Here is a 100139-nt window from a genome sequence, read left to right as displayed (position 1 = left end):
GCGGGCGCCACGCTGCCGGCCCGACGTTCTTCTTGGACCGAGCAGGACTCCGGCCGAGAAAACCGCTCGCGCCGGCCGCCCGCCGCCCCGTAGCCTCTCGACCTCGTGAGCCGGGTGATCGAAGCCGTCGCCCCGGCCCGGCTCGGACCGGGCTTCCGCCGCCTGATGGCGTCCGCGTGGGTGAGCAACCTCGGCGACGGGATCGCCCTCGCCGCCGGCCCGCTGCTGGTGGCGTCGCAGACCCGGTCGCCGGCACTCGTCTCGATGGCGATGCTGCTCGTCGGCCTGCCCTGGCTGCTGTTCGGGCTCTTCGCCGGCGCGGTGGCGGACCGGGTCGACCGGCTGCGGATGGTGATCGTCGCCAACCTGCTCCGCACCCTTGTCCTCGTCGCCCTGTGCGCGAGCATCGTCACCGGTGCGGTGAGCATCGCGGTGGTGCTCGTCGCCCTGTTCCTGCTCGGGACCGCGGAGGTCTTCGCCGACACCGCCTACCGCACCTTCTTGCCCATGCTCGTCGCCAAGGCCGACCTCGGGGTCGCCAACGCCCGCCTGCAGGCCGGCTTCATCACGCTCAACCAGTTCGCCGGCGCCCCGCTGGGCGCGGCGCTGTTCGCGGTCGGCATGGCGGTCCCGTTCGGCGCCCAGATCGGGTGCGGTCTGCTCGGTATCGTCCTGGTGTCCCGGATCGCGCTCCCGCCCGGTCCGGTCCGCGCGGAGATCGACACCCACGTGCTGCGTGACATCGCGGACGGCCTGCGCTGGCTGGTCACGCACCCTCCGGTGCGCACCCTGGCGCTGGTGATCGTCACCTTCAACATCACCTGGGCCGCCGCCTGGGCGATGCTGGTGCTGTACTCCCTCGACGTGCTGCACCTCGGCCCGGTCGGCTACGGCCTGCTCACGACGGCGTCGGCGGTCGGGGGACTGGTCGGCACCTTCCTCTACGGCTGGCTCGAGCGGCACGTCCCGCTGGCGACCCTGATGCGCGCCTGCCTGGCACTGGAGGTGCTCATGCACCTCGGCTTCGCGCTGACCCGGGCTCCGTGGGTCGCGCTGCTCATCATGTTCGGCTTCGGCGTGTACGCGTTCGTCTGGGGCACGTTGTCCCAGGCCGTGCGGCAGCGTGCCGTGCCGACGGCGTACCAGGGGCGGGTCGGTTCGGTCTACAGCGTGGCGATCTACGGCGGCACGGTGATCGGCAGCGGACTGGGCGGCCTCATCGCGGAGCACGGCGGCGTCCTCGCGCCCTTCTGGTTCGCGTTCGTCGGCTCCGGGATCACGCTCGCCCTGGTGTGGCGACAGCTCGGTCACATCGCCCACGCGGACGACCTGGCCCACGACCGTCCGGGCGACGCTCCCGGGGCGTCGCGTCCCCTCGGGCCACCGGGCTGACGTACGCCGCGGCTGCGCCGCCGGCGCGGATCGACGCGAAACGCCGCTCGCGACGGCGCGGAGCCGACCGCCATGCCTTAGCCTGAGGAGGCCGAGCTTCCCCCGCGTCGGACCCACCTGCCCGACCCCCGAAGGGAGACCGCGTGTATCTGAAGAGCCTGACCCTCAAGGGGTTCAAGTCCTTCGCGTCCGCGACCACCCTCCAGCTCGAGCCCGGCATCACCTGCATCGTCGGCCCCAACGGCTCCGGCAAGTCCAACGTCGTGGACGCCCTCGCGTGGGTGATGGGCGAGGCGAGCGCCAAGAGCCTGCGCGGCGGCAAGATGGACGACGTCATCTTCGCCGGCACCTCGGGCCGGCCGCCGCTCGGGCGGGCCGAGGTCGTGCTGACGATCGACAACTCCGACGGCGCGCTGCCGATCGACTACTCCGAGGTCACGATCAGCCGCACGATGTTCCGCACGGGCGGCTCGGAGTACGCCATCAACGGCACGACCTGCCGGCTGCTCGACGTGCAGGAGCTGCTCAGCGACTCGGGCATCGGCCGGGAGATGCACGTCATCGTCGGTCAGGGTCAGCTCGACCAGATCCTGCACGCGACGCCCGAGGACCGGCGCGGGTTCATCGAGGAGGCGGCAGGCGTCCTCAAGCACCGCAAGCGCAAGGAGAAGGCGCTGCGGAAGCTCGACTCCACCGAGGGCAACCTCAACCGGCTCAACGACCTGCTCAGCGAGATCCGCCGCCAGCTCAAGCCGCTGGGCCGCCAGGCCGAGGTCGCCCGGCGCGCGGCGACGGTCCAGGCCGACGTCCGCGACGCCAAGGCCAGGCTGCTGGCCGACGACCTGGTGACGGCCCGGACCTCGCTCGAGCAGGAGCTCGCCGACGAGAGCGTGCTGCTCGCCCGGCGCGCCGAGGTCGAGCGCGGCATCGCGACCGCCCGCGAGCAGGAGGCGACGCTCGAGGCGGCGCTGCGCGAGGACCTGCCGGCCCTCTCGGCGGCCCAGGAGACCCTCTCCTCGCTGACCGCCCTGCGCGAGCGCTTCCGCGGCACCCAGAGCCTGGCCGCCGAGCGCGTCCGCAACGCGGCCGGCGCGGAGGCCGACGGAGAGCAGGCCGGCGGGCGCGACCCCGACGAGATCGAGGCCGAGGCGGAGCGGCTGGCCGTCCAGGAGGCGCAGATCGCCGGTCAGGTCGCCGAGCAGCAGAGCGCGCTCGAGCAGGCCGTCGCCGCCCGCCGCGCGGCGGAGGAGGCCGCCGCCAACGAGGAGCGCCGGGTCGCCGGCCTCCTACGCGCCGCCGCCGACCGCCGCGAGGGGCTGGCCCGGCTGCACGGCCAGGTCAACACGCTGCGCTCGCGGGCCAACGCCGCCGAGGAGGAGATCGGCCGCCTCGAGGCCGCCCGCGCCGACGCCCTGGCCCGGGCCGAGAGGTCGCAACGCGACTTCACCGCCCTGGAGACCAGGGTGGCCGGCCTCGACGCCGGCGAGGAGGGACTCGACGCCGAGCATGAGGCCGCCGTGGCCGCGCTCGACGATCTCGAGGAGCGGCTCACCAAGGTCCGCGAGGAGGCCCAGCAGGCCGACCGCGACAAGGCCGGCCTCAGCGCCCGCAAGGAGGCCCTCGAGCTGGGCCTGGCCCGCAAGGACGGCGCCGGCGCCCTGCTCGCGGCCTCGGACGCCCTCTCCGGCCTGCTCGGCTCCGTCGCGGCGCTGGTCACCGTCCGCGGCGGCTACGAGGGCGCGGTCGCGGCCGCGCTCGGCGCCGCGGCCGACGCGGTCGCCGTGACCGACGCCGACTCGGCGGTCGCCGCGATCGACCACCTCAAGACCGACGACCTCGGCCGGGCCGGGCTGCTGCTCGGCGGGGGAGAGGCCGAGGCCACCGCCACCTGGCCCGCCCTGCCCGCCGGGACGTCGTACGCCGTCGACGTGGTCGAGTGCCCCGCCCAGATCCGGCCCGCCCTCAACCGGCTGCTGCGCAAGGTCGCGGTCGTCGACGACCTGGGCGCCGCACGCACGCTCGTCGCCGACCTGGCCGACGTCGTGGCGGTGACCCGCGACGGCGACCTGCTCGGTGCTCACTTCGCCTCGGGCGGCTCGCACGCCACCCAGAGCCTGATCGAGATCCAGGCCGCCGTCGACGAGGCCACCGAGTCCCTCGCCGAGGCGGTGGCCGCCGCCGAGCGGCTGGGCTTCGACCTGGCCCGCCTCGAGAACGAGCGCGCCGAGGCCCGGCAGCGGGTCGACGTCGCGCTCGCCCGGCTGCACGAGTCCGACGCCACCTTGGCCGCGGTCGCCGAGGAGCTCGGCCAGCACGGCTCCCTCGCGCGCGCGGCCCGGGCCGAGGCCGAGCGGATGACCGAGGCGATCGCACAGGCCGAGACGTCGCGCGAGCAGGCGCTGGTCGGCCTGGCCGAGCTCGAGCAGCGCCTGGCCAGCGCCGAGCAGGACTCGGAGGAGGAGCCGGACACCACCGAGCAGGAGCGCCTCGTGGAGGCGACCCGGGCCGCCCGGCAGACCGAGATGGAGTCCCGACTCGCCCTGCGCACCTCCGAGGAGCGGGCCCGGGCCCTGCACGGCCGGGTCGACCAGATGCGCAAGGCCGCGGAGGCCGAGCGCGCCGCGCGGGCCCGCGCCGCCGAGCGCCGCCGGCGACTCATCGCCGAGGGACGCGCCGGCCAGGCCGTCGCCACCGCCGTGACCTTCGTGCTGGCCCGGCTCGAGACGTCCATCGAGGAGGCCACCCGGCGTCGGCAGTCCGTCGAGGACGCGCGCCGCGGACGCGAGCAGGAGCTGATGAGCGTGCGGCAGACGCTGCGCGACCTCGACCGCGAGCACCAGGAGCTGGTCTCCTCCGTGCACCGCGACGAGATGGCCCGCGCCCAGCAGCGGATGCGGATCGAGCAGATCGAGACCAAGGCGCTCGAGGAGCTCGGCCTCGAGCCGGAGGGGCTGATCGCCGACTACGGGCCGGACCAGCCGGTGCCCGTCCTCGAGCCGTCCGCCGAGAGCCCCGGTGCCGCCGCAGGTCGGGCCGACGTCTCCGCCGACGCCGACGGTGCCTCCGACGATGCCTCCGACGATGCCGGCGATGATGTGGCCGATGACGCGGGCGAGCCCGCGCCGCGGACCGTTCCCTACGTCCGCGAGGAGCAGGTCAAGCGCCTCAAGGCCGCCGAGAAGGCCCTGGGCATGCTCGGGCGGGTCAACCCGCTGGCCCTCGAGGAGTTCACCGCGATGGAGGAGCGCCACCAGTTCCTCTCCGAGCAGCTCGAGGACCTCCGCGCCACCCGCAAGGACCTGCTCGACATCGTCAAGGACGTCGACGCCAAGGTCGAGCAGGTCTTCACCGAGGCCTACGCCGACGTCACCCGGGCCTTCGACCAGACCTTCGCCCGGCTCTTCCCGGGCGGCGAGGGCCGCCTGGTCCTCACCGACCCCTCCGACATGCTCGCCACCGGCGTCGAGGTCGAGGCCCGCCCGCCCGGCAAGAAGGTCAAGCGCCTCTCGCTGCTCTCCGGCGGTGAGCGCTCGCTGGTGGCGGTCGCCTTCCTCGTCGCGCTGTTCAAGGCCCGGCCCTCGCCGTTCTACATCCTCGACGAGGTCGAGGCCGCCCTCGACGACACCAACCTCGGGCGGCTGCTGGAGATCTACGAGGAGCTGCGGGAGAACTCCCAGCTGCTCGTCATCACCCACCAGAAGCGGACCATGGAGGTCGGTGACGCGCTCTACGGCGTCACGATGCGCGGCGACGGCGTCTCGGCGGTGATCAGCCAGCGGCTGCGGGAGGAGTCCGCATGACCACCCCGCGGCGACGAGGACGCGGGACGAGCGCGCGATGAGCGGTCCCGACCGCAGCCGGCCGGCCCGGTCGTCGTACCGCGCCTGGCGCACGGCCACGACCCGCTGGTCCGACGACGACGTCTACGGGCATCTCAACAACGCCCGCTACTTCGACCTCATCGACACCGCCGTCAACGCGCACCTGCACGAGGCCACGGGCACCGACATCCGCCGGCTCCCGGCGATCGGCGTGGTCGCGGAGGTGTCGTGCCGCTACTTCGCCGAGATGGGCTACCCGCGCCCGATCGACCTCGGGCTGGCGGTCGAGCGGCTCGGCACGTCGTCGATCGTCTACCGGATCGGGCTCTTCCAGGGCGACCCGGACGGCGAGGGCGCGCTCGCGTGTGCCGAGGGCCGTTTCGTCCACGTGTACGTCGACGACACCGATCCCGCCCGGCCCTCGACGCCGATCCCCGACCTGATCCGCGCGGCCGTCGAGCCCCTGCTGGTGTGACCTCCGCCGCGCGGAGCCGACCTCCCGGACGCCGCGGTGCCCTGGGCCTTGGCGCGGGCGTGCAGGATGGACGCAGAGCGATCCCTACTCGGAGGAGTCGAAGGTGCTGGTCGTCGGCCTCGCGGTCCTGCTGAGCCTCGTCGTGTCGGCGGCCGTGGCTCTCTACGTCGCCTATCCGCACCGGGGCGAGAGGATGCCCGTCGTGCCGTGGCTGGGCGACGCCATGGGCCGGGCGGTCGACGCCGCGCCGGTCCTCGAGGACGACGAGAGGGACCTGCAGCGCCTGCGGTGAGCGCCGCCGCCCGCGACGACGGGTGGCGGTGAGCGCCGGACACCGCACCCGTTTCGGTCCACGCCGGGCGGCGTGATGGGATGAGCGCATGCAGGAGTGGCTCTACCTCGTCATCGGGATCGCCGTCGTCGGCGTGCTCGCGATCGTCGGCCTCGTCGGGACCCGGGTCCGGCGCGGCTCGCGCACACCGGACGCGACCACCGACGTCATCGCGCCGCCGGCCGCGCCGCAGGCGCCCCCGGTCGAGGCACCCACCGAGGCACCCGCCGGCGCGCCGGCGGAGGCGCCCGTCGTCGAGGCACCGGCCGAGCCGGCCGCGCCGACCCTCGAGACCCCGGAGAAGCCGGCCTCGCGCCTGGTCCGGCTCCGGCAGCGACTCGCCGGCTCCAACGCGCTGGGCCGCGGCCTGCTCGGGCTGCTCAGCCGCGAGAAGCTCGACGAGGACACCTGGGAGGCGATCGAGGACCTGCTCCTCGCCGCCGACATCGGCGTCGCGCCCACCCAGGAGCTCGTCGAGCGGCTGCGCACCCGGCTGCGCGTCGAGGGCGGCCAGGCCCCCGACGTCCGCGCCGTGCTCCGCGAGGAGCTGATCAACCTCGTCGACCCGACCATGGACCGCGCGCTCGAGGTGAGCGGCGCGGGCGACGCGCCGGGCGTGGTCCTCGTGGTCGGCGTCAACGGCACCGGCAAGACCACGACGGTCGGCAAGCTGGCCCGGATCCTGGTCGCCGACGAGCGGACCACGCTGCTCGCGGCGGCCGACACCTTCCGGGCCGCCGCGACCGAGCAGCTCGCGACCTGGGGGGAGCGGGTCGGCGTCGAGGTCGTGCGCGGCCCCGAGGGCGGCGACCCCGCGAGCGTGGCGTTCGACGCGGTCAAGCAGGGCGTCGACCGCGGCGTCGACACCGTCGTCGTCGACACGGCCGGCCGGCTGCAGAACAAGCAGGGTCTGATGGACGAGCTCGGCAAGGTCAAGCGGGTCATCGAGAAGCAGGCGCCGGTCACCGAGGTGCTGCTCGTCCTCGACGCCACCACCGGCCAGAACGGCCTGATCCAGGCCAAGGTCTTCTCCGAGGTCGTCGACGTGACCGGCATCGTGCTCACCAAGCTCGACGGCTCCGCCAAGGGCGGCATCGTGATCGCGGTGCAGCGCCAGCTCGGCGTACCCGTCAAGCTGGTCGGTCTGGGCGAGGGTCCCGACGACCTGGCGCCGTTCGACGCCGCCGCGTTCGTCGACGCGCTCCTCGGCTGATCCCCTCGCTGCCGACGCGCCCGGGTCCCGGGCGCGTCGGGGACCCGGTGGGTGGGGCCGACGCCCACGCCCGGCACGCCGCGGCCGTCACCGGACCGTAACCGCCGTGCGGCGCCCGTTACCGGCCCGAAACACGTCGGCGCCCGCGACGTAACGTCGGCGTCGGACAGTGCGGGCATGGAGAACGGCTACTACACCTGGATGCTGGTGTCGGCCTCGCTCGTCTTGTTGATGACCGCCCCTGGCCTGGCGCTCTTCTACGGCGGCATGAGCCGGACCAAGTCGGTGCTCAACATGATGATGATGTCCTTCAGCGCCCTGGGCGTGGTGGGCATCGTGTACGCCCTGTGGGGCTGGTCGATGTCGTACAGCACGACGTTCGCCACGGCCGACGGTGCGACGGGCAAGGAGATCGGCAAGCTCTTCTCCAACCCGTTCACGCAGTTCGGGCTCGAGAGCACCGACCCCGCCAACTACGTCTTCGTCGCCTTCCAGCTGACCTTCGCGGTGATCACCGCCGCGCTGATCAGCGGCGCGGTGGCCGACCGGATGAAGTTCTCGGCGTGGCTGGTGTTCCTGCCGATCTGGGTGACGCTGTCCTACTTCCCCCTCGCGCACATGGTGTGGGGCGGCGGGTTCCTCAGCGGGGTGGAGAACGGTCTGGCCGACCTGCTCTTCTCCGGCGACGGCGGCGCCGAGGTGGCGCCGATCGACTACGCCGGCGGCACGGTCGTCCACATCAACGCCGGTGTCGCGGGCCTGGTCCTCGCGCTGCTGCTCGGCAGGCGGCTCGGCTTCGGCAAGGAGCCGATGAAGCCGCACAACCTCACCCTGACCATGATCGGCGCCGGTCTGCTGTGGTTCGGCTGGTTCGGGTTCAACGTCGGCTCGATCGTCAACCTCGACGCCTACACCACCGAGACCGGGCTGGTCTGGCTCAACACCACGCTCGCGACCTGCGCGGCGATGATGGGCTGGCTGCTCGTGGAGAAGCTCCGCGACGGTCACGCGACCTCCCTCGGTGCCGCGTCCGGTGTCGTGGCGGGCCTGGTCGCCGTCACCCCGGCGTGCGGCAACCTGGTGCCCTGGAGCGCGATCGTGCTGGGTCTCGTCGCCGGCGGCGTGTGCGCCCTCGCGGTCGGCCTGAAGTACCGCTTCGGCTACGACGACTCCCTCGACGTCGTCGGTGTCCACCTGGTCGGCGGCCTCGTCGGCACCGTCGGCGTCGGCTTCCTCGCCTCGAACGAGGGGGGCCTGCTCACCGGTGGTGGCGCCCGGCAGCTGGTCGTCCAGATCGCGGTCGCGGTGTTCGCGATGATCTGGTCCGGCATCGCGACCCTGGTCGTCGCCCTGGTCGTCAAGGCGGCGATCGGACTGCGGATCCAGGAGGAGGACGAGGTCGAGGGAATCGACTTCGTGGAGCACGGCGAGGCGGCCTACGATCTGTCCACCGGCGGCGGCGCCGCTCGGCGTACCTCGCTCCTGAGCACGTCCACTCCCTCGGAGGTAAGCGCATGAAGCTGGTCACCGCGGTCATCAAGCCGCACAAGTGGGAGGACGTCCGGGAGGCGCTCGAGGCCTTCGGCGTCACCGGCATGACGGTGAGCGAGGTCAGCGGCTACGGCCGGCAGAAGGGCCACACCGAGGTCTACCGCGGCGCGGAGTACGACATCGCCCTGGTGCCCAAGATCCGGATCGAGATCGTCGTCGACGACGCCGACGCCGCCGACATCGTCGGCATCATCACCAAGACGGCGCACACCGGCCGGATCGGCGACGGCAAGGTGTGGGTGAGCCCGGTCGAGGCGGTGGTCCGCGTGCGGACCGGCGACACGGACGCGGCCGCGCTCTGAGTGTCGACCGCGCACCTGCCGAGTCCGTTCCCAGATCGGTCAGATGACGACGTATTCGGTGAGTGCGCGGCGAGCAGACCAGCCCCGCAGCACAGGCCCGGGCGGGCATGACCGCCGCTGAGCGGGCCGCCCGGACCGAGGCCGCCGACACGCTCTGTCTCGGCGCGTACGGCGCCGCGGCCGGTCCCGACTCCGGGGTGGCGCTGGTGGCGGTCGGTGGCTACGGGCGGTGCGAGCTGGCGCCGTACTCCGACCTCGACGTCGTCCTCGTGGCTGACGAGGGCGTCGACGAGGAGTGCTGGACCGCGCTGGCCGAGCAGATCTGGTACCCGCTGTGGGACTCGGGAGCGAAGCTCGACCACGCCGCGCGGACCCTGCCGGAGATGCTGAGCGCGGCGGAGGGCGACGTGCGGGTGGCCTCGGGGCTGCTCGACGTCCGCCACGTCGCGGGTGACCACAGCGTCGCGCTGCGCCTGCGCACGACGGCGCTGACGCAGTGGCGGCGCCACGCCCGGGAGCGGCTGCCGGAGCTGGGTGAGCTGGTCCGCGGCCGCCACCGGCGCGTGGGGGAGCTGGCCCATCTCTCGCTGCCGGACGTGAAGGAGGCCGAGGGCGGGCTGCGCGACGCGACCGTGCTCAAGAGCCTGACCGCCACCTGGCTGGTCGACGTGCCGGCGGCCGACCTGGAGCGCTGCCGCCAGCAGCTGCTCGACGTCCGCGACCTGCTGCACGCCGCGGCCGGCCGCGCCAGCGACCGGATCGCACCCGAGCACTGGGCCTCGCTCGCCGACGGGCTCGGACAGCCGGACGAGGCGGCGGCGCAGCGGTACGTGCGTGAGCTCGGGCGCCGGGTCACCCACCTGTCGCGACTGGCGTGGCGCCGGACCGACGACGCCCTGCGCCGCACGCCCGCGGCCCGGCCTCGCCGGCCCGAGCTGCAGCGGGTCGCACCGGGCATCGCCTTGTCCCGGGGCGAGATCGTCCTCGACCGGGGTGCCCGACCCGACCAGGACCCCGCGCTCCTCCTCCGGGCCGCGGCCGAGGCCGCGGCCCGCGACGTGGTCCTCGCGCCGCCCACGGCGGCCCGCCTGGTGCGCGACGGGGCCGCCCTCCCCGAGCCGTGGCCGGACGAGGCCCGTCACCAGCTCGTCCGCCTGCTCGCCGCGGGCCCGGGCCTCCTGCCCGTGTGGGAGACGCTGGAGGAGACCGGCGCGCTCGCGCGGATCCTCCCGGAGTGGGAGCGGATCCGGCTGCTCCCGCACGCCTCGCCCATCCACCGCTACACGGTCGACCGACACGTCGTGGAGACCTGCATCGAGGCGTCCGGCCTGATCCGGGACGTGTCGCGGCCGGACGTGCTCGTCGTCGCCGCGCTGCTGCACGACATCGGCAAGGGCGAGCTCACCGAGCACAGCGTCGCCGGCGCGCCGATCGCTCGCGCGATCGCGACCCGGATGGGGTTCGACCGGCGTGAGGTCGCGCTGATCGGGCAGCTGGTGCGCTGGCACCTGCTCCTCGCCGACATGGCCACGACGCGCGACCCGGACGACCCCGCCACGATCGACGCCCTCGTCGAGCACGTCGACAGCGTCGACGCGCTGGTGCTGCTCACGGCGCTGTCCGAGGCCGATGCCAAGGCGGCCTCGCCCAAGGCGTGGTCCTCCTGGCGCGCCGGCCTGGTGCTCGACCTGTCGCGGCGGGCGCGAGCCGCGCTCCAGCGGGGCAGCGTGCCGCCCGCCCTCCGCGTCGACGAGGTCCCGGTCCCGGCCGACGCCGTCGACGGTGGGGTGTCCATCGTCGTCGAGCCGGTCGCCGACGGCTCCCGGGTCACGGTGATCGCTCTCGACCGGGTCGGTCTCCTGGCCGACGTCGCGGCCGTGTTCGCGCTGCGCCGGGTCACCGTACGGGCGGCCCGGATGTGGTCCCAGGGCGAGTGGGCCGTCTCGGTCTGGGACGTCGGCGACGACCGCCTCGACGCGGGCGCGCTGCGCGACCAGCTGGACGCGATCACGTCGCGGCGGGTCGACGCGGCTGCCCGGCTCGCCCCGCGGCACACGCCGGGCGAGCTGGAGCCCGCGGTCGTCGTACGGCCCGAGGCGAGCGACCACGCCACGGTGATCGAGGTGCGCGCGGCCGACCGGCTCGGAGTCGTGCACCGGGTGAGTGCGGCGCTCGCCGCGCTGGACATGACGGTGCGCTCGGCGCACATCTCGACCCTCGGGCCGCAGGCGGTGGACGTGTTCTACGTGCAGGAGGCGGCGGCCGGGGCGCTCTCGGAGACGCGGGCGGCCGAGGCCGCGCATGCCGTACGCCGCACGCTCACGACGTCCTCCTGACCCGCACCACGCCCTTGCCGAGGTCGACGCGGACCGGGCGGTCGTCGTCGTCCGGGTTGGGGGTGACCACCCCCTGGTCGTCGTGGGACCTCAGGTCACGGTCGGCACGGGCCCGCGCGGGGTCGAAGACGTCGATGAAGTTGCCCATCCCGTCGGCCATGCCGGTGCCGGTGGGCCCGCCCCGGCGCAGGGTGCGGTTGCCGGCCAGCACCACGAGCACGAGCAGCGCGAGGCCCGCGCCGCCGAACACCGCCACCGTGGTCATGGGGCCAGCGTAGGCCGGTCAGCAACACCGCGCTCGTGGATCGTGCTCCTTGCGCTCGGCCCGGTGCCGCTCCCAGACCCGGCGGGGGAGCGGCTCGGTGTCGTCCCGGGCGCAGCGCGCGACGTACTCGTCCCAGCGCGCCTCGCCCGTCGCCTCGCGGACGTACCAGCGCAGTCCGCGCCACGCCCGGGCCAGGGGGGCCAGGAGGCTCATCGCGCTCTCCCGCTCCCGGTCAGCCGCGACTCCTCCCAGGCCCGGACCGCCGCCTTCTCCTCCGCCGTCGCGAAGAAGTCGGCGGGAGCGACGATCTGCGAGGGCACCGCCGGGACCTCGGTGGTCGGCAGCCCGCCGGCCCGCAGGGCGCGGACCCAGACGACCATCGCGTTGGCGACCACGACGATGACGAGGACCGCGAAGGTCAGCTGCAGGACGCCGTTGGTCGTGGAGTTCGTGATGACCTGGTCCATCTGGCCGGCGTCCTTGGCCGGCGCGAGGATCTCGCCGGCGTCGCGCGCGTCGCGATAGCGGTCGGCCTGCGCGAAGTAGCCGATGGCGGGATTGTCGGAGAACACCTTCTGCCAGCTCGCCGTCATGGTGGTGATCAGGTCCCACACCAGCGGGACGAGCGGAACCCAGACCCACCGCGCCTTGCCGTGCTTGAGCATCAGCGTCACGCACACGCACAGCGCGATCGCCGCGAGCAGCTGGTTGGAGATGCCGAACAGCGGGAACAGCTGGTTGATGCCGCCCAGCGGGTCGGTCACGCCGACGTAGAGCATGTAGCCCCAGGCCGCGACGACCAGCGCGCTGGCCGACCAGGCGGCCGGGCGCCAGGAGGTGTCGGCGTACCGCGGCCAGAGGTTGCCGATGGTGTCCTGCAGCATGAAGCGGCCAACCCGAGTGCCGGCGTCGACGGCGGTGAGGATGAACAGCGCCTCGAACATGATCGCGAAGTGGTACCAGAACGCCGCGAGCCCGCCGCCGAAGGCGTCGGTGAAGATCTGCGAGATGCCGACGGCGAGTGTCGGCGCACCGCCGGTGCGCGAGACGAGGGTCGGCTCCTGCACCGCCGCGGCCGCCTGCGTGAGCGTGTCGGGGGAGAGGGTGAAGCCGAGGGTGCCGACGAACTCCGCCGCGCTGGCCGCCGTGCCGCCAGTCGCGCCCGCGGGGCTGTTCATCGCGAAGTAGAGGCCCTGGTCGATCACGCAGGCGGCGATGAGGGCGCTGATGGCGACGAAGGACTCCATCAGCATGCCGCCGTAGCCGATCATCCGGACGTGGCTCTCCTTCGCGATCATCTTCGGCGTCGTGCCCGAGGAGATGAGCGCGTGGAAGCCGGACAGGGCCCCGCAGGCGATGGTGATGAACACAAACGGGAACAGCTCGCCGGCGAAGACCGGCCCGTCGCCGTCCAGGGCGAAGCTGGTGACGTCCTCGTTGGCGAGCGCCGGCCGGGCGAGCAGCAGACCGACGGCGAGCAGGACGATCACGCCGATCTTCATGAACGTCGACAGGTAGTCGCGCGGCGTCAGCAGCATCCAGACCGGCAGCACCGAGGCGACGAAGCCGTAGACGATCAGGCAGATCGTCAGCGTCTCGTGGGAGAGGGTCAGGGTGTCGCCCAGGCCGGTGTCGTCGATCCAGCCGCCGAGCACGATCGCCAGGAGCAGCAGCGCGACACCGATCGCGGTGGTCTCCGAGACCCGGCCCGGCCGCAGGTAGCGCAGGTAGAAGCCCATGAACAGCGCGATCGGGATGGTGAGTCCGATGGAGAACACGCCCCACGGCGACTCGGCGAGCGCGTTGACGACCACCAGCGCGAGGACGGCCAGGATGATGATCATGATCGCGAAGACCGCGATCAGCGCGGCGATGCCCCCGACGGTGCCGATCTCCTCGCGCACCATCTGGCCCAGACTCTTGCCGTCGCGGCGCATCGAGAAGAAGAGCACCATCATGTCCTGCACCGCCCCGGCCAGGATGACGCCCACGATGATCCAGATCGTGCCCGGCAGGTAGCCCATCTGAGCCGCCAGCACCGGTCCGACCAGGGGACCGGCGCCCGCGATCGCCGCGAAGTGGTGCCCGAAGAGCACCCGGCGGTCGGTGACGTCGAAGTCCTGACCGTTCTCGAGCCGCTCGGCCGGAGTGGCGCGGGAGTCGTCGACCTCCAGCACCCGGTCGGCGATGAACCGGGCGTAGAACCGGTACGCGATCGCGTACGACGCCAGCGCCGCGAACAGGATCCAGAGCGCGGAGACCTCCTCTCCGCGGGAGAGCGCGAGCACCGTCCAGCAGACCGCGCCGAGGATGGCGATGCCGCCCCAGAGCGCGATGCCGGCCGGCGTCGGCCGGCGGCGTGGGCCGTCCGGTCGTCGTACGGGTGTCGTGGTCGCCATGGCGGAACCTCCTTGCCCCCGCGGGGTGCCCCCGATGGCACACCCGACCTCCGCGCGGCGTGCCCGGCACCCGCGCAGTACCCTCGGACCTCCGCCGCAGACGTCGGGCATCGGAGCACTGACGGCTACGATCGGTGTTCGAGACCCTCCACTTTCTACCGACGACTCCGACGAGGACGCAACGCTCTTGTTCGCCACACTTTCCGACCGCCTCGCCGCGACCTTCAAGAACCTGCGCGGCAAGGGACGGCTCTCCGAGGCCGACATCGACGCGACCGCCCGCGAGATCCGGATCGCCCTGCTCGAGGCCGATGTCGCCCTGCCGGTCGTCAAGGAGTTCGTCGCCGCGATCAAGGAGCGCGCCCGCGGCGAGGAGGTCAGTCAGGCACTGAACCCCGCCCAGCAGGTCGTGAAGATCGTCAACGACGAGCTGATCGAGATCCTCGGCGGCGAGACGCGGCGACTGCGCTACGCCAAGTCCGGCCCGACCGTCATCATGCTCGCCGGCCTCCAGGGCGCCGGAAAGACCACGCTGGCGGCCAAGCTCGCCCTGTGGCTCAAGGAGCAGGGCAAGACCCCGCTGCTGGTGGCCTGCGACCTCCAGCGCCCCAACGCCGTGCAGCAGCTCCAGGTCAACGGGGAGAAGGTCGGCGTCCCGGTCTACGCCCCGGAGCCGGGCAACGGCGTCGGCGACCCGGTCTCGGTCGCGAAGGCCTCGATCGAGGAGGCCAAGCGCAAGCTGCACGACGTGGTGATCGTCGACACCGCGGGCCGCCTCGGCGTGGACGCCGAGATGATGGCGCAGGCCGCCGGGATCCGCGACGCCGTCCAGCCCGACGAGGTCCTCTTCGTCGTCGACGCGATGATCGGTCAGGACGCGCTCGTCACGGCGCAGGCGTTCCTCGACGGCGTCGGCTACGACGGCGTCGTCCTCACCAAGCTCGACGGCGACGCCCGGGGTGGCGCCGCGCTGTCGATCCGGCAGGTCACCGGCAAGCCGGTCATGTTCGCGTCCTCGGGCGAGAAGATGACCGACTTCGACGTCTTCCACCCCGACCGGATGGCCTCGCGCATCCTGGACATGGGCGACGTGCTCACCCTGATCGAGCAGGCCGAGAAGGCCTTCGACCAGGAGGAGGCGCTCAAGGCGGCGGAGAAGCTCACCGGCGGCGACTTCACACTCGACGACTTCCTGTCGCAGATGCAGCAGCTGAAGAAGCTCGGCTCGATGCAGAAGATCCTCGGGATGCTGCCCGGCATGGGGCAGATCCGTGAGCAGCTCGAGAACTTCGACGACCGCGAGATCGACCGGGTCGAGGCGGTCATCCGCTCGATGACCCCCGCCGAGCGGGCCAACCCCAAGATCATCGACGGCTCCCGCCGAGCGCGCATCGCGAAGGGATCCGGGCGCACCGTCTCCGACGTCAACCAACTCGTCGACCGCTTCTTCGAGGCGCGCAAGATGATGATGCAGATGGCCCGCGGGGGCGGCATGCCCGGGATGCCCGGCATGCCGGGGATGCCCGGCATGGGCGGTCCCGGCGGTGGCAAGCGGGTCAGCGCCAAGCAGAAGGCGAAGCAGGCCAAGGGCAAGGGCGCCCGCCGCTCCGGCAACCCGGCCAAGGCCGCCCAGGAGGCGAAGGCGGCCAAGGCGAAGGCCGCCGAGGCCAAGCCGAACCCGTTCGGGATCGGTCAGGACATCGACTACGAGGCGGCGGCGGAGAACCTGCAGTTGCCGAAGGACTTCTCGAAGTTCCTCAAGTAGTCAACTGGACTTGCCGCTGTTGCGGTTTGGGACCAAACGGCGGAATTTCCGGGGCCAGGCGTGCAGTCTTTGCCCAAACGAGGGTGGGCCGATCCCAGGGGGTGAGATGAGTTCGACTCTCATCGTCGACGGGGCCAATGTCGTCGGCGCCCGGCCCGACGGTTGGTGGAAGGACCGGGCCGGCGCGGCGGCGCGACTGCACGAGCAGCTCCTCGTCGCCGACATCGAGTTCGACGTGGTCGTCCTGGTGCTCGAAGGGCAGGCCAAGGGCGGCGTACGCGCCGGTCGGGACGCGCACGTCCGCACGGTGCACGCTCCGAAGGACGGTGACTCCGCGATCGTCGCCGAGGCACGCAAGGCCGCCGAGCGCGCCGCCGAGCGCGGGGGGCGGGTCGTCGTGGTGACCGCCGACCGGGCCCTCGACGCCCGGGTCCACGGCGTCGGTGCGACCACGCTGTCGCCGACCTGGCTGCTGTCGCGGCTCTGACCTCATTGGGGGGCACCCGCGCTCCGGGCGGCGTTGATAGCGTCGCCGCGTGAGCGCGTTGAGGTTCTCCGGTCCGGTCCTGCCCGACGGCGAGACGCGGGAGGTGTACGTCGTCGACGGCCGGATCACCTACGAGCGGCCGGCGGGCGCCGAGAGCGCCGGCGAGGGCTGGATCGTCCCCGGCCTGGTCGACGCCCACAACCATCTCGGCCTCGAGGACGGCGGTGCCGTCGACGACGCGGAGATCGAGCGCACGGCGATCGCCGACCGCGACAACGGCGTCCTCCTCACCCGCGACTGCGGCTCCCCGGCCGACACGCGATGGGTCCAGGACCGCGAGGACCTGCCTCGGCTGATCCGCTGCGGTCGGCACGTGGCGCGGACCAAGCGCTACCTCCGCAACTACGCCCACGAGGTGGAGCCCGACGGGCTGGCCGACGTCGTCGCCGAACAGGCCCGCACCGGTGACGGCTGGGTGAAGCTCGTCGGCGACTGGATCTCCCGCGAGGACGGCGATCTCGCGCCGTCCTTCCCCGCCGATGCCGTGGCCGCCGCGATCGGGGTCGCGCACGCCGAGGGGGCGAAGGTCACCGCGCACTGCTTCGGCGCCGACTCGCTCGCCCCGCTGCTCGACGCCGGCATCGACTGCATCGAGCACGGCACCGGCCTGACGGCGGCGCACCTCGAGCAGATGGTGGCCGGCGGCGTCGCGCTGGTCCCCACGGTGCTGCAGACCAGCAAGTTCCCGGAGTTCGTCTCCGCCGCGCGCGACAAGTTCCCGGCGTACAGCGCGACCATGGAGTCGCTCCACGCCACCCGTCGCGAGGTGCTCATGAGCGCGTACGACGCCGGCGTGGCGCTCTACGTCGGCAGCGACGGCGGCGGCTCGGCGCGCCACGGCGTCCTCCACGAGGAGATCCTGGCGATGGCCGCGATGGGCCTCCCCAGCGAGTACGTGCTCGGCGCCGCGTCCTGGCGGGGCCGGGCCTGGCTCGGCTGGAACCCCGGTCTCGACGAGGGCGACCCGGCCGACTTCGTCGTCTATCCCCGCAACCCGGTCGAGGACCTGACGGTGCTCGCCGAGCCGTCGCGCGTGGTGCTGCGCGGGAAGGTCGTCGCCTGAGCCGGCGCGCCCGGGTCGGGGGCCTCCAGCGCCGCCGGGGACCTCGGGGCGGTCGGGTGGCGGTCTGATTTCGGCCCGGCCGCCCCGGCGTGGCAGACTGTCCGACTGAGTTCTGCGACTTCCGGTCCCTCTCAACCGGTGGTAGCAGAACCCGTCCGAGTCCGGGCGCCGGTGTTCCCCACCTGGCGATCCCTGGCTCACCCACCACCAGTTCTCAAGGAGACACCACAAACGTGGCCGTCAAGATTCGTCTGAAGCGCCTGGGCAAGGTCCGGGTCCCGCAGTACCGCATCGTCATCGTCGACTCGCGCAAGAAGCGCGACGGCGCGGTGATCGAGGAGATCGGCAAGTACCACCCCAAGGAGGACCCGTCGTACATCGACGTCGTCTCCGACCGGGCGCAGTACTGGCTCGGCGTCGGCGCGCAGCCGTCCGAGGCCGTCGAGGCCATCCTCAAGGTCACCGGCGACTGGCAGAAGTTCAAGGGCATCGACGGCGCCGAGGGCACCCTCAAGGTCAAGGAGCCCAAGCGCGACAAGCTCGAGATCTTCAACGAGGCCCTCAAGGAGGCCGCCAACGAGCCCAAGGCTTCGGCGACCACCGCGAAGAAGAAGGCCGACAAGAAGGCCGACAAGGCCGAGGAGAAGGCTGAGGAGGCGCCGGCCGAGGCCGCTGCCGAGGAGGCCCCCGCCGAGGCTCCCGCCGAGACCCCGGCCGACGAGAACGCCGAGGCCTGAGCCGATGCTGGCCGACGCGCTGGAGCACCTCGTCCGCGGAGTGGTCGACCACCCCGACGACGTGGTCGTGCGCGACAAGCAGCTGCGTCGCGGCTCCGTGCTCGAGGTCCGGGTGCACCCCGACGACCTCGGCAAGGTGATCGGCCGGAGCGGTCGCACGGCGACCGCCTTCCGCACGGTCATCTCGGCGCTCGCCGGCAACAGCGGCACCCGGATCGACTTCGTCGACACCGACCGCCGCTAGCCCCTCTGGGCCGAGCGCGTCTCCGGCACCGCAGGGCAGCAAGCTGCCTCCCGCCGCGCTGCCTGCCTGAGCAGCCCCGCACCGATGTGCGGGGCTGCTCGCATTTCCGGGACAATGGGCGCGTGGAGAGCATCGAGGTCGTCGTCGGCCGCATCGGCAAGCCGCACGGCATCCGTGGTGAGGTGACCGTCGACGTCCGCACCGACGAGCCCGAGCGCCGCTACGTCGCCGGCGCGGTCCTCCGGGCCGAGGCGCCGCGGGGCTCGGCGTTCACCACCCCCACGCTGACCGTGAGCCGCACCCGCTGGCACCAGGGCGTGCTGCTGGCCAGCTTCGCCGAGCTGCCCGATCGCACGGCGGCCGAGTCCGCGCGCGGCGTGGTGCTGCGGGCCGTCGTCCCCGCCGACGAGACGCCCGAGGACCCCGAGGAGTTCTACGACCACCAGCTGGTCGGCCTCGCGGCGTACGACGTCGACGGCACCCACCTCGGCGAGGTCGTCGGCCTGGTCCACGGCGCGCAGGACCTGCTGCGCGTGCGGACCCTCGACCGCCGCGAGGCGCTGGTGCCGTTCGTGTCCGCGCTCGTGCCCGAGGTCGACCTGCCCGGCGGACGCCTGGTCATCGCCGACCGGCCAGGCCTGGTCACTCCCTTCCCGGACGACGCCGAGGACGCCGAGTGAGACTCGACTACGTCTCGATCTTCCCCGACTTCTTCGCGCCGCTCACGCTCTCGCTGCCCGGCAAGGCCGCCGAGAAGGGCCTGCTCGAGGTCGGCGTCCACGACCTGCGCGGCTGGACCCACGACCGGCACCACACCGTCGACGACACGCCCTACGGCGGCGGCGCCGGCATGGTGATGAAGCCCGAGCCCTGGGGCGACGCGCTCGACGCGCTGGTCGTGCCGCCCACGACCACCGGGCAGCGCACCACGGTCGTCTTCACCACCCCGTCCGGCGAGCCGTTCGACCAGCGGCTGGCCGAGGAGCTCGCCACGCGCGAGCACCTCGTCTTCGCCTGCGGTCGCTACGAGGGCATCGACCAGCGGGTGATCGACCACGCGCGCACGGTGGCCGAGGTCCGCGAGGTGAGCCTCGGCGACTACGTCCTCAACGGCGGGGAGGTGGCCGCGCTCGCCATCACCGAGGCCGTCGTGCGGCTGCTGCCCGGCTTCATGGGCAACGCCGCCTCCCTGGTCGAGGAGTCGCACGCCGAGAGCGGACTGCTGGAGTACCCCGTCTACACCAAGCCGCCGGTGTGGCGCGGTCACGAGGTCCCGGCCGTGCTCCGCTCGGGCGACCACGCGAAGGTCGCGAGCTGGCGCCGCGAGCAGGCCGTACGCCGGACGGCGCAGCGTCGCCCCGACCTGCTGACGCCGTCGGTACTGGACGACGGCACCCCGATCGTCCGTGCCACACCCGGCGACGCGGGCGAGCTGTTGACGCTGCAGCGGGCCTGTTGGGTCCAGGAGGCGCTCGCGAACGACATGCTGGACATCCCCGCCCTGCACGAGTCCCTCGAGGACGTGCGGGCGTGGCTGGGGGAGTGGGACACCTATGTCGTCCGCCGGGCCGGCCGCCTGGTCGCGGCGGTCCGCGGACGGGTCGAGCGCGGCGAGCACGGGGACGTGTGGGACATCGGGCGGATCATGGTGGCCCCCGACCTGCAGGGCAGCGGGCTCGGGCGCATCCTCCTCGAGCACATCCAGGCGGTCGCGCCGGCCGAGGTGGCGTCGTACGTGCTGTTCACCGGTGCGGCGAGCGTCCGCAACCAGCGGATGTACAAGAAGGCGGGGTTCCGGCTGCGTCGCGACCTGCCCGCGCCGCCCGGCGCGGTCGTGCTGACCAAGAACGCCGCGCGTCACGGGACCGACACACGACGGGGAGACCTGTAACCCGCCTGAAACGTCTTGCGGACTCCGGCGAAACGCCCTCCGGCGATGCTCTCGATCGGACGCGGGGCAGCAGGGCTGCTGCCTCGTGCCATGGTTCCCGAGTAGAGCAGAGGTTCGCTTATGTCCGACGTACTCGCGTGGCAGCTCATCTGTGCTGCGTTCGTCCTGTTCATGACGCCCGGTCTGGCGTTCTTCTACGGCGGTCTGGTCAAGCAGAAGTCGGTCGTGTCCATGATGATGCTGAGCTTCGGCTCGATCGCCGTCGTCACGCTGCTCTACGTGCTGATCGGCGGCACGGGGATCGCCGGCAACGGCACGGACGGCGGCAGCAAGCTCTTCGGCAACCCGTTCCAGGACTTCGGCATGTCGGACCTGATGTCGGGTGTCGGTGGCGGTGACGCGGCCAACGCCTTCGGCGGCCACGCCTTCCTCGTGGCGTTCTGCATCATCACCGTCGCCCTGGTCTCCGGCGCGGTCGCCGACCGGGCCCGGTTCTGGCCGTGGATGCTCTTCGCCGCGCTGTTCACCACCTTCGTGGTCTTCCCGACCTTCCGCTGGATCTGGGGCATCGACGAGGAGGGCACGTTCTACGGCTGGCTCGCCAACGACGTCTGGGGCCTCGGTCAGGGAGCGCTGGACTGGGCCGGCGGAACGGTCATCCACCAGTCGGCCGGTGCGGCGGCCCTCGCTCTCGCGCTCGTCCTCGGCAAGCGCAAGCTCGGCTTCTCCAAGGAGGAGACCGTCGCCCACAACGTCCCGCTGGTGCTCATCGGCGCCGCGATCCTGTGGTTCGGGTGGTACGGCTTCAACACGGGGGTGTTCGGTGCGGACGAGGGCCAGACCTCGCTCATCTTCTTCAACACCCTGGTCGCCCCGGCCGCCGCGCTGCTCGGCTGGATCGCCGTGGAGGCGCTCAAGGACGGCAAGGCCACCGCGGTCGGCGCCGCCTCCGGCATCGTCACGGGCCTGGTCGCCATCACCCCGGCCTGTGCCTTCGTGACGCCGGTGTGGGCGATGATCCTCGGCCTGGTGTCGGGTGCCGTCTGCGCCTTCGCCGTCGACCTGAAGTTCAAGCTCGGCTTCGACGACACCCTCGACGTCGTGGGCATCCACCTGGTCGCCGGCTTCATCGGGTGCCTGTGGGTCGGTGTCTTCGGCGCCGAGGCGCTCACCGGCGGCAGCCTGGTGTTCGGCGGCGAGGTCAAGCTCTTCTTGGCCCAGCTGCTGTCCTCGCTCACCGTCATCGCCTTCTCCTTCGTCGTCACCTTCGTGTTCGCCACGGCGATCGAGAAGACGATCGGGTTCCGCGCCAAGGAGGAGGACGAGATCGCCGGCATCGACCTCGTGCTCCACGGCGAGGGCTACGCGCTCGACTGAGCGTCGCCGTCGTACGACGCAGCAGGCCCGTCCCGGATCGTCCGGAGCGGGCCTGCTGCCGCTATGCCTCCCGGAGCTGGCGGGACGACTCCTGGATCCGGGTGCTCAGGTCGGCCACCTCGTCCAGCACCGCGCCGGCCAGCCACACCGGAGCCCGGCGCGAGCGCGGCGCACGGCGCAGCACGCCGGCCGCCGTCAGCGTGTCGATCGCGGCGGCCGCCTCCGGCTCCGGGAGCCGGATCCGACCGGCCACCAGCGCCGCGTTGACGATCGGCTCCTCGGTCAGCAGGTCGAGCGTGCGGTGCAGGGCGGTGCCTGGCCGCGACCCGCCCACCGCGGACCCCCAGGCCGCACGGATCTCGTGAAGCCGGGTCGCGGTCACCCAGGACTCGGCGGTCGCGATCCGCACGGCGGAGGCCAGCATCGCGACGATCGTGCGGGCGGTGCCGGCGCGATAGTCGACGAGCGCCGCGAAGTAGCGCTCGCGGTGCGCCACCAGGGCCGACGCGATCGGCACGGTGAGGTGGCGGGTCGCCCGTCGGCGCCGCAGCACCGCGTGGATCAGGGCCCGCCCGATCCGGCCGTTCCCGTCGACGAACGGGTGGATCGACTCGAACTGGGCGTGCACGATCGCGGCCTGGACCACCGGGGGCACGTCGTCGCGCCCGGCGTAGGCGAACAGGTCGTCGAGGTAGCCGCGCAGGGTCTCCGGCGGCGGGGGCACGTGCAGCGCCCCGAGCGGGGACCAGTCGCTGCCGCCGACCCAGTTCTGCGTCGTACGGAACCGGCCGGCGCGGTGCGCCTCCGACGGGACGCGTCGAAACAGGTCGTGGTGGGCCCGCAGCATCGCCTCAGGTCTGATCGCGCGGCTGGTGTCGGCATCGCCGATCATGCGGGTGAGAGCGGCGGTCGCCGACGCCATCGACACCGCCGAGGCGTTCGCCCCGACCCCCAGCAGCGCGCGACCGTAGTCGGCCAGGCTGGCGTCGACGTCCTCGATCTTCGAGGAGTCGACCGCCTCGGTGCGCAGCTGGAGGTGGTTGAGGGCGCGCAGGGTCCGGCCGTGCACGAGGTCGAGATGGCTCAGGTCTCCGGCGCAGGCGCTGGCCATCGCGCCGAGCGCGCGGTCCAGGGGCAGGTCGAGCTCACGGACGTACGGCGGCAGTGCCACCTCGATCTCCCGCAGGCGACGGTCCTGCCGAGGGCCGCGGGGTGTGCGCTGGTGCCAGGGCCGGGCCTCGTGGGTGTGTGCGGCCCAGTCCATGCACGTATCCTCGCAGCCGGCCGTTGCCGGCAGATTTCGTGGAGCGCGGCCGCGTGTGGGAGGATCCTTGGTCGGTGCGCGGACGCTTCTGCCACAGGGGAACCGCCGACCGCACACCTCTCACACCACACCACCACGACCGCGGCTGACCTGTGTGCACTCGCGAGGAGAACCATGAGCAACCCGAGCCCCGCCCTGGTCACCGACCTGGGCAACGCCGCCAAGCGCGACGACGTCCCGGACTTCCGCGCCGGCGACACCGTCAAGGTCCACGTCAAGGTCATCGAGGGCAGCCGCTCGCGCGTCCAGGTGTTCCAGGGCGTCGTGATCCGCGTCCACGGCTCCGGCGTCGGCCGCACCTTCACCGTCCGCAAGGTCTCCTTCGGCGTCGGTGTCGAGCGGACCTTCCCGCTCCACTCGCCGATCTTCGAGTCGATCGAGGTCGTGACCCGCGGCGACGTCCGCCGGGCGAAGCTCTACTACCTGCGCAACCTGCGCGGCAAGGCCGCCAAGATCAAGGAGCGCCGCGAGGCCTGAGCCCGCGCGCACCGCTTCCCACGAAGGCCCGACCGTCCTGGTCGGGCCTTCGTGCGTCCGTGCTGGGAGGCACTCCTAGACTCGTACCTCGTGACGACCGACGACACCGCACCGGACTCCGCCGCCGAGGTCCCCGACCCCGAGGCGACCGATCGGGCGGCCTCCCGGTCCGCTTCGCCCAAGCGCAAGCACCTGCCCGTGTGGCAGGAGAGCATCCTGCTGCTCGCGGTGGCGCTGGGCCTGGCGATCGTCATCAAGGCGGTCTTCATGCAGGCCTTCTACATCCCGTCGGAGTCGATGGAGCCGGGCCTGGTCAAGAACGACCGGATCCTGGTCCAGAAGGTCTCCTACTGGTTCGGCCGGTCGCCGCACCGCGGCGACGTCGTCGTCTTCAAGGATCCCGGTGAATGGCTGGGGCCTGCCGACAGCCAGGGGCCGACCGGATTCGCCAGCCTGCTGTCCAAGGTCGGGCTCTATCCCACCGGGGGCCACCTGGTGAAGCGCGTCATCGGCACCGAGGGCGACGTCGTGGAGTGCTGCGACGAGCAGGGCCGGATCAAGGTCAACGGCAAGGCGATCGACGAGTCCGACTATCTCGGGCCCGACCCCGGCAAGTGCAACGCCGAGATCAGCGACTGGGTCAGCGAGGAGGACACGGCGATCGCGCGTCCCTGCAGCTGGACGATCGGTCCCATCCCGAAGGGCAAGCTGCTCGTCCTCGGCGACAACCGCGGCCATTCCGCCGACTCGAGGGCGCACCTGTGCGGGGCGGAGGAGGACCCCTGCACCCAGAGCCCGTGGGTCGACGCCGACCTGGTCGTCGGCAAGGTATTCACCCTGATCTGGCCCCGCGACCGGTGGCGCTGGATCAGCCGGCCCGAGGTGTTCGACGGCGTGCCGGACGAGCCGTCGGCCGAGCTGCGGCAGAAGGCGGAAGAGGCCGACGCCGTCCCCGGGACGTAGTCGGAGGGGAGGGGGAGGGGGCATGTCCACGCTGCCCAGAGGAGCGACGGTGCGCCGCGACGCGGGCATCTACGGCTACGAGCGGGCGTTGCGCCGGCACGGTTTCGAGCCGATCGCGGGCGTCGACGAGGCCGGCCGCGGCGCCTGTGCGGGCCCGCTCGTGGCGGGCGCGGCCGTCCTGCCGGCCGGCAAGGCCGGGATCGTCCCGGGCCTGGCCGACTCCAAGCTCCTGACGGCGGCGGCGCGCGAGCGCTGCTACGACCAGATCGTGAAGCGCGCGCTCGCGTGGTCGGTCGTGGTGATCCCGCATGACGAGTGCGACCGGCTCGGCATGCACGTCGCCAACGTCGAGGCTCTGCGCCGGGCCGTCGCGAAGCTCTCGCTGCCGCCGTCCTACGTCCTGACGGACGGCTTCCCGGTCGACGGCCTCGGCGTTCCCGGGTTGGCGGTCTGGAAGGGCGACCGGGTCGCGGCGTGTGTCGCCGCGGCCTCGGTGCTGGCGAAGGTGACCCGCGACCGGCTGATGCGCGAGCTCGACGAGCAGTGGCCGGCGTACGACTTCAAGACGCACAAGGGCTACATCACGGCGACCCACTCGGCGGCGCTGGAGGAGCACGGGCCGTCCCCGGTCCACCGGATGCGGTTCGTCAACGTACGTCGCGCGGCCGGTCTCGAACCGCTGCCTGGGGGAGAGGGCTAGAGTCGGCCACGTGAGTGCCGAGGACCTCGAGAAGTACGAGACCGAGCAGGAGCTGAACCTCTACCGGGAGTACCGCGACGTCGTCGGCATCTTCAAGTACGTCGTCGAGACCGACCGCCGGTTCTACCTGTGCAACACCGTCGACGTGAAGGCCCGCTCCGAGGGCGGCGACGTCTTCTTCGAGGTCACGATCACCGACGCCTGGGTCTGGGACATGTACCGTCCGGCGCGCTTCGCGAAGAACGTCAAGGTGCTCACCTTCAAGGACGTCAACGTCGAGGAGCTCGCGACCTCCGACCTGGAGCTGCCCAAGTCCTGACGCCGGTCCGCGGATCCGGGCGGGCCGTCACTCGCTCAGGTGCAGGCCCTCGGGCGGCCGGCGCCACTCGCGGTCGAGTCCGTTGGTGACCTTGAGGTGCGACCTCTCGCCGTTCATGTAGAGGCTGTCGACGATGATCGAGCCGCTGGTGACGCCGTTGCCGGAGTTGCCGTTGGCGTAGAGCATCGAGCTGAGTGCGTAGATGCTCCCCGCGATATTGGTCTCGCCGTTGCCCTGGACGTGGATCGATCGGGTGTTGTTGCGGTCGTAGACGATCGCCAGGTCGTGGAATCCCGCCGCGCCCGCGGTCAGCGTGAGCTCGTCGCCGTTGCTGGCGTTGAACTGGCCGCCGAGCTCACCGGTCGGCGCGCAGGCGCGCGGTGAGCTCGGCGTCCCGCAGACGGCGTACAGCGTGACGCCGGAGCCGCGGAAGACCGTGTTGTTCCCCATGGCCCACACGCCGGTCAGGACGTAGAGGCCGGGCTCGAGGACGCAGGTCTCCTTGTTCCCGAAGGATCGGGAGCCGTAGACGCCGGGGCCCTCGGTGCACGGGTCGGTCCGCGGCTCGCCGGACGGCGGCGGGAGGACGAAGTCCTCGAGCGGGTCGCCCATCGGTACTGAGACGGTCTCCGCCCGGGGCTCGTAGTTGCCTGTGGCGCTGTCCTCGACGGTGATCTGGTGACCGATGGCCTCGACATGCCCGTTCGGCCCGGTCGAGACGCTGCCGTTGAAGTGCACGCTGCTGGCGGTCACGGTCGCGTCGCCGTTGCCGAGCGTGTGCGGCCCGTCGCCGAGGACGCACAGCGAGCACCGGAAGACGACGCCGGGGTCGAGCTCGGCGGTGGCCGACGCGGCGATGGTGATCTCGTCGACGCCGGCCAGGCCGGCGAACGCCGTCGGCACCCGCCGGCTCGGCACCCGGACCCGGACCCGCGTCGGCCGTTCGGCGTCGTCGAAGGACACGCACGGCGACGAGGAGGACACCGGGAGGGGCGTGGGGTCGGTGCAGCTCGCCCACGCGGCCGCATCGACGCCGAAGTTCCTGGCCGCGTACGTCGTCGCGGCACTCACCGCGGCCGTGAGGTCCGGCTCGCCGTCCTCGCCGTAGAGCACGTTGGCGGCGGCGAGGGCGGAGGCGTCGGCCGCGTTCTGCGCCTGGCCACGCACGTCGCGGGCGAGACCCAGGTCGATCACGAAGGACGCCGCCACCAGCAGCACGACGGCCATGAGCGCCGTGAGGACGGCGACGGCGCCCCGGTCGTCGCCGGTCGCTCTCAGTCGCACCATGACCAGCTCTGTCCGCCGGGGGCCGCGTCCGCCGTGCCGGTCCCGCTCGGCTTCGTGGTGTCCTCCTCGATCGACATCCGCAGGCTCGCCCGGACGTAGCCGTCGTTGGGGAGCGGCAGCATGCCGAAGTCGCTGCGCGAGCGGACGAGGACGCACACCCGCAGCGCGTTCCCCCGGGACCAGCCGTCCGGCGCGGAGACGTTGACGTAGGTGTCCGCCGGCGTCGTCCCGAGCAGGGTCTCGGCGGTGCAGGCGATCGTGGACCAGTCGGTCGTCGTACGGCACGCGGAGGGGGTCTTGCCGACGACGGCCATGCGCGCGGTCTCCCGGACGCCCTGGCGGGCGTTGAGTGAGTCGTTGAAGTAGAGGCCGTACTGGAGGATGCCGAAGACGAGGACGACGAGCAGCGTGCCCACGAGCGCGAACTCGACCGCGGCCGCCCCGCGCTCGGGGTCCGGTCCGTGCCCGCCGCGCGCGCACCGTCGCCGATCCATCTCGCCTCCCCTGCCGGCCCGAGAATGAGCCTGGACTCCCGAGTCGATTGTCGGCACATTCGTGCTGCGGAGGACCCCCGAGCGTCGACTACTCGGCGGTAGGGGTGAGATTCGGCCTACCGTCGACGCCCGGAGTGGTGTGCGGGCGCCATGCACACCGCCCGAATTGACGATGTCGGCCGGGACATCGTCCTGCCCAGCGAGGCCGGAGCCGGCGAGAGCGAGTAGTCAACACGGACTACTCCGACCGGACTACCCCGGCCGGGCCGTCCGGGCACAATGATCCGGGAACTGCTGCCGGTCGTGTCGAAGCCCACTACTCTCGGCCCAACGCCGCTCGGAGGCGTCATGGGAGCGAGTCCGGGGGAGGACGGCCGATGAGGCGTTGGGTGCCAGCGAGGTCGTCTCGCGATCGCGGGGCGGCGGCCGTCGAGTTCGCCCTGATCCTGCCCGTGCTGGCGGCACTGGTCTTCGGCATCATCAACTACGGCGACATCCTCAGCGTGCGGCAGAGCGTCAGCCAGGCGGCCGCGGAGGCGGCGCGCGCCGGCGCGGTCTCCCAGGCGACGAGCAACGCGGAGAAGGAGTCCGCGGCCCTCACCGCCGCGCAGCAGGCCCTGGACTCGCAGGGCGAGGACTGCTCCGACGAGTGCGAGTTCGCCGTACGGCCGTGCGACCCCGCCGTCGCGAGCGGCCCGGACTGCATGTTCGCCACCGTCGTGGTCGAGCACGACGCCCTGATCCCCGGGTTCACCTTCGGCTTCGGAGGCAAGCTCCGCTACACCGCCAGCGCGAGGGTGAGCTGAGATGCGCGGGACGCCGGCCCGCACGCGCAGGCATCCGGCCCGCGACGAGCGGGGCACGGTCGCGATCCTGGTCGCCGTGACGATGGGCGCCGTGCTCATGGTCTCGGCGGCCTTCACCGTCGATCTCGGCCTGCAGCGTGTCGCCCGCTCGGACGCCCAGGCCCTCGCCGACGTCGTGGCCCTCGACCTCGTGCGTCACATCGACGGGGTCGCCACCGTCGGCGACCTCACCGCCGGTGACCGCGACGACACCTGGGCGCGCGAGAGCCGCGACCGCAACCTGGACGTGCTCGGGACCGGTCAGGGCCGCGCCCCGAGGCTCGATGTCGAGTGGGGCTACACCGAGGACGGCGTGTTCCGGGCGTACGACCAGAGCGCCGACAGCACCAAGATCCCCACGGCGGTCCGCGTCCGCGCCCACACCCGCACCGGGTTCGTCTTCTCCGGGGCCACGGGCCGCAGCGAGGGCGACGCCCACCGCGAGGCCGTCGCCTCGGCCGACCGCGGGGCGTGCTTCCGGCTCGGCTCCTTCCTCGCGCGGCTGAGGTCGGGGAACAGCACCCTGCTGAACCCGATCCTGAACACCGTCCTCAACCCGCTGCTGAGCTCGGTCTTCGGCTCCTCCGGCACACCCGACGCGCTCAACCTCGACCTGGTCGGCTACCAGGGCCTCGCCGACGCCGAGGTGTCCCTGGCCGACCTGGTCCGCACCGGCAAGCTCGGCGTCGGCTCCGTGAGCGAGCTCCTGCGCGCCGAGGACGTCAGCATCGCCGACCTCGTCGCCGCGTCGGCCGACGTCTTGTCGGCGCAGGCCGGTGGCGGCAGCACGGCCGCGGTCACCGCCCTCAACCTGATCAAGGCCGCGATCAAGGCCGGTGCCCCGACCATCAAGATCGGCGACCTGCTGAGCGCGTCGCCCACCGACCCCGCGGCCCTGGGGACGAGTCTCAACGTCTTCGACATGATCACCGCCGCCGCGCTCGTGGCGAACGGGACCAACGCGATCGCGCTGGACAAGCTCGACGTCAACCTGGGGCTCATCTCGGCGAAGACGACCCTGAAGGTCATCCAGGCGCCGCGCAAGACCTGCTCGACCGGGCATGACGACCAGGTCGCGAGGACCGCCCAGGTCGAGCTCGTCACCAAGGTCACGTCGAACGCGATCAACCAGGCCGTCGCCGTCGGCGGACTGGTCAACGCCCGGCTCAAGGTCGACCCGATCAACCTCACGATCACCACGAAGCTCGCCCACGCGGAGGCGAAGCTCACCGGAGTGGAGGGGTGCACCGGCACCGGTGCCCAGCAGGCCAGCTTCCAGGTGTCCTCGGCCGCCGTACCCGCGCCCACCGTCCAGGGCTCGATCCACGCCACCATCGAGGCGGGGCTCGACGTCGGTGCATCGACGCCGCTGCTGGGCGATCTGCTGGGGGTTCTGGGCGGGCTGCTCAGCCCGCTCAAGACGCTCGGGATCCTCGACATCGGCAGCACCCAGCTGCTGAACGCCAGCTTGAAGATCGACCTCACCGCCGGGGTGCAGACCGCCGCGGCCGCCGGCATCACCCCGAGCACCCCGGTGATCACCGTGCCTGCCTCCCACTGGGCCGACCCGGAGCAGCTCGTGCCGTACGAGGTGCCCGGGACGCTGATCCCCAAGGTCGGCACTCTGGTCCTGCAGCCCACGGCGGTGACCATCGGCGGGCAGAAGGAGACCTCGCAGGTCCTGCTCGGCCTCCTCGGCATCCCCATCCTCGGCACCAAGCAGGTCTCGGCCATCAACCAGGTGCTCGGCGTTGCGACGGGACCGCTCGTGAACGCGGTGACGGGCTCCGTGCTGAACCTGGTGAACGGGCTGACCTCCACGCTCCAGGAGACCGTCGTCAAGCAGGTGTCGACGCTGCTCGGGCTGAACCTCGGCGGGGCCGACCTGTGGGTGGACCACGAGCCGAAGTGCGGCATCCCGCGGCTCGTGCAGTGACGCCCGCGGCGCCGTCGAGGCGTGTCGGAAGCACCATCGGTCCCTGACCGTGCCGTCGGTCGTCCCCAGGCCCCGCCTCGGCCGGCGCCGTCCCCAGGGCTTGCGGCGGTGGAGCCGGTTCGTCCGGGGTGCGTCCGACCCTGGGCGCATGAGGACGACGGCACAGGCGCGACAGGCGATCGGGGCGTACGGTGAGGAGGTGGCGGCCCGCCACCTGCGCGAGCGGGGGATGAGCGTGCTGGAGCGCAACTGGCGCGGTCCCGAGGGCGAGGTCGACATCGTGCTGCGGGACGGCGCGACGCTCGTGGTCTGCGAGGTCAAGACCCGCACCTCGCTGCGGGCGGGGACGCCGCACGAGGCGATCTCGGACGTCAAGCTCGACCGGCTGAAGCGGCTGGGGGAGCGGTGGGCGGCCGAGCGAGGGATCCGTCCCGACGGCATCCGGGTCGACCTGGTCGCCGTGGTGCGGCCGCGGCGCGGCCCGGCGCTCGTCGAGCACGTCCCGGGGCTGTGCTGAGGCCTGACGGGCGCGGGCCTGACGGGCGAGCGGGCACGCCGCCTCGTCCCCTTCGACCCCACCGGTCCGCGGACGTGACGTCGGCCGTCCACAGGCCGCACCCGGGCGTCCCTCCTCCACAGCGGGACCGCGCTCCGGTCGCGGGTGTCGTCCGGTGGGCCCACCGTGGATCCATGCACCCCACGAGCCTGCCCTGTCTTCTCGCCGCCGCTCGGACCGCGCGCGGAGGCCGGTCCTGATGCCCTTCGCGACCGCCTGCTGCGTCGCGCTCGACGGAGCCGTCGGGCACCTCATCGACGTCCAGACCGACGTCTCGGTCGGGCAGCCCACGACCGTGGTCGTGGGCCGTGCCGACGCGCTCCTGCGTGAGGGAGTCGACCGGGTCCGCATGGCCCTGGTCAACAGCGACCTGCGCTGGCCCGCCACCAAGCGGTGCACCTTCCTGTTCTCGCCGGCCGACCTGCGCAAGTCCGGCACGCACTTCGATCTCGCGATGGCGGTCAGTCTGCTGGCGGCGGACGGGCAGCTCGAGTCGGCCTGGCTGGACCGGACCGCCTTCGTCGGCGAGCTCACCCTGGCGGGCGGGCTCCGTCCTGCGCTCGGTGTGCTGCCCATGGCGCTCGCCGCCGCGGCGGGCGGCATCCGCCGCATCTACGTCCCCGAGCCGCAGGTCGGCGAGGCGACCATGGTGCCCGACCTCGAGGTCATCGGCGTGCGCTCGCTCGGGCAGGCCGTCGCCGCCCTCGCCGGCCAGGAGCTGCCCGCGGCACCCCCGGTCGCCGCGGCGACCGGCCTCCGGCTCGTCACCTGGCGCGGCGACGAGCGCCTCGACGAGATCGACCTCGCCGACCTGCGCGGCATGGCCGAGGAGAAGTACGCCATCGAGCTCGCGGCCGCCGGCGGCCACCCGGTGCAGCTGTCGGGCCCGAAGGGATGCGGCAAGACCAGCCTGGCCGAGCGCCTGCCCACCATCCTTCCGGACCTCACCCGCGAGGAGTCGCTCGAGCTGACGGCGCTGCACTCCCTGGCCGGCGCGCTCGACCCCGGTCAGGGGATGCTGGTCCGCCCGCCCTTCGCCGCGCCCCATCACGGCGCCAGCAAGGCCAGCGTCGTCGGTGGCGGCTCCGGGCGCGTCCAGCCGGGCGAGATCAGTCGGGCGCACTGCGGCGTGCTCTTCCTCGACGAGTTCCCGCTCTTCCGCACCGACGTCATCGAGGCCCTGCGACAGCCGCTCGAGAGCGGCGACGTCACCGTCGCACGGCGCGACGAGTCGGTCACCCTGCCGGCCGGCGGCATCCTGGTGTTGGCGAGCAACCCGTGTCCGTGCGGCAACTTCTCGCGCGCGGCGCGGACCAACCGGTGCACCTGCGCCGAGACCGTGCGCCGCGCGTATCGCGCGCGGATGTCCGGCCCGATCGTGGACCGGATCGACATCGTGCGACATGTGCAGCCGGCCTCGCCCGCCAGTCGGGACCCGTTCCGCCCCGTCGAGACGTCGGCCGAGGTGCGCGAGCGGGTCGCGGCGGCGCGGGCTCGCCAAGCGGTCCGGTTCGCCGGGCGCAGCTGGCGTCTCAACGCCCACATCCCGGGCCCTCGGCTCAAGGACACCTGGCCGCTTCCCGCCGCGGCCCAGCAGCTCCTCGACGCCGAGATGCTCGCCGGCCGGCTCAGCGCGCGGGGGGCCGTGCGGGTGCACCGGCTCGCGTGGACGGTGGCCGACGTGCGCTCGGTCCGGGCCGGCCGCGACGTCGAACCCGACGTGGACGAGGTGCGGACGGCTCTGCGCCTGCGCTCGGGCCAGGCGCTGGACCTCGCGATGTTCCGCCCCCGATCGGGCGCGGAGGGGGTGGCATGACGGTCCCCGACGAGGAGCGGATCGCCCGCGCGACGATCAGCATCGTCACCGAGCCGGGCGACGTCCGATGCCTCGGTCTGACCCGTGAGCTCGGCGGCGTCCGGTTCCTCGAGGTGCTGAGGGAGCAGCCCGACCTCCGACCCGAGTTCGTCGCGGCCGCCGGACGGCTGGCGACCGCCGAGCCGGAGCGGGTCCTCGAGGACGCGGCCCGCCGGGGCATCCGGTTCGTGGTGCCCGGGGACGACGAGTGGCCCGCGTCCCTCGACGACCTCGCCGGGGCCGGCATGCTGCACGCGCGCGGCGACGTCCCGGCGGGACTCTGGGTCCGGGGGCCGCTACGGATCGACCGGCTCGGCCCGGCCGTGGCCGTCGTCGGCTCCCGGTCCTCGACGTCCTACGGCGACGAGATCGCGGGCGACCTGGCCGCGGTGCTCTGCGCGGCCGGTCGGACCGTGATCTCCGGGGCGGCCTACGGCGTCGACTATGCCGCCCATCGCGGCGCCGTCGCCGCCGACGGCCGGACGGTCGCGGTCCTCGCCTGCGGCGTCGACCGTCCCTATCCGCTCGCGCATCGCCCGATGCTCGAGCACCTGGGCCAGCACCATGCCGTCGTGTCCGAGGCGCCGCCCGGCTCCGCGCCGCTGCGGATCCGGTTCCTGGCCCGCAACCGGCTGATCGCCGCCCTCACCCGCGGCACGGTCGTGGTCGAGGCCGCACTCCGCAGCGGCGCGCTCAACACCGCGTCGTGGGCCGACCGGCTGCACCGCACCGTGATGGGCGTGCCGGGACCCGTCACGAGCGCGGCGTCGGCGGGGGTGCACGAGCTCATCCGTGCCGGCGGCGCCTCGCTCGTCACCGACGGCGAGGACGTGTTGGAGCTGCTCGGCGCGGCGGGTGAGCACCTGCTCGACGTGCGGCGCGCTCCGGAGGCGCCACGCGACCGGCTGACCCTCCGCGCTCGGCAGGTCCTCGACGCCGTGCCCGTCTCGAGGCCGGCCAGCGCCGCGTCGGTCGCGCGGGTCGCCGGCCTGGGGGCGGAGGAGGTCGAGCATCTCCTGCACACGCTCGCCGTCGACGGACACGTCGAACGCCTGCCGTCGGGCTGGCGGCTCGGAGAGGAGGCGCGCTCTACGATCGAGCAATGACCGACCGGGCCGAGGACCTGCTGCCGGAGCCGTTCGCGCGGGTGCTCGCCGACTACGAGCGCCACCTGGTCGCGGAGCGTGATCTGACGCCCCACACCGTCCGGGCCTACGTCGGCGACGTCACCGGACTCGTCGAGCATGCCGCCCGGCTGGGCCTGGCCGATGCGACCGAGCTCGACCTGCGGAGCCTGCGCAGCTGGCTGGCCAAGCAGCAGAGCCTCGGCCTGTCCCGCACCACGCTGGCCCGCCGCGCCACCGCGGCGCGGGTGTTCACCGCGTGGCTGGCTCGGACCGGGCGGATCGCCAGCGACGTCGGCTCGGCGCTCGGCTCGCCCCGTCCGCACCGCACGCTGCCCGACGTGCTGCGGGTGGACGAGGCCACGCGCCTGATCGGCGCGGCCACCGACCTGGCCGACGACGGGAGCGCGGTCGGGCTCCGCGACGTCGCGATGCTCGAGCTGCTGTACGCGACGGGGATGCGGGTCGGCGAGCTGTGTGGCCTCGACGTCGACGACCTGGACCGCGACCGCAACGTCGTCCGGGTGTTCGGCAAGGGGCGCAAGGAGCGCACCGTCCCGTTCGGCCAACCGGCCGCGGCGGCGCTCGACCGATGGCTGGGCCGGGGCCGGCCCGAGCTGGCCCGGCCGGGATCCGGGCCCGCGCTGTTCCTCGGGGCGCGCGGCGGCCGGATCGACCAGCGGGCCGTGCGTACGCTGGTGCACCGGCGCCTCGCCGACGTGCCGGGGGCACCGGATCTCGGGCCGCACGGGCTCCGCCACACGGCCGCCACCCACCTGCTCGAGGGCGGCGCCGATCTGCGCTCGGTCCAGGAGCTGCTCGGCCACGCGTCACTGGCCACGACCCAGCGCTACACGCATGTCACCACCGACCGACTCCGCCGGGCCTACCAGCAGGCGCACCCGCGGGCGTGACCCGTGCTCAGGCCGGCGAGGCGGTACGCAACCCGCGGACGCCCGCCTTCATCGGCTCATCCCGAGCAGCGTCGCCATCGTAGCGAGAACCGGCCGGATGACGGGCCCGGCGGCCGGCACGTCTTGCCACAGCGGGAGCAGCCGCACCGGTCCACCGCCGACCAGCCGGAGCGGATCCAGGTAGGTCTCGCCGGCCAGCCATCCCCAGTGCAGGCACGCACGGGGGAAGCAGTGGGAGCCGGCGAGCTCGAGCGTGCCGATCACCGCTCCGGCCCTCAGCCGGTCGCCGACGCCGACCGAGGCGGTCACCGGCTCGTAGGTCGTGCGGGTGGCGCCGTGCCCGACGACCACGACACCCCGTCCGGCGATCCGGCCGGCGAACACGACCGTGCCGTCGAGGGCTGTCCGGACGGGCTGTCCGACCCGTCCGGCCAGGTCGACCCCCCGGTGGCCGGCGGCGTAGGGCGTGTCCGGCGGGTCGAACGGCTGGACCACCGACGGCACCGGATGGAGCGGCCAGACCCCGATCGGATCGACGGGGTCGGCGCGGGCCGCGGGAGCCGCCGCGAACAGCACCGGCAGGACGAGAGCCGGCACGAGCAGGGCCAGGATGCCGGACCGGCGGGCGGTCGTGACCGCGAGACGGCGGTGGTGGTGACGGCGGTGGCGACGAGGCATGGGAGAAGCGTGGCCGGCGGTGCCGGCAGCCGCCGGCGGGCGCGGGGCGGGCTGGGGACGGGGGAGGGGAGGGAGGGCGCTGGGGACAGCCGAGGGCACGGATTGGTACGAGGCGCGCCTCACGTCGTACGCTGGGAGGCACCGGTCCGCCCTGGACCGGAATTCGCTCGTCCGCAGACCACGACGGGGCCGCTCCGGCCCCGGCCGCCCGTGGGCGTCGATCCCCAGTCCGTGCGACCTCGCGTCGTGCGGTCGGATCGCGCGTGGACGACAGGCCCCAACTGAGAAACACAACAGGAGACATCATGGCTGTCGTGACCATGCGCCAGCTCCTCGAGAGCGGCGTCCACTTCGGACACCAGACCCGTCGTTGGAACCCGAAGATGAAGCGATTCATCCTCACGGACCGCAACGGCATCTACATCATCGACCTGCAGCAGTCGCTGGCCTACATCGACCGCAGCTACGCCTTCGTCAAGGAGACCGTGGCCAAGGGCGGGACGATCATGTTCGTCGGCACCAAGAAGCAGGCCCAGGAGGCGATCGCCGAGCAGGCGACCCGCGTCGGCATGCCCTACGTCAACCAGCGGTGGCTGGGCGGCATGCTCACCAACTTCTCGACCGTGCACCAGCGGATCAACCGCCTCAAGGAGCTCGACGAGATCGACTTCGACGACGTCGCGGGCTCCGGCCGCACGAAGAAGGAGCTCCTGCAGATGAAGCGGGAGCGCGACAAGCTCGACAAGACCCTCGGCGGCATCCGCGAGATGTCCCGGGTCCCGTCGGCCGTGTGGATCGTCGACACCAACAAGGAGCACCTGGCGGTCGAGGAGGCGCGCAAGCTGCGCATCCCGATCATCGCGATCCTCGACTCCAACTGCGACCCGGACGACGTCGACTTCCCGATCCCGGGCAACGACGACGCCATCCGCGCGGTGGGCCTGCTGACCCGCGTCATCGCCGACGCCGCGGCCGACGGCCTCATGTCCCGCTCCGGTGCCGGCTCCGCCGCGAGCCCGGCCGCCGAGGAGCCCCTGGCCGAGTGGGAGCGCGAGCTCCTCGAGGGTGACGCTGCCGCTCCGGCCGCCGAGGCCGCTCCGGCCGACGCCGCTCCCGAGGCCGCTGCCGAGGAGGCCCCCGCGGCCGACGCTCCGGCCGAGGCCTGAGCACCCCCACGTCCACCTTTCGACACACCGAACGAGGATCCATGGCATTCACTGCTGCTGACGTCAAGAAGCTCCGCGAGCTGACCGGCGCCGGAATGATGGACTGCAAGAAGGCGCTCGACGAGACCGGCGGCGACTTCGACAAGGCCGTCGAGCTGCTCCGCGTCAAGGGCGCCGCCAAGGCGGCCGCCCGCGGCGCCGAGCGGGAGACCTCCGCCGGCCTGGTGGCCAACGCCGGCGGCGCGCTCATCGAGTTGAAGTCGGAGACCGACTTCGTCGCGAAGAACGAGGAGTTCATCAAGGCCGCCCAGCAGATCGTCGAGGCGGTCGACGCGGGCAAGGCGACCGACACCGAGGCCGCCAAGGCGCTGCCGCTGGGCGACAGCACGGTCGGCAAGGTCGTCGAGAACCTCGCGATCACCATCGGCGAGAAGATCGAGCTCGGCAACGTGGCGTACTTCGACGGCCCGGTCGCGGTCTACCTGCACAAGCGTGCGGCCGACCTCCCGCCGGCCGTCGGCGTCATCGTCGAGTACGACGGCGACGAGGCCGCGGCCCGCGGCGCGGCCATGCAGGTGGCCGCCCTCAAGGCGCAGTACCTCACCCGTGACGAGGTGCCCGCGGACATCGTCGCCGCCGAGAAGGACGTCCTGACCAAGAAGACGATCGAGGAGGGCAAGCCCGAGGCTGCCGTCGCCAAGATCGTCGAGGGTCGTCTCGGTGGCTTCTTCAAGGAGATCGTCCTGCTCGAGCAGGAGTCGGTCTCGGAGTCGAAGAAGACGGTCAAGGCCGTCCTCGACGCCGCCAACACGACCGTCAAGCGGTTCGCCCGCTTCGAGGTCGGCGCGTAACGGAACGCACCGGACGGCCGGTGGTCACCTCAGGGTGACCACCGGCCGTCCTGCTTTTCCGGCCGTGCGGGTGCGACCCACGGGGTAGGTTTGTCGCGCCCGGCCATCGGACATGTGTCGGACCGGCGTCCCGCGGCCGCGGGCGCACCTCGGCGTCAGGTGAAGGAGATCGTCCATGGGACTCATTCAGGCTGCGATCGGCGCGATCGGCGGCACCCTCGCCGACCAGTGGGTCGACTTCTACGGCGTCCCGGACGGCATCGGCTCGACCGTCGCCGTGTTCCCGGCCGTCGCGAAGGGGCAGAACGCGGGTCGCGGCAGCAACACCCAGGGCTCCGACGGCGTGATCACCAACGGGTCCAAGATCGTCGTCCCCGAGGGCTACGGTCTGGTCCTGCTGGAGGACGGCGCCTTCACCGGGTTCGCCGCCGAGCCTGGTGCCTACATCTGGAACTCCGACGACCCCGCGTCGCAGTCGATCTTCACCGGCGGCGGCCTCGTCGACTCCCTCGTCAAGCAGAGCTGGGAGCGCTTCAAGTTCGGCGGTCGTCCCTCGGCGCAGCAGAACGCGGTCTTCGTGACGCTCAAGGAGCTGCCCAACAACAAGTTCGGCACCCAGTCGGAGATCTACTGGGACGACGCCTTCCTCAACACCCAGGTCGGCGCCATCACCCGCGGCACCTACACGCTGAAGATCACCGACCCGCTGACCTTCATCCGCAACTTCGTGCCGGCCGAGGTGATCAGCGGCCACCGGTCCTTCGACTTCACCGACATCGACAACCCGGCCGGTGAGCAGCTGTTCAACGAGGTCGTCGGCTCCCTGGCGCCGGCCTTCTCGATGTACACCAACGACCCCGCCAAGGGGAACCGGATCGCGCGCCTCCAGCAGGACTCGATCGGCTTCGCCCAGTCGCTGTCGGCCGCGGTGGAGCAGAACTACCAGTGGCGCACCGACCGCGGCCTGGAGATCGTCAAGACCGCGATCATCTCGATCGAGTACGACGCCACGACGCGTGAGCTGCTCAAGAACGTCCAGCGGGCCGATGCGCTGTCCGGCTCGCGCGGCAACTCCAACCTGCAGGCGTCGGTCGCGGCCGGCATCGAGGCGGCCGGTGAGAACGCCGGGCCCGGTGGGCTGGTCGGGATGGGCATGGCGACCGGCGGCATGGGGCTGGGCGGTCTCCAGCAGCCGGTGCCGCCCGCGCAGGCTCCTGGGGCTCCCGCCCCGGCCGCTCCGCCCGCCCCGGCCGCCCCGGCCGCCCCGGCCGCTCCGGCCGCTCCGGCCGAGCCCGCCGCGGAGGACCCGATGGCCGTGCTCAAGCGGGCCAAGGAGATGCTCGACGCCGGCCTCATCACCGAGGCCGACTACGAGGCGGCGAAGGCGAAGGCCCTCGGGCTCTGAGATGACGCAGGAGTCCGCTGACCCGCCGCAGCAGCCGACCTTCGACGGGCCGCCCCTGTCCTTGGAGGAGGAGCTCGCGGCGGCCAAGGCCGAGCCGGAGCCGAAGCCGAGCATCGAGACCGTCAACGAGTCCCTCGACGACGGCCTCAACCGCTGCCCGAAGTGCGGCTCGACCGACGTCCGGCTGCGTGGCTCCACCGGCATGCTCATCTGCCTCTTCTGCCGCAACGAGTGGCAGGAGGCGCGGGTCGAGGAGGAGTTCGGGCTCGGCGAGGGCATCGACCAGCTCGAGGGCACCGTCATCGCCAGCGGGGCCGAGGACATCGCGGCCGACGCGGCCGACATGCTCACCTTCAAGTGCGAGGCGTGCGGGGCCGAGGTCGTGGTCGACACGGCCCACGCGCTCAACGCCCGCTGCCACTGGTGCCGGCACACGCTCAACGTCAACCGGCAGATCCCCAATGGCGCCGTCCCGGACGCCGTCCTGCCCTTCCGGCTGACCAAGGAGGAGGCGGTCGAGAAGATCCGGGCCTTCGCGTCGAAGCGCCGCCTCTTCGCGCACAAGCGCTTCAAGAAGGAGTTCGTCCCGGAGAACGTGCTGGGCGTCTACCTCCCGTACCTCGTGATCGACGCCCGCGCGCAGTCGCAGTACTGGGGCAAGGGCGAGGTGGAGACCCGCCGCTGGACCGAGAAGCAGGGCGACAACCGGGTCACCTATTACGCGGCCGACGTCTACCGGGTCTCGCGCCAGGTGAGCTTCACCGTCGACGACCTCACCGTCGAGGGCTCCTCGGCGCGCCTCGCCGTCGGCTCCGAGAACACCAACAACATCGTCAACTCGGTGCTGCCGTTCGACACCAAGAACGCCGTCAGGTGGAACGCCAGCTACCTCGTCGGCTTCACCAGCGAGAAGCGCGACGTCAACGTGGAGGCCATGAAGCCGGTGCTCGAGGACCAGCTGCTCTCGATCGGCCGCTCCGAGGTCCGCGGCTCGCTGGGCAGGTTCGACCGCGGCGTGCGCTGGGAGCAGGAGCAGGTCGACGTCGGCGGCTCGCGATGGGTGTCGATGTACCTCCCGGTGTGGCTCTACTCCTACCGCCAGGAGAGCAACGGGCTGCTCCACTACATCGCGGTCAACGCCCGGACAGGGGAGACGATGGGCAGCATCCCGGTGTCCCAGCCCAAGCTGCTGCTCGCCGCGTTCACGGTCGGCACCGTCCTCGAGGGCATCGCCGGCGCGATCCTGGTGGCCACGGCATGATCGCCGACATCCTCGCGCAGGCGTCGGACGACGGCGGTCTCTGGCTGCTCGCCGCGGGACCGGCCGGCGGCGTGGCGACGTACTGGGCCTTCTACCGCTACTACCGCAACACCGACAAGTCCCACGAGTTCGAGCGTGACACGATCATCGAGGCGCAGCCGGTCCAGGGCGGCGAGGAGCAGATCGGCCACATCGCCCGCACCCGCAGCTCGGGGATCGACGGCGACAACGGCGACGACTACCGCAAGCGGGTGCAGCGGGTTCGTTGAGCGGGGCGCCGACACGGTAACCTCGGGTCCGCCTCGAAGATCACTGACGAACGACCGGAAGGACCCTGGTGGCCGGCTACAAGCGAGTCCTCCTGAAGCTCTCGGGTGAGGTTTTCGGTGGTGGCAAGGTCGGCGTCGACCCCGACGTCGTGCAGGCGATCGCACGCGAGGTCAAGGCTGTCGCCGACGCCGGCGTCCAGATCGCGGTGGTGACCGGCGGCGGCAACTTCTTCCGCGGTGCCGAGCTCCAGCAGCGCGGCATGGACCGGGTCCGCGCCGACTACATGGGCATGCTCGGCATCGTCATGAACTGCCTCGCGCTCCAGGACTTCCTGGAGAAGCAGGGCGTCGAGACGCGGGTGCAGACCGCGATCACCATGGGCCAGGTCGCCGAGCCCTACATCCCGCGCCGCGCGATCCGGCACATGGAGAAGGGCCGCGTGGTCATCTTCGGTGCCGGCATGGGCCTGCCGTACTTCTCGACCGACACGGTCGCGGTGCAGCGCGCGCTCGAGAGCAAGTGCGACGTGGTCCTCGTCGCCAAGAGCGGCGTCGACGGCGTCTACAGCGCCGACCCGAACGTCGACCCCGACGCCGTGAAGTACGACGAGCTCACCTACGACGACGCCATCGCCCAGGGCCTGCGGATCATGGACCAGACGGCGTTCGCCCTGTGTGGCGAGAACAAGCTGCCGATGATCGTGTTCGGCATGGAGCCCGAGGGCAACATCCTGCGTGTCGTGCAGGGTGAGAGGATCGGCACGCGGGTCAGCGCAGGCTGAGACCACACCCCGAGCCTGACCAGCACCAGACGAAGGAGAACCGGTGATCAACGACATCCTCGACGAGGCCGACCAGAAGATGGGCAAGTCGGTCGACGCGACCCGCGAGGAGTTCGCGGCGATCCGGGCCGGCCGCGCCCACCCGAGCATGTTCAGCAAGATCATGGTCGACTACTACGGCACTCCCACGCCCCTGCAGCAGCTGGCGTCCTTCACGGCTCCCGAGGCGCGGATCATCCTCGTCTCGCCGTACGACGTCGGCGCGCTCAACAATGTCGAGAAGGCCATCCGCGACTCCGACCTGGGCGTGAACCCGTCCAGCGACGGCAAGCAGCTGCGCTGCGTCTTCCCCGAGCTGACCGAGGAGCGCCGCAAGGAGTTCATCAAGCTCGCCAAGGAGAAGGCCGAGGGCGGCAAGGTCGCCGTGCGCCAGGTGCGCCAGAAGGCCAAGCAGGGCCTGGAGAAGCTCGAGAAGGACGGCGAGGTCGGCAAGGACGACGTCACCGGCGCCGAGAAGCGACTCGACGGCCTGACCAAGAAGCACACCGAGGCGATCGACGAGCTGCTCAAGAACAAGGAAGCCGAGCTGCTCGAGGTCTGACCTCCAGCTGCTCCCACACTCCATGTCCTCGACCTCCGACGACGCTGCCCCGACGAAGGACCACGGCCGCGCCGGCCGCGACCTGAAGGCGGCGGTCGGGTCCGCGGTCGTGCTCCTGACCGCGATCGCGGCCTCCCTGCTGTTCTGGAAGCCGGCGTTCATGGCGATCGTCGCGGTCGCCGTCGTCGTCGCGATGTGGGAGCTGCGCAAGGGCCTGCTCGCCAAGGACATCGACCTGCCCGAGCAGCCGCTGATGGTCGGCGGCGTCGTGATGGTGGTCGTCGCCTACCTCTGGGGCTCCGCGGCCCTGGTGACGGCCACCGCGGTGAGCGCGCTGGTGATCATGCTGTGGCTGCTGCGCCGCGGCATCGACGGCTACGTCAAGAACGCCACGGCGTCGGTCTTCGCGCTCGTCTACGTGCCCTTCCTGGGCTCGTTCGTGGCCCTGATGCTCGCCGAGGGCGGCCGCGACGGCGGTGGCCTCGACGACCCGGGTGTGAAGGGGATCATCACCTTCATCCTCGTGACGATCGCCTCCGACATCGGCGGGTACGTCGCCGGGGTGCTCTTCGGCAAGCACCCGATGGCACCGGTGATCTCCCCGAAGAAGTCCTGGGAGGGCTTCGCCGGGTCGGCCCTCGCCACCGTCGGCGCGGGGGTCGCCCTCGTCGTCTGGCTGCTCGACGGCGACTGGTGGATCGGCGTGGCCCTCGGCCTGATCGCGGTGGTCATGGCCACGCTCGGCGACCTGTGCGAGTCGGTCATCAAGCGCGACCTGGGCATCAAGGACATGAGCCAGGTGATCCCCGGACACGGCGGCCTGATGGACCGACTCGACTCGCTGCTCGCCACGATCGCGCCGATCTGGCTGCTGCTGCACTACGGCATCTTCACCTGAGCCGGCGGCTCACATCTCGCTGCGGATCGCCCACAGGTCGGGGAAGAGCGACCGGGTGACGGTGCTCCACAGGTAGGTCGCCCCCGAGGAGCCGCCGGTGCCGGGCTTGGCGCCGATGGTGCGCTCGACCATCTTCACGTGCCGGTAGCGCCACTCCTGCAGGCCCTCGTCGAGGTCGACCAGCCGCTCGGCGACCTGCGCGGCGCCACCGTCGTCGTCGTACGCCGCGAGGAGCAGGCGCTGCACGTCGGGCGACGGCTCCCAGGCGACAGCCAGGTCGCGGTCGAGGGCGGCCCGCGGGACGTCGTACCCCTGCGTGACGAGGTAGCGCAGGAACGAGTCGAACACCGACGGGCGCGACATCGCGGCGGCGATCCGCTCACGTCCACCGCTGCCGGCGGGGTAGTGCTCGAAGACGCGGGCGTCGCGGCGGCCGAGGGTCGCCTCGAGCTCGCGGAACTGCGCGGACTGGAAGCCGCTGGAGGCGTCGAGGCGGCCGCGGAAGCTGGTGAACTGGCGCGGGGTCATCGTCTCGAGCACGTCGACCTGGGCGACGTTGACCTTGAGGATCGTCAGCACCCGCCCGAGCGTGTGCAGCGCCCGCGGGGTGTCGCCGGCCTCGAGTCGCTCCTGGAGTCCGGCCAGCTCGTGCAGCATCTGCTTGAACCACAGCTCGTAGACCTGGTGGATCACGATGAAGAGCAGCTCGTCGTGCTCGTCGGAGCGCGGGTGCTGGGCGGAGAGCACGTCGTCGAGGGCGAGATAGCTGCTGTAGGTGAGGGACGGGTGCTGTCCCGGGGTGTGCTCGGTCACCGGTCTACTGTCACAGGTCGGCGAGCTTCCCGGCCAGTACGACGCGCTCGGACTCATTGCGGCACAGGTCGAGGGCGAGCTCGAGCGCCGCTCGGGCATCCTCGGTGCGACCCAGCCGCCGCAGCAGCTCGCCGCGGACCCCGGGCAGCATCGGGCTGCCCGCGAGGTCGCCTCCGGCGGCCACGGCGTCGACGAGGGGGAGGGCGGCGGCGGGGCCTGCCGCCATGGAGACCGCGACCGCGCGGTTGAGCTCGACGACCGGGGAGGGCGCGATCCGGCCGAGCGCCTCGTAGAGCGACACGATCCGGTCCCAGTCGGTCTCCGCGACCGACGAGGCGCGAGCGTGACAGGCGGCGATGGCGGCCTGGATGCCGTAGGCGCCCAGGCCCCGGCCGACCCGCTCGGCCCGGTCCAGGGCGGCCATGCCACGCCGGATCGCCGTCCGGTCCCAGCGGCGACGGTCCTGGTCCTCCAGGAGCACCGGCTCGCCGGTCGGCGTGGTCCGTGCCGGGAAGCGGGCGGCGGTCAGCTCGAGCAGCGCGAGGAGCCCGTGCACCTCGGGCTCCTCTGGCATCAGCCGGGCCAGGACCCGGGCCATCCGGACCGCCTCGCGGGCCAGGTCGGCCCGGATCCAGGCGTCGCCCGACGTCGCCGAGGAGCCCTCGGTGAAAATGACGTAGACGACGCCGAGCACGGCCCGCAGCCGGTCGCGCCACTCCTGCGGCTCCGGCACGACGAAGGCGACGCGGGCCGCCGCCAGCGTCTTCTTCGCGCGGGTGATCCGCGCCTGCACGGTCGCCGTCGGCACGAGGAAGGCCCGGGCGATCTCGTCGCTGGTCAGACCACCGACGGTGCGCAGCGTGAGCGCCACCTGCGACTCGGCGGACAGGGTCGGGTGACAGGCGATGAAGACCAGGGCGAGCAGGTCGTCGTCGATGCGGCCGGGATCGGCGAGCACGTCGAGATCGCCGTCGTCGGCCGCGGCCGTCCGGCTCGCCAGCTCCTGGCCCAGGACGGCGTAGCGCTCGTCGCGCGCCGCCCTGCGCCGGAAGCCGTCGATCGCGCGCCGCCGGCCCACCGTGAGCAGCCAGCCCGCCGGGTTCGCCGGGACGCCGTCGCGCGGCCACGCGACGAGCGCCTCGGCGAACGCCTCCTGGGCGAGATCCTCGGCCAGGGTGAAGTCGCCGGTGTAGCGGGCCAGCGCGCCGACGATCCGGGCGGACTCGATCCGCCACACGGCCTCGACGGCACGCCGGCCCTCCGCGGTCGGGGACGGCTCCGTCACAGCTGCCCGGTCGCCTCGCGCCAGGCCCGCTCCTTCTGGATCCACACGTTGTCCTGCGGGAACTCGTCGATCGAGCTGACCCGGCGGATCTCGGCCTTCATGCCGGGACCGGCGAGCGGGGCCCGCTTCGCCCACGCCGTGGCCTCCTCCAGCGACGCCACGTCGACGATCCAGTAGCCCCCGAACAGCTCCTTGGTCTCGCCGTACGGGCCGTCGGTCACGACCGGCGGCTGGCTGGAGTAGTCCACGACCACGCCGGTGGCCGGGTCGGGGTCGAGGCCCTCCGCGGCGACGAGGACGCCCGCCTGGATCATCTCGTCGTTGAACCGGCCCATCGACTCCAGGATCTCGTCGAACGAGATCCCGCTGTCGGCGAAGGCCGCCTCGGCCTCGCTGGTGGACCGCATGATCAGCATGTACTTCATGGTGTGCTCCGTGGTTGTCGGGGGTCGCCTCTCGACCCTTCCATCCCTCGGTCGATCGGGGAACCGGGGGATCGACATCGCCCGCGAACTTTCTCTCCGGCGACCTCAGGGCGACCTCGTGGCGACCGTGCGCCGACGTACCGGTGACGTGCCGGCGACCGCCCGGGCGGCCCGGTGCGCCGTCCCGGACGGACGGCTGATAGCGGCTCGTTGCCATCCGGCCGCTACGATCGCCCGGACATGACTGAGGCAGGCGACGGCCGCGTGGGCGGCGAGGTGGACGCACCGGACGACAGGTCCCGGCGCCCTGACTGGTTCCACCGCGGACACCCCGTGTTCTTCCCGCTCGCCGGCTTCTTCACGGGCATGGTGGCGGTCATCGTCGTCCCGGGCCTGTACGCCGCCATCATCAAGTGGGTCGCGGGCTACCAGCGGGTCGAGGAGCTGTTCCCGTTCGTCCTGCTGATGTTCGTCGTCCCGATCGGGCTGCTGGTGCCCCAGCACACCCGCCGGTTCGGCCGGTACCTGCTCCTCGGCATGGTCTCCACGGTGCTGGTCGTGGTCTGCGTCGGCGTGGGCGTGGTCTGGTTCTTGCTCAACAAGGACGCCTGAGCGTCCTGCGGCGCGCCTCGGTGCCGTTCCCGGGGGATTGGGCGCCTGTGCTCCCGGGTGGGAGAATCGTGGGGACATGTCCGAGCAGCCCGACGCGCAGCCGCGCCCGCTTCCCCTCGTCCTCGCCGAGCCGCGAGGGCGCAAGAAGCCACCCCGGCACCTGGCGGACCTGAGCGAGGCGGAGCGCAAGGACCTGCTGGTCGAGATGGGCCTCCCCGGCTTCCGGGCCAAGCAGCTCGGCATGCACTACTTCGGCCGGCTGGTCCACGACCCCGCCGAGATGACCGACCTGCCGGCCGCCCAGCGCGCCGAGCTCGTCGGCGCGCTCCTCCCGGACCTCATGGACCCGATCCGGCAGCAGAGCGCCGACAAGGGCAAGACGGTCAAGACGCTGTGGAGGCTCTTCGACGGCTCGCTCGTCGAGTCCGTGCTGATGCGCTACAAGGACCGGGCCACGATCTGCATCTCGAGCCAGGCCGGCTGCGGCATGGCCTGCCCGTTCTGCGCGACCGGGCAGGGTGGCCTGCAGCGCAACATGTCGACCGCGGAGATCGTGCACCAGGTGATCGTCGGCGCCCGCGCCATGGCCAACGGTGACGTCGCGGGCGGGCCGGGCCGGCTCTCCAACGTCGTGTTCATGGGCATGGGGGAGCCGCTCGCCAACTACAAGGCCACCCTCGGCGCCGTCCGCCGGCTCACCGAGCCGGCCCCCTCCGGGCTGGGACTCTCGGCGCGCCACGTGACGGTCTCCACCGTGGGCCTGGTGCCCCGGATCAGGCAGCTCGCGGGCGAGGGCATCCCGGTCACGCTCGCGCTGTCCCTGCACGCCCCCGACGACGAGCTGCGCAACGACCTGGTGCCGATCAACACCCGCTTCTCCGTCGCCGAGACCGTCGACGCCGCCTACGAGTACTTCGCTCGGACCGGCCGCCGGGTCTCGATCGAGTACGCCCTCATGCGCGACATCAACGACCAGGGTTGGCGAGCGGACCTGCTCGCCGACGTACTGTCCGCCGACGGCCGGGGCACGAGCTGGGTCCACGTCAACCCCATCCCGCTCAACGAGGTGCCGGGCTCCCAGTTCACCCGCTCCCGCGAGGAGGACATGGCCGAGTTCGTCCGCCGCCTCGAGGCGCGGGGCATCGCGGCGACGATGCGGGACACGCGGGGCAGTGAGATCGACGCGGCCTGCGGCCAGCTCGCCGCCGCGCCCATCGGCTGAGCGCTCTGCAGGCGCCGGCCGAGCTTGTAACCCTTGGTTACAAGCGGCGTGGGCGCCTACGCGAGGGGGTTGGCGACCAGGAGCTCGACATTGCGGTCGTCGAGGGTGCCGAGTCCGCCGTCGTGGTCGTGCCAGTCGTTGGCGGCGAGTTCCCGGGCGAGGCCGGCGAGCTGCTCGGGGGTGGCGGTGCCGGCGCCCGCGGAGGCGGGACCTGCGTGGTCGACCATCGTGGTGAAGATCGACAGGGTGCCGTCCCGGTTGTCGGCGATCTCGATGATCCGCGCCTGCTGCGGCCAGTCGATGTGGGAGGCCGTGGTGATCTCCCACAGGCCGCCGCCGCCCGGGCGCGGGCGCGGGCTGACCTGGTTGCGGTGGGTGTGGCCGTTGATCCAGGCGATGACCGAGGGCGTGGAGAGCAGCGCGTCGAGGACCGTGGCGCCGGTGACCCGCGCCTCCAGCGACCCGCCGGTGGCGATCAGCGGGTTGCCCATCGTCGTGGAGGTGTGGTGGCTGAAGACCATCACGATCTTGTCGCTGGACTGCGCCAGCAGTGCGGTGAGCCAGGCGAACTGGGTCGTGTCGAGCGAGCCGTCGGAGTACCCGTTGGGGTTGACGGTGTCGAGGACGACGAACCGGAACCGACCCTCGTCGAAGTGGTAGTACGCCGTGCCCTGCTGTCGGTTCGTGCTGGTGAAGCCGTGGCCGAAGGGCGCGCCGCCGAGCAGGAAGTGCTGCTCCACGATCTGCTTGCGGGTGAGCAGGCGGCGATCGCGATCCGGGGTCACCAGCCGCACGGTCGCGCTGGTGGCTCCGCTGAGCAGGGTGGTCAACAGCCCGGCGGGGTCGCCGGTGAGGTCCTCGAGCAGCTGACCGGGGTCGAGGCCGAGCGGCGGCGAGATGATCTTCAGGGCGCCGAGCGCGATCAGGTTGAGCTGCAGCGTGGAGGCGGGGAAGTTGCCCTGCGCGAGGCCGTCGTGGTTGCCGAAGACGGAGTACCAGGGGATGGTCAGCCCCTCGGCGGTGAAGGGGCGGCGCGCGGCGTCGAGCAGCCCCGGGACGACGGGGAAGCCGTACTCCGCGCGCGGGCGGTCGACCGGCCGCCCGTTCGGGTTGCCCTCGGGGTGCCAGTACGCGCCGTCGTAGGTCGCCTTGAGGCTGTCGGCGACGCCCTCCCACTTGGTGAGGCGCCCGGAGTCGACGCGCATCGGGCCGCCGTTGAGGGCGGTTATATTCCAGCGGACCTCGTTGAGCTGGGAGTTGTCGGAGTTGTCGCCCGTCTGGATGGCCAGCGCGAACGGCGTGCCGGTGACCGGGCCGCTGCCGATCCGGTTGATCGCGCGCACCATCGAGTCGGCGACCTGTCCGGTCAGCATCTCCTGGGGCCGGTACGCCGAGCTGAACAGCCCGATGGCGGGCAGGGGACTGGGGTCGTCGAGGCGGTCGGTCCACTCCAGGCGCAGCGGTGACTGGGCGTCGACGATGTGGACGTCGCTGAGCTGGACGAACGAGAGGAGGCCCTCCCGGCGCGCGGCGCGGCCCGCGTCGCCGAGGACGCCGAGCGCGGTGCGGGTCCGGTGCGGCTCGCCGGCGGCGGCGATCACGCCGCGATAGCCGCCCGGCCCGGCGGGGCCGGGCAGGTAGGTCCGGCCGAGGGTCGCGGGCGCGCCCGGCGCCGGGTCGGCGGCAGCCGCGGAGCGCAGCACACCGGGGAGCGCGGTGGCCGCCGCGGCGAGGCCACCGGCGGCGATGGCGTTGCGGATCAGGTTTCGGCGAGTGATCTCCACGAACCGGCAACGAGCCGGGGGTGGGCCGGGTCACGTCCGGCGCGGGCCCCGTGGGCGGCGTACCCCTGTCGTTCACGAACGGGTCGCCGGACACTCGCGCAACCGTGACGGCCCGTTGGGGAGCGCTCCCTAGCGTCGGTGTCATGGCTGAGGTCATGAGCGAGGCGATGAGTGAGGCCGTGAGTGGTGCGGGCCGGCTCCGCGTCCTGGTGGTCGCCGAGTCCTTTCTCCCGCAGATCAACGGGGTGACCAACTCGGTCCGGCGGGTGCTCGAGCACCTCGCGGCCGAGGGGCACCACGCCGAGCTCATGGCGCCGACCGGCCCGGACACGTACGCCGGGTTCCGGGTCCGTCGCGCCCGGGGTGCGAACCTGCCGTTCTACCCGGACTTCCGGGTCGGGTTGGAGACCCGGCGCCGGTTGCGCCAGCGGATGGTCCGGTTCCGCCCCGACGTCGTCCACATCGCGTCGCCCGCGACGCTCGGCTTCCAGGCCGCTCGCGCCGCCGAGGAGCTGGGCATCCCGACCGTCGCGATCTACCAGACCGACCTGGTCGGCTTCGCCGAGCGGTACGACGTCCCGGGCGGGGTGCGCGCGGCGGCGGGCCTCACGCGGCGCATCCACCAGCATGTCGACCGCACCCTGGCCCCGTCGACGGCCAGCATCGACCAGCTCCGGGCGCTCGGCGTGCCGCACGTGCACCGCTGGGGCCGCGGGGTGGACCTGAACGCCTTCCATCCGCGTCACCGCGACGAGGCCCTGCGACGGCGGATCGCCCCGGACGGCCGGCTCCTCGTCGGGTACGTCGGACGGCTGGCCGCCGAGAAGGAGCTCGACCTGCTGCGTCATCTGGCGGACGACGCACGCTACGCCCTGGTGGTCGTGGGCGCGGGGCCCGAGGAGCAGCGCCTGCGCGGTCTGCTGGGCGGGCGGGCGACCTTCCTCGGGCTGCTGCACGGAGCCGACCTGAGCCGCGCCTACGCGGCGCTCGACGTTTTCGTGCACACCGGGCGCTACGAGACCTACTGCCAGGCGGCCCAGGAGGCGCTGGCCTCGGGCGTACCGGTGGTCGCCCCGGCGGCCGGCGGCCCGGTGGACGTGGTCGCGGACGGGGCCTCGGGTCTGCTGTACCGCCCCGGTGACGGCGCGGACCTGGCGGCCGCGGTCGACCGGCTGGTGCGCGACGCGGACCTGCGGGCCCGGATGGCCGCGACCGCGCTGCGTGCGGTGCAGGAGCGGTCCTGGTACGCGATCAACGAGCAGCTGGTCGCGCACTACCGTGCGGTGGCCGGGGGAGAGGTCAGCGCCCGCGTGGCGTGAACAGCGCCGCGGCCTCCTCGACCGTGTCGACGAGATGGACGTGTTGCTCCATCGCGCGGCCGCGGGCGAGGGCCTGAAGCAGCGGCCAGGCCGGGAGCCGCTCGGTCCAGTAGCGCCGTCCGACGAGCACCATCGGGGCCACGTCCTCGTCGGCGGCGTAGTAGTTCTCGCAGGCGTCCTGGAAGATCTCCTGCACCGTGCCGCCCGCGCCGGGCAGGAACACGATCCCCGCGTCGCACACCATGAGCAGGATCGCCTCGCGCAGCGCGTTGCGGAAGTACTTCGCGATGGCGGTCGCGAACAGGTTCGGCGGCTCGTGGCCGTAGTGCCAGGTCGGTACGCCGAGCGAGGGGCTCGGCTCCGGAGCGAGGTCGAGGGCGGCGCGGGCCGCGCCCACCCACGCGTCGACCGAGGGCCGGAACGACGGGACGTCGGCGACCCGGCGCAGGGCCTCGGCGAGCGCGTCCGGGGGAGCGGCGGCCATCCGCCCACCGAGGTTGGCGGCCTCCATCGCGCCCGGCCCGCCGCCGGTGGCGACGACATGGTGGCGACCGAGCAGGGCACCGAGGCGCGCCGCGTCGTCGTACGCCGGGGTGCCGCGGTCGGCGGCGTGACCGCCCATCACGCCGACCAGGCCCCGGCCGCCCGGTGCGGCGGCCCAGTCGCCGAGGGCGGTGTCGATCGCCTGGTCGTGCAGCACCTCGGCCAGCGCCTCGGCGGGCCCCGAGGTGGCCAGCGCCCAGTGGTAGGCGCGGCTGTCGAAGGACTCGGCGTAGACCGGCGCGTCGTAGAGCTCGTCGGGCGTGTAGAGCCGGGTGCGGGTGATGTCGAGGCCGGCGACGTGACTGCCCGCCGCGGCGCCGGCGCCGGCCTCGAGGGCGTGGTCGTCGTCGGTGCGGCACTCGACGACGACGGTCCGGGCGCGGGTGCTCCTCACGGCCCGGACGCTACCCGGCCGGGTGTCTGCTCTGTGGGATGCCATTTGTCTAGTGATTAACTTGACTTTAATCTTGGTGAGACATCGCCCCGTCTCATCGCAGGGGCCAGCGACAGGAGCCACCCGATGACCTATCGTCCCGAGACCCTCGCCGTCCACGCCGGCCAGGAGCAGGCCGACCCCGCCACCAACGCGCGGGCGGTGCCGATCTACCAGACGACGTCGTACGTCTTCAACGACACCGAGCACGCCGCGAACCTGTTCGCCCTCGCCGAGCCGGGCAACATCTACACCCGGATCATGAACCCGACGCAGTCGGTCTTCGAGGACCGGATGACCCAGCTCGAGGGCGGCGTCGGCGCGCTCGCCACGGCCTCCGGCTCGTCCGCGGTGACCTACGCGGTGCTCAACCTGACCTACGCCGGCGACAACATCGTCGCCCTCTCGACGCTGTACGGCGGCACCTACGCGCTCTTCGCCCACACGCTGCCGCAGTTCGGCATCGAGGTCCGCTTCGTCGACCCGGACCGCCCCGAGGACCTCGCGAAGCACGTCGACGAGAAGACCAAGCTGGTCTTCGCCGAGACGGTGGGCAACCCGAAGATCAACGTCGTCGACATCCGGGCCTGGGCCGACGCGGCCCACGCCCAGGGCCTGCCGCTGATCGTCGACAACACCGCGCCGACGCCGTACCTCGCCCGCGTCTTCGACCAGGGCGCCGACGTGGCGGTGCACGCCGCGACCAAGTACATCGGCGGTCACGGCACCTCCATCGGCGGCATCATCGTCGACTCCGGCAACTTCGACTGGGCGGCGCACGCCGAGCGGTTCCCCGGCCTCACCCGGCCCGACGGCGCCTACCACGGTGTCGTGTGGACCGAGGCGGTCGGCAACCTCGCCTACATCATCCGCGCCCGGACCGTGCTGCTGCGCAACACCGGCGCCGCCGTCGCGCCGCTCAACTCCTGGCTCTTCCTGCAGGGCCTGGAGACCCTGCACCTGCGCATGGAGCGGCACAGCGCCAACGCGCTCGCCGTCGCGGAGTACCTCCAGGGCCACGACGCGGTGTCCTGGGTGAGCTACCCGGGCCTCGCCGACAGCCCCTACAAGGCCGTCGCCGACCGGACCTTCACCGGCAAGGGCTACGGCGGCCTGGTCAGTTTCGGCGTGAAGTCGGGCCGCGACGGCGGCAAGCGGTTCGTCGAGGCGCTGGGGCTGTTCAGCCACCTCGCCAACATCGGCGACACCAAGTCGCTGGCGATCCACAACGCGACCACGACGCACTCGCAGCTCACCCCCGAGGAGCTCGAGGCGGCCGGCGTGCCCGAGGACATGGTGCGGCTCTCGATCGGCATCGAGAACGTCGACGACATCATCGCCGACCTCGAGCAGGCCCTCGCCGCGTCGAAGTGAGGCGCCGGTAGGTTCATCGCCCGTGGGGACGATGGGATATGTCGAGACGCAGCGGGTCGTGCTCGCCACCGAGCGCGACCCGCTGGTCCTGACGGGCGGTGCGGCGCTCGAGCACGTCGAGGTCGCCTACGAGACCTATGGCGAGCTCAACGCGGCGCGGGACAACGCCGTGATGGTGTGCCACGCCCTGACCGGCGACGCCCACGCGGCCGGCCTGCACCTCGGCGCCAAGCGACGCGGCTGGTGGGACAACCTGATCGGTCCCGGCAAGGCCGTCGACACCGACCGCTTCTTCGTCGTGAGCGCCAACCTGCTCGGCGGCTGCTCCGGGACCACCGGGCCGTCGTCGATCGACCCCGCCACGGGACGGGCCTACGGGCCGGACTTCCCGGCCCTCGACATGGCCGACTTCGTGGCCGCGCACCGACGGCTCCTGGACCATCTCGGCGTCGGGCGGCTGCATGCCGCGGTCGGCGGCTCGATGGGCGGCATGCAGATCCTCGAGTGGGCGCTGCGGGAGCCCGACCGGATCGACCGTGCCGTCCTGGTCGCCGCGAGCTCGCGACTGACCACCGAGAACATCGCGTTCTCCTCCGTCGCCCGGGCCGCGATCATGGAGGACCCCGACTTCCACGGCGGGCGGTACGCCGAGCACGGCGTCACGCCGCGACACGGGCTCAAGATCGCGCGGATGATGGCCCACATCACCTACGTCTCCGACATCTCGCTGGAGACGAAGTTCGGCCACCGGCGCGACACCACGGGCCTGGACCGGCGCCTCGGCACGGACTTCGAGGTCGAGCACTACCTCCAGCACCAGGGGGAGAGCTTCCTGGACCGCTTCGACGCGCTGTCCTACCTCCACCTGACCCGGCCGATGGACTACTTCGACCCGTTCGGCACCCACCCGGACGCCGTACCGTCGACCCGCTTCCGGCTGGTCTCCTTCGACTCGGACTGGCGCTTCCCGACCGCCCACTCGCTGCGGATCCGCGACCAGCTGGCGGCCCGCGGAGTCAGCGTGGAGCACACCGAGCTCACCTCGCCCTGGGGCCACGACTCCTTCCTGCTCGAGCCGCCCGGCTACCACGACCTGGTGCGCTCCTTCCTCGACTGAGCCGGGATCCACCGATTCCCCGCTGCTGCGCGCCACCAGCCAGGCGCGCTGGCGGCGTTGCGGACGCTCGACGGTGCAACCAGACCGCCGTCGCGCCCGTGCCTTGCCATCGCACCCGTCTGGTGACGCTCGCGACGCGGCCAATCGGTGGATCCAGGCTGAGCCCATCCGGCAGACTGGCGGCGTGTTCGTGCATGACGCCCAGCCGATGCGGGTGATCTTCGGGACCGGCGCCGTCGAGCGGGTGGCCGAGGAGGTCGATCGTCTCGGCCTGCGCCGGGTGCTCGTGCTCGCGACGCCCCGGCAGGGGGCGCTCGCCGCGCGGGTCACGGCCGTGCTGGGCGACCGCGCGGCCGGGACCTACGACGGCGCGCGGATGCACGTCCCCGCGGAGACCGTCGCCGCGGCGGAGCAGGCGCTCGCCGCGACGGGCGCGGACGGCTGCCTGGCGATCGGCGGCGGTTCCACGATCGGACTGGCCAAGGCCCTGTCCCTGCGGCACGGCGTGCCGTCGGTGGTCGTCCCCACGACCTACGCCGGCTCCGAGATGACGCCGATCTGGGGACTCACCGAGGACGGCCGCAAGACGACCGGCCGGGACCCCGTGGTACTGCCGCGCTCGGTGGTCTACGACCCCGAGCTCACCCACGACCTGCCCGCCGCCGTGTCGGGGCCGAGCGGGCTGAACGCGATCGCGCACGCGGTCGAGGCGCTCTACGCGCCCGACGGCACCCCGGTCGTCAGCGCGCTGGCCGAGCGCGGGGTCCGCGACCTGGCGACCGCGCTGCCGTCGGTCGTCGCCGACGGGAGCGACGCCGACGCGCGGAGCCGGGCGCTCGAGGGTGCCTGGCTGTGCGGCGCCTGTCTCGGGGCCACGACGATGGGCCTCCACCACAAGCTGTGCCACGCCCTCGGCGGCATGCTGGACCTGCCGCACGCCGAGACCCACGCGATCGTGCTCCCGCACGTCGCGGCCTACAACCTCCCGGTCGCGCCCGAGGCGGAGGCCGTGCTGCGCCGCGCGCTCGACACCGGCGACGTGCCCGGCGCGCTGCGTGGGCTCGCCCGGCGAGTCGGCGTGCCCGACGGTCTGCGGGCGCTCGGCGTCGACCACGCCGACCTCGCCCGCGTCGTGGACGAGGTCCTCGCGGCGCCGTACCGCAACCCGCGCACGCCGACCCGAGACGACCTCGAGGAGCTCCTCGAGGCCGCCTGGCGAGGCGGGTCCTGACCTGGGCGGCAGCGCGGCGGGAGGCGGCCTCCGGGAACTTGCTTTGCTTTCGCGCCGCCGGAGACGCGCTCGCCCCGAGGGATCAGAACGCTTGGGCCATCAGGTCCCCGAACAGCTCCTGCGGGTCGACCTCCAGGCCCCGGCGGGCGAACCACGCGCACACGTTGGTGCAGTCGCGCAGCAGGAAGTCGAAGCCCTGGGCGTTGCCGGCCAGGTCGACCAGCTGCGGCAGGTCGATGACGACGAGCCGCTCGCCGGCGGCCAGGATGTTGTAGGCCGACAGGTCGCCGTGCACCAGCCCGGCCTCCACGAGCGTGAGCAGGACCGCCCGCAGCTGGTCGAAGTACGACGCCAGCAGCGCCGGCTCCGGCCGCGTCTGCGCCAGCCGGGGCGCGGTGTCGCCGTCGACGGTGATCCACTCCATCAGGATCTCCGTCCCGTCGACCTGCACCGGATAGGGCACCGGGAGGCCGAGGGACCAGCAGCGGTTGAGCGCCGTCCACTCCGAGACCGCCCACTCGCCGGCGGCGACCTCCCGGCCGAAGGTGCTCTTGCGCTTGATCGCCCGCTCGTCGCGGGAGCGCTTCATGCTGCGGCCCTCGGTGTAGGCCGCGGAGCGGTGGAAGCTGCGGTGCTCCGGCGAGCGGTAGCGCTTCGCGGCCATCACGACGCTCTGCGCCGGGTCGTGGGGGTCGGTCCGGTCGAGCAGGAAGACGTCGGCCTCCTTGCCGGTCTTCAGGATGCCGAGGTCGGTGTCGATCGCCCCCTGGGACGTGACGACCCAGTCGGGGCGGGGCTCGGGGCCACGGGACAGCGGCTCGACGTCGAGCCAGGTGGACCAGCGCTGGCCGTCCTCGAGGTCGTCGTAGGCGACGTAGTCGAAGACGAAGCGGGGGTCGAGATCAGAGTCGGGAGAGAGGTTCTCCTGGGACACGGTGGTTCCTTGGGGTCGAGAGGATGCGGTCTGAGGGCAGGCCGGCGACAGCGATCGACATGTCACGCTCCTCTCGACGGGTCCGCGCGATCACGCGGACGGACAGGGACACCCTGCTGGATCCGTGGGTGGCGCGGCAACTGGTTTATCGGCGCCCGCATCGGCGTACATTGACCCGGTGCGTCGACCTCCCGCCCCGCTGGCCCTGCTCCTCGTCCTGCTGGTGGGCCTGCCCGCCCTCGCCACCATGTCCGGGCTCCCGGTCGCCCGGGCCGACGGCCCGGAGCGCTCCGAGAGCGCCGCGGAGCCCGCTCCCGGGTCGGCGCAGGGCGGTGACCCGTACTGGCCGCAGGACGGCAACGGCGGCACCGACGCCCAGCACTACCGCATCCAGGTGCGCTACGACTTCGCCAGCGGACGGCTCACCGGCCGCACCGCGATCACCATGACCGCGACGGCCGACCTGAGCAGCCTCTCCCTCGACCTGCTGCTGCCGGCGACCGCGGTGTGGGTCGACAACCGGGCCGCGAAGTTCCGCCGGGCGGGCAAGCACGAGCTGCGGGTCACCCCGAAGCGGCCGATCGCGGCCGGCGCCCGGTTCAAGGTCGTCGTGAAGTACGCCGGGCGGCCGGCGCGCTACGGCTACGCCGGTGAGCGCAACTGGCTCGCGAACCGCACCGAGGTCGTCGCCATGAACCAGCCGCACATGGCTCCGTGGTGGTTCCCGTCCAACGACCACCCGAGCGACAAGGCGACCTTCGACATCCGGGTCACGGCCCCGAAGGGCAAGCAGGTCGTCAGCAACGGCGTGCGCGCCGGACGCAAGGTCGCCGGCGGCCTGGCCACCACGCGGTGGCGGATGACCGACCCGATGGCGACCTACCTGGCGTTCTTCGCCGCCGGGCCCTACGTCATCGACCGCGGCACCACGGCTGCGGGCATCCCGTTCTACAACGCGGTCTCGAAGGGGATCCCGGGTGCGGAGCGTCGGCAGGTCCGCCGCACCCTCGGCCGCACCGCCGCCATCACCGACTGGCTGCAGACCCGGCTGGGGCCCTACCCGTTCGCCACCACCGGCGGTCTGGTGACCGGCCTCGACGTCGGCTTCGCCCTCGAGAACCAGTCGCGCCCGACGTACGGTCGCTGGATCTATCCGGGCGTCGTCGTCCACGAGCTGGCCCACCAGTGGTTCGGCGACAGCGTCGCCGTGCAGCGCTGGCGCGACATCTGGCTCAACGAGGGCTTCGCGACCTATATGGAGGCGGAGTACACCGCGGCACAGGGCGGGGTCAGCGTCGAGACCTTCCTCGAGCGCATGTGGGCGCGCACCTGTCGCACCCCCACGTCGGAGTTCTGGCGCCTCGACCTCTCGAACCCCGGGCCCGAGCAGATCTTCGCCGAGCCGGTCTACGACCGGGGCGCGATGGTGGTCGCCGCCCTCCGCAACCGGATTGGACCTGCCGACTTCGACGCGCTGCTGCGCCGCTGGGTCGCCGAGCACCACGACGGCAACGCGACCGTCGAGCAGTTCCAGGCGCTCGCCGAGACCGTGTCGGGCCAGACGGACCTCGACGGGTTCTTCGACGCGTGGCTGCGCGGCGGCCGGGCGCCGGAGGCGACGTCGGCCAACGGCCTCGGTACCGCCGTCTGCCCCTGATCGCCGCGGTGCCCGACGGCACCCCGGGCGCGCCTCCCGTGTGACCGGTGGTGCCTTTGGTACGAATGTGGGGATCTGTGCCCTCGGGGGCATGCCCGCACATGGATGGAGACGCCCGCACATGGACGCCAAGAAGCTGATCGCGCTCGTGGTGATCGTGTTCCTCGGGTTCTGGATGTTCACCGATCCGTCCGGTCTCGCGGACACCTCGAAGTCGGCCGCCAGCAACGGATGGGACCTCACGACGCAGGCGTTCGACGGGGTCATCGACTTCGTCGGCGCGATGGACTGACCCGCGCCGCCATGCCTCCGCTGCCCGAGGTCCCCGGAGTCGTCCCCGGCTTCGTGGCCCGGCTCGGCGACCCGAAGATCGGCAAGCACCTGCTGCGCGACGAGGGCGAGGTCGTGGTCGACGAGGTGACCCACCACTGGTTCGCCTACGTGCGGCCGGTCCTCGTCTCGACCCTCGCGATGGTGCTGCTCGTCGCGAGCTGGTTCGTGTCGGTCCAGGTCGCGTGGTTCCTCATCGTCGTCGCTGCCCTGCTCCTCGTCCGGGCCGGCTGGGTCGCCCTCGGCGTGCTCCGCGACCGCTTCGTCATCACGAACATGCGCGTCTTCCGGGTGCACGGCGTGCTGTCGCAGAGCCTCGCGACCATGCCGCTGAGCCGGATCCTCGACATCTCGGTGAAGAAGCCGCTGCACGGCCGGATCCTCGGCTTCGGCCACTTCTGCTTCGAGTCCGCCGCCCAAGAGCAGGGCCTGCGCGACATCCGGTACGTCGGGCGACCCGACGAGCGCGACCTCGCCATCCAGCGCGTGGTCCAGCGGTCCGGCCTGCGTGGCCCCCGCGTTCCCAACTGACGACGTCGGACGAGTCGGATGAGTGAGCGTGACCTCCTGACCACTCTCGCCCACCCGACTGCGGGGTTCGTAGGATTGCGCCCATGACGCAGCAGCCGTTCTCCCGACCCGGTGCGATCGACCTGTCCGCCCTCAAGCGGACTCCGCCGCCCGCGGGCGGTGGCGCTCCCGGCGGCGCCCCCGGCGCGACGTCCGGCGCGGGCGGCGGCTCGACGTCGGCGTACTCCGTCGCCGTCGACGAGGCCAACTTCCAGTCCGTGCTCGAGGCCTCCATGACCGCGCCCGTGGTGCTGGTGTTCGCCTCGCCGTCCCAGTCGCCGGAGAGCGCCCAGCTGGCGCTCGACGTCGCGACGGTCGCGGACGAGTACGACGGTCGCTTCCTCGCCGCGACCATCGACGTGGACGCCGTGCCGCAGATCGCCCAGGCGATGCAGATCCCCCAGGTGCCGCTGATGCTGGTCCTCCTCGACGGGCGTCCGGCGACGCAGCCGATCCCCGGCGCCGCGCCGATCGACGACATCCGGGCGCTGTTCAACCAGCTCGCCCAGCAGCTCACCGCCCAGGGCATCACCGGCCGCCACCAGCCCAACTCGTTCGGGGCCGCCGGCGGTGCCGAGGCGGCCGAGGGGGAGGAGCCCGGTCTCGACCCGCGCTACGCCCCGGCTCAGGAGGCGCTCGCGGCCGGCGACATCGACGCCGCGGTCGCGGAGTACCAGAAGCTGGTCGACGCCAACCCGGTCGACCACGAGGCCGCGGCCGGACTGGCCATGGCCAAGGTCCTGCAGCGGACCCAGGGGGTCGACCTCAACGCCGCCCGCGCCGCCGCGGCCGCAGCCCCCGACGACGTCGACGCCCAGACCATGGTCGCCGACCTCGACATGCTCGGTGGCCACGTGGAGGACGCCTTCGCCCGGCTCGTCGAGCTGGTCCGGCGCACGAGCGGCAAGGACCGCGACAAGGCTCGCGAGCATCTCGTCGGGCTGTTCGGCGCGGTCGGCAACGACGACCCACGCGTCCTCAAGGGCCGCCAGGCCCTCGCCTCCGCCCTGTTCTGAGCCGATGGGCCGAGCGTGTCGCAGACGCCGCTCGCCCATGGGCCGAGCATGACCGGACAGGTCGGCCACTGACATGGGGTTCGGACGCGGTGCGGGGTTCCTGCTGCGGGGGCTGCGGCTGTGGCGCGAGCGCCCGCGGCTGATGCTGTGGGGGATCGTCCCGGCCGTGGTCGTCGGCATCGTCGTGCTGGCCCTGTTCGTGACGCTGGTCTTCGTGACCGACGATCTCGTCGGCTGGGCGACCCCGTTCGCCGACGACTGGGACGAGGCCCTGCGCGGGCTGTTCCGCGGCGCGCTCTACCTCCTGGTGCTGGCCGGCGCCGCCATGCTCGCCATCGTCACGTTCACCGGGCTCACGCTCGCCGTCGGCGACCCCTTCTACGAGAAGATCTGGAAGGAGGTCGAGCTCTCGCTCGGTGGCGACGTCCCCGACCGCGGGGTCGGCTGGCTCCGCGGCGCGGTCGACGGCCTGGTGCTCGTGGTGTTCGGTGTGCTCACGGCGGTCGGCGTCTTCGTGGTCGGACTGCTGCCCGTCATCGGCTCGGTCGTCGGCGCGGTCCTCGGGCTGGTGGTCGCCGGGCGGCTGCTCGCCGGCGAGCTCGTCTCTCGTCCGCTCGAAGCCCGTGGCATGGACCGGGCCGCCCGGGCCGCGCTGATGCGACGCCACCGCGGGGCGATGCTCGGGTTCGGCGTGTGCGTCCAGGCCTGCTTCCTGGTGCCGCTGGGCGGCATCCTGGTGATGCCCGCGGCCGTCGCGGGGGCGACGTACCTCGCCCGAGCCGCCCTGGACGGCGGTTCACCTACCGAAATTGTCGAGAACCGGCCGCTCTGACGACAAATTCGGTAGGTGCGTGACTCAGATCCGGGCGAACGCGTCCAAGACCGCCTGCACGGCGGGCGAGTCCGCCATCGTGCGCCGGTGCAGGGCGTCGATGAGGCGGACCGGCTCCGGGTCCGCCACGGGTACGGCGACCAGGTCGTCGCCGAGCGACGCGCGTCCCATGCGAGGGATCAGCGCGACCCCGAGGCCGGCCCGGACCAGGGCCAGGTGGGACTCGAACTCCGCCGAGACATGCGCGATCCGCGGCGGGCGGCCGGTGCCGTCGTACATCCGGGAGAGCCACTGGCGGCAGATCGTGCTCTCGGGCGTGGCGATCCAGCCGACGTCGAGCAGATCGCGCGGCGTGACCCGGTCGCGGCGGGCCAGCGGGTCGGCGCGGTGGACGATCAGGTCGGCGACGTCGCCGGGCAGGGGAGTGGCGGCGACGTGGTCGGGCACGGCGAGCGGCACCCCGCCCCAGCGGTGCACGATGCCCAGCTCGACCTGGCCGCTGGCGACCAGGTCGACGACGTCCCAGGGCTCGGCCTCGCGCAGGGTGAGCGTGAGGCCGGGATGGGCGTCGCACAGGTCGCGCGCGATCGGCGCGACGAGCCCGCGCATCGCGGTGGAGAAGGCGGCCAGTCGGAGCCGCCCGGCGACCACTCCGGCGCGTTGCTGCAGGGACGTCTCGAGCTGTTCGAGGTCGGCGAGCACCTGCTCGCCGGCATCGACGAGGTGCTGGCCGTGGCTGGTGAGCATCACGCCGCGGCCGACCCGCTCCAGCAGCGGGACGCCGGTCTGCCGCTCCAGGCGCTTGACCTGCTGGGAGACGGCGCTCGGGGTGTAGCCCGTCGCCGCGGCGGCGCCGATCACGGAGCCGTGCGTGGCGACGGCGCGCAGGCCGGCGAGCGCATCCAGATCGATCATGCAGCGACGCTACATCATTCGGCGCACTTCTATTCGCTGGTACTTCAACGTTGGAGCCGTGATGCTGGACGCGTGAGCCGTCGCGACCAGTCCCTCGCCGTCCTCGTCGCCGTGATCTGGGGCTTCAACTTCGTCGTGATCGACTGGGGCATGGGCGAGGTCCCGCCGCTGCTGTTCCTCGCGGCGCGCTTCCTCGCCGTGGTCGTCCCGGCGATCCTCCTGCTCGACCCGCCGCCGGTGCCGTGGCGCACGGTGGCGGCGGTCGGACTGTTCATGTCGCTGGGCCAGTTCGCGTTCCTGTACGTCGCCATGGACGCGGGGATGCCGCCCGGGCTGGCGGGGCTGGTGCTGCAGGCCCAGGTGGTGCTGACCATCCTGCTGGCCGCCGGCGTGCTGCGCGAGCGGCCGACCCGGCCCCAGATCCTCGGCGTCGTTCTCGGCGTCGTGGGGCTGGGGGTCGTCGGGCTCGGCCGGGGCGGGCACGTCCCCGCGCTCGCCCTCGCGCTGTGCCTGCTCGCCGCGTTGATGTGGGCGATCGGCAACGTCGTCTCGCGCGCCTCGGGCGCCACCGGCGGGCTGTCCCTCACCGTCTGGTCAGCGCTGGTCGTCCCCGTCCCGCTGGTGCTCCTCTCGCTCGTGCTCGACGGGTCGGCGGCGGTCGCCGACGGCGTCGCCGCCTTCGGGTGGCGGGCCGCGATCTCGACCCTCTACACCGCGGGCCTGGCCTCGCTGGTGGGCTACGGCATCTTCAACGGCCTGCTCTCACGCAACCCGTCGGCGGCGGTCGTCCCCTGGATCCTGCTCGTCCCGCCCGTCGCCATCGGCTCGGCGTGGGCGCTGCTCGACGAGGTGCCGTCCGCCGGGGAGCTGATCGGGGGCGCGGTGCTCGTGCTCGGGGTGCTCGTGTCGTCACGCAACGACCGAAATCGTCGTGGACCGGCCCGCTCGACGACCAATTCGGTAGTTGAACCGCGGCCCCTCAGCGACCCGACTCGGTGTACGCCGGACCCGTCCCCGCCAGGCTCGCCAGCGCGGCCCGCACCCGCCGGGCGGTGAAGTCGGCCGCCCGCTCGTCGATCTCGGCGAGGGTCAGGAAGTCGGCGGTCTTGATCTCCCGGGCCTGGGGCACGACCTGCTGCACGATCGACGCGGGATGGACCCCACCGTCGAAGACCAGGCAGAGCGCGTCGTCCCAGCCGCCCCACGGCGGCAGCCAGTCGGTGAGCAGGAGCGGCCCGGCGTCGATCGTGAGGTCGAGCTCCTCCTCGACCTCACGGGCCACCGCGACCCGGGGGGACTCGCCGACCTCGACCACGCCACCGGGCAGGTCCCAGTCGGACTTGTAGGTCAGGTTGCACATGAGCACCCGCAGCTCCGGGCCCTCGGCGCCGGACACCTCGGCGTCGCGGATCAGCATCTGCCCGATCCCGCGCTTGCGGGGCAGGAAGGAGTTGAGGAGCGCGCGGAACCCGCCCGGCTCGTGCACGGGGGTGTCGTCGACGAGGCGGGCGTAGACGACCACGTCGCCGGCCCGGCCGCGCTGCACGCCCTCGCGCCGCAGCCCCGACCAGGTCGCGATCCGCTGGGCCTCGGCGTCGTCGATCGCGACCTTGACCTCGACGCGCTCGTGGTCGGTGAGGGCCGCAGCGACCTGGCGGCGGACCACGTCGACGGCTGCCTGCCACCCGCGGTCGGTCAGGTCGGAGGTCCAGGTCAGCCGGGCGATGCCGTCGTCGACGGTCCAGTGGCTGATCTCGGGCTCGGGCACGCCCTCACCTTAGGGGTGCGCGCAACCAGAGGGTGGCGAGAGGGGGCACGACGAGATCGGCGTACGCGGGGCTGCCGCCGGGCGCCGCGGACTCGAGGGGCCCGGCCGGCCGCGCGTGGACGACGCCGAGGTTGCCGACCCCGCTGCCGCCGTACGCCGTCGCGTCGGTGTTGAGCAGCTCGACCCACTCGCCGGCGAGGGGGAGGCCGAGGCGGTAGTCGTGCGGGACGGCGGCGAAGTTGGTGACGCACACCAGGTCCGGCGTACCGGGCTCGTCGGCGCGACGGATGAAGGAGAAGACGTTGTGGCCGGCGTCCTGCGCGTCGATCCATGAGAAGCCGGCGGGGTCGTTGTCGAGGCGCCACAGGGCGGGCTCCTCGCGGTAGCGCGCGTTGAGGTCGCGCACGAAGGCGTGCACCCCCGCGTGGTCGGGCTTCTGCAGCAGCCACCAGTCGAGCTCGCGGGCCTCGGCCCACTCCGTCTCTTGGGCCAGCTCGGTGCCCATCATCACCAGCTGCTTGCCGGGATGGGCCCACATGTAGGCGAGATAGGCGCGCAGCGTGGCGAGCTGCTGCCAGCGGTCGCCGGGCATCTTGCGGACCAGGGACCCCTTGCCGTGGACCACCTCGTCGTGGCTGAGCGGCAGCACGTAGTTCTCGGAGAAGGCGTAGACGAGCGAGAACGCCATCTCGCCGTGGTGGTAGGAGCGGTGCACGGGGTCGTGGGCGAGGTAGCGCAGGCTGTCGTGCATCCAGCCCATGTTCCACTTGAAGCCGAAGCCCAGACCGCCGCCCGACGTCGCCCCGGTGACCCCCGGCCAGGCGGTCGACTCCTCGGCGATCGTCACGATGCCCGGCACCCGCTTGTAGACCGTGGCGTTGAGCTCCTGCAGGAACTGCACGGCCTCGAGATGCTCGTGGCCGCCGTACCGGTTGGGACTCCACTCGCCGTCGTCGCGGCCGTAGTCGAGGTAGAGCATCGAGGCGACGCCGTCGACGCGCAGGCCGTCGACGTGGAACTCCTCGAGCCAGTAGAGCGCGTTGGCCACCAGGAAGTTACGGACCTCGGGCCGGCCGAAGTCGAAGATGTGCGAGCCCCACTCGGGATGCCAGCCGCGGCGCGGGTCGGGGTGCTCGTAGAGCGGGGTGCCGTCGAAGCGGACCAGTGCCCAGTCGTCGGTCGCGAAGTGGCCCGGCACCCAGTCCAGGATCACAGCGATCCCGGCGGCGTGCAGCGCGTCGACGAGCCGGCGGAAGCCGTCGGGGTCGCCGAAGCGCGCGTCGGGGGCGAAGTACGACGTCACGTGGTAGCCCCACGAGCCGCCGAAGGGATGCTGCATCACGGGCATCAGCTCGACGTGGGTGAACCCGAGGTCGGCGAGGTAGTGCGGGAGATCCGCGGCGAGCTCGTCGTAGGACCAGAAGGAGCCGTCCGGATGGCGCTTCCACGAGCCGAGGTGGAGCTCGTAGGTCGCCATCGGCTCGTGGACGGGCGACCGGCCCGCGCGGGCGGCGAGCCAGGCGTCGTCCTGCCACACGTGGCTGCTGGTGAAGACGCGCGACGCGGTCGCCGGCGGTGTCTCCGCGTGGAAGGCCATCGGGTCGGCCTTGTGGCGCCAGATCCCGTCGGCGCCCTCGACGACGTACTTGTAGGACGCGCCGGAGGCCGCCGCGGGGACGAAGGTCTCCCACAGGCCCGAGCCGACGGCCGTCATCCGGTGCGCGTTGCCGTCCCAGCCGTTGAAGTCGCCGACCACGCTGACGTTGCGGGCGTTGGGCGCCCAGACCACGAAGCTGGTGCCGGGCTCGGGATCCTCGTGCACGTGCGCGCCGAGGACGTGCCAGAGGAGCTCGTGTCGACCCTCCGCTATCAGGTGGAGGTCGACCTCTCCGAGTGTCGTTCCGGATGTGCGGCGCGGGACGGGCGGCATCTCCATGAGTCTAACCGGTAGGGAATGATGCGCGAGTGAGCGAACGCACCGGCTGGCGGTATGCCGTCCTCGTCCCTGTTGTCTTGGCTGCGCTCTCGATGATCGGCCCGTTCAGCATCGACACGCCGTTCCCGGCGTTCCCGGAGATGGGCCGTGAGCTGGGGGCGGGGACCGAGGCCCTCCAGCTGATCGTCACCGTCTACCTCGGGGCGTTCGCCGTGATGAGCGTGTTCCACGGCCCGCTCTCGGACGCCCTCGGGCGCCGGCCGGTGATGGCTGCGGGGATCGCGGTCTACGTCCTGGCGTCGCTCGGGTGCGCGTTCGCCGGCAGCCTGCCGGTGCTCCTGGTCTTCCGGGCGCTGCAGGGCCTGAGCGCGGGCGCCGCGACCATCGTGAGCCGCACCGTGATCCGCGACCTCTTCGACGGCCCGCAGGCGCAGCGGCTGATGAGTCGGGTCGCCATCATCTTCGGCGTCGCCCCGGCGATCGGCCCGCTGCTCGGCGGCGCCCTGCTCCAGCTCGGTCCGTGGCCGCTCATCTTCGCCTTCCAGGCCACGCTCGGCGTCGCCCTCATCCTGGCGGTGCTCTTCCTGCTGCCGGAGACCCACCCGCGTGAGCGGCGGGTCCCGCTGCGCGTCGGTGCCGTCCTCGGCGGCCTGGTCCAGGTCGCGCGGGAGGGCGCCTTCCACCGGCTCGGCTGGGCCACCGCCCTGATCTTCGGCGCCCAGTTCCTCTACATCGGCGGGGCCGCGGTGTTCGTCGTCGACGTCCTCGGCCAGGGCGAGCTGGACTTCTGGAAGCTCTTCGTCCCGATGATCGGCGCGATGATGATCGGCTCGTGGCTGTGCGGCCGCGCCGCCGGCCGGATCTCCGCCCGCCGCCTGGTCTCGATCGGCTGCACGACGTCGTTCGCCGGCGGGGTGCTGGCGGTCGTCGTGGCGGCGACGCCGGCGGGCGACCGGATGCCGTGGGCCGTCGTCGGCGTTTCCCTCATCGCCCTGGGCAACGGCATCACCTACCCGACCCTCCAGCTGATGCTCCTCGACCGGTTCCCGGCCCGCCGGGGAGCGGTCGTGTCGCTGGCCTCGTTCCTCGCCCTCGTCCTCAACGCGGTGACGGCCGTCGCCGTGGTCCCGTTCCTCGGCTCGGCGCTCGGCTTCGCCGTCGCGGCACTCGTCGGCGTGGGCGCCGGACAGCTGTGCTGGGCCTGGCACTGCGCCCTCGAGGACCGTGACTGCGCGGTGTCGGGGGTCGGTGACCGGGAGCCGGTGGAGCTGCTGTAGGGGGATGCAGGAATCGCCGGTCGACCGGTGATTCCCGCGCTTGTCGGGCGTTGCAACGCCCGACAAGTGACAGTTGTGCCCGTCCGGTGTGACCCATGGGGCAGGTGGTGCGACGGCCTCAGCGTCGCCAGGTCTGGCGGGGTGCGAACCCGGTACGCCGCAGCCAGTGCTCCGTGTACACGATCCGGTCCGGGGTGATGACGGTCAACGGATCGGCGGGCGGCTCCGCGAGCGAGCGGCCCCGCTCGACATGGTCGGACTGCCAGCGCACGGCCTCCCAGTAGGCCTCCGCGTCGGGATGATCGCGCTCCAGCGTGCGCGCCGTGCCGAAGAACTGGGCTCCGCGGCTGCTGGCCTGACCAACAAGCGGCGCGACGATGCCGGCCGAGACGCGTGGGTCGCGGGCCAGGTTGCGGGACTTCGGTGAGGCGTTCCAGCTGGTGTAAAAGATCTCCAGGCCCAGGCTGAAATACCGCACCGGCGTGGCTGCGGGGGAGCCGTCGGCGGCGATGGTCGCGATCACGGCGGTGTTCTGGGCCGAGAGCAGGTTGAGGATCCGCTCCTCGACCTGCTCACGAGGAAGGATGCCCTCGGGGGCCGGGCCGGCGAGCCAGGGATTCGTGACGGGCATGCTGCGATCCTCACATGTCGACCCCGATGAACTCCGGGTCCCCGCCGTCGCCGCTCAGCCGGCTCAGCTCCGTGCAGCTGCCCGGGGCGATCACGCAGTCGTAGACGGTGCGATCCGCGGTGGCGACGAGGATCGACCCGTCGGTGTCGACGGCGTACCACGCGACCCCGTCCTCCGCAGACCGCGGGCCGACGGCGAGGTACACCGGCTCGTCGCCCCGCCGGGTGGGCTGCAGGGTGCTGCTCCAGTCCACGACGTACCGGCCGTCGAGAGTGAGCTGCGCGTCGATCGCTCCCGCGACCAGACGCCGGTCGCCGGACTGCGCCGCGAACAGGTCGGCGTACGCCTCGTCGTCGGACACCGGCACCTCCTGGACGAAGGATGCCGCAGGCGGTGCGGTCCCGGTGGTCTCCATGTCCTCTAGATGTCGACGGAGGAACGATCGGTGTGCCGCCCGACGATGCGATCGCCGCGGGTACCGGCGCCGCCGAGAGCCCTACCTGGGCTGAGCGGTCCGCGCTCCGTCCGACCTCTCGAACGCCCACGCCGACAGCCCGAAGAGCCCGGCGAAGCCGGCGCTGAGCCAGAGCACGTCGAGCGTCTGACCCTCCTCGGCCAGGCCGGAGGTCACGGCGACCGCTCCGGCGAGCAGCACGGCCACGGCCGTGGCACCGAGCGCCAGCGCCATCCCGTGCGCGCGCAGCCGGGCGATCGTCGCGCCGACCAGCCCGACGACCAGCGCACCGACGTAGAGCAGGTCCGGTGGCCCTCCGTCGCCCACGATGCCGAGGGCGGCGATGCCGAAGGCGACGACGAGCGCGGTGCCGAGCGCGACGACCAGCCCGGCGGCGTACCAGGTCCGTGAAGTCCTCATGACCCGCACGCTAGGCCCTCGGCCGGGCAGGAGGTGGGTGGGAGATGTGCAGATCCTGTGCAGGTGCCCGGTACCGCGAAAGCCCGGCGCCCTGCCTCGTCGGCTGCGAGGATGCGTCATGGCCTCCTGCTCCCGGGTCCGTCCTCTCGTCCTGCTCGTCGGTGCCCTGACGCTCGCCTCCGCCCTGGCTGCCTGCGGTGCTCCCGAGCTCCTCACCGACGGGATGAGGGCGGGGAAGGCCGGTCGCTTCGAGGACGTCGCCCCGAGCGTGGCCGACCGCGCGCCGGAGGACGGGGACGTCGTCCAGGTCGTACCGGGCACAGAGCGAGAGGCCCAGGAGTTGGTGGATGCGGCTGAGCAGAGGCTGATCGAGGAGCCGGATGCCGACTTCGACGTGTCCTGGAGAGGCGGAGGCCTATGGGAGACGCCGATCGTGGGACGCTTCGACGCCGATCAGCCGGCAGCGGAGGTCACGATCGGCCTGGACGAGGACGACCGCTACGAGCTGCGCCTGCTCGGCGCGGACACCTGGGTGCGGGCGACGGTGGACGGCAGGGCGATGGACTGCTGGATGCACCTGACCGGCACCCCGGAGGAGGGCGGCCCGGTGGGGCTTCCGTACCAGGCGCTGCTGCTCCTCGAGCCGGTCGCGCTCGGTTTCCTGGAGCTCGCCGACGGTGATCCTGCCGCGCAGGACGTCGGTCGAGAGGTGGTGGTGGAGCTCCGGCTGGACGAGGCGCTGCCGGCGGCGCTGCCGCAGCTGGGCGGCCCCACGAGGAAGCCACTCGACCCGCGAGCCCGGGTGCGCGCGGTGGCGGACGTCGGGGTGGGTCCGCGCTATCGGTCGATCGAGTACGAGGCCGCCGACCTGTTCGACGCGCTGGCGGCATCGGAGGGCGGCGTGCCGCGGAAGCTGCGTCGGCTCGTGGCCGAGCCGACCATGCGGATGATGCGCGTGCGGATCGACTACCGCAACTACGGCAGCGGTGAGGTCCGGATAGAGGTACCGCCCCGCTCGAAGGTCGCCGACTTCGGCACCTGGAGCGACCTGCTCGCCGGACTCGAGAACCCCGCCCTCCGCGACCCGGACGGCGCGCCGTCGTGCGACGCTGCCCATCGCGGCGCCTGACGCGTCAGCCCGCTGTCAGCCCGCTGTCAGCCGGGCCACGCCCGCCAGCGGGATCGGCAGCCAGGTCGGCCGGTTGCGCGCCTCGTAGACGCACTCGTAGACCGCCTTGTCGACGACATAGGCCGTGAGCAGCACCCGGTCGGTGCCCGAGAGTCCCTCCTCGCCGCAGTACGACGCGAGGAACGCCTTGCGGTTGCGCCGGGCCCACTCGTCGGCGCGGACGCCGCGCTGGTGCAGGACGTCCGGGTCCTCCTCGGGCATCGACTCGGCGACGGCGTGCGGGGCGTAGTCGAAGGAGCGCAGCATGCCGGCGACGTCGCGCCACGGCGAGTCGGGCAGGAGGCGCTCGGCGAGCGGCTTGGCGGGCTCGCCCTCGAAGTCGACGAGCTTCCAGCCGGCCACGGTGCGCAAGGTCTGCCCGAGATGGAGGTCGCCGTGGATCCGCTGGGCGGGGACGACGTCGAGGCCGGCCACCGCCTCGAACACCGACCGGGCCGCGTCGGCGTACTCGGCGAGCTCGGGGACGACGCCGACGGAGGCGTCGAGCCGCGCGGTCATCGCCGACGCCAGCGAGCTGCCGGGGACCTCGGAGGTGGGGAAGGAGGCGCGCAGCTGCGCGTGCACGTCGGCGAGGGCGGTGCCGAGCCGGGCGGCCTCGGCGGCGAAGTCCCCGCCGACCTCCTCGGCGTGCAGGTCGGCCTCGGCGAAGAGGTCGCGGACGCTCGCGAGCGCGAGGTCCCAGCCGTCGCTGGCGGTGCGCAGGAACTGCTGGAGCATCCCGAGCTGGAGATCCTCGACCTCGATCCAGCCGTAGAGCTGGGCGATGTGGGGCGACCCGGCCTCGGTGAGCACCCGGTGGGTGGTGATGTCGGGGTTCTCCCCGGGCGTCACCTTGCGGAAGAGCTTGAGCACGGAGTCCTCGCCGAACAGGACCGAGGAGTTCGACTGCTCGCCGCTGAACAGGCTCCCGGGGGCGTCGAGGTCGAGGTCGTGACCGGGGAGGCGCACGAAGCCGGGACGCTCGCCGAACGCCCGCAGCAGCTGGGACATCGCGATGCGGTCCTGGGGCGCGTCGTACGCCGGCCGGCCGGCCTCGCCCGGCGGCCAGTGACCGACGTGGGCGTGCTCCAGGCGGTCCTGCGGCTCGTCGTGGACGGCGAGGGGGACCTGGTAGAGCTCCGTCTCGCCGCCGTCGTAGGTCACCTCGACGAGGAGCAGGACCACCTCGGGCGCGCCTCCCAGCCGCAGCAGCTCCCGGGTGCCGGTGACGGCGAAGGCCCGCCCCTTGCCGCCGAACCAGCGGCTGCGCTCGAGGAACGGGGCGAGGAAGGACACGCTCACAGCACCGGCCTCCCCGTCGTCTCCGGATCCGTCAACCGGAACCAGTAGAAGCCGTGCCCACTCAGCGTCAGGAGATACGGGAGCTCGCCGATGCGGGGGAAGGGGACGCCGCCCAGCAGCTCGACCGGGACCCGTCCCTCGAAGCGGCGCAGGTCGAGCTCGACGGGCTGCGGGAAGCGGGACAGGTTGTTGACGCAGAGGATGACGTCGTCGTCGGCGTGCTCGCGGACGTAGGACAGCACCGTCGGGTTGGAGCCGCCGAGGTCGGCGAAGGTGCCGAGGCCGAAGGCGTCGTGCTGCCGGCGGATGTGGATCATCCGCCGGGTCCAGTGCAGCAGCGACGACGGGTTCTCCAGCTGGGCCTCGACGTTGACGCTCTGATAGCCGTAGACCGGGTCCTGGATCGTCGGCAGGTGCAGCTTGCCGGGGGTGGCCGAGGAGAACCCCGCGTTGCGGTCGGGCGTCCACTGCATCGGCGTGCGGACGCCGTCCCGGTCACCGAGCCAGATGTTGTCGCCCATCCCGATCTCGTCGCCGTAGTAGAGGACGGGGGAGCCCGGCAGCGAGAGCAGCAGGGCGGTGAACAGCTCGATCTGGTTGGTGTCGTTGTCGAGCAGCGGGGCCAGCCGCCGCCGGATGCCGATGTTGGCCTTCATCCGGGGATCCTTGGCGTACTCGCCCCACATGTAGTCGCGGTCCTCGTCGGTGACCATCTCGAGGGTCAGCTCGTCGTGGTTGCGCAGGAAGATCCCCCACTGGCAGCCGGCGGGGATGTCCGGTGTCTGGTCCATGATCTCGGAGATCGGGAAGCGCGACTCCCGGCGCACCGCCATGAAGATGCGCGGCATCACGGGGAAGTGGAAGGCCATGTGGCACTCGTCGCCGCCCACCGACGGGTCGCCGAAGTACTCGACCACGTCGGTCGGCCACTGGTTGGCCTCGCAGAGCAGCACGCGTCCGGGGTAGTTGTCGTCGACGAACCGGCGGACCTTCTTGAGGAACTCGTGGGTCTCGGGCAGGTTCTCGCCGTTGGTGCCCGGCCGCTCGTAGAGATAGGGCACCGCGTCGAGGCGGAAGCCGTCGAGGCCCATGTCGAGCCAGAACGCCATCGCGTCGAGCATCGCGTCGTGGACCCGGGGGTTGTCGAAGTTGAGGTCCGGCTGGTGATGGAAGAACCGGTGCCAGTAGTACTGGCCGCGGGTCTGGTCCCAGGTCCAGTTCGAGGGCTCGGTGTCGACGAAGATGATCCGCGCGTCCTGGTAGAGCTCGTCGGTGTCGGACCAGACGTAGAAGTCGCCGTAGGGGCCCTCCGGGTCGCTGCGCGAGGCCTGGAACCACGGGTGCGCGTCGCTGGTGTGGTTCATGACGAAGTCGATGATCACCCGGATCCCGCGCTCGTGCGCGGCGTCGAGGAAGGCATGGAAGTCCTCGACGGTGCCGCACTCGGGCAGGATGTCGGTGTAGTCCGCCACGTCGTAGCCGCCGTCGCGCAGCGGCGACGTGAAGAACGGCGGCACCCACAGGCAGTCGACGCCCAGCCACTGGAGGTAGTCGAGCTTCTCGGTGAGACCGCGGAAGTCCCCGGTGCCGTCGGCGTTGGAGTCGCGGAAGGAGCGGACCAGGACCTCGTAGAACACCGCCGTCCGGAACCACTCGGGCTCCTCGTTCAGCACGATGGACTCAGCGGTGCTCATGCAGGTCCCTTCACGGAGAGGATGTGCGCCGGCTGCGCGGGATCGAGCCGGACGTAGTTGTGCTCGCCCCACGTCCACGTCGATCCGGTCAGCTCGTCGTGGACGGTGAAGGACGTGCCCGGGGCCAGGCCGAGGGCCGCCAGGTCGAGGTGGACCATCGACTCGCGCACCTGGTGCGGGTCGAGGCTCAGCACCACGACGACCCGGTCGCTGGTCCCGTCGGGGAGGGCGACGCTCTTCGACCAGCAGATGACGTGGTCGTCCTCGGCGGCGTGCAGCCGCAGGTTGCGCAGCAGCTGCAGGGCGGGGTGCGCGCGCCGGATCGCGTTGAGCCGGGTGATGTACGACGCCAGCCCGTGCCCGTTGGTCGCGCCGCTGGTCGCGGCCGACCAGTCCCGGACCCGGATCTGGTACTTCTCCGAGTCGAGGTACTCCTCGCTGCCCGGCCGCACCGCGACGTGCTCGCCGAGCTCGTACCCGGCGTACATGCCCCAGCTGGGGGAGGACATCGACGCCAGCACGGCCCGGATCCGGAAGGCGCCCGGGCCGCCGTACTGGAGGAACTCGTGGAGGATGTCGGGGGTGTTGACGAAGAAGTTCGGCCGGATCCGGTGCGCCGACTCGTGCGCCACCTCGCGCAGGTAGTCCTCGACGTCGACCTTCTCGGTGCGCCAGGTGAAGTAGGTGTAGGACTGGTGGAAGCCGATCGCGCCGAGGGTCTGCAGCATCGGCGGCTTCGTGAAGGCCTCGGCGAGGAAGAGCACGTCGGGGTCGGTACGACGGACCTCGGCGAGCAGCCACTGCCAGAAGGCGACCGGCTTGGTGTGCGGGTTGTCGACCCGGAAGATCCGCACCCCGTGGTCCATCCAGTGGCGCACGACGCGCAGCACCTCCGCGGAGATGCCGGCGGGGTCGTTGTCGAAGTTGACCGGGTAGATGTCCTGGTACTTCTTCGGCGGGTTCTCCGCGTAGGCGATCGAGCCGTCCGCCCGGGTCGTGAACCACTCGGGATGGGCGGCCACCCAGGGATGGTCCGGCGCGCACTGCAGCGCGAGGTCGAGCGCGACCTCGAGGTCGAGGGCGCGGGCGGCGGCGACGAAGGCGCCGAAGTCCTCGATCGTGCCGAGGTCGGGGTGGACGGCGTCGTGCCCGCCGTCCTTGCTGCCGATCGCCCAGGGCGATCCCTTCCAGTCCGCCGGCGTAGGCTCGCCCTCGGGGAGCACCGTGTTGTTGGGTCCCTTGCGGTTGACCTCGCCGATCGGGTGGATCGGCGGCAGGTAGACGACGTCGAAGCCCATCGCGGCGACCGCGGGCAGCCGCTCGGCGGCGGTGCGGAAGGTGCCGCTGACCACCTCGCCGGTGGCGGGGTCGTGCGTGGCGCCCTCGGAGCGGGGGAACAGCTCGTACCAGCTGCCGAAGAGCGCACGCGAGCGGTCGACGAACACCGGGAACGGCCCCTCGACGGTGAGCAGGTCGCGCAGCGGATGGGCGTCGAGGAGGGCCCGCAGCTCGGGCGACTCGAGCTGGGCGAGTCGCGCCTCCACCGGGCGGGTCGTGTCGTCCGCGGCGGTGATCGCGGCCCGCACCGTCGCCTGCTCGGCCTTGGTGAGGCCGCCTGCCCCCAGCACCCGCTCGAGCAGCAGCCGGCCCTCGGCGAACATCAGCTCGACGTCGACCCCGGCGCGGATCTTGATGCCCGCGGCGTGCTCCCAGGTCGCGATGGGGTCGGACCACGCGTGCACCTCGAACGACCACGCGCCCTCGGCGTCGGCACGCACCCAGGCCTCGTGCCGGTCGACGGTGAACCGGTCGCGGGCGGGGAGGGCCCGCATCCGCACCGGTGGTCGTCGTACGCCGTCGGGGCCGATGAGCACCACCTCCGCCCCGAGACGGTCGTGTCCCTCGCGGAAGACGGTCGCACTGACCGGGAAGGGCTCGTTCAGACTGGCCTTCACGGGGAGGCGGCCGCCCGGTGCGGGATGGCTGGTTCCGGCCGCGAGGACCGGCTCGACGTCGATCACGGGGATGCGTCCGACCATGACCCGAACCTATCGAGTCCGCCGCAGTCGCCCTAGTGCGGACCTAGTCCGACGTCAGGTCCCACACGTCCACGTCATCACCGACGGCCAGGGGAGCGCCGTCGGCGGGCAGGTCGATCAGCGCGTCGGCGCCGGCGAACCAGCCGAGGAACCCGGAGCCGGGGGGACCCCACGGCCGCACGGTCCGGGCGGCCCGGTCCAACCGCGCGCGGCGCAGCTGGCGCTTGCCGCGCAGCGGCTGCAGCGGCTCGGTCAGCGTCGCGCGGACCACGGTGCGCCCGGGCCGGGGGTGGCCGAAGGCCGCGCGCAGCGCGGGCCGGACGAACACCTCCCACGACGTGAGCGCGCTGACCGGGTTGCCCGGAAGGCAGACGACGGGGACATCGTCGACCAGTCCCGAGCCCTGGGGCATCCCCGGCTGCATCGCCACCTTCACGAACTCGATCCCGCGCGGCCCCAGTCCGTCCTTGACGACCTCGTACGCGCCGGCACTGACCCCGCCGCTGGTGAGAACGAGATCGATGCCGCCTCCCGCGAGCTCGCCGTCGAGGAGGGCCAGGAAGGTCGGGACGTCGTCCTCGACCCAGAGCCTGCGCACGGCCACGCCTCCGGCCTCCTCGACCGCGGCGGCGAGCAGGGCGCCGTTGGCGTCGCGGATCTGGCCCGAGCCCGGAGCGGGGTCCTCGGCGAGCTCGGAGCCGGTCGACACGACGAGGACCCGCGGGCGGCGGCGGACGACGACCTCGCGGACGCCGAACGCGGCGAGGACGCCGAGCTGTGCCGGTCCGAGCGTCGTTCCCGCGGACAGCACCTCCGCCCCGGCGGCGACGTCGGATCCGGCGGTGCGCACGAAGCTGCCGCGCGGGCGGGCCTCGCGGATCTCGACGGTCTCGGTCCCGCCGTCGGTCGCCTCGACCTCCACCACCGCGTCGGCGCCGGTGGGGACGGCGGCGCCGGTCATGATCCGGCGGACCTGCCCCGGCGCGAGGTCGCCCACGGGCGCTCCGGCCGGGATGTCCGGGCCGACCGGCAGCCGGACCGGGGAGTCCGGGGTCGCGGCCGCGACGTCGGCCGCGCGCACGGCATACCCGTCCATGCCGGAGTTGTCGAAGGCCGGCAGCGGCTCGGGCGCCGTCACGGGCCGGCCGAGCACCCGCCCACGCGCCTCGTCGAGCGCGACCGTCTCGGTGGGCCAGGGCCGATCCGGCCCCCGGCCGGCGGCGAGGAGGTCCGCGACGTGACGCTGGTGCTCGGGGACCGGGCGGAGGGGGGCTGTCGTGCTCATCACCGCCAGCCTAGGCCCCGGCTCACCCGCGCGGCAGCGTGGCGCACGGCGTCTGGCCGCCGGGCCAGCCCCGCCATACGACGGGCAGGGCGGCCCCCATGACTCCACCCCGCCCGTCTGTACCGGCACAACGGCGTGGGCACCTCGGCGTTATGCGCAACCGCGGGTTGCGTCTACCGGGCGCGGCGGGCAGCGGCGAGCAGGGCCGGGAGGCCCGGCTCTTGGATCGTTCAAGTCCGATTGGCTACCGTCGGTCCATGCGTGCGATCCGGAGGTTCACGGTCCGCCCCGTCCTACCCGACGCGCTCGCCTCCCTGGGCGAGCTCGCGGCCAACCTGCGCTGGTCGTGGCACCCCCCGACCCAGGCGCTCTTCGAGGCGGTGGACGCCGAGCTCTGGCAGGAGGTCGGGCGGGACCCGCTGCGGCTGCTGGGCGAGGTGAGCGCGGAGCGCTGGGCCGAGCTGGTGGCCGACGAGGACTACGTGCGGCGGGTGGCCGAGGTGCGCGCCGACCTGGCGGCGTACCTCACGCAGGACCGGTGGTACCAGCGGGCCCGGGCCGCCGACCCCGACGGCACCTGGCCCCGCTCGATCGCCTACTTCTCGCCGGAGTACGGCATCACCGCCGTGCTGCCGCAGTACTCCGGCGGCCTCGGCATCCTCGCGGGCGACCACCTCAAGGCCGCCAGCGACCTGGGCGTGCCGATCGTCGGCGTCGGGCTGCTCTACCGCCACGGCTACTTCAAGCAGGCACTCTCGCGTGACGGCTGGCAGCAGGAGAGCTACCCCGTCCTCGACCCCGACGGGCTGCCGCTCTCGCTCCTCCACGAGCACGACGGCAGCCGGACGACGATCGCGATCCGGATGCCCGACGGCCCCGACCTCCTGGCCCGGGTCTTCGTGGCCAGCGTCGGCCGGGTGCCGCTGCTGCTGCTCGACACCGACGTCGAGGAGAACCCGGAGGCCTACCGTCTCGTCACCGACCGGCTCTACGGCGGCAACACCGAGCACCGGCTGCGGCAGGAGCTGCTGCTCGGCGTCGGAGGAGTCCGCGCGCTGCGCGCCTACTCCCGGATCACCGGCGCGCCGGAGCCGGAGGTGTTCCACACCAACGAGGGCCACGCCGGCTTCCTCGGTGTCGAGCGGATCCGCGAGCTCACGGCCGAGAGCGATCTCGACTTCGCCGCCGCCCTCGAGGCGGGCCGGGCGTCGACCGTCTTCACCACCCACACGCCGGTACCCGCGGGCATCGACCGGTTCCCGCGCACGCTGGTCGAGCAGTACCTCGGGGAGCACGGCGCCACGCCCGGGGTCCCCGTCGACCAGGTGCTCGCCCTCGGCGCCGAGGACTACGACGGCGGCGACCCGGGCGTCTTCAACATGGCGGTGATGGGCTTCCGCCTGGCTCAGCGGGCCAACGGCGTCTCCCAGCTGCACGGGCACGTCAGCCGCGGCATGTTCAACGGGCTGTGGCCGGCCTTCGACGAGGCAGAGGTGCCGATCACCTCGATCACCAACGGCGTGCACGCGCCGACCTGGGTCGCGCCGGAGGTGGTCGCGCTCGCGGAGGCCCAGGGCGCCGACTACCACGGCGACGACGCCGCCGCCTTCTGGGCGGCCTTCGACAAGGTGCCCGGCCCCGACGTATGGCGCACCAAGCGGCAGCTGCGCGAGCGGCTGGTGGACGACGCCCGCCGCCGGTTGCGCAAGGCGTGGGAGAAGCGCGGCGCCTCCCCGGCCGAGCTCGGCTGGATCGAGGACGCGCTCGACCCCGACGTGCTGACGATCGGCTTCGCCCGCCGGGTGCCGTCGTACAAGCGACTGACGCTGATGCTGCGCGACCCTGGGCGGCTCAAGGCCCTGCTGCTCCACCCCGAGCGCCCGGTGCAGCTCGTCGTCGCCGGCAAGGCGCACCCCGCCGACGACGGGGGCAAGCGGCTGATCCAGGAGCTGGTGCGGTTCGCGGACGCCGAGGACGTGCGGCACCGGATCGTCTTCCTGCCCAACTACGACATCGCGCTCGCCCAGCCCCTCTACCCGGGCTGCGACGTCTGGCTCAACAACCCGCTGCGCCCCTACGAGGCGTGCGGGACCTCCGGCATGAAGGCCGCGCTCAACGGCGGCCTCAACCTGTCGATCCTCGACGGCTGGTGGGACGAGTGGTACGAGCCGGAGTTCGGCTGGCCGATCCCCTCCGCCGACGGACTCGACGACTACTCCGACCAGCGTGACGACCTCGAGGCGGCCGCTCTCTACGACCTCATCGAGAACGAGGTCGCGCCGCGGTTCTACGACCACGACCACGAGGGCGTGCCGGCGGGCTGGGTCGAGATGCTGCGCCACACCTGGGCGAGCCTCGGGCCGAAGGTGCTCGCCACCCGGATGGTCCGCGACTACGTCGAGAAGCTCTACGCGCCGGCCGCGGCCAACGCGCGGGCACTGGCCGCCGTCGAGAACGGGGCCCGCGACCTCGCCGCCTGGAAGGCCCGCGTACGCGGCGCCTGGGACGGGGTCCGGGTCGAGCACGTCGAGGCCGAGGGCATCGGAGACGTCGCCGAGGTCGGTGCCGTGCTCCGGGTGCGCTCCTATGTCGCGCTCGGTGACGTCGCCCCCCACGACGTCGAGGTGCAGCTCGTCCACGGCCGGGTCGACGCCGAGGACGACATCGTCGCCGCGTCCGTCGTACCGCTCGCGCTGGTGGAGTCGTACGACGGCGGCCGGCACCGCTTCGACGGCGAGGTCGCGCTCGGCCGCTCGGGCCCGTTCGGCTACACCGTCCGGGTGCTGCCCGCCCACCCGCTCCTCGTCGCCCCCGCCGAGCTGGGAGTCGTCGCCCTGGCCTGACCGACCCGTCGCATCCGAACCTCTGAGAGCCACCGACCCGTCGCGTTCAAACGCGACGGGTCGGTGCGTTTTTCGACCGGCCCGCGGCCTGTGTTTCGGCTCGGTGACTTTTCAGTGACGGGCGCCGACGACTTGTCCCCAGGGACTTCCGCTGGGCGCGGCTGAGGTCTATGGTCCAGATCACATCGTGCGCTTATCGCACAGGTGTTTCGCACAGTGAAACGAGGACCAGATTCATGACGCTGATCGACATCGAGTTCACGGGCCAGGGCAAGACCTTCCAGGCTGCGCTGCTCGAGGAGTCCGCACCGAAGACGTGCTCGGCGATGCGGACGATGCTGGGGGAGACCGTCACCGGCGCGAGCTACCACTCGATCTACTCCGGCCAGGAGTTCTACGTGTACTGCCCGCCGGTCGACATCCCGCTGGAGAACCACGTGGTGTGGCCCAAGCGCGGCCAGATCGTCTACTACTACTTCCCCGAGAACCTGTACGCCGGGATGCACGTCCACCAGGACCGGATCCAGGGCGACGGGGCGGAGATCGCGCTCTGGTACGGCCACGGCGACCTGCGCATCGTCACCGAGACCGGCATCCGCGGGAACCTCTTCGCCGAGGTGCTCCCCGAGCAGCTCGACGACTTCTACGCGGCCGGCGACCACATCCTGGCCCACGGTCGCGAGGACATCGTGATCCGGATGGCGGGTTGACCCGATGCCGCGCTACGAGGTGGAGGGCGTCCAGAAGGCGATCTCGCTGCTGCGCGCTCTCGCCCGGGCCGACCGGCCGATGGGCGCCTCCGATCTCGGCCGCGAGCTGGGGCTCGGGCGCTCGACGGTCTTCCGGCTCCTCTACACCCTCCAGCTCGACGGCATGGTCCGCCAGGACGAGGAGACCAAGAAGTACCGACTCGGCCCCGACCTCGCCGCCCTCGGCCGGGCGGCCAGCGAGGACTTCGACCTGCGCCGCGAGGCGCGACCGGCGATGGAGAAGCTCGCCGCCGCGGTCAACCTGCCCGTCTTCCTCAACGTCCCCGGAGCGGCCGACGTCATCTGCCTCGAGCACGTGGCGAGCCTCAACGTCGTCGAGCTCTACGGCCGGGCCGGCTCGACGCTGCCCTACCACGCCTGCCCGTCGGGCTACGTGCTGCTGGCCTTCGGCCCGGACGAGCGCCTCGAGCAGGTGCTCGCGGGACCGCTGACCCGTCACGCGTCGGCCACCCCGGACGCCGACCGGCTGCGCACCCTCGTCGACGAGGTACGCCGCACGGGCGTCGCCTACGGACGGGACGACCTCGACGAGGGTGTCTCCTCGCTGGCCGTCCCGCTCTTCGACAGTCACGGCCATCCGCTGGCCTCGCTCGGCCTCGCCGGCTTCTCGGTCGCCTTCGACGACCGGCTCGACGAGCTCACCGACCACCTGCGGGCCGCCGCGGCCCAGATCTCGGAGCATCCCCACCCAGCAGTTGGACAAGGTCAACCGACACCACCTGGAGATCCCCAATGAACCGAAGCCGCACCCGTCTCCCCGCCGTCCTCGCCGTCGCGTCACTCCTCGCCCTCGCGACCGCCTGCGGGTCCTCCGAGGCCGAGCAGGACGAACCCGATCAGTCCGCGGTGGTCGCCGCGCTGCGCGACAAGCTGCCGGACGCGGTGCAGAAGTCGAACAGGCTCAAGGTGGCCACCTCGATCTATCCGCCGGTCGACTTCTACGAGAAGGACGGCAAGACGCTCACCGGATTCGACCACGACCTGATGGAGGAGGTCGCGAAGCGGCTCGGCGTCACGATCGACTGGAACGTGATCGACTTCGCCGCCATCATCCCCGGCATCCAGTCCAAGCAGTACGACTTCGCCACCGACCTCAACGACACCGCCGAGCGCGAGGAGATGGTCGACTTCGTCACCCAGTTCCGCGACGGCACCTCGATCCTGGTGGAGAAGGGCAACCCTGAGGGGCTCAGCGACCTCGACAGCCTGTGCGGGAAGACGGTCGCGGTCACCAAGGGCAGCACCCAGATCGCCCTGGTGAAGACACAGAACGCCAGCTGCGCGGAGCCGATCGAGATGCTCCAGCTGCCCGACGACCCCGACGCCATGCTCGCGATGCGCAACGGCCGTGCCGACGCCTACCTCGTCAACACGCTGGCCGGCTCCTACGCCGTGAACTCGGCGGGACAGGACGGCTTCGAGATCCTCGAGGGGGTCTACGACGAGGTCTTCGCCGGCCTGGCCTTCCCGAAGTCGTCGACCGAGCTGCGCGACGCGATCCAGGCCGCCCTCCAGTCGCTCATCGACGACGGCACCTACGCCGAGGTGATGGGCGAGTACGGCCTGGAGAACAACGTGATCGACAAGAGCGTGGTCAATGCCGTCGGCAGCCAGTGACATGACCACGCCGACAGGGGCCCCGGGTACGCCGGGCGGCCGGTCCCGACGCGCCGGCGGTGCGTCCGCCCCCGGCGTGGCCGGCGTGACCGGCGTGGCCGGCGGCCCGGGCGGAGGAGCCGGCGACGGCGAGGCGATCCGTGCCGTCCCGGTGCGTCACCCCGGCCGGATGGTGGCCGGCACCGTCCTGGTGCTGCTGCTGGTCTGGCTGGCGGTGACGGTCGCGGGCAACGAGGAGTTCGACTTCGCGGTCATCCCCGACTACCTCTTCGACCCGGTGATCCTGGACGGGGTTCGGCTGACCCTGGTGCTCACGGTCGTGTCGATGGCCCTGGGCCTCGTGATCGGCGTCATCGCGGCGATCGGCCGGCTGTCGGACAACCCGGTGCTGCGCTGGACCGCCGGCGGGTACATCTGGCTCTTCCGGGGCACCCCGGTCCTGGTCCAGCTGGTGTTCTGGTTCAACATCGGCATCGTCTTCCCGACCCTGGGCGTCACGATCCCGTTCACCGACATCAGCCTGTTCTCGGTCGAGTCGAACACCGTGGTCACCCCGCTCAACGCCGCGATCCTCGGGTTGGCGCTGAACTCGGGTGCCTATATCGCCGAGATCGTGCGTGCCGGCATCACCTCGGTCGGTCGCGGCCAGGTCGAGGCCGCATCGGCGCTCGGGCTGGAGCCGCGCCGGACCATGCGCCGCATCGTGCTCCCGCAGGCGATCCCCGTCGCCGTGCCGCCGCTGGGCAACGAGTTCGTGAGCATGCTCAAGTACTCCGCCCTCGCCAGCGTCATCGCGGTGCAGGAGCTCCTCGGCTCGGTCGAGACGATCTACTCCGTCAACCTGCGCACGCTCGAGCTGCTCGTCGTGGCGAGCATCTGGTACCTCGCGCTGACGACGCTGTTCTCGTTCCTGCAGTCACTGCTGGAGCGGCGTCTCGGCCGCGGCCGCAGCGGCATCGCCACCGTGCGCGCCCGGCGCGGCCGCGTGCCACGACGTCTCCGGAGGGCGGTGGCATGAGCATCCCGTCCGTCACCGTGCCGGCCGTCTCGGCGCGCGCGATCCGCAAGAGCTACGGCAGCAACGAGGTGCTGCGCGGGATCGACCTCGAGGTCGCGCCCGGCCAGGTGCAGGTCATCGTCGGCCCGTCGGGCAGCGGCAAGTCGACCTTCCTGCGCTGCATCAACCATCTGGAGCGCATCGACAGCGGGCGCCTGTACGTCGACGGCGATCTCGTCGGCTACCGCGAGCACCGCGGCCGGCTGCACGAGCTGCGACCGCGCGAGGTCGCCCGTCAGCGTGCCCGCACCGGCATGGTGTTCCAGCACTTCAACCTGTTCGCGCACATGACCGTCACCCAGAACATCATCGAGGCGCCCCGTCATCTGCGCGGGCTGACGAAGCGCGACGCCGTCGATCTCGCCCACGGGCTGCTGGAGCAGGTCGGTCTCGGCGACAAGGCGGAGGCCTACCCGGCCGAGCTGTCCGGCGGGCAGCAGCAGCGGGTCGCCATCGCCCGCGCCCTGGCCATGGAGCCGCGGCTGATGCTCTTCGACGAGCCCACCAGCGCGCTCGACCCCGAGCTCGTCGGCGACGTCCTCGAGGTCATGCGCGGCCTCGCCGAGGGCGGCATGACGATGGTCGTGGTCACCCACGAGATGGGGTTCGCCCGCGATGTCGGCGACGCGCTCGTCGTGATGGCCGACGGCCAGGTCATCGAGCAGGGCCCGCCGCGCGACGTACTGGCGCACCCGGCCACCGAGCGCGCCGCCAAGTTCCTCGCCCGGGTCCACTGACCCGGCGCCTCCGCACCCCCGACACAGCTAGGAAGTAGTCCGTCCATGACCACCGCATCCCTCGGCCCGAACACGCTCTCCATCCACGCCGGCGAGACGACCGATCCCACCACCCACGCCCTGAACACCCCGATCTACCAGACCGCGACCTTCGCCTTCGACAGCGCCGTCGAGAAGGAGGACGCGGTCGACCGGGCTCTGGAGTGGGAGCCGGGCGTCTTCTTCTACAGCCGCACGGGCAACCCCACGACCTACGCGCTGGAGCAGAAGCTCGCCGCGCTGGAGGGTGCCGAGGACGCCGCGGTCGGTGCCTCCGGCATGGCCGCCTGCGCGACGGCGCTGCTCTCGGTGCTCGAGACCGGCGACCACTGCATCGCCTCGGCCGACCTGTTCGTCATCACCCGGGTGCTGCTCGACGACGTGCTGAGCGCGCGCGGCATCGAGGTCACCCATGTCGACGTCACCGACCTCGCAGCCGTCGCGGCCGCCGTGCGCCCGAACACGAAGGCGGTGTTCGCCGAGTCGCTGTCGAACCCGCACATGGACGTCGCCGACCTGCCGGCCCTGGCGGCGCTCTCGCGGGAGCACGGCCTGACGCTCGTCGTCGACAACACCTTCCTCTCGCCGCGGCTGCTGCGTCCGCTCGAGCACGGCGCCGACCTCGTCGTGCACTCGGCCACGAAGTGGCTGGGCGGGCACGGCGACGCCGTCGCGGGCGTGGTCGCCGGTCGCAAGGAGCTCGTCGACAAGGTCCGGTTCCACCTCGACGCGCTCGGCGCGGCCGTCAGCCCCTTCAACTCGTGGCTGATCCTGCGCGGGATGCGGACCCTCGGCCTGCGGATGAACGCGAGCAGCGCGAACGCCCTGGCGGTGGCGCAGTTCCTGCAGGCCCGGCCCGAGGTCGCGATGGTCAGCTATCCGGGTCTGCCCTCGCATCCGCACCACGAGCTGGCCCGCAAGCTCCTGCCCGACGGGTACGGCGGCATGATGGCGATCCGGCTGCACGGTGACGCCGACACGATGGGCCGGTTCGCCGCGGCGCTCGAGCTCTCCGCGATCGCCGTGAGCCTCGGCGACGTGCACACGCTGGTCTATCCGATGCCGAAGCGGGACAACCTGATCCGCCTGTCCATCGGGTGCGAGGACACGGCCGACCTGATCGCCGACTACGCCCAGGCCCTGACCCGGAGCGCCGGGTGAGCCGATGACGACCGCACCGTTCGCCGACCGCGCCGCCGCGGACGCCGACGACCTCGCCACCCTGCGGGAGGTCGCCCGTCGGGTCCTGTGGCTCTCCACGGCGATGGTCGACACGGCCAACCACGACCGGCCGGATCCCTCCGGCCTCAAGGTCGGCGGCCACCAGGCGTCGTCCGCCTCGATGGTCGACATCATGGTCGCGCTGTGGTTCCACGAGCTGACCGCACTCGACCGGGTCTCGGTCAAGCCGCACGCCTCGCCGGTGCTGCACGCGATCAACTACCTCCTGGGGCACCTGGACCCGTCGTACCTCACCCGCCTGCGGGCGAAGGGCGGCCTGCAGAGCTACCCGAGCCGGCTCAAGGACCCCGACCCCGTGGACTTCTCCACCGGCTCCGTCGGGATCGGGGCGACCGCGCCGCTGTGGGCGGCCCTCGCGCACCGCTACCTGCGCTCGCGCTCGGCCGCGACGCCGCCCGCCGAACGCTTCATCAGCCTGCTCGGCGACGCCGAGCTCGACGAGGGGGCGGTGTGGGAGGCGATCGCCGACCCGGCCGTGGGTCACCTCGGCGAGGTGCTCTGGGTGGTCGACCTCAACCGACAGTCCCTGGACCGCGTGGTGCCGGACATCCAGGCCGAGCGGCTGCGGGGCATGTTCGCCGCCGCCGGCTGGCAGACCATGACCCTGAAGTGGGGACGGCGGATCTCGGCGTTGTTCGAGCGTCCCGGCGGCGGCGACCTGCGCGCCCGGCTCGAGGCGATGCCCAACGAGGAGTACCAGCGGCTGCTCCGGGTCCCCGCCACGGAGCTGGGGGAGCGGATCGCCGGCACGGACGCCTCGCCCGCGCTGCGCGCGCTCGTCGCTGCCCTGGGCCCCGACGAGCTCGCCGCCGCCGTGCGCGACCTCGGCGGTCACGACCTCGGACTGCTCCTCGACGCCTTCGCCCAGGTCGACGCCGCGCGGCCCACCGTGGTCTTCGCCTACACGATCAAGGGGCGCGGCCTGCCGACCGAGGGCCATCCGGCCAACCACTCCGCCCTGCTGAACCCGGAGCAGATGCGCGCCCTCGCGGCCTCGTGCGGGGTCGCGGTCGACGACCGATGGGCGGCGCTGCCCCCGGACTCGGCCGCGGGGCGGCTCGCCGAGGCGCGAGGGAGGGCGCTGCGTCGTACCCCGGTCGAGGTCGCGGAGCCACCTGCCGTGCCCGCCGAGCTGGGCCGCCCGTTCCGCAAGCCCATCTCGACCCAGGCCGCGCTCGGCCGGATCCTCGCCGACCTCAGCCGGGACGCGCCGGAGACGGCCGAGCGGGTCGTGACGTGCAGCCCCGACGTCGCGTCCTCGACGAACCTCGGCGGCTGGATCAACAAGCGCGGGGTCTGGGCGGCGCACGAGCGCCAGGACTGGTTCTCCGACGACCCGGAGCGCCTGCTTCGCTGGGCGGAGGCGGACACCGGCCAGCACATCGAGCTGGGCATCGCGGAGGTCAACCTGGTCTGCCTCGCGGCCGAGCTGGGCACGACCTGGAGCCGGTGGGGACGGCCGCTGATCCCGATCGCCACCCTCTACGACCCGTTCGTCGCGCGGGCGCTGGAGCCGTGGTCCTACGGCATCTACGCCGGCGGACAGTCGATCCTGGTCGGTACGCCGTCCGGCGTCACGCTCGCGCCCGAGGGTGGTGCCCACCAGTCGATCACCACCCCGTCGATCGGCCTCGAGCAGCCGGGCTGTGTGGCGTGGGAGCCGGCCTTCCCCCAGGACCTCGAGTGGTGCCTGCTCCACGCGATGGGCCAGGTCGGACGCCCCGGCGGGACGTCGTCGTACTTCCGGCTGTCGACGCGACCGCTCGATCCCGAGCTCGCCGCGCTGCCCGAGGAGCCGGCGCTGCTGGCCCGACGCCGCCGCCAGGCGCTCGCGGGCGGCTACCGGATCGGTCCCACGCACACGGACGGCGACGAGGTCACCCTGGTCGGCGTCGGCGCGATCATGCCGGAGGTGATCGAGGCCGCCCGGACGCTGGAGCGTCTCGGCCGGCGGGTGGGCGTGATCTGCCTGACCAGCCCCGACCTGGTGTTCCGCGCCCTCCTCGACGGGGCGGACCACGGCATCCTCGCCGAGCTGCTGCCGGCGGGCCGCCCGGCACCGCTGGTCACCGTGCTGGACGGACACCCGCACACGCTCGCCTTCCTCGCGGGCGTCCGCGGCGACCGGACCCGCAACCTCGGGGTGCGCGAGTTCGGGCAGTCGTCGGCGCTCGCCGAGGCCCAGGCTCTGCACGGCATCGACACGCCCGCCATCGTCGACGCCGCGCTGACGCTCCTCGCCCGGTGAGGACTCGGCCCGGATCCGTGCTCAGTCCCCGCCGGGGCGCGCGACGTCGAGCTCCTGCATGACGACCACGCTGCGGCCGCCGATGGTCACCCGCGCCCCGACGGCCACCTCGGTGCCGTCGGGCAGGCCGGGGTCGGTCGAGAGGACGACCGCGCCCGTGTGCACCCAGTCGTTCTCCGGCAGGTGGACCTCGACGTCCTCGGCGCCGGCGTGGAACCAGATCAGGAACGAGGTGTCGATCTGCTGCTCGCCGCGGGGCCCGGGCTCGCGCAGCGGCTTGCCCGAGACGAACATCCCGATCGTCCGCAGCCCGGCGTCATGCCAGTCCTCGTCGGTCATCTCGCGCCCCGACGGATGCAGCCAGGCGAGGTCCTTGGGGCCGCCGACGATGGCGGGGCGGCCCTCGAACCAGTGTCGCTGCCGCAGGGCGTGGTGCTCGCGCCGCAGGCGCAGCGCGGCCCGGGTCACGGCGTAGACGTCGAGCCACGCGCCGGGCTCGCCGTCGGCGCGCCAGTCGACCCAGGAGATCTCGTTGTCCTGGCAGTAGGCGTTGTTGTTGCCCCGCTGGGTGCGCCCCCGCTCGTCGCCGGCCGTGAGCATCGGCACGCCGTTGGACAGGCACAGTGTGGCCATCAGGTTCGCGGCCTGCCGCCGTCGCAGCGCCACGATGTCGGGGTCGTCGGTCTCTCCCTCGACGCCGTGGTTCCAGGACCGGTTGTCGTCGGTCCCGTCCCGGTTGTCCTCGCCGTTGGCCTCGTTGTGCTTGTGGTCGTAGGACACCAGGTCGCGCACGGTGAACCCGTCGTGGGCGGTGACGAAGTTGACCGAGTTGTACGCCGAGCGGCCGTCGTCGGCGTACAGGTCCGAGGAGCCGGCGAGCCGGGTGGCGACGGCGTGCAGCCCGTCGGAGCGCCCCCGCCAGAAGTCGCGGATCGTGTCGCGGTACTGGTCGTTCCACTCCACCCACGGCGGCGGCATCCCGCCCACGAGGTAGCCGTCCATCGACACGTCCCACGGCTCCGCGATCAGCTTCACGTGGCGCAGCACGGGGTCCTGGCCGATCGCGATGAGGAGCTTGCACGCCATGTCGACGCGGATGCCGTCGGCGCCGGCGGTCCGGGTCAGCGCGGACATCAGGTCGAACCGGAACCCGTCGACGTGCATCTCGGTGACCCAGTAGCGCAGCGAGTCGAGGATCAGCCGCAGCGCGAGCGGATCCTCGGCGTTGACCGTGTTGCCGCAGCCGGTGACGTCCCAGTAGGTGTCGTCGTACCCGTCGGGGGAGGGCACCCGGCGGTAGAAGCCGCGGTCGTCCAGCCCGCGGAAGGAGTACGTCGGTCCCTCCGGGCCGGCCTCGGCGGTGTGGTTGTAGACCACGTCGAGGATGACCTCGATCCCGGCGGCGTGCAGGGACCGCACCATCTCCTTGAACTCCGTGACCTGACCGCCCCGGTCGCCGGAGGAGGAGTACGCCGCGTCGGGGGCGAAGTAGCTGATCGGGTTGTAGCCCCAGTAGTTCACCGTCCCGCGCTCCAGCAGCGCGGGCTCGGAGAAGAACTGCTGGACCGGCAGCAGCTCGACGGCGGTGACCCCGAGGTCCTGGAGGTACTCCGTCACGACCGGGTGCCCGAGCCCGGCGTACGTCCCGCGGAGGTCCTCGGGGATCCGGTCGTGCAGCCGGGTGAACCCCTTGACGTGCAGCTCGTAGATCACGGTGTCGCGCCACCGCCGCCGCATCGGGGCGTCGTCGTGCCAGTCGAAGGACGGGTCGACGACGACGCTCTGGGCCGCGCCCATCCCACCGGCCACGGCGCGACCGTACGGGTCGAGCAGCAGCGTGTCCGGGTCGAAGCGCAGCCCCTCGTCGGGCTCCCACGGTCCCTCGACCCGGAAGCCGTAGCGGGTGCCGGGGGAGACGTCGGGCACCGCGCCGTGCCAGATGCCGAGCGACTGCTCGGTGAGGGGGAGGCGACGCTCGCCGTCACCCGGCTCGTCGTCGAGGAGGCACAGCCACACGCCGGTGGCGGCCGGCGCGTGGACCGCGAAGTTCGTCGACTCCGGCGACCAGGTCGCCCCGAGGGGCCAGTTGCGTCCCGGCCACACGGGGGCCTGCTCTCCGAGGGTGCGCCAGAGACCGGGAGTCACCCGGCCCATTGTGCCCAAGCCGGTCGACAGACACCCGCGCGCACCCGCGACACAGGTCGCGAGACGGGTCGCGACGCGGCCGTGACGCGCCCCGGACGGGGCCCCGGACAGGCCCCGGACACGCCCCCGACACGCGCACGGCGCGCTCACGTGGCGGGTTCAGGTGACCGCGCGGTCCGGACGCGGCAGAATGCGGGACGGGGCCCAGGGGCACCGGGCCGGATCCGATGACGAGAGGGAGCAGATGACTGCGGAGTTCGTACGCCTGGAGGTCGCCGACGGGGTCGGGACGATCCGGCTCGATCGGGCCAAGGCGATGAACGCGATCAGCATCCAGGTCCAAGACGAGCTCACGCTCGCCGCGGCCGAGGCCACCGACCGCAGCGACGTGCGCGCCGTCGTCGTATGGGGCGGCGAGAAGGTCTTCGCCGCCGGCAACGACGTCAAGGAGATGGCCGACATGTCCTACACGGACATGGTCGACCGCGTGGAGAAGCTGCAGCACGCCGTCAACGCGATCGCGCGGATCCCGAAGCCGGTCGTCGCCGCCGTCAACGGCTACGCCCTCGGCGGGGGCTGTGAGCTCGCGCTGGCCGCCGACGTGCGCTTCGCCGCCGACAACGCGGTGCTCGGCCAGCCCGAGGTCCTGCTCGGCATCATCCCGGGCGCCGGCGGCACCCAGCGGCTGCCGCGCCTGGTCGGTCCCAGCAGGGCCAAGGACCTCCTCTACACCGGTCGTTTCGTGAAGGCCGAGGAGGCGCTCGCGATCGGGTTGGTGGACCGTGTGGTCCCCGCCGCGGAGGTGTACGCCGAGGCGGTGGCCTGGGCGTCGAGGTTCGCCACCGCGGCGCCGTACGCGCTGCGTGCGATCAAGGAGTCGGTCGACCGCGGGCTGGAGGCGGACCTGGAGACCGGACTGCAGATCGAGCGGCACAGCTTCGCCGCGATCTTCGCGACCGAGGACAGCCGGACCGGCATGCGGTCGTTCATCGAGAACGGGCCGGGCAAGGCCACCTTCGAAGGGCGGTGAGCGGCGGTGAGCTCCAGCGACGACAGGTCCACGGCGGCTGAGGAGGCCGCCGACCGGCCGCCGACGGCGCGGCCGAGCCGGTCGCTGACCGTGGCGCGGGTGCGCGACAACGTCGCCCGGATCGTGTGGCTGGTGTGCATGGCGCTGGCGCTGGTCCTGGCCGTCGCGGCGTTCACCTATGCGCTCGAGGCCAACCAGGACAACGACCTGGTCAAGCTGGTCCGGGACCTGGCCGACGTCTTCGACCTGGGCTTCTTCGACCTCGACAACCCCGTCAAGGCGTTCGAGGGCAAGAACGCCGTGGTCAAGACCGCCCTGTTCAACTACGGCCTCGCGTCCGTGGTCTACCTGGTGGTCGGTCGGGTGCTCGAGCGGATCGTGCGCCCCTGACGAGGTGTCGATGCCGTGATCGACGCCACGTGGACGAGGTACCCGTCCCTGGTGACCGGACGGTAGCCTGCGAGACGCTGTCCTCTACGGACCTCAGGTTGTTCCCTGCCCGGCCAACGCGGTAGGGCTCACGTTGCACAGGAAGGGGCCGGTCCGGCCACAACCATGACTCTCTCCAACATTGTCGTCCTTGTGAAGTACGTCCCCGACGCGACGGGCGACCGGAAGTTCGAGGCGGACAACACCGTCGACCGCGTCGGTGTCGACGGTCTCCTGTCCGAGCTCGACGAGTACGCCGTCGAGCAGGCTCTCCAGATCAAGGAGAAGCGTGCCGACGAGGAGATCACGGTCACCGCGCTGACCGTGGGCCCGGCGGAGGCCGAGGCCGCCGTGCGCAAGGCGCTGCAGATGGGTGCCGACAAGGCCGTCCACGTGCAGGACGACGCGATCGCCGGCTCCGACGCCGTCGCCACGTCGCTGGTCCTCGCCAAGGCGATCGAGAAGATCGGCGTCCCCGAGCTCATCGTCGGCGGCCTCGCGTCGACCGACGGCGGCATGAGCGTCGTCCCGGCGATGCTCGCCGAGCGTCTCGGCCTGCCGCAGGTCACGCTGGCGGCGGTCGTGGAGACCCAGGGCGACCAGGTCCGGATCAAGCGCGACGGCGACACCGCGACCGAGGTCATCGGCGGCACCCTGCCGCTCGTGCTGTCGGTCACCGACCAGTCCGGTGAGGCCCGCTACCCGTCGTTCAAGGGCATCATGGCCGCGAAGAAGAAGCCGCTCGAGGCGCTGAGCCTCGCCGACATCGGCGTGGACGCCGCCGAGGTCGGCCTGGACGCGGCCTGGACCAAGGTCGAGGCGACCGCGGCCCGCCCGCCGCGCACCGCCGGCGAGATCGTCAAGGACGAGGACGGCTCGGGCGCCACCGCGCTGGTCGAGTTCCTCGCCTCGAAGAAGTTCATCTGAGAAGCCAGAAGGGATCGAATAGTCATGTCTGAAGTTCTCGTTCTGGTCGACCACGTCGACGGCGCGGTCCGCAAGCCCACCTACGAGCTGCTCGCGATCGCGAAGCGCATCGGCTCTCCCTCGGCGGTCTTCATCGGCGGTGCCGACAAGGCCGCTGCCGCCGCGGAGGCCGTGAAGGGCTACGGCGCCGACAAGGTGTACGTCGTCGACGACGCCGAGATCAAGGGCTACCTCGTGGCCCCCAAGGCCGAGGTGCTGCAGCAGGTCGCCGAGAAGGTGTCGCCCGCCGCGATCCTGATCCCGGCCTCCGCCGAGGGCAAGGAGATCGCGGGTCGCCTCGCGATCAAGCTCTCCTCCGGTCTGATCACCGACGCCGTCGACGTCCAGGTCGACGGTGGCGAGATCGTCACCACGCAGTCGGTCTTCGCCGGCAACTTCACCGTCGACGCCAAGGTCGTCAAGGGCACGCCGATCATCGCGGTCAAGCCCAACGCCGCCGCGCCCGAGCAGGGTGACGGCGCCGGTGCTGTCGAGCAGTTCGCCGCGACGATCTCCGACGCCGCCAAGACCGCCCAGATCGTCGCCGCGCAGCCGCGCCAGGCGACCGGTCGCCCCGAGCTCACCGAGGCCGCCATCGTGGTCTCCGGCGGCCGTGGCACCGGCGGCGACTTCACCGCGGTCGAGAGCCTCGCCGACGCCCTCGGTGCCGCCGTCGGCGCCTCGCGCGCCGCCGTCGACTCCGGCTGGAAGCCGCATACCTTCCAGGTCGGGCAGACCGGCAAGGTCGTCTCGCCGCAGCTCTACGTCGCCAACGGCATCTCCGGCGCCATCCAGCACCGGGCCGGCATGCAGACGTCGAAGACCATCGTGGCGGTCAACAAGGACGAGGAGGCGCCGATCTTCGAGCTCGTCGACTTCGGCGTCGTGGGCGACCTCCACACCGTCCTCCCGGCCGTGACGGCGGAGATCGAGAAGCGCAAGGGCTGAGTTGTTGGGGCCGAGCGTGTCGCTGACACGCTCGTGACTGACAGCGGCTCCGCGGGACGTCGTACTTCGGTACGGCGTCCCGCGGCCGTTTTTCCGGCGGGTGGCGGGCCACCTGTAACTACCTGTCCGTGTCACTGCCGCACCCGTCTACCGGTGGGGGAGTGACACGAACAGATAGTTACAGGTGCCGCGGTTGGCCCGATCAGGCGGCGTGGACCCCCAGTCACAAACTAAACGCAGTGACTTAGTATCCTTTGCATGAAGATGCTCGCCGCCCTCGCGGCACTCGCCAGCCTCGTGCTCGTCCCGGTGCCGAGCGCGGGGGCGGACGACCCCTGGCTGCCCACCGCCGGGCCGGTCTTCAACAACCCGATGGGCGGGGTCAAGGCGCGCACCACGGTGATCCGGCAGGTCCACGCCGCCATCCGGCACACCCCGCCGGGCGCGACGATCCGGATCGCGACCTACAACATCGACCGGCGCGACACCGCCCGGCTGCTGCTCCGGGCGCACCGGCGCGGGGTGAACGTGCAGATCGTCGTCAACGACAACATCGTCGGCAGGGTGATCCGCGATCTCCGGTCGCGCCTGGGGCACGACCGCAGGGCGGGCAGCTTCCTCCACATCTGCACGGCGTCGTGCCGCAGCGGGTCGCCCGCGGGCAACCTGCACCTCAAGGTCTACTCGTTCAGCCGGACGGGCGCCGCTCCATCGGTGCTGATCAGCAGCTCCAGCAACCTCGGCTACGGCGCCGCGGCGGGCCAGTGGAACGACGCCTTCACCGTGGTCGGCGACGACGCGCTCTTCGACGCCTGGACGACGGTCTTCCAGCAGCTCGTGCGCGACAGGGTGGCGAACCCGCGACATCTGGAGTACCGCGGCGAGGTGGTCGGCGTCGACTTCCAGCGCCTGCGCGGTGCCGAGCGCCGCCGGGTCCTCCTGCGGGGGAAGGGCACCGGCGACCCCCAGCTGAAGCGGCTGCGCCGGGTCGGCTGCGCGACGGCCGGCGGCTTCGGCGACGGCCAGGGGCACACGGTGGTGCGGGTCAACATGTACGCCTGGTACGCCGGACGCGGCGAGGCCCTGGCCCGAGAGCTCGCCTCGATGCGGGCCGAGGGCTGCGACATCGCCGTGGTCGGCTCGGTCGTCAGCGGCTCGGTCGTCCGGATCCTGCAGCGCGCCGGGATCCCGGTCCGGATCGCCGACTGGGACTGGGGCGAGAAGCTGTCCACCGCCGGCGACGACATCGTGTTCGGCTCCCGCTGCTACTCCCACCTCAAGTACGTCACGGTCGACGGCACCTTCCGGGGCGCCGCGGGCCGCGTGGTCTGGACCGGCTCCGAGAACTGGTCCCCGCCGGGGCGCAGCAGCGACGAGGTCACCTTCGAGATCCGGGACCCGGCCGTCGTGGCGGCGTACGACGCGCAGTGGCAGCGGATGTACGGCAGCGACCGGATCACCCACGCGCCCGGTGTCCGGCCCCGGAGCCGCCCCTGCGCCTGACGCCCGGCCTCCCTATCCTTGATGTCATGACTGCCGAGGTCGAGGTCCGCGAGGTCGCCCAGCGCGCCCGGGTCGCCAGCCGCGCGCTGGCCCTGGCCACCCGTGCTCGGAAGGACGCCACCCTGCACGCCATGGCCGACGCCCTGCTCGCGCGCGCCGACGAGATCCTCGCCGGCAACGCCGAGGACGTCGCCCGCGCCGAGGCCGACGGGACGCCGCCCAACATCATCGACCGGCTCCGGCTGACGACCGAGCGGCTTGCGGGCATGGCCCAGGGCCTGCGCGACGTCGCCGGACTCGCCGACCCGGTCGGCGAGGTGGTGCGGGGCAGCGTGCTGGCCAACGGCCTCGAGCTGCGCCAGGTGCGGGTCCCGTTCGGCGTCGTCGGGATGATCTACGAGGCCCGCCCCAACGTGACCGCCGACGCCGCCGGCATCTGCCTGAAGTCCGGCAACGCGGTCCTGCTCCGCGGCAGCTCCTCGGCCCGCTCCAGCAACGCCGCCATCGTCGCGGTGCTGCGCGACGCCGTCACCGCGTCCGGCCTGGAGGCCGACGTCGTCCAGCTCGTGCCCGGCGACACCCACGACAGCGTCAAGGCGCTGATGCGCGCCCGCGGCCAGGTCGACGTGCTCATCCCGCGCGGGGGAGCGGGACTGATCCAGTCCGTCGTCAACGAGTCCACGGTCCCGGTGATCGAGACCGGTGTCGGCAACTGCCATGTCTACGTCGACCGCGCGGCCGACCTCGACAAGGCGCTCGCGATCGTGCTCAACGCCAAGACCCACCGCAGCAGCGTCTGCAACGCCGCCGAGTCGCTCCTCGTGCACGCCGACGTCGCCGAGGCCTTCCTGCCCCGGGTGGTCGCCGCGCTGCAGGACGCCGGCGTCACCATCCACGGCGACCCTGCCTTCGGCGCCCACGACGGCGTCGTCGCGGCCACCGACGAGGACTGGGCGCAGGAGTACCTCTCGCTCGACATCGCCGCCCGCGTCGTACCCGACCTCGACACGGCGCTGGAGCACATCCGCACCTGGTCGAGCGGCCACTCCGACGCCATCGTCACCGAGGACCAGGCCGCGTCGCGCCGGTTCGTCGCCGAGGTCGACTCGGCGGCGGTCCTCGTCAACGCCTCGACCCGGTTCACCGACGGCGGCGAGTTCGGCTTCGGCGCCGAGATCGGCATCAGCACCCAGAAGCTCCACGCCCGTGGCCCGATGGGCCTGCCGGAGATGACGTCCACCAAGTACGTCGTCGTCGGCGACGGCCACGTCCGCTAGCGGCGTCGCACCCGTTCCTCCCCGTTCACCTCCCGATACCCGGATCCGCGAGGGTCCCGCGATAGGTTGCGCCCATGGCAGGCTCACCGGATCGGATCTATGCGGATCCGTCCGACGAACGGCTCTTCACCGGAGCCACGATCATCACCTTCGTCCGCACCGTCATCACGATCGCGATCGCGGTGTGGGCGGCGTACGACGCGAGCCTGACCTGGATCGTGATCGGCCTGGTCACCTACTGGGTGGGCGACAGCATCGACGGCGAGTGGGCCCGGTGGCGCGACTGCGAGACCCGGATCGGCGCGGTCGTCGACATGATGTGCGACCGGCTCAGCTGCGGGGCGCTCTACGTCGGGCTGATCTGGCTGCAGCCGGGCGGCTGGATCAGCGAGGAGCCGATGACCTGGATCGGGATCCCCATCGCGATCTACCTCTTCGAGTTCATGGTCATCGACATGTACCTCTCGCTCGCCTTCCTCGCCTGGCCGATCCGCAGCCCCAACTACTTCCACGTGATCGACCGGCGGATCTACCTGTGGAACTGGTCGCGCATCGGGAAGGCCGCCAATTCGGGCGCGTTCGCCGTGATCCTGCTCGTCAGCGGCTGGGTCTGGCTCGGCACGGTCATCGCCGTCGGCCTGCTGGTCCTCAAGTGCGTCTCGCTGCGCTGGCTGCTCCAGCTCGGGATGCCCGTTCCGGCGCGTGAGGTCCCGTCGGCATGATCCTGTGGCTGACGACGTTCGCCTTCAGCATCGCGTCCGCCCTGCTTCCCTTCCTGCCCATCGAGGTCTACATCCTCGGAGCTGGTGCCGCCGAGGGCGGTACCGCGGCCGCGATCTCGCTCGGGATCGCCGCCGGCGCCGGTGCCACCGTCGGCAAGGTGATCGTCTACGAGGCCGCCCGGCGCGGTTCGGAGTCGAAGTGGGCCCAGAAGAAGCTCTCCGGGCCCAAGATCAGGGCCAGCTACGACAAGTGGATGGGCCGCATGCAGGGCCGTCCCTGGTACGCCGCGGCCATCATGTTCCTCGCCGCCTCCGTCGGCATCCCCCCGCTGCTGGCCATGGCGGCCATCGGCGGCATCCTCAAGATGCCGATGTGGGCGTTCGTGCCCACCGTGTTCGTGGGTCGCACGATCCGGTTCACCCTGCTCTTCCTGGGCGTCGACTTCGCGATCCACTAGGGAGTGCGCGGGCGCCGCTCGGGGTTGGATACGATGCCGCCATGCTCAGCCAGATCAGCCAGCCCGCCCTCGCCCTCGTCCGCGCCGCGGAGGAGAGCGAGTCGGCCGCCGTGAACCCGTGGCTCGTCGGTGGCGCGGTGCTGGCCTTCCTCCTCCTGCTGCTGCTCGGCCTGGTGTGGTTCGGCGGCGGCCGCGAACACAGCTGAGCCCGGAGCAGACGGTCGTGGGCCGGTGACGGGCGCGCCACGCCGTACCCGGATCGGGGTGATGGGCGGCACGTTCGACCCTATCCACCACGGCCACCTCGTCGCGGCGTCGGAGGTCCAAGGCTGGTTCGACCTCGACGAGGTCGTCTTCGTGCCCACCGGCCAGCCCTGGCAGAAGGCGGACCGGCAGGTCTCGCCGGCCGAGCACCGCTACCTGATGACGGTCATCGCGACCGCCGCGAACCCCCGGTTCACCGTGAGCCGCGTCGACATCGACCGGGGCGGGCCGACGTACACCGGGGACACCCTGCGCGACCTGCGCGCCGAGCGCCCGGACGCCGACCTCTACTTCATCACCGGCGCCGACGCGCTCACCGACATCTTCAGCTGGCGCGACCCCGACGAGCTGTTCGAGCTCGCCCATTTCGTGGGCTGCACCCGGCCGGGCTCCGAGATGGACCCCGCGACGCTTGCGCGAATCCCGCATGACCGGGTGACCATGGTGGAGATCCCCGCGCTGGCGATCTCCTCCACCGACTGCCGCGAGCGGCAGCGGGCGGGGCAGCCCGTCTGGTACCTCGTGCCCGACGGCGTCGTCCAGTACATCACCAAGCACGGGCTCTACCCCGCCATCCACTGACCGGAGAACCATGACCGCCACCGACCACGCCGTCCGGCTCGTCCACGTCGCCGCCCTCGCCGCGGCGGAGAAGCTGGCGACCGACCAGCTGGCCTTCGACGTCAGCGAGCAGCTCGCCATCACCGACGCCTTCCTGCTCGCCTCGGGTGCCAACGACCGCCAGGTCCGCGCCATCGTCGAGGAGATCGAGGACAAGCTGCGCGAGCTCGACGCCAAGCCGATCCGCCGGGAGGGCCACCGCGACGGGCGCTGGGTGCTGCTCGACTACGGCGACGTCGTGATCCACGTCCAGCACACCGAGGAGCGCGAGTACTACGCCCTGGAGCGCCTGTGGCGCGACTGCCCGACCATCGACCTCCCCGACGCGGTCCGCGGGCCCGTCCCTCCGCCGGCCGGGGAGTGAGCGGGGGAGTGAGCCGCCGCATCGTCCTGCTCCGACACGGCCGGACCGCCTGGAACGCCGAGCGCCGCATCCAGGGCCAGCTCGACGTCGAGCTCGACGCCGTCGGCGTCGAGCAGGCGCAGGCCGTCGCGCCCCTCGTCGCCGCGCTCGACCCGGTCCTCGTGCGGTCCAGCGACCTCGCCCGCGCCCGGCTCACCGCCGAGACGGTGGCGAAGGAGGCCGGCCTCGAGCCGACGTACGACGAGCGGCTGCGCGAGTTCCGCCTCGGCGACTACCAGGGCCTCACCCACGCCGAGCTCGACGCCCGCGACCCCGCCGCGTTCGCCCGCTTCCAGCGCGGCGAGTGGGACGGCATCCCCGGCGCCGAGGCGCCGCGCGACGTGGCCGCCCGCTTCGCCGCCGCGATCGCCGACCTGGCCGCCGATCTCGCGCCCGGCGAGACCGGCGTCGCGGTCTCCCACGGCGCCGCCACCCGCTCCGGCCTGGTGGCCTTCCTGGGCTGGCCGGCCGAGCTCGCGCACGACCTGCGCGCCCTCGGCAACTGCGCCCGCGTGGTGCTCGAGCAGCGCTCGACCGGGACCTGGGCGATCGCCGCCTACAACCTGTGACCCACCCCGATTTCACCTCGACGGGGTCCGTTGGCTAGTATTCCGGACGTTGCTTCGGCCTCCGGGCGGAAGCGATGACCCCGGGGGTGTGGCGCAGCTGGTAGCGCACCTGCATGGCATGCAGGGGGTCAGGGGTTCGAGTCCCCTCACCTCCACCGGTAGAAGTCCGCAGGGCTGAGACAGGAAACTGTCTCTGACCTGCGGACTTTCTCGTTTTGACCAGTGCTGGAGCTCCGAGCCCTCACGAAGGGTTGAACCATCTTGAACAGGCTCCGGCACCACAAAAGGACGCGTTTCCGACCCGAGGTCCTCCACCGGCTGCGTCGTCGGTACGACCGCCGGATGAACGCACCTGATTCCGTCGTCCTTCCCGTACCTGGCCCGACCGCACCCACCCCGCTGGTGCTCGACCCGGTCGAGCTCGCCCGCGTTGCCGCGGCCCTCGAAGCCGACATCGCCCCCTCGACTCGGAAGATGTACCAGCTCACCTGGAACCAGTGGGTCCGCTGGTGCGCAGCCCGTGGGATCGTCGCTCAGCCCGCCGACCCCGACGCGATCGCCGTCTACGTCACCGAACGCGCCGCCGCCGGCATCGGCTACGGCAGCCTCGAGCTCGCCTGCTCCGCGATCGCCTATCACCACCGGAGCGCCGGACTGGCCAACCCGACGACCGACCCCACCCTGCGGCGCGTGCTGCGCGGACTGCGGCGCACCCTCGGATGCGCGCCACACCGCCGGGCACATCCCCTCACCACCGCCGAGATCCGCCGCATCGTCGCACGACTCGACGTCAGCGATCCGCTCGCTGCCCGCGACCGCGCCATCATCCTGCTCGGCTACGCATCCGCGTTGCGGCCCAGCGAACTCTCCGCACTGGACCTCGACGACATCACGCCAGCAGTCGGAGGTGTGCTGCTGCGCGTACGCCGCTCCAAGACCGACCAGGACGGCCACGGCGACATCGTCGGGGTCGCGCACGGCCACCACCCCGACACCGACCCCGTCGCGGCACTCGCGCACTGGACCCGTCTGCTTCGACGCGACCACGGATCCCGTCACGCCGCGGCAGCCGGCCCCGGGGCGGGGTTCGCCTTCCCGCAGATGACCAAGGTCGGGACGGTGCTCGACGGGCGACTCTCACCCACCGGCGTCAGCAAGGCGGTCCGACGTCGCGCCACCGACGCCGGCCTCGGTCACCTCCAGATCAGCGGCCATTCGCTCCGCGCCGGCCATGCCACGACGGCCGCCCGCAACGGCGCGAGCGTCGACCGGATCGCGTCCCAGACCCGGCACCGCCGCATCGCCACCCTGCTCGACCACTACATCCGCCCCGGCCCGCCCTGGAGACCAGCACCAGCCGCGACCTCGGACTCTGAGGACGCGAAGGCCCGGCCGCACCAGCGAACTGAACAACGGCATGAAGGTATTCGATCGGATACTATCGGGGCATGGCCGCGCACACCCTCTTCGAAACAGCCCGCCGGGCGGCGGGTCTGACGCAGGCTGCGCTCGCGGCCCGTTCCGGGACGTCTCGCCCGACGCTGTCGGCGTACGAGAACGGCCGGAAGTCACCCAGCCTCGACACTGCAGAGCGGATCCTCGCCGCGGCAGGGTTCGAGCTGGCCGCGGTACCGGCCGTTGAGTTCCGGGAGGTAGCGGGGGAGCGCGGCCGCCCCGTCTCGGTGCCCACCCGACTGCCGCGACTGCCGGTGGAGCAGGCGGTCGCGACGGTGGAACTCCCGCTGCATCTGAACTGGTCCGACCGAGGCCGGTGCTACGACCTACGCAAGCGCCGCCAGCGGGCTCGGGTCTACGAACTCGTCCTGCGTGAGGGAGGGCCGGCTGATGTGCTTGCCTACGTCGACGGGGTCTTGCTGGTCGACCTGTGGGACGAGCTCGTGCTACCTGCAACGGTCCGGCAGGCGTGGGAGTCTGTCGTGACCGGCCAGGGCGTTGAGCAGGTGGCCTCGTGACCGGAGCCGAGCACCTGACGACTCTCCATGTTGAGGTCGCCGCGACCTTCTTCGCGCTCGAGGAGGCGGAGGGCTACCTCGTCGCCGGCGGCGCTGCGCTGGTTGCGTCCGATCTGGTCGCGCGACCTACCGACGACATCGACCTCTTCGCCTCGGCACCGATCACCTCGGTCACCCCGGCCCGGGACGCGCTCGTCGAGGCGTTGCGCGGCCGAGGATACGACGTCGCCGTCCTCCAGACCGGGACCACGTTCTGCCGGATGGTTGTCACCGGCAGAGCGGCGGAGCTCTTGGTGGATCTGGCGATCGACTCTCCGCCGGTCGCGGCTCCGACGATGACGGTCCTCGGGCCCACCCTGGCACCGCTCGAGCTCGCGGGCCGCAAGGTGCTCGCGCTGTTCGGCAGGGCCGAGGCCCGTGACTTCGCGGACGTGTACCTGCTCGCGCAACGCTTCGGGAAAGCCGCGCTCCTGGAGGAGGCGGCCTTTATCGACGCAGGTTTCGACACCGCCGTGCTCGCGCAGATGATGCGCACCATCAGCCGTTTCGACGACGACGAGATCCCACTCGCCGCCGGCGACGTGACCGCCGCAGGCGGGTACTTCCGGGGCTGGGCGCACGACCTCGGCGAGACCCCCACATGATGGTGAACGCGGACCCATCTGCAGGACCGCATATCGGCTGCCTCAAGGCGGCGGAACGACCCAACGTTCTGATTGCTGGGATGACGCGATGCCCGCGTGCCTGCCTCAGTGCGCCGGGGTGTCCCCCCCGGCGGGATTGCGGGACTTTGCGGACCTCTGCGTCAGCTCGCAAAAATCCCAGCACTTCCGACCCAGGTCGTCGAGGGGCCGCGTAGCCGGCACCACCGGCGGATGACCCCTCCGGATTCCCTGACCCTGCGCGCGCCCAGCTCGCTCGTGCTTGACCCCGTCGAGCTCGCCCGCGTCGCGGCGGCCCTGGAGGCCGACATCGGGCCGTCCTCCCGGAAGATCTACCGGATCACGTGGCCGCCAGTGGACCCGCTGGTGCGACACCCGCGGCATCCAGGTCCTGCCCACCGACCCCGGATGCTCTCGCTGTGTACCTCACCGAACGTGCCGCCGCCGCCATCTGCTACGGCGCCCTCGAAGTGGCCTGCTCGGCGATCGCCTACGAACACCGCAGCGCCGGACTGGCCAACCCCAGCGCCGACCCGGTCACTGCCCTGGTGCAGTGGACCGGCCTGCGGTCCCGCAGCTTGGGCCGCCACGATCACCAACCTGAGAGCCGTGGGTTCGTCTGAAAGCAGATGACCTCGGCGGCACCGTGCTCGACCGACAAAACTGTCCTCGACTGGCGTCAGCAAGGTCCTCCAACGCCGGGCCGTCCACGCCGGACTCGGCCACCTGCAGATCACCGGGACAGAGCCCCGCGGGGTGGTGGGCTTTGAGGTGATCCTCGGTGCCCTACTCGCCGCTCTCGATGGCGGCGTGATC

At 72.2% G+C, this 100139-nt stretch carries 96 protein-coding genes and 1 tRNA gene; 73 read left to right on the top strand and 24 right to left on the bottom strand.

The annotated features are described in order from the left end of the window. Positions 1-105 precede the first annotated feature (105 nt). The 8 genes from ACPZVR_RS08905 to ACPZVR_RS08870 all read left to right on the top strand — a co-directional run bounded on the left by ACPZVR_RS08905 (position 106) and on the right by ACPZVR_RS08870 (position 11421). Complete coding sequence (locus ACPZVR_RS08905) at positions 106-1392, top strand: MFS transporter (protein WP_436699222.1); 1287 nt, start codon at positions 106-108, stop codon at positions 1390-1392. A gap of 143 nt (positions 1393-1535) precedes the next feature. Next, entirely contained in the window at positions 1536-5192 is a 3657-nt protein-coding gene (gene smc, locus ACPZVR_RS08900; protein ID WP_436699221.1) for a chromosome segregation protein SMC, read from the top strand. Positions 5193-5229: 37 nt separating this feature from the next. Beyond that, positions 5230-5688, top strand: a complete 459-nt coding sequence (locus tag ACPZVR_RS08895; RefSeq protein WP_436699220.1) for an acyl-CoA thioesterase — start codon at positions 5230-5232, stop codon at positions 5686-5688. Between the two features lie 103 nt (positions 5689-5791). After that, positions 5792-5980, top strand: a complete 189-nt coding sequence (locus ACPZVR_RS08890; RefSeq protein WP_436699219.1) for a hypothetical protein — start codon at positions 5792-5794, stop codon at positions 5978-5980. A gap of 88 nt (positions 5981-6068) precedes the next feature. After that, positions 6069-7232 (top strand): signal recognition particle-docking protein FtsY, encoded by a 1164-nt coding sequence (gene ftsY, locus ACPZVR_RS08885; protein ID WP_436699218.1) that lies wholly within the window; start codon positions 6069-6071, stop codon positions 7230-7232. A 177-nt stretch (positions 7233-7409) separates the two neighbouring features. Further along, the gene (locus tag ACPZVR_RS08880; RefSeq protein WP_436699217.1) at positions 7410-8750 is read left to right on the top strand and encodes an ammonium transporter; all 1341 of its coding nucleotides are present in this window, start codon (positions 7410-7412) and stop codon (positions 8748-8750) included. After that, positions 8747-9085 (top strand): P-II family nitrogen regulator, encoded by a 339-nt coding sequence (locus ACPZVR_RS08875; protein WP_436699216.1) that lies wholly within the window; start codon positions 8747-8749, stop codon positions 9083-9085. The genes ACPZVR_RS08880 and ACPZVR_RS08875 overlap by 4 nt, the downstream gene beginning before the upstream one ends. 107 nt (positions 9086-9192) lie before the next feature. After that, a complete protein-coding gene (locus ACPZVR_RS08870) occupies positions 9193-11421 on the top strand; it encodes a [protein-PII] uridylyltransferase (protein ID WP_436699215.1) in 2229 nt (742 codons plus the stop codon). Here ACPZVR_RS08870 and ACPZVR_RS08865 read toward each other — a convergent pair. The 3 genes from ACPZVR_RS08865 to ACPZVR_RS08855 are packed head-to-tail and all read right to left on the bottom strand — an operon-like array spanning position 11405 to position 14085. Further along, positions 11405-11686 (bottom strand): hypothetical protein, encoded by a 282-nt coding sequence (locus tag ACPZVR_RS08865; protein WP_436699214.1) that lies wholly within the window; start codon positions 11684-11686, stop codon positions 11405-11407. The genes ACPZVR_RS08870 and ACPZVR_RS08865 overlap by 17 nt on opposite strands. Before the next feature lie 18 nt (positions 11687-11704). Then, entirely contained in the window at positions 11705-11899 is a 195-nt protein-coding gene (locus ACPZVR_RS08860; RefSeq protein ID WP_436699213.1) for a YbdD/YjiX family protein, read from the bottom strand. Then, on the bottom strand, positions 11896-14085 hold the full coding sequence (locus ACPZVR_RS08855; RefSeq protein ID WP_436699212.1) for a carbon starvation CstA family protein: 2190 nt from the start codon (positions 14083-14085) through the stop codon (positions 11896-11898). The genes ACPZVR_RS08860 and ACPZVR_RS08855 overlap by 4 nt, the downstream gene beginning before the upstream one ends. A 187-nt stretch (positions 14086-14272) precedes the next feature. On the opposite strand from ACPZVR_RS08855, the gene ffh reads away from it, so the two are divergent. The 8 genes from ffh (at position 14273) to ACPZVR_RS08815 (ending at position 21709) form a co-directional block, all read left to right on the top strand. After that, positions 14273-15850: a signal recognition particle protein gene (gene ffh, locus ACPZVR_RS08850; protein ID WP_436699211.1), complete on the top strand. Its 1578-nt coding sequence runs from the start codon at positions 14273-14275 to the stop codon at positions 15848-15850. A gap of 106 nt (positions 15851-15956) precedes the next feature. Beyond that, entirely contained in the window at positions 15957-16337 is a 381-nt protein-coding gene (locus ACPZVR_RS08845) for a hypothetical protein (protein WP_436699210.1), read from the top strand. A gap of 49 nt (positions 16338-16386) precedes the next feature. Continuing rightward, positions 16387-17460 (top strand): amidohydrolase family protein, encoded by a 1074-nt coding sequence (locus ACPZVR_RS08840; protein ID WP_436699209.1) that lies wholly within the window; start codon positions 16387-16389, stop codon positions 17458-17460. 233 nt (positions 17461-17693) lie between these two features. Next, a complete protein-coding gene (rpsP, locus tag ACPZVR_RS08835; protein WP_436699208.1) occupies positions 17694-18197 on the top strand; it encodes a 30S ribosomal protein S16 in 504 nt (167 codons plus the stop codon). 4 nt (positions 18198-18201) lie between these two features. After that, positions 18202-18441, top strand: a complete 240-nt coding sequence (locus ACPZVR_RS08830) for an RNA-binding protein (RefSeq protein ID WP_436699207.1) — start codon at positions 18202-18204, stop codon at positions 18439-18441. Positions 18442-18563: 122 nt separating this feature from the next. Continuing rightward, positions 18564-19121, top strand: a complete 558-nt coding sequence (gene rimM, locus ACPZVR_RS08825; protein WP_436699206.1) for a ribosome maturation factor RimM — start codon at positions 18564-18566, stop codon at positions 19119-19121. Continuing rightward, positions 19118-20332 (top strand): tRNA (guanosine(37)-N1)-methyltransferase TrmD, encoded by a 1215-nt coding sequence (gene trmD / locus ACPZVR_RS08820; RefSeq protein WP_436699205.1) that lies wholly within the window; start codon positions 19118-19120, stop codon positions 20330-20332. The genes rimM and trmD overlap by 4 nt, the downstream gene beginning before the upstream one ends. Before the next feature lie 120 nt (positions 20333-20452). Further along, positions 20453-21709 carry an ammonium transporter gene (locus tag ACPZVR_RS08815; RefSeq protein WP_436699204.1) on the top strand — a complete coding sequence of 419 codons (1257 nt, stop codon included), beginning with the start codon at positions 20453-20455 and terminating at the stop codon, positions 21707-21709. A 61-nt stretch (positions 21710-21770) separates the two neighbouring features. Here the strand turns inward: ACPZVR_RS08815 and ACPZVR_RS08810 are convergent, their stop codons facing one another. Continuing rightward, positions 21771-22973 carry a Fic family protein gene (locus ACPZVR_RS08810; RefSeq protein WP_436699203.1) on the bottom strand — a complete coding sequence of 401 codons (1203 nt, stop codon included), beginning with the start codon at positions 22971-22973 and terminating at the stop codon, positions 21771-21773. 174 nt (positions 22974-23147) lie between these two features. Here ACPZVR_RS08810 and rplS point away from each other — a divergent pair, with 174 nt between their 5' ends. From rplS to ACPZVR_RS08790, 4 genes are all read left to right on the top strand, one after another. Next, positions 23148-23510, top strand: coding sequence for a 50S ribosomal protein L19 (gene rplS, locus ACPZVR_RS08805; RefSeq protein WP_282403926.1), 363 nt, complete (start codon positions 23148-23150; stop codon positions 23508-23510). A 90-nt stretch (positions 23511-23600) separates the two neighbouring features. After that, on the top strand, positions 23601-24473 hold the full coding sequence (gene lepB / locus ACPZVR_RS08800; RefSeq protein ID WP_436699202.1) for a signal peptidase I: 873 nt from the start codon (positions 23601-23603) through the stop codon (positions 24471-24473). Between the two features lie 22 nt (positions 24474-24495). Beyond that, on the top strand, positions 24496-25173 hold the full coding sequence (locus ACPZVR_RS08795) for a ribonuclease HII (protein ID WP_436699201.1): 678 nt from the start codon (positions 24496-24498) through the stop codon (positions 25171-25173). 10 nt (positions 25174-25183) lie between these two features. Continuing rightward, on the top strand, positions 25184-25492 hold the full coding sequence (locus ACPZVR_RS08790; protein WP_282403929.1) for a DUF2469 domain-containing protein: 309 nt from the start codon (positions 25184-25186) through the stop codon (positions 25490-25492). Positions 25493-25519: 27 nt separating this feature from the next. On the opposite strand, the gene ACPZVR_RS08785 is transcribed toward ACPZVR_RS08790, so the two are convergent. Further along, positions 25520-26779 (bottom strand): TadE/TadG family type IV pilus assembly protein, encoded by a 1260-nt coding sequence (locus ACPZVR_RS08785; protein ID WP_436699200.1) that lies wholly within the window; start codon positions 26777-26779, stop codon positions 25520-25522. Further along, complete coding sequence (locus tag ACPZVR_RS08780; protein ID WP_436699199.1) at positions 26767-27273, bottom strand: TadE/TadG family type IV pilus assembly protein; 507 nt, start codon at positions 27271-27273, stop codon at positions 26767-26769. Before ACPZVR_RS08780 ends, ACPZVR_RS08785 begins: the two co-directional genes overlap by 13 nt. Before the next feature lie 389 nt (positions 27274-27662). Here ACPZVR_RS08780 and ACPZVR_RS08775 point away from each other — a divergent pair, with 389 nt between their 5' ends. The 6 genes from ACPZVR_RS08775 to ACPZVR_RS08750 all read left to right on the top strand — a co-directional run bounded on the left by ACPZVR_RS08775 (position 27663) and on the right by ACPZVR_RS08750 (position 34503). Then, positions 27663-28079 carry a TadE/TadG family type IV pilus assembly protein gene (locus ACPZVR_RS08775; protein ID WP_436699198.1) on the top strand — a complete coding sequence of 139 codons (417 nt, stop codon included), beginning with the start codon at positions 27663-27665 and terminating at the stop codon, positions 28077-28079. A gap of 1 nt (position 28080) precedes the next feature. After that, positions 28081-30054 carry a Tad domain-containing protein gene (locus tag ACPZVR_RS08770; RefSeq protein WP_436699197.1) on the top strand — a complete coding sequence of 658 codons (1974 nt, stop codon included), beginning with the start codon at positions 28081-28083 and terminating at the stop codon, positions 30052-30054. A 148-nt stretch (positions 30055-30202) separates the two neighbouring features. After that, the gene (locus ACPZVR_RS08765) at positions 30203-30571 is read left to right on the top strand and encodes a YraN family protein (protein ID WP_436699196.1); all 369 of its coding nucleotides are present in this window, start codon (positions 30203-30205) and stop codon (positions 30569-30571) included. Positions 30572-30809: 238 nt separating this feature from the next. After that, positions 30810-32426: a YifB family Mg chelatase-like AAA ATPase gene (locus ACPZVR_RS08760; protein ID WP_436699195.1), complete on the top strand. Its 1617-nt coding sequence runs from the start codon at positions 30810-30812 to the stop codon at positions 32424-32426. Next, entirely contained in the window at positions 32423-33571 is a 1149-nt protein-coding gene (dprA, locus tag ACPZVR_RS08755; RefSeq protein WP_436699194.1) for a DNA-processing protein DprA, read from the top strand. Before ACPZVR_RS08760 ends, dprA begins: the two co-directional genes overlap by 4 nt. Continuing rightward, positions 33568-34503: a tyrosine recombinase XerC gene (locus tag ACPZVR_RS08750; protein WP_436699193.1), complete on the top strand. Its 936-nt coding sequence runs from the start codon at positions 33568-33570 to the stop codon at positions 34501-34503. The genes dprA and ACPZVR_RS08750 overlap by 4 nt, the downstream gene beginning before the upstream one ends. A gap of 48 nt (positions 34504-34551) precedes the next feature. On the opposite strand, the gene ACPZVR_RS08745 is transcribed toward ACPZVR_RS08750, so the two are convergent. Beyond that, positions 34552-35181: a M23 family metallopeptidase gene (locus ACPZVR_RS08745; RefSeq protein WP_436699192.1), complete on the bottom strand. Its 630-nt coding sequence runs from the start codon at positions 35179-35181 to the stop codon at positions 34552-34554. 305 nt (positions 35182-35486) lie between these two features. Between ACPZVR_RS08745 and rpsB the strand changes: the two genes are divergently transcribed. The 8 genes from rpsB (at position 35487) to ACPZVR_RS08705 (ending at position 42414) form a co-directional block, all read left to right on the top strand. After that, a complete protein-coding gene (gene rpsB / locus ACPZVR_RS08740; protein WP_436699191.1) occupies positions 35487-36347 on the top strand; it encodes a 30S ribosomal protein S2 in 861 nt (286 codons plus the stop codon). A gap of 41 nt (positions 36348-36388) precedes the next feature. Next, a complete protein-coding gene (gene tsf, locus ACPZVR_RS08735; protein WP_436699190.1) occupies positions 36389-37198 on the top strand; it encodes a translation elongation factor Ts in 810 nt (269 codons plus the stop codon). 175 nt (positions 37199-37373) lie between these two features. Then, entirely contained in the window at positions 37374-38603 is a 1230-nt protein-coding gene (locus ACPZVR_RS08730) for an SHOCT domain-containing protein (protein ID WP_436699189.1), read from the top strand. 1 nt (position 38604) lies between these two features. Then, complete coding sequence (locus ACPZVR_RS08725; RefSeq protein WP_436699188.1) at positions 38605-39864, top strand: hypothetical protein; 1260 nt, start codon at positions 38605-38607, stop codon at positions 39862-39864. Continuing rightward, on the top strand, positions 39861-40133 hold the full coding sequence (locus ACPZVR_RS08720) for a hypothetical protein (RefSeq protein WP_436699187.1): 273 nt from the start codon (positions 39861-39863) through the stop codon (positions 40131-40133). Before ACPZVR_RS08725 ends, ACPZVR_RS08720 begins: the two co-directional genes overlap by 4 nt. Positions 40134-40201: 68 nt before the next feature. After that, on the top strand, positions 40202-40915 hold the full coding sequence (gene pyrH, locus ACPZVR_RS08715) for a UMP kinase (RefSeq protein ID WP_436699186.1): 714 nt from the start codon (positions 40202-40204) through the stop codon (positions 40913-40915). A gap of 46 nt (positions 40916-40961) precedes the next feature. Then, the gene (gene frr, locus ACPZVR_RS08710; protein WP_436699541.1) at positions 40962-41516 is read left to right on the top strand and encodes a ribosome recycling factor; all 555 of its coding nucleotides are present in this window, start codon (positions 40962-40964) and stop codon (positions 41514-41516) included. Between the two features lie 22 nt (positions 41517-41538). After that, positions 41539-42414, top strand: a complete 876-nt coding sequence (locus ACPZVR_RS08705) for a phosphatidate cytidylyltransferase (protein ID WP_436699185.1) — start codon at positions 41539-41541, stop codon at positions 42412-42414. Between the two features lie 9 nt (positions 42415-42423). On the opposite strand, the gene ACPZVR_RS08700 is transcribed toward ACPZVR_RS08705, so the two are convergent. The 3 genes from ACPZVR_RS08700 to ACPZVR_RS08690 are packed head-to-tail and all read right to left on the bottom strand — an operon-like array spanning position 42424 to position 44937. Further along, on the bottom strand, positions 42424-43227 hold the full coding sequence (locus ACPZVR_RS08700) for a tryptophan 2,3-dioxygenase (protein ID WP_436699184.1): 804 nt from the start codon (positions 43225-43227) through the stop codon (positions 42424-42426). A gap of 10 nt (positions 43228-43237) precedes the next feature. After that, complete coding sequence (locus ACPZVR_RS08695; RefSeq protein WP_436699183.1) at positions 43238-44512, bottom strand: RNA polymerase sigma factor; 1275 nt, start codon at positions 44510-44512, stop codon at positions 43238-43240. After that, positions 44509-44937: a YciI family protein gene (locus tag ACPZVR_RS08690; RefSeq protein ID WP_436699182.1), complete on the bottom strand. Its 429-nt coding sequence runs from the start codon at positions 44935-44937 to the stop codon at positions 44509-44511. The genes ACPZVR_RS08695 and ACPZVR_RS08690 overlap by 4 nt, the downstream gene beginning before the upstream one ends. Before the next feature lie 240 nt (positions 44938-45177). Here ACPZVR_RS08690 and ACPZVR_RS08685 point away from each other — a divergent pair, with 240 nt between their 5' ends. Both ACPZVR_RS08685 and rlmN read left to right on the top strand, forming a co-directional pair. Next, a complete protein-coding gene (locus tag ACPZVR_RS08685) occupies positions 45178-45549 on the top strand; it encodes a hypothetical protein (RefSeq protein ID WP_436699181.1) in 372 nt (123 codons plus the stop codon). Positions 45550-45625: 76 nt separating this feature from the next. Further along, positions 45626-46771 (top strand): dual-specificity RNA methyltransferase RlmN, encoded by a 1146-nt coding sequence (gene rlmN / locus ACPZVR_RS08680; RefSeq protein WP_436699180.1) that lies wholly within the window; start codon positions 45626-45628, stop codon positions 46769-46771. A gap of 56 nt (positions 46772-46827) precedes the next feature. Here rlmN and ACPZVR_RS08675 read toward each other — a convergent pair whose 3' ends face one another. After that, the gene (locus ACPZVR_RS08675; protein ID WP_436699179.1) at positions 46828-48555 is read right to left on the bottom strand and encodes a TIGR03767 family metallophosphoesterase; all 1728 of its coding nucleotides are present in this window, start codon (positions 48553-48555) and stop codon (positions 46828-46830) included. Between the two features lie 143 nt (positions 48556-48698). Between ACPZVR_RS08675 and ACPZVR_RS08670 the strand changes: the two genes are divergently transcribed. After that, entirely contained in the window at positions 48699-49874 is a 1176-nt protein-coding gene (locus tag ACPZVR_RS08670; protein WP_436699178.1) for a glycosyltransferase family 4 protein, read from the top strand. Here ACPZVR_RS08670 and ACPZVR_RS08665 read toward each other — a convergent pair. After that, positions 49855-50811 (bottom strand): LOG family protein, encoded by a 957-nt coding sequence (locus tag ACPZVR_RS08665; RefSeq protein WP_436699177.1) that lies wholly within the window; start codon positions 50809-50811, stop codon positions 49855-49857. The genes ACPZVR_RS08670 and ACPZVR_RS08665 overlap by 20 nt on opposite strands. Before the next feature lie 126 nt (positions 50812-50937). Between ACPZVR_RS08665 and ACPZVR_RS08660 the strand changes: the two genes are divergently transcribed. The 3 genes from ACPZVR_RS08660 to ACPZVR_RS08650 all read left to right on the top strand — a co-directional run bounded on the left by ACPZVR_RS08660 (position 50938) and on the right by ACPZVR_RS08650 (position 54572). After that, positions 50938-52224, top strand: coding sequence for an O-acetylhomoserine aminocarboxypropyltransferase/cysteine synthase family protein (locus ACPZVR_RS08660; RefSeq protein WP_436699176.1), 1287 nt, complete (start codon positions 50938-50940; stop codon positions 52222-52224). A 31-nt stretch (positions 52225-52255) separates the two neighbouring features. Continuing rightward, positions 52256-53341, top strand: a complete 1086-nt coding sequence (gene metX, locus ACPZVR_RS08655; protein WP_436699540.1) for a homoserine O-acetyltransferase MetX — start codon at positions 52256-52258, stop codon at positions 53339-53341. Positions 53342-53525: 184 nt separating this feature from the next. Beyond that, positions 53526-54572: a maleylacetate reductase gene (locus tag ACPZVR_RS08650; protein WP_436699175.1), complete on the top strand. Its 1047-nt coding sequence runs from the start codon at positions 53526-53528 to the stop codon at positions 54570-54572. An 82-nt stretch (positions 54573-54654) separates the two neighbouring features. On the opposite strand, the gene ACPZVR_RS08645 is transcribed toward ACPZVR_RS08650, so the two are convergent. Continuing rightward, positions 54655-55506, bottom strand: coding sequence for a serine protein kinase RIO (locus ACPZVR_RS08645; RefSeq protein WP_436699174.1), 852 nt, complete (start codon positions 55504-55506; stop codon positions 54655-54657). A gap of 178 nt (positions 55507-55684) precedes the next feature. Here ACPZVR_RS08645 and ACPZVR_RS08640 point away from each other — a divergent pair, with 178 nt between their 5' ends. From ACPZVR_RS08640 to ACPZVR_RS08620, 5 genes are all read left to right on the top strand, one after another. Beyond that, a complete protein-coding gene (locus tag ACPZVR_RS08640) occupies positions 55685-57163 on the top strand; it encodes a M1 family metallopeptidase (RefSeq protein WP_436699173.1) in 1479 nt (492 codons plus the stop codon). Positions 57164-57284: 121 nt separating this feature from the next. Then, positions 57285-57455, top strand: coding sequence for a hypothetical protein (locus tag ACPZVR_RS08635; RefSeq protein ID WP_436699172.1), 171 nt, complete (start codon positions 57285-57287; stop codon positions 57453-57455). A gap of 11 nt (positions 57456-57466) precedes the next feature. Further along, on the top strand, positions 57467-58024 hold the full coding sequence (locus tag ACPZVR_RS08630; protein WP_436699171.1) for a PH domain-containing protein: 558 nt from the start codon (positions 57467-57469) through the stop codon (positions 58022-58024). 83 nt (positions 58025-58107) lie between these two features. Then, positions 58108-59079, top strand: a complete 972-nt coding sequence (locus ACPZVR_RS08625; protein ID WP_436699170.1) for a co-chaperone YbbN — start codon at positions 58108-58110, stop codon at positions 59077-59079. A gap of 73 nt (positions 59080-59152) precedes the next feature. After that, entirely contained in the window at positions 59153-59911 is a 759-nt protein-coding gene (locus ACPZVR_RS08620) for an EI24 domain-containing protein (protein WP_436699169.1), read from the top strand. 24 nt (positions 59912-59935) lie between these two features. Here ACPZVR_RS08620 and ACPZVR_RS08615 read toward each other — a convergent pair whose 3' ends face one another. After that, positions 59936-60826, bottom strand: coding sequence for a LysR family transcriptional regulator (locus ACPZVR_RS08615; RefSeq protein ID WP_436699168.1), 891 nt, complete (start codon positions 60824-60826; stop codon positions 59936-59938). A 72-nt stretch (positions 60827-60898) separates the two neighbouring features. Here ACPZVR_RS08615 and ACPZVR_RS08610 point away from each other — a divergent pair, with 72 nt between their 5' ends. Then, positions 60899-61882: an EamA family transporter gene (locus tag ACPZVR_RS08610; RefSeq protein ID WP_436699167.1), complete on the top strand. Its 984-nt coding sequence runs from the start codon at positions 60899-60901 to the stop codon at positions 61880-61882. On the opposite strand, the gene ACPZVR_RS08605 is transcribed toward ACPZVR_RS08610, so the two are convergent. Continuing rightward, positions 61806-62594 (bottom strand): NUDIX domain-containing protein, encoded by a 789-nt coding sequence (locus tag ACPZVR_RS08605; protein WP_436699166.1) that lies wholly within the window; start codon positions 62592-62594, stop codon positions 61806-61808. The genes ACPZVR_RS08610 and ACPZVR_RS08605 overlap by 77 nt on opposite strands. 4 nt (positions 62595-62598) lie before the next feature. Continuing rightward, positions 62599-64524, bottom strand: coding sequence for a 1,4-alpha-glucan branching protein GlgB (gene glgB, locus ACPZVR_RS08600; RefSeq protein ID WP_436699165.1), 1926 nt, complete (start codon positions 64522-64524; stop codon positions 62599-62601). Between the two features lie 35 nt (positions 64525-64559). On the opposite strand from glgB, the gene ACPZVR_RS08595 reads away from it, so the two are divergent. Then, positions 64560-65807 (top strand): multidrug effflux MFS transporter, encoded by a 1248-nt coding sequence (locus tag ACPZVR_RS08595; RefSeq protein ID WP_436699164.1) that lies wholly within the window; start codon positions 64560-64562, stop codon positions 65805-65807. A 118-nt stretch (positions 65808-65925) separates the two neighbouring features. Here ACPZVR_RS08595 and ACPZVR_RS08590 read toward each other — a convergent pair whose 3' ends face one another. From ACPZVR_RS08590 to ACPZVR_RS08580, 3 genes are all read right to left on the bottom strand, one after another. Continuing rightward, entirely contained in the window at positions 65926-66438 is a 513-nt protein-coding gene (locus ACPZVR_RS08590; protein ID WP_436699163.1) for a pyridoxamine 5'-phosphate oxidase family protein, read from the bottom strand. A 10-nt stretch (positions 66439-66448) separates the two neighbouring features. Continuing rightward, positions 66449-66853, bottom strand: coding sequence for a hypothetical protein (locus ACPZVR_RS08585; RefSeq protein WP_436699162.1), 405 nt, complete (start codon positions 66851-66853; stop codon positions 66449-66451). Between the two features lie 81 nt (positions 66854-66934). Further along, a complete protein-coding gene (locus tag ACPZVR_RS08580) occupies positions 66935-67312 on the bottom strand; it encodes a hypothetical protein (RefSeq protein ID WP_436699161.1) in 378 nt (125 codons plus the stop codon). Positions 67313-67430: 118 nt separating this feature from the next. Between ACPZVR_RS08580 and ACPZVR_RS08575 the strand changes: the two genes are divergently transcribed. Continuing rightward, positions 67431-68441 (top strand): hypothetical protein, encoded by a 1011-nt coding sequence (locus tag ACPZVR_RS08575; protein WP_436699160.1) that lies wholly within the window; start codon positions 67431-67433, stop codon positions 68439-68441. 15 nt (positions 68442-68456) lie between these two features. Here the strand turns inward: ACPZVR_RS08575 and ACPZVR_RS08570 are convergent, their stop codons facing one another. From ACPZVR_RS08570 to ACPZVR_RS08555, 4 genes are read right to left on the bottom strand one after another with little or no spacing between them, the layout of a single operon-like run. Continuing rightward, positions 68457-69782, bottom strand: a complete 1326-nt coding sequence (locus tag ACPZVR_RS08570; RefSeq protein WP_436699159.1) for a maltokinase N-terminal cap-like domain-containing protein — start codon at positions 69780-69782, stop codon at positions 68457-68459. Beyond that, a complete protein-coding gene (treS, locus tag ACPZVR_RS08565; RefSeq protein ID WP_436699158.1) occupies positions 69779-71476 on the bottom strand; it encodes a maltose alpha-D-glucosyltransferase in 1698 nt (565 codons plus the stop codon). The genes ACPZVR_RS08570 and treS overlap by 4 nt, the downstream gene beginning before the upstream one ends. Continuing rightward, complete coding sequence (locus tag ACPZVR_RS08560) at positions 71473-73515, bottom strand: alpha-1,4-glucan--maltose-1-phosphate maltosyltransferase (RefSeq protein WP_436699157.1); 2043 nt, start codon at positions 73513-73515, stop codon at positions 71473-71475. Before ACPZVR_RS08560 ends, treS begins: the two co-directional genes overlap by 4 nt. A 43-nt stretch (positions 73516-73558) precedes the next feature. Continuing rightward, positions 73559-74800, bottom strand: coding sequence for a molybdopterin molybdotransferase MoeA (locus tag ACPZVR_RS08555; protein WP_436699156.1), 1242 nt, complete (start codon positions 74798-74800; stop codon positions 73559-73561). Positions 74801-75057: 257 nt separating this feature from the next. Here ACPZVR_RS08555 and glgP point away from each other — a divergent pair, with 257 nt between their 5' ends. The 8 genes from glgP to ACPZVR_RS08515 all read left to right on the top strand — a co-directional run bounded on the left by glgP (position 75058) and on the right by ACPZVR_RS08515 (position 85353). Beyond that, the gene (gene glgP / locus ACPZVR_RS08550; RefSeq protein WP_436699155.1) at positions 75058-77643 is read left to right on the top strand and encodes an alpha-glucan family phosphorylase; all 2586 of its coding nucleotides are present in this window, start codon (positions 75058-75060) and stop codon (positions 77641-77643) included. 236 nt (positions 77644-77879) lie between these two features. After that, positions 77880-78353, top strand: a complete 474-nt coding sequence (locus ACPZVR_RS08545) for a DUF3830 family protein (RefSeq protein ID WP_436699154.1) — start codon at positions 77880-77882, stop codon at positions 78351-78353. Positions 78354-78357: 4 nt separating this feature from the next. Next, positions 78358-79149 (top strand): IclR family transcriptional regulator, encoded by a 792-nt coding sequence (locus ACPZVR_RS08540; protein WP_436699153.1) that lies wholly within the window; start codon positions 78358-78360, stop codon positions 79147-79149. Beyond that, the gene (locus tag ACPZVR_RS08535) at positions 79146-80030 is read left to right on the top strand and encodes an ABC transporter substrate-binding protein (protein ID WP_436699152.1); all 885 of its coding nucleotides are present in this window, start codon (positions 79146-79148) and stop codon (positions 80028-80030) included. Before ACPZVR_RS08540 ends, ACPZVR_RS08535 begins: the two co-directional genes overlap by 4 nt. Position 80031: 1 nt before the next feature. Further along, positions 80032-81048 carry an amino acid ABC transporter permease gene (locus tag ACPZVR_RS08530; RefSeq protein ID WP_436699151.1) on the top strand — a complete coding sequence of 339 codons (1017 nt, stop codon included), beginning with the start codon at positions 80032-80034 and terminating at the stop codon, positions 81046-81048. Then, positions 81045-81824 carry an amino acid ABC transporter ATP-binding protein gene (locus tag ACPZVR_RS08525; RefSeq protein ID WP_436699150.1) on the top strand — a complete coding sequence of 260 codons (780 nt, stop codon included), beginning with the start codon at positions 81045-81047 and terminating at the stop codon, positions 81822-81824. The genes ACPZVR_RS08530 and ACPZVR_RS08525 overlap by 4 nt, the downstream gene beginning before the upstream one ends. 45 nt (positions 81825-81869) lie before the next feature. Then, entirely contained in the window at positions 81870-83024 is a 1155-nt protein-coding gene (locus ACPZVR_RS08520) for a trans-sulfuration enzyme family protein (RefSeq protein ID WP_436699149.1), read from the top strand. 4 nt (positions 83025-83028) lie between these two features. Beyond that, positions 83029-85353, top strand: coding sequence for a thiamine pyrophosphate-binding protein (locus ACPZVR_RS08515; RefSeq protein ID WP_436699148.1), 2325 nt, complete (start codon positions 83029-83031; stop codon positions 85351-85353). Positions 85354-85374: 21 nt separating this feature from the next. Here the strand turns inward: ACPZVR_RS08515 and glgX are convergent, their stop codons facing one another. Then, a complete protein-coding gene (gene glgX, locus ACPZVR_RS08510; RefSeq protein WP_436699147.1) occupies positions 85375-87498 on the bottom strand; it encodes a glycogen debranching protein GlgX in 2124 nt (707 codons plus the stop codon). Between the two features lie 244 nt (positions 87499-87742). Between glgX and ACPZVR_RS08505 the strand changes: the two genes are divergently transcribed. The 17 genes from ACPZVR_RS08505 (at position 87743) to ACPZVR_RS08425 (ending at position 99946) form a co-directional block, all read left to right on the top strand. After that, positions 87743-88528 carry an enoyl-CoA hydratase/isomerase family protein gene (locus ACPZVR_RS08505; protein ID WP_436699146.1) on the top strand — a complete coding sequence of 262 codons (786 nt, stop codon included), beginning with the start codon at positions 87743-87745 and terminating at the stop codon, positions 88526-88528. A gap of 6 nt (positions 88529-88534) precedes the next feature. After that, entirely contained in the window at positions 88535-88918 is a 384-nt protein-coding gene (locus tag ACPZVR_RS08500) for a hypothetical protein (RefSeq protein ID WP_436699145.1), read from the top strand. Between the two features lie 165 nt (positions 88919-89083). Beyond that, positions 89084-89884, top strand: a complete 801-nt coding sequence (locus tag ACPZVR_RS08495; protein WP_436699144.1) for an electron transfer flavoprotein subunit beta/FixA family protein — start codon at positions 89084-89086, stop codon at positions 89882-89884. Between the two features lie 24 nt (positions 89885-89908). Beyond that, positions 89909-90871 (top strand): electron transfer flavoprotein subunit alpha/FixB family protein, encoded by a 963-nt coding sequence (locus tag ACPZVR_RS08490; protein ID WP_436699143.1) that lies wholly within the window; start codon positions 89909-89911, stop codon positions 90869-90871. Positions 90872-91129: 258 nt separating this feature from the next. Then, complete coding sequence (locus tag ACPZVR_RS08485) at positions 91130-92374, top strand: phospholipase D-like domain-containing protein (protein ID WP_436699142.1); 1245 nt, start codon at positions 91130-91132, stop codon at positions 92372-92374. 26 nt (positions 92375-92400) lie between these two features. Continuing rightward, positions 92401-93651, top strand: a complete 1251-nt coding sequence (locus tag ACPZVR_RS08480; protein WP_436699141.1) for a glutamate-5-semialdehyde dehydrogenase — start codon at positions 92401-92403, stop codon at positions 93649-93651. Between the two features lie 74 nt (positions 93652-93725). Next, entirely contained in the window at positions 93726-94373 is a 648-nt protein-coding gene (locus ACPZVR_RS08475; protein ID WP_436699140.1) for a CDP-alcohol phosphatidyltransferase family protein, read from the top strand. After that, on the top strand, positions 94370-94831 hold the full coding sequence (locus ACPZVR_RS08470; RefSeq protein WP_436699139.1) for a hypothetical protein: 462 nt from the start codon (positions 94370-94372) through the stop codon (positions 94829-94831). The genes ACPZVR_RS08475 and ACPZVR_RS08470 overlap by 4 nt, the downstream gene beginning before the upstream one ends. 41 nt (positions 94832-94872) lie before the next feature. After that, a complete protein-coding gene (locus tag ACPZVR_RS08465; RefSeq protein WP_282404075.1) occupies positions 94873-95037 on the top strand; it encodes a hypothetical protein in 165 nt (54 codons plus the stop codon). A 61-nt stretch (positions 95038-95098) separates the two neighbouring features. Then, positions 95099-95677, top strand: a complete 579-nt coding sequence (nadD, locus tag ACPZVR_RS08460; protein WP_436699138.1) for a nicotinate-nucleotide adenylyltransferase — start codon at positions 95099-95101, stop codon at positions 95675-95677. Between the two features lie 10 nt (positions 95678-95687). Next, a complete protein-coding gene (gene rsfS, locus ACPZVR_RS08455; RefSeq protein ID WP_436699137.1) occupies positions 95688-96080 on the top strand; it encodes a ribosome silencing factor in 393 nt (130 codons plus the stop codon). Between the two features lie 8 nt (positions 96081-96088). Further along, a complete protein-coding gene (locus ACPZVR_RS08450) occupies positions 96089-96688 on the top strand; it encodes a histidine phosphatase family protein (RefSeq protein ID WP_436699136.1) in 600 nt (199 codons plus the stop codon). Between the two features lie 82 nt (positions 96689-96770). Further along, positions 96771-96843 (top strand) — tRNA-Ala (locus ACPZVR_RS08445). 187 nt (positions 96844-97030) lie between these two features. Beyond that, a complete protein-coding gene (locus ACPZVR_RS08440) occupies positions 97031-98185 on the top strand; it encodes a tyrosine-type recombinase/integrase (protein WP_436699135.1) in 1155 nt (384 codons plus the stop codon). Continuing rightward, positions 98137-98661, top strand: coding sequence for a helix-turn-helix transcriptional regulator (locus tag ACPZVR_RS08435; RefSeq protein ID WP_436699134.1), 525 nt, complete (start codon positions 98137-98139; stop codon positions 98659-98661). The genes ACPZVR_RS08440 and ACPZVR_RS08435 overlap by 49 nt, the downstream gene beginning before the upstream one ends. Then, positions 98658-99305, top strand: coding sequence for a nucleotidyl transferase AbiEii/AbiGii toxin family protein (locus tag ACPZVR_RS08430; protein ID WP_436699133.1), 648 nt, complete (start codon positions 98658-98660; stop codon positions 99303-99305). Before ACPZVR_RS08435 ends, ACPZVR_RS08430 begins: the two co-directional genes overlap by 4 nt. Positions 99306-99742: 437 nt before the next feature. Beyond that, positions 99743-99946 (top strand): hypothetical protein, encoded by a 204-nt coding sequence (locus tag ACPZVR_RS08425; protein WP_436699132.1) that lies wholly within the window; start codon positions 99743-99745, stop codon positions 99944-99946. Positions 99947-100139 lie beyond the last annotated feature (193 nt).

It is taken from the genome of Nocardioides segetis (assembly GCF_051390595.1).
GTDB lineage: Bacteria > Actinomycetota > Actinomycetes > Propionibacteriales > Nocardioidaceae > Nocardioides.
The sequence above is the reverse complement of the archived record's forward strand: the minus strand, read 5'-3'. Positions and strand labels throughout refer to the sequence as shown.

Bases quoted from the DNA above. Each gene is read 5' to 3' on its own strand.
- ACPZVR_RS08465 (WP_282404075.1), top strand. From the start codon at position 94,873: ATGCTCAGCCAGATCAGCCAGCCCGCCCTCGCCCTCGTCCGCGCCGCG.
- ACPZVR_RS08505 (WP_436699146.1), top strand. From the start codon at position 87,743: ATGACTGCGGAGTTCGTACGCCTGGAGGTCGCCGACGGGGTCGGGACG.
- ACPZVR_RS08750 (WP_436699193.1), top strand. From the start codon at position 33,568: ATGACCGACCGGGCCGAGGACCTGCTGCCGGAGCCGTTCGCGCGGGTG.
- dprA (WP_436699194.1), top strand. From the start codon at position 32,423: ATGACGGTCCCCGACGAGGAGCGGATCGCCCGCGCGACGATCAGCATC.
- metX (WP_436699540.1), top strand. From the start codon at position 52,256: ATGGGATATGTCGAGACGCAGCGGGTCGTGCTCGCCACCGAGCGCGAC.
- ACPZVR_RS08870 (WP_436699215.1), top strand. From the start codon at position 9,193: ATGACCGCCGCTGAGCGGGCCGCCCGGACCGAGGCCGCCGACACGCTC.
- ACPZVR_RS08520 (WP_436699149.1), top strand. From the start codon at position 81,870: ATGACCACCGCATCCCTCGGCCCGAACACGCTCTCCATCCACGCCGGC.
- ACPZVR_RS08495 (WP_436699144.1), top strand. From the start codon at position 89,084: ATGACTCTCTCCAACATTGTCGTCCTTGTGAAGTACGTCCCCGACGCG.
- ACPZVR_RS08575 (WP_436699160.1), top strand. From the start codon at position 67,431: ATGGCCTCCTGCTCCCGGGTCCGTCCTCTCGTCCTGCTCGTCGGTGCC.
- ACPZVR_RS08435 (WP_436699134.1), top strand. From the start codon at position 98,137: ATGGCCGCGCACACCCTCTTCGAAACAGCCCGCCGGGCGGCGGGTCTG.
- ACPZVR_RS08725 (WP_436699188.1), top strand. From the start codon at position 38,605: ATGACGCAGGAGTCCGCTGACCCGCCGCAGCAGCCGACCTTCGACGGG.
- ACPZVR_RS08560 (WP_436699157.1), bottom strand. From the start codon at position 73,515: ATGGTCGGACGCATCCCCGTGATCGACGTCGAGCCGGTCCTCGCGGCC.
- ACPZVR_RS08615 (WP_436699168.1), bottom strand. From the start codon at position 60,826: ATGATCGATCTGGATGCGCTCGCCGGCCTGCGCGCCGTCGCCACGCAC.
- rpsB (WP_436699191.1), top strand. From the start codon at position 35,487: ATGGCTGTCGTGACCATGCGCCAGCTCCTCGAGAGCGGCGTCCACTTC.
- ACPZVR_RS08490 (WP_436699143.1), top strand. From the start codon at position 89,909: ATGTCTGAAGTTCTCGTTCTGGTCGACCACGTCGACGGCGCGGTCCGC.
- ACPZVR_RS08705 (WP_436699185.1), top strand. From the start codon at position 41,539: ATGTCCTCGACCTCCGACGACGCTGCCCCGACGAAGGACCACGGCCGC.
- ACPZVR_RS08855 (WP_436699212.1), bottom strand. From the start codon at position 14,085: ATGGCGACCACGACACCCGTACGACGACCGGACGGCCCACGCCGCCGG.
- ftsY (WP_436699218.1), top strand. From the start codon at position 6,069: ATGCAGGAGTGGCTCTACCTCGTCATCGGGATCGCCGTCGTCGGCGTG.
- ACPZVR_RS08830 (WP_436699207.1), top strand. From the start codon at position 18,202: ATGCTGGCCGACGCGCTGGAGCACCTCGTCCGCGGAGTGGTCGACCAC.
- ACPZVR_RS08545 (WP_436699154.1), top strand. From the start codon at position 77,880: ATGACGCTGATCGACATCGAGTTCACGGGCCAGGGCAAGACCTTCCAG.
- ACPZVR_RS08540 (WP_436699153.1), top strand. From the start codon at position 78,358: ATGCCGCGCTACGAGGTGGAGGGCGTCCAGAAGGCGATCTCGCTGCTG.
- ACPZVR_RS08810 (WP_436699203.1), bottom strand. From the start codon at position 22,973: ATGGACTGGGCCGCACACACCCACGAGGCCCGGCCCTGGCACCAGCGC.
- ACPZVR_RS08625 (WP_436699170.1), top strand. From the start codon at position 58,108: ATGACGCAGCAGCCGTTCTCCCGACCCGGTGCGATCGACCTGTCCGCC.
- ACPZVR_RS08875 (WP_436699216.1), top strand. From the start codon at position 8,747: ATGAAGCTGGTCACCGCGGTCATCAAGCCGCACAAGTGGGAGGACGTC.
- ACPZVR_RS08555 (WP_436699156.1), bottom strand. From the start codon at position 74,800: ATGAGCACGACAGCCCCCCTCCGCCCGGTCCCCGAGCACCAGCGTCAC.
- ACPZVR_RS08620 (WP_436699169.1), top strand. From the start codon at position 59,153: ATGGGGTTCGGACGCGGTGCGGGGTTCCTGCTGCGGGGGCTGCGGCTG.
- ACPZVR_RS08865 (WP_436699214.1), bottom strand. From the start codon at position 11,686: ATGACCACGGTGGCGGTGTTCGGCGGCGCGGGCCTCGCGCTGCTCGTG.
- tsf (WP_436699190.1), top strand. From the start codon at position 36,389: ATGGCATTCACTGCTGCTGACGTCAAGAAGCTCCGCGAGCTGACCGGC.
- ACPZVR_RS08770 (WP_436699197.1), top strand. From the start codon at position 28,081: ATGCGCGGGACGCCGGCCCGCACGCGCAGGCATCCGGCCCGCGACGAG.
- ACPZVR_RS08880 (WP_436699217.1), top strand. From the start codon at position 7,410: ATGGAGAACGGCTACTACACCTGGATGCTGGTGTCGGCCTCGCTCGTC.
- ACPZVR_RS08530 (WP_436699151.1), top strand. From the start codon at position 80,032: ATGACCACGCCGACAGGGGCCCCGGGTACGCCGGGCGGCCGGTCCCGA.
- ACPZVR_RS08760 (WP_436699195.1), top strand. From the start codon at position 30,810: ATGCCCTTCGCGACCGCCTGCTGCGTCGCGCTCGACGGAGCCGTCGGG.
- ACPZVR_RS08590 (WP_436699163.1), bottom strand. From the start codon at position 66,438: ATGCCCGTCACGAATCCCTGGCTCGCCGGCCCGGCCCCCGAGGGCATC.
- ACPZVR_RS08815 (WP_436699204.1), top strand. From the start codon at position 20,453: ATGTCCGACGTACTCGCGTGGCAGCTCATCTGTGCTGCGTTCGTCCTG.
- ACPZVR_RS08780 (WP_436699199.1), bottom strand. From the start codon at position 27,273: ATGGATCGGCGACGGTGCGCGCGCGGCGGGCACGGACCGGACCCCGAG.
- rsfS (WP_436699137.1), top strand. From the start codon at position 95,688: ATGACCGCCACCGACCACGCCGTCCGGCTCGTCCACGTCGCCGCCCTC.
- ACPZVR_RS08720 (WP_436699187.1), top strand. From the start codon at position 39,861: ATGATCGCCGACATCCTCGCGCAGGCGTCGGACGACGGCGGTCTCTGG.
- rlmN (WP_436699180.1), top strand. From the start codon at position 45,626: ATGTCCGAGCAGCCCGACGCGCAGCCGCGCCCGCTTCCCCTCGTCCTC.
- ACPZVR_RS08765 (WP_436699196.1), top strand. From the start codon at position 30,203: ATGAGGACGACGGCACAGGCGCGACAGGCGATCGGGGCGTACGGTGAG.
- ACPZVR_RS08795 (WP_436699201.1), top strand. From the start codon at position 24,496: ATGTCCACGCTGCCCAGAGGAGCGACGGTGCGCCGCGACGCGGGCATC.
- ACPZVR_RS08785 (WP_436699200.1), bottom strand. From the start codon at position 26,779: ATGGTGCGACTGAGAGCGACCGGCGACGACCGGGGCGCCGTCGCCGTC.
- treS (WP_436699158.1), bottom strand. From the start codon at position 71,476: ATGAGCACCGCTGAGTCCATCGTGCTGAACGAGGAGCCCGAGTGGTTC.
- ACPZVR_RS08475 (WP_436699140.1), top strand. From the start codon at position 93,726: ATGGCAGGCTCACCGGATCGGATCTATGCGGATCCGTCCGACGAACGG.
- ACPZVR_RS08895 (WP_436699220.1), top strand. From the start codon at position 5,230: ATGAGCGGTCCCGACCGCAGCCGGCCGGCCCGGTCGTCGTACCGCGCC.
- ACPZVR_RS08635 (WP_436699172.1), top strand. From the start codon at position 57,285: ATGGACGCCAAGAAGCTGATCGCGCTCGTGGTGATCGTGTTCCTCGGG.
- ACPZVR_RS08630 (WP_436699171.1), top strand. From the start codon at position 57,467: ATGCCTCCGCTGCCCGAGGTCCCCGGAGTCGTCCCCGGCTTCGTGGCC.
- ACPZVR_RS08470 (WP_436699139.1), top strand. From the start codon at position 94,370: ATGATCCTGTGGCTGACGACGTTCGCCTTCAGCATCGCGTCCGCCCTG.
- glgP (WP_436699155.1), top strand. From the start codon at position 75,058: ATGCGTGCGATCCGGAGGTTCACGGTCCGCCCCGTCCTACCCGACGCG.
- ACPZVR_RS08685 (WP_436699181.1), top strand. From the start codon at position 45,178: ATGACTGAGGCAGGCGACGGCCGCGTGGGCGGCGAGGTGGACGCACCG.
- ACPZVR_RS08860 (WP_436699213.1), bottom strand. From the start codon at position 11,899: ATGAGCCTCCTGGCCCCCCTGGCCCGGGCGTGGCGCGGACTGCGCTGG.
- ACPZVR_RS08485 (WP_436699142.1), top strand. From the start codon at position 91,130: ATGAAGATGCTCGCCGCCCTCGCGGCACTCGCCAGCCTCGTGCTCGTC.
- ACPZVR_RS08660 (WP_436699176.1), top strand. From the start codon at position 50,938: ATGACCTATCGTCCCGAGACCCTCGCCGTCCACGCCGGCCAGGAGCAG.
- ACPZVR_RS08535 (WP_436699152.1), top strand. From the start codon at position 79,146: ATGAACCGAAGCCGCACCCGTCTCCCCGCCGTCCTCGCCGTCGCGTCA.
- ACPZVR_RS08730 (WP_436699189.1), top strand. From the start codon at position 37,374: ATGGGACTCATTCAGGCTGCGATCGGCGCGATCGGCGGCACCCTCGCC.
- ACPZVR_RS08845 (WP_436699210.1), top strand. From the start codon at position 15,957: ATGAGTTCGACTCTCATCGTCGACGGGGCCAATGTCGTCGGCGCCCGG.
- ACPZVR_RS08585 (WP_436699162.1), bottom strand. From the start codon at position 66,853: ATGGAGACCACCGGGACCGCACCGCCTGCGGCATCCTTCGTCCAGGAG.
- ACPZVR_RS08440 (WP_436699135.1), top strand. From the start codon at position 97,031: ATGAACGCACCTGATTCCGTCGTCCTTCCCGTACCTGGCCCGACCGCA.
- ACPZVR_RS08670 (WP_436699178.1), top strand. From the start codon at position 48,699: ATGGCTGAGGTCATGAGCGAGGCGATGAGTGAGGCCGTGAGTGGTGCG.
- ACPZVR_RS08690 (WP_436699182.1), bottom strand. From the start codon at position 44,937: ATGAAGTACATGCTGATCATGCGGTCCACCAGCGAGGCCGAGGCGGCC.
- ACPZVR_RS08580 (WP_436699161.1), bottom strand. From the start codon at position 67,312: ATGAGGACTTCACGGACCTGGTACGCCGCCGGGCTGGTCGTCGCGCTC.
- ACPZVR_RS08525 (WP_436699150.1), top strand. From the start codon at position 81,045: ATGAGCATCCCGTCCGTCACCGTGCCGGCCGTCTCGGCGCGCGCGATC.
- rplS (WP_282403926.1), top strand. From the start codon at position 23,148: ATGAGCAACCCGAGCCCCGCCCTGGTCACCGACCTGGGCAACGCCGCC.
- nadD (WP_436699138.1), top strand. From the start codon at position 95,099: ATGGGCGGCACGTTCGACCCTATCCACCACGGCCACCTCGTCGCGGCG.
- glgB (WP_436699165.1), bottom strand. From the start codon at position 64,524: ATGCCGCCCGTCCCGCGCCGCACATCCGGAACGACACTCGGAGAGGTC.
- ACPZVR_RS08480 (WP_436699141.1), top strand. From the start codon at position 92,401: ATGACTGCCGAGGTCGAGGTCCGCGAGGTCGCCCAGCGCGCCCGGGTC.
- ACPZVR_RS08515 (WP_436699148.1), top strand. From the start codon at position 83,029: ATGACGACCGCACCGTTCGCCGACCGCGCCGCCGCGGACGCCGACGAC.
- ACPZVR_RS08745 (WP_436699192.1), bottom strand. From the start codon at position 35,181: ATGCCTCGTCGCCACCGCCGTCACCACCACCGCCGTCTCGCGGTCACG.